Below are 113,309 nucleotides of genomic sequence, written 5' to 3' on the forward strand. Positions count from 1 at the left end.
CTGCCGCCTTCGCCTTACCTCTCAAGGCACGCTCGCTAAGTCCCCTATCTCTTCTTTTACGTCCCCTGTCTCACCGCTTTTACCTCCATTGCGCTCCTGAACACCAATAGCGGATCAACTTCAGCCACGGCTTGCTCATGCCCAGGCCGGCAAACTCACCCCAATTCATTTGCAAAAGCGCCAATCGCCAATACTCTTCCGGTTTCAGGCGCAATTCGCGAGTGCCAATAGCCTCGCGCGACCTCAGTAACTCCTAACTTCCGCGATCGAACAGGAAAATCCGCCTCTCGCAGTCAAGATTCGAATCAGCTACATCAGCATCTCCCGGCAACAAACGAGGCAATTATCGGCAGCTCCCTCAGACATTCCGTGATCTGACCCACACTTCGTGCGTCAAGCGTAATCTCCACATCAAGTCTTCCCAAACAACCGATGACACCAATACTACGGGCGTAAAAAAACCGGCCATCGGCCGGTCCTTTTATTCGGGCTGTCAGCATCGACAGCCGTACAAACAATCAGAAGCGGTAAGCAGCTTTGAGAACCGCAAAGTTCACACCGCCGTTCGGCTGCTTGATGCCGCCGTTCGAAAAGTGTTGCAGCTTCAGGCCGACATCCAGACCGTTCGCAAACACATAACCAGTGCCGAGGTGATCGCCGAACTGGAATGCAGTCGACAGCTTCTTGGTGTCGTTGTTGTACAGCGAGGAGAACAGGTGAACGCCGATACCGGCTTCGCCGTAGAAACCCTTCTTGTCATCGCGTTGGAAACGGAACACCGGTGTGAAACCGATGTCGGTGAAGTTCTTGCTGGAGTCGGTATTGTTGTAACGCTTCTGGTGCCATTCAGCGACCGTCAGATCCCAGTAGCCGCCGATGTGGGTGCCATTCGATTGCCACCAGGCTGTGTTCTTCCAATCCCATTGTGCGCCCAGGCGCAGCATCTGAACCTTGGAGCCGGCGCCGGCTTCCACGGAGACGGAATCAACGGCGTAGCTGGAAGTTTGCAGGCCAATCAGGGCGACGGCTGCGACAGTGACTTTGAGGGCAAATTTTTTCATCGACATGGAGTTTTCGCTAGAGTAAATATTGTTGAATATCGAAATGGAATTGGTTGTGCTGAGAGTGAATAGCATCCGCAAACACTTGAAGCTATTTTCTCATAACAACTAGAAAAGAAAGCAAGTCTTGGAACAAGCGTGACCGTGATTGTCGCTGAAATTGAACAGCTTTGCTCGAGCGAGCTCGGAACGCCGTCATTTCATTGGCAAAAAGATAATGCAATTCAGCCGTGACGGCATCGGCGGGAGTCAAACGGCGAAAAGAAAATCGCTACGCGAGAGCAAATTCAGGATGCACGACGCCAGACACGACTCATCTCTGATACGCAAACTCTGGCAAGCCGGCGACATCCACCCGCACCGACAACACGCTGCCGGAATAAGGATACTGCGCCAACTCAGCTTCGCTGCGACCATTTCGACCGGTCGTGATGTAGAGCGTACGCAAATCCTCTCCACCAAAGGCGATCATCGTCGGGCAACGGGCTGGCACGCTGATCTCCTGCAAAATGTCGCCGGACGCAGAAAGCCGCAGTACGCGTCCACCTTCAAACATGGCGCACCAATAGGCGTTCTCGCTGTCGACTGCGGCGCCATCAGGACGGCCGCCGTAGTCCGGCGCTGTCTTGTCCGCATCGAATTGCTTGAACAGCCGCTTGTTGCTGGTCGTACCGCTGGCGAGATCGAAATCATAGGCGTCGATACGATGGGCAGGCGTGTTCGAATGGAACATCGTGCGCTTGTCGGTGCTGAACGCCACGCCGTTGGAGGTGGTCACCGGATGCGCCGCATCACGCAGTTTGCCGTGATCGAAGCAAAACAAGCTGCCGAGCTCCTGATCGCGCGGCTCATAGATCGTTCCGGCCCAGAAGCGTCCCATCGCATCGCAGCGGCCATCGTTGAAACGCAGCTTGCTGACGTCGTAAGGCGCTTCGTGCAATCGCACCAGGTCGCCGCTCTTGGTATCGAGGTGGAACAGACCATCACGCAACGCCACCAGCAAGCCGCCGTTTGAATGGATAGCGATGCATCCGGGTTCTCCCGGCATCGGCCAGCTGCGATGCGCCTTGCTGCTCTCATGCAGACGATGCACCGCCCGGCCGGGAATGTCGATCCAGTACAGCGCACCTTCTCCAGCGTGCCATAAGGGGCATTCGCCAAGTTGCATGGGCTGCTCGAAAGCGATCTGGATTGGATGTGAGGACATAAGAATTGAATTCGCAGTTTCAGATAAACGAGAACTGCATTATGCCCATTCCGGCACGGTGAATAACGCCGCAGATATCGAAAACGAAAATAAAAAATGGCACATCGAAAAGCGCATACCTGCCGCCAAAAACACCGCAGCCCCTGCGATCGAGGATCGGCAGGGGCTGCGAGAGCATCAGCGCGGTGATGTAGCAAACTACATCGCCGCGTCAATTTTTACATCGATCAGTTCGACCAGCCGCCGTCGATCATATGGATCGCGCCGGTAGTGAATGCCGATTCTTCCGAGGCCAGATACAGCGCCAGCGCCGCGACTTCTTCGGCTTTGCCGATGCGGCCCATCGGTTGACGTCCGACGAACGCCTGGCGCACTTCCGCTTCGCTCTTGCCGGTTTCCTTGGCTTGCGTGGTGATGCGCTGGTTCAGCGACGGCGATTCAATGGTGCCCGGGCAGATGGCATTGCAACGCACGCCTTGCGCCACGAAATCGGCGGCAACCGATTTGGTCAGGCCGACCACGGCCGCCTTGCTGGCCCCGTAGGCGAAGCGATTCGCCACGCCCTTGACGCTCGATGCTGCAGACGCGATGTTGACGATCGAGCCCGATTTTTTTGCCAGCATGCCCGGCAACACCGCACGGATGGTATGGAACATCGCCTTGGCGTTCAGGTTGAAAGAGAAATCCCAGGCCTTGTCGTCGCAATCCAGGATGTTGCCGGCGGCAACGTAGCCTGCGCAGTTGAACAGCACGTCGACCGCGCCGACCTTGGCCACCAGCGCCTTGATCGCGGCGTCGTCGGTCACGTCCAGCAGATGCGTTTCCACATTGGCGATGCCCGCCAGTTCATCCAGATGCTGCTTGCTGATGTCGGTCGCGATGACGCGCGCGCCTTCACGTGCAAACAGTTCGACCGAAGCGCGGCCGATGCCTTGCGCGGCGGCGGTGATCAACACGGTTTTGCCGGCCAGGCGTCCAGAGGATTGCGACATGGTATTTCCTTTAAATGAGTTTTCGTTGTGCGAGATTCTTGAGCAGCGCCGTCAGACCAAATGTCCACGGTGCGACCTTGTCGGTAAAGTTGACCTTGTTCACCAGCGCGCCCAGCTTCGGCGTCGCGATCGTGACCACGTCGGCGACCTGGTGGGTGAAACCCTGTCCCGGACCGAAGCGGTCCTGCGTCGGCGCGAACATGGTGCCGAGGAACAGCACCAGGCCGTCCGGATACTGGTGGTTCGGGCCGATGGCGTGTTCCACCAGATTCAGCGGATCGCGGCTGATCATCGACATCGAACTGCTGCCCTTGAGCGTAAAGCCTTCCGTACCGTCTACCCGCATTGTAAGTTCGGCACGGCGCACGTCGTCAATTGAAAAGTTTGCATCGAACAGACGAATGAAAGGCCCGACGGCACACGAAGCGTTGTTGTCCTTGGCTTTGCCCAGCAGCAGGGCGGAGCGGCCTTCGAAGTCGCGCAGGTTGACGTCGTTGCCGAGTGTCGCACCTAGCGTCGCGCCGCGGCTGTTCACCACCAGCACGATTTCCGGTTCGGGATTGTTCCAGACCGATTTAGGATGGATGCCGACTTCGTCGCCTAGGCCGACTGAAGACAGTGGCTGCGCCTTGGTGAAGATCTCGGCGTCGGGACCGATGCCGACTTCCAGGTACTGCGACCAGACGCCTTGCTCCAGCAGCACTTCCTTGAGTTTGGCGGCGCCGTCGGAACCCGGCACCACACTCGACAGGTTGTCGCCGATCACGGCGGTGATCGCCTTGCGCACCGATTCCGCCCTGCCGGCGTCGCCGCGCGCCTGTTCTTCGATCACGCGCTCGAGCATGCTGGCGACGAAAGTCACACCGCTGGCCTTGACCGCCTGCAGGTCGATCGGCGCCAGCAGCCATGGGCGCGACGTATCGCGCGTGGCAACATCGGCGTTGGCCAGCAGATCTTCCAGCGACGCCAGGCGCGGTGCCGTGGCTTGAGCTACTGCCGCGGCGGGATTGTCGAGCTCGAGCAGTTGGCTCGAGGTTGCTGCGACGGCGGTCAGGTCGTACACGCCGTCGGCCTGCACCTTGACCAGCACCGGGCCGACGCCCGGTTGCCAGATGCGGCCGACCAGCGTCGCTTGCTGGTGATCTTCAGGCAGATGCGCCTGCGTCGAGAATGCGTGTGTCATGCGTGCTCCAATTGAATGTCAGGGACGATGCTGAAATGCGAACGAGATGCTGAGAGATGAGAGATGCATCAAGACGCATGGTCGAGATTGCTTGAAGCATGTCGCAGCTCCTCAATGTAAAAACTGCCGCCGGCAAAAAAACGCCGGCGACAGCAAGGAGAAGAAACGATCAGGCGATCAGGTATAAACGCCGATATGCCAAGGCACGAATTCATCCTGGCCGTAGCCATGTAATTCGCTCTTGGTTTTTTTACCCGAAGCGGTGTCGAGGATCATCTGGAAGAATTTGGCGCCGATTTCCTGCGGCGTGGCCAGACCGTCGGCGATCTCGCCGCAGTTGATGTCCATGTCTTCTTCCTGACGTTGCCACAGCGCCGTGTTGGTCGCCAGTTTCAGCGAGGGCGATGGTGCGCAGCCATAGGCCGAACCGCGGCCGGTGGTGAAGCAGATCATGTTGGCGCCGCCGGCGACTTGCCCGGTTGCAGAGATAGGATCGTAGCCGGGCGTGTCCATGAAGACAAAACCCTTGGCCGTCACCGTCTCTGCATACTTGTAGACGTCCATCAGGTTGGAGGTGCCGCCCTTGGCGACGGCGCCCAGGGATTTTTCCAGGATGGTGGTCAGGCCGCCGGCCTTGTTGCCCGCCGATGGATTGTTGTTCATTTCGGCGCCGTTCTTGGCGCAGTATTCTTCCCACCACGCGATGCGCGCCAGCAGCTTTTCGCCGACTTCCGACGACACTGCGCGACGCGTCAGCAAGTGTTCCGCACCGTAGATTTCCGGCGTCTCCGACAGGATCGCCGTGCCGCCGTGCCTGACCAGCAAGTCGACAGCTGCGCCCAGCGCCGGATTGGCGGTAATGCCCGAATAACCATCCGAACCGCCGCATTGCAAGCCCAGCGTCAGGTGGCTGGCCGGAACCGGTTCGCGCTTGATGTCATTGGCCTTGGGCAGCATCTTCTTGATCTTCTCGATGCCGAGTGCGACCGTCTTGGCGGTGCCGCCGGTGCTCTGGATCGTGAAGGTATGGAAGTATTCGTTTTCTTTCAGGTTGTGCGCTTCCAGCAGGCCCGAGATCTGATTGGTTTCACAACCGAGGCCGACGATCAGGACAGCTGCAAAATTCGGATGCTTGGCGTAACCGGCCAGCGTGCGACGCAGCATTGCCAGCGGCTCGCCTTCCGAATCGACCGCGCAGCCGAGACCGTGGGTCAATGCGACGATGCCGTCGACGTTGGGGAAATCAGCCAGCGCTTCCGGATGAATGTCGCGGCGGAAGTAATCCGCAATTGCGCGCGCGGCAGTCGCCGAGCAGTTCACCGAGGTCAGCACGCCGATGTAATTGCGCGTGGCGACGCGGCCGTCGGCTCGCTTGATGCCCATGAAGGTCGCCGGCGTATCGACATAATCGACAGGCTTGAAATCGGCGCCGAAGGAGTGCTCGCGCGAAAACTCCGCCATGGCCAGATTGTGCGTGTGCACGTGCTGACCTGGCTCGATGGCTTGGCTGGCGGTGCCGATGATTTGTCCATAGCGTTTGATCGGCTGGCCGACGGCGATGGCGCGTGTCGCCATCTTGTGCCCGGCAGGGATCAGCGCCGCGACCCGCAGGCCGTTCTCTTCTTCGAGAATGGTGCCGGTGATCAGCTGGCGGCGCGCAATGACAACATCATCGACAGGATTCAATCGGATGACGGGAGAAATAGGTTTCATGATGATCTCGGTAAAAATCGGCAAATATCAGCAGCGTAGAGAATGTCCTGCAGGCTGGCCGGCGTACGTTGCTGCGTGACGCCGGCCGCAGTATGCATGTTGCTGCTCACGTGATGCGTGCTTACTTCGCTGCAAACTGCGCCAGGTCAGGCATCGGTGTGCCGACCCATTGCTGATAGATCTGACCGAGGCGACCGTTCTTGGTGTTGGTGTCGACCCAGGCGTTCAGCCATTTTTGCAGTTCAGGTTCGTTTTGGCGGATGCCGATGGCGTAAGGGATGTCCTTGATCGCGAACTTGGTTTCCAGGCCCTTGGATGGATTCTGGCGAGCGATCGCTGCAGCCAGCGCATTCGGTGTGCACAGACCGTCAACCTGGCCCGATACAACGGCGGCGGTCACGGTCGCATCATCGTCAAAGCGCACGATGGTGGCGCCCTTTGGCGCCAGCGGTGTCAGCAGGGAATCCTGCATGTTGCCGCGCACGACGGCGATACGCTTGCCGTTCAGGTCGGCCAGGCTCTTGATGGCGGTGCCTTTCGGTGCGGCGACGACGAATTGCGAGGCGCCGTACGGATGCGTGAAGGTGATGACCTTGGCGCGCTCAGGGGTGATGCTGAAAGTGGCGATGACCATGTCGGCCTTGCCGGTCATCAGGAAAGGCACGCGATTCGGACCGGTGACTTGCACGATTTCCAGTTCCACACCCAGATCCTTGGCCAGCGCGCGTGCTGTTTCCACGTCCGAACCTTGTGGTTCCAGCTTGGCATTGGTCATGCCGAACGGCGGCGCACCGAGGTCGACGGCGATCAGCACTTTCTTGCGCGCCTTGATGTCGGCCAGCGTGTCGGCGTGGACAACCTGGGCGAAGCAGGCCAGGCCGAGCATGACGGCTGCGGCTTTTTTTGTGAAGCTGGATAAAGTTTTCATGTTGTCTCCTGAGGTATCGATTTTGACTGCAAAGTGGTGAAGAAAATTTTACAAATTACAACTCGCTGCTGACGAACTTCGCCAGTTCAGCGGTCTTGGGATTGGTGAACAGCTCGTCCGGAGGTCCCATTTCCCAGACTTTTCCCTGATGCATGAACACCAGCACGTCAGCCAGTTTGCGCGCGAACGCCATTTCATGCGTGACCAGCACCATGGTCATGCCCTGCTTGGACAAGTCTTCCATGACCTTCAATACTTCGCCGGTCAGTTCCGGATCGAGCGCCGACGTCACTTCGTCGAACAGCATCAGTTCCGGCGCCATCGCCAGCGAACGGGCAATCGCCACGCGCTGCGCCTGGCCGCCGGAGAGTTGCTCCGGATAGGCTTCCTTCTTTGCTTCCAGGCCGACCAGCGTCAGCACATTGTGCGCGATTTTTTTCGCTTCTGCTGTCGCCATCTTTTTGATGGTGGTCAGCGCCAGCGTGATGTTGCGCTCCACGGTCACGTGCGGGAACAGGTTGTAGCTCTGGAACACGATGCCGACCTGCTTGCGCAGCTCGCGCAGGTTGAGCTTGTCCGGATGATGGATGTCATGGCCGCACACGTTGATGTCGCCGGAGTCGATGCGTTCGAGCCCGTTGAGGCAACGCAGCAAGGTGCTCTTGCCCGATCCGCTGCGGCCGATGATCGCAACCATCTGGCCCTTCTGCACATCCAGCGAGACGCCGTTCAACACCTTGTTCGTGCCGAAGCTCTTGTGCAGATTGTTGATGCTAACGATTGCTGACATTCAATTTCCTTTCAAAGTGCTTGCTCAGCGCCGACAGCGGATAGCAGAGACAAAAATAAATCAGGGCCACGCAGCCGAACACGGTGAACGGCTGGAAAGTCGAGTTGTTGATGATCTGGCCGGCGCGCGACAGGTCGACGAAACCGATCACCGATGCCAGCGAGGTGTTCTTGACGATCTGCACCATGAAGCCGACGGTCGGCGGGATGGCAATCTTGAACGCCTGCGGCAGGATCACTTTCTGCAATTGTTCGAAGCGGTTGAAGCCCAGGCATTCGGATGCTTCCCACTGCGTCTTCGGCACCGCCTGGATGCAGCCGCGCCAGATTTCGCCGAGGAAGGCCGCGCAATACACCGCAAACGAAATCCCGGCGGCCACCAGCGGCGACAGCTTGAAGCCGGCAATCGCCAGGCCGAAATAGGCCACGAACAGGATCACCAGCAGCGGGATGCCCTGGACGATCTGGATGTACCAGCTGGCGATGGCGCGCAGCGTCTTGTTGGGCGACACGCGCCACAGCGCGATCACGAAGCCGGCCGCGCCGCCGAAGACGAACGCCACCAGCGACAGGACCACGGTCCAGACCGCCGCCTGCAGCAGGTACTCGACGTGTAAAAAGGTAAATGAGGTCACGTGGTCTCCTTACAGATTGGTGCCGAGTTTGCGCTTGCGCACAAACGCAGTCTTCCCGACCAGCCAGAATGCGGCGCGGAACAGGAAGGACAAGGCCAGGTAGGCAACGGCGATCACCACATACACTTCAAAGCTGCGGAAGGTCTCCGACTGCACCAGGTTGGCGGTGGCGGTCAGTTCTTCGGCAGAGATCTGCGAGGTGATGCTCGATGCCAGCATCAGCAGGATGAACTGGCTGGTCAGCGACGGATAGACGCGTTCCACCGCAGGCAACAACACCACATGCCAGTAGACATGGAACTTGGACATGCCCAGGCATTCGGCCGCTTCGATCTGGCCGGGGTGGATGGAGTTGATGCCGGCGCGCATGATCTCTGCGGTGTAGGCGCCGACGTTGACGGTCAGCGCGATCACGGCGGCGGTTTCCGCAGTCAGGCGCAAGCCGATGCTCGCCAGGCCGAAATAGACCAGGAACACCTGCACCAGCAGCGGCGTATTGCGAATGATCTCGACATAGGTCTTGACCAGCGCTTGCAGCAGCCAGCTCTTGCTCTTGAAGGCGATGGCGCACAGCGTGCCGACCACAAAGCCCAATACGATGGAGAGCGCGGATAACTGTACCGTCAGCCAGGCGCCTTCGAGCAGACGGGGCCAGTTGACGAACACGCTCATGAAATCAAAGGTGTAATGCATGAAGTCTCCAGAAGTCTTCGGGACGGCGGCTGATTCCGGGAAGCCGCAGAGTCCGGTGGCGAATCAGGCAGCGATCCAAGGCATGGATGGAAGGACAGATGGAACAGGGAATGCGGACGTCCTCATGACGCACGTCGGATGGAAGTGTGTTGGCATTGCTGGGTCTCCTTGCTGAGGCCTGGCCGGACCGGGAGGTCCGCTACGCAGGACAATTCATTATTGATGCGCTGCGGATCGGTGTCCGGTCCGGTGAGCGTATCGGCAATCGCCTCTTGATGGGCGCTTTTCTTTCGGTAACGACTACATTCCTGAAACTTGTTAAATAAAAATCAAAGTACTTTGATGCCGTCGATGGCAATGCGCGACTGTTCGCGCACAATGCCGTTGACCAGCGGCTCACCGAAATCCGGCAGGCTGATTTCAAACGTGTCGCCCAGTTGGGTACGTACGCCGTCGGCAAACGACAGCGTCGCGGTGCCGAAGAAGTGGACGTGGATGTCGCCCGGACGCAGGAACTGGTTGTACTTGAAGTGGTGGTACTCCAGGTTCTCGATGGCGTGGCACATATTGTCCTGCCCGGAGAGAAATTCCTTCTCCCAGATCACGCGGCCGTCGCGGCGGATGCGGCTCATGCCGACCAGATTGGCGGGCAGTTCGCCGACCAGCAGCTCGGGGCCGAAGGAGCAATAGCGCAACTTCGAATGCGCCAGGTACAGGTAATTCTTGCGCTCCACCACGTGATCGGAAAATTCGTTGCCGATGGCGAAACCGAGGCGATGCGGCTGGCCGTCTTCACCAATGATGTACAGGCCGGTCAGCTCGGGCTCTTCACCGGCGTCTTCGGCAAACTCAGGCATCGGGAAGGCTGCGCCCGGATTGACCACGATATCGCCGTCGCCCTTGTAGAACCATTCCGGCTGTGCGCCGACCTTGCCGCGACCGGGACGACCGCCGTCCAGGCCCCACTTGAACATGCGCATGGTGTCGGTCATGGCGCTTTCGTCGTCGTCCAGCTTCTGGTGCATCTTGTCGCGCGTGGAGGCGCTGCCCAGATGGGTCAGGCCGGTGCCGGACACCAGGCAATGCGCAGGGTCTGCATGGTCCAGCGGCGCCAGGATACGGTTTTCCTTCAGGATGGCGGCGTAATCTTCTGAGGTATTGCTGTTGAGCAGTTGCGCCTGGCGCTCCAGCGAATTGCCTTCGGCAATCGCCAGCAGGGCCAGCTCATGCATGGTGCTGACTTGGGAAACCACGTTGATGGCTTTGCCGCACACGATGCCGACCTTGCGGTCGCCCTGGCGGTCTTCAAATTGAATCAGTCTCACGTTGTCTCCGATGTTGATGTGGAGACATCCGGCGATGGCGCCGCGCGCATCGGATGCTGTGGCGCAGCATGGGCGCCGGCAGGTCGAATCAACCGCGCGCCGCTGCAATGTGCAGTCGCGCTCAGATTAATTTCGCCAATGTCTCCATGAAATTATTCACATCCGCTCGAGTATGGATGCGTTAGCATTATGTTTTTGCTGGACAAAATATAAGAGGCTTCCACAACGATGTCTAATGACCTTAATTCATCGGGTGATAACCAACTGCAGGCAACCCAGGAAACGCCTGCGGTTTTGCCCTCGGTGAGCGCGATCGTCAGCCGCCTGCGCTTCAAGCAAGTGGCCTTGCTGACGGCGCTCGACGAGCAGGGTTCGCTGCACAAGGCCGCCGAAGTCATGCACATGACGCAACCGGCCGCCACCAAGGCGCTGCATGAAATGGAGTCGGCGCTGGGCGTCACGCTGTTTGACCGTTCGACGCGCGGCATCGAAGCCACCGAGCTGGGCCGCTGCGTGATCCGCTATGCGCGCCTGATCCAGAGCGACATCAGCAATCTGCGCGACGAGTTGCAGGGCATGCTGACCGGGCAGGGCGGCAGATTGTCGATCGGTACCATCATGGGCGCCGCGCCGCTGGTGACGCGCGCCTTGACGCGCTTGCGCGAGGTGCAGCCGGAAGTGTCAATCGAAATCACCGAAGACACCAGCGCCCGTCAGCTGCTGCTGCTGGACCAGGGCCGCATCGACCTGATGGTGGGACGTTCGTCGGTGAGTTCACAGCCGCAGCTGTACAACTATGAAATGCTGCGCGGTGAACCGATGTGCATCGTCACCGGCCTCGACCACCCATTGGCGACCGCGCAAAAGGTGCGCCTGCAGGAATTGTCGACGTCGTCGTGGATCCTGTACTCAAGCAATATGCCGATGCGCATCTGGATCGAGCACGAATTCAAGCTCGAGGGAATGAAGGTGCCGGCCAATGTTATCGAAACGGCATCGCCCTTCGTCACCGTCACCTTGTTGGCGCAATCGAACATGGTCGCGGTGATGCCGCTGGATATCGCCCACTTCTTCGCGGCCAAGCAGATGCTGTGCATCCTGCCCGTGCATCTGAAGACCCGCATCGAGCACTATGGTATCGTGACCCGCAAAAACGCCACCCTGTCGTCGATCGGGAAGATGTTCATCAATATCCTGCGCCAGCAAAACTGAACGGTTGCCCGCACCCATTTGCCATCGTTCTATCTCGTCGAGAATCCATGAAGTCTGTCTTCACATCTTCACTGCCGTCCCCCCTGCGCCTGGCCATGTTGGCCGCCGTGGTCGCTGTCCTCGCCGCTTGCGCCAACACGCAAAAAGTACATGATCCGGTCGCCAAGCAGGTCAAGCTGGATCAGGCGCTCGCGCTGTTCTCGACCAATCCGGCGCAAGGCCTGCCGAAGGAGTGGGACCCGCTGATTTTCATGCGCAAGAAGAAGGCCACTGAATACAGCCTGATCAAGGACGGCGATCGCACCGTGTTGCGCGCCTTCGCCGACAGGGCCTCGTCGGGCCTGCGCCATGAGGTCAATATCGATCCGGTCAAGCAACCGTGGCTGACCTGGAGCTGGAAGACTTCGGCACTGATCAAGACCGCCGACAATCGTTTCCGCGACACCGAAGATTCGCCGGTGCGCATCGTGCTGGCCTTCGACGGCGACAAGAGCAAGCTGTCCTTCATGGACACCATCCTGTTCGACACCGCCAAGCTGGTGTCGGGACATGACTTTCCCTATGCAACGCTGATGTACATCTGGGAAAACAAGGCGCCCAAGGAAACCGTCATCGCCAACACGCGCACCGGCCGCATCCAGATGCTGGTGGCCGAAAGTGGCGCCGCCAATGTCGGGCAGTGGGTCAGCTACCAGCGCAACATCGTTGACGACTACGTGAAGGTGTACGGCGAACAGCCGGGACGGCTGATCGGCGTCGGCGTACTCACCGACACCGACAACACTGAAGAAAAAGTGGAGGCGTGGTACGGCGACATTCGCCTGTTGCGCCAGGCCACGGTGGCCGGACAGACGCCGTCACCGCAACAATGAATTAACGCACCGCCAGCAGCGCGAGCAAGGCCAGCAAGGCCGGCAATCCTTGTACATACAGGATCGAGCGCTTGGCGGTAACGCCGCCGTAGATGCCCGCCACCAGCACGCACGCGACGAAAAACAGCTTGATCGCACCGTCGCCGGAGATCAGTCCCCACGCCAGGCCGGCTGCGAGGAAACCGTTGTAGAGGCCCTGGTTGGCGGCCAGCACCCTGGACGCCTCGGCCGCTTCGCGCGACTGGCGGAAAGTCTTCAGCCCCAGCGGCTTGGTCCACAGGAACATCTCCAACACCAGTATCCAGACGTGCAGCACGGCGATCAGCGCCACCAGAATGTCGGCGAGCAGTTTCATTGTTTCTCCTTGTTATGATTTGTCTCGTGATCATGCCTGAAACAACAGTTCATGAACATAGTGCGTGAATCGCGGTTGCAGGCATCGCGCGAAAGCCGCTACAATGGCGCCGGGCCTGACAGGAGGCCCGGTCTCGCGAAAGCTGACGCACCTGTTCATTGTTACGCGCACCTTCCTTTTCGGATATGCCCTGACGTTGAAACCTTGATATGACCGTAGCGAGAACGGTCGATATGAAAGGAACGTTATGTGGTCTACCTCCCATCCCCTGTTCAAACAACTCCGTAATGTTGCCGGCGAACCCTGCAACAGCGAATTCCTGCGTCGCCATGCGCGCCGGCTGGTGCGCGACGGTCGCGCCGACCAGCCCAGCAAAGCCTTGCCGGTGCTGCGCCGGGTGATCGACGCCGGCCTCATGCCGGAGCTCGCCGTCACCGACTTGTACAACGTGCGCGAAACCCTGCAGCTGAAACACATCCTGCATACGCTGGCGCGCGAACTCGGTTTCGCCAGCTGGGACGTTTGCAAGCAGGACATCGACCGCTGCGACACCACCGCACTGGATCGCTATCGCTTCGAGCAAGGCCAGTTCGGCGACTTCGAGCAGAACTGGTTTCCCGACGAACCAACCGCGCGCGCCTGGCAGCAGGAGAACGGCGGTTACATCGTCAACTATGGCAGACAGGCTGTAGCGATTCTTGCAAAGTAAGCGGGCAAAAAAAAACGGCGGCGCCAAGAAGGCCCGCCGTTTTTTTGCATCAACAAGATTTTATTGCGGCTTCAGGAATGCCTCCGCCAGACGCACCCAATAGGTCGCGCCGAGCGGCAGCAAATCATCGTTGAAGTCGTAGCTAGGATTGTGCAGGTTGCACGGACCGAGGCCGTGGCCGCTGTCGCGGTGGCCGCCTTCGCCGTTGCCGATGAAGACATAGCAACCGGGTTTGTGCTGCAGCATGAAGGCAAAATCTTCCGCCCCCATGGTCGGTTCCACCGTGGCGTTGACATTCTCGGCGCCGACGATGCCTTGCAGGACATCCACTGCGAATGCGGTTTCCTTGGCGTGATTGATCAGCGGCGGATAGTTGCGCTGGAAGTTGAAATCAACTTCGGCATCGAAGGCTGCCGCCGTATGTTCGGCGATCTCCTGCATGCGGCGCTCGATCAGGTCCAGCACCGGCGTGCTGAAGGTGCGCACGGTGCCGATCAGGCTGGCGTTGTCGGGGATGACATTAGTGGCGCTGCCGGCATGGATCTGGGTGATCGACAAGACGGCCGGATCGTTGGGATTGGCATTGCGCGAGACGATGGTCTGCCAGCTCTGCGCAATCTGCACCGCCGTCATGACCGGGTCGATGGACTTGTGCGGCTGCGCCGCGTGAGAACCCTTGCCCTTGACAATCACTTCGAACTCATTGCTCGACGCCATCATCGGTCCCGGCGTGACGCCGAAGGTGCCGACCTTCATGCCCGGCCAGTTGTGCATGCCGAACACCGCATCCATCGGATATTTTTCAAACAGGCCGTCCTGAATCATGCGCTCGGCGCCGCGGCCGCCTTCTTCGGCCGGCTGGAAAATCACATACACGGTGCCAACGAAATCACGGTGTTGCGACAAGTGATGCGCCGCGCCCAGCAGCATGGCGGTGTGGCCGTCGTGACCACAGGCGTGCATCTTGCCGGCATTTTTGGACGCATGCGGGAAGGTGTTCAGCTCCGGCATCGGCAATGCATCCATGTCAGCGCGCAAGCCGATCGCACGCGGACCGTCGCCGCCCTTGATGATGCCGACCACGCCGGTGACGCCCATGCCACGTACCACCGGGATGCCCCATTCGGTCAGCTTTTGCGCGACGACGTCGGAGGTACGTACTTCTTCATAACTCAGTTCGGGGTGAGCGTGGATGTCGCGCCGGATTTTTTGCAATTCGGCGTGGAATTTGGTGATGGGATCGATGAGTTTCATAGTGCTTACCTTGCTGCTGTGTTGTCATTTCGACACTGATGTTAATGATTGCGACGGCAAGTCTTTTGTCGCGGTCTCGTCTATATTACTCCCAGGCTTGAGCGGCTTCCATAAATGTAGTTGCTTCTCTTGCATGTTTTCTGCACCATTCGCTTTTCGCAGTTTGTTCATTCACCAGCCAACCGCCAATGCTTGTTTTCATAATCCGCCGCTGCGTCCAGAGCCTTGCCGTGTTATTGCTGATGTCGCTGCTGGTGTTCGTCAGCGTCTACGCCATCGGCAACCCCATCGATATCCTCATCAGCGCCGACGCCGACCAGATCGAGCGCGCGCGCGTGATCGCCGCCTTCGGACTGGACCAGCCGTTGTGGGTGCAATATTTTTATTTCATCAAGAATGCCCTGGCCGGCGACATGGGACGTTCCTTCGTCTACGCCACGCCGGCACTGGGCCTGATCCTGGAGCGCCTGCCGGCGACGTTGGAACTGGCAGTGTCCGCCATCCTGATTGCCATTGTGATCGGACTGCCGCTGGGATTATGGGCGGGTTTGCGGCCGAAGAGTGTTGCCGGCAAGACCATCATGACGGTGTCGATCTTCGGTTTTTCACTGCCGACCTTCTGGGTCGGGCTGATGCTGATCATGGTGTTCGCGGTCGAGCTGGGCTGGCTGCCGACCGGCGGACGCGGTCAGACGGCGCTGCTGTTCGGCGTCCCGCTCGGCTTCCTGACCTGGGACGGGCTTAAGCATTTGCTGATGCCGGCGCTCAACCTGTCGCTGTTCAACATCGCGCTGATCATCCGCCTCACGCGCGCCGGCACCCAAGAAGCGCTGCTGCAGGATTACATCAAGTTCGCCCGCGCCAAGGGACTGCGCAACAGTCGCATCATCGGCGTGCACGTGCTCAAGAACATCCTGATTCCGATCGTCACCGTGGTGGCGCTGCAGTTCGGCTCCATCATTGCGTTCTCGATCGTGACCGAATCCATCTTCGCCTGGCCCGGCGTCGGCAAGCTGCTGATCGATTCCATCCGCGTGCTCGACCGGCCCGTGATCGTCGCCTTCCTGTCGCTGATCGTGGTCATCTTCATCCTCATTAATCTGTGTGTCGACCTGCTGTATTCGCTGCTCGATCCGCGTGTACGCCTGTCGGAAGCGAAGGGCTGACATGGTTTCGAAATTAATCCGGAAAATCACCCAGGCCGACACGCCCTTCACGCGTTTCCTGCAAGGCTATTTCGCCAGCCGCATCGCTACCTTCGGCTTTGCATTGCTGCTGCTGATCTTGCTGGCGGCTTTGTTCGCGCCGCTGGTCGCGCCGCAGAATCCTTACGACCTCGAACATCTCGACGTCATGGACTCGCGCCTGGAACCAGGCAAGACCGCCATGGAAGGTAATCTCACCTATCTGCTCGGCACTGACGACCAAGGCCGCGACATGCTGTCGGCGATCCTCTACGGCTTGCGCATTTCCGTCATGGTCGGCGTCACCAGCACCGTGATTGCGCTGGCCATCGGCCTGTCGCTCGGTTTGCTGGCCGGCTATGCGGGAGGCCGCATCGAGGCGCTGATCATGCGCGTGGCCGACATCCAGCTGGCGTTCCCACCGATCCTGGTGGCGCTGATCCTGCTGGCGCTGACCGGACGCGGCGTCGACAAGATCATCATTGCGCTGGTCACCGTGCAGTGGGCGTATTACGCGCGCACCACGCGCAGCACGGCGCTGGTGGAGCGCAAGAAGGAATACATCGAAGCCGCGCGCCTGCTCGGCCTGTCGCCGTTGCGCATCATGTTCCGCCATCTGCTGCCGAACTGCCTGCCGCCGCTGATCGTGATCGCGGCGCTGCAGGTGGCGTCGGCGATTTCGCTGGAGGCGACGCTGTCCTTCCTGGGGCTCGGCCTGCCGGTGACGGAGCCGTCGCTGGGGCTGCTGATCTCCAACGGTTTTCAATACCTGATGTCGGGAAAATACTGGATCAGCTTCTTCCCCGGCGTAGCGCTGCTGGCGACGGTAGTGGCGATCAACCTGGTCGCCGACCAGTTGCGCGACGTGCTCAATCCACGCCTGCAAGGGCAGTAGAAAGACAATGCGATGACCGCCACCTTGCAAGTAGAAAACCTGCAGACGCATTTCCTCTCGCGCGGCGGTATCGCGCGCGCGGTGGATGATGTTTCCTTCACTGTCGGGCCGGGGCAGGTCATGGGACTCGTCGGCGAATCCGGTTCCGGCAAATCGATGACCGGTTATTCCATCATGGGCCTGATCGACGAGCCGGGCAAAGTGGCCGGCGGTCGCATCCTGCTCAACGGCCGCGACCTGCGCAGCCTGCCCGCCGAAGAAATGCGCCGCATCCGCGGCAACCGCATCGCGATGATTTTCCAGGATCCGATGATGACGCTCAATCCGGTGCTGCGCATCGACACGCAGATGGTCGAAGCCGTGCGCGCGCATCAGGACATCAACAAGGAGGCCGCGCTGGCAATGGCGCGCGACGCGCTGGTGCGGGTTGGTATCGCCGCGCCGGACGAACGCCTGAACGCCTATCCGCATCAGTTCTCGGGCGGCATGCGCCAGCGCGTCGCCATCGCGATTGCGCTGCTCAACAAGCCCGACCTGATCATTTGCGACGAGCCGACCACGGCGCTCGACGTCACCATCCAGGGCCAGATCCTGTTCGAGATGCAGAAGCTGTGCCGCGAATCCGGTACGGCGCTGATCTGGATCACCCATGATCTTTCCGTGGTCGCCGGATTGGCCGACACCGTCAGCGTGATGTACGCCGGTCGCATCGTTGAAAGCGGCGACGTCGCCCGGGTGCTGACCCATCCACGCCATCCTTACACCCATGGCCTGATCGCCTCGGCGCCGTCGCGCAATCCGCGCGGCCAGGCCTTGAGCCAGATTCCCGGCAGCACGCCGTCGCTTCTGAAATTGCCCGCCGGCTGCGCCTTCCGCGACCGCTGCGCGCACGCCACCAGCGAATGTACGCAGACGCCGGAGACGCGCATCGTCGACGGCCGCGCCTTGCGCTGCTTCCATCCGATGGCCGATGCGCCCGCAGGGAGCATCGCATGAACCAGGAACACGACAACATGCCGCCATTGCTGGAACTGCGCCACGTTTTCAAACGTTTCGTCAAACCGCTCGACAGCGCGGCGAAGACCTCCAACCTGATTACACGGCCGTTCGGTAAAGTCCTCCACGAAGAAGTCGTGCACGCAGTCGATGACGTCAGCCTGCACATCCACGCCGGCGAAGTGGTCGGCCTGGTCGGTGAGTCGGGATGCGGAAAATCGACGCTGGGCCGCATGGCGGTAGGCCTGCATGGCCTGACCGAAGGGCAGAGCCTGTGGCAAGGGGAAGATATCGACGCGCTGCCGCCGCAGCAACGGCGCGCGCGCCAGCTGGCAATCCAGATGATTTTCCAGGATCCCTACGCCTCGCTCAATCCGCGCCTGCGCGTGGTCGACATCGTCGGCGAAGCGCCGGTCGTGCACGGCATCACCGGCAAGCGCGAGCAGCAGGATTACGTCGCCGACCTCTTGCAGCGCGTGGGCCTGAGCGGCGACATGCTGCGCCGCTTCCCGCATCAGTTTTCCGGCGGCCAGCGCGCCCGTGTCGGCATCGCACGGGCGCTCGCAGTCAAACCGAAATTCCTGGTCTGCGACGAAGCGGTGGCAGCGCTCGACGTGTCGATCCAGGCGCAGGTGCTCAACCTGTTCATCAAGCTGCGCGACGAGCTCGACCTGACCTATCTGTTCATCAGCCACGACCTCGGCGTGGTGCGGCATATCTCCGACCGCGTGCTGATCATGTATCTCGGCCGCATCGTCGAATCGGCGCCGACCGACGCCGTTTTCGCACACGCCAATCATCCCTACACGCAAGCGTTGCTGGCCTCGGCGCCAAAACTCGAAGTCGGCAAGGCGACCTACTTCGCCGTCAAGGGCGAAATCCCGTCGCCGCTGAATCCACCTTCGGGATGCCACTTCCATCCGCGCTGCCCGCACGCGATGCCGCGCTGCTCGGTGGAAAAGCCGCTGCTGCGGGAAATCGCGCCGGGACACATGTCGGCTTGCCATCTGAACGACGCACAATAAAAAACGCCGGCGATCATGCCGGCGTTTTTTTCAAGCGTCAGCGCATCACGACGCCAGTTTTTTCACCAGCTTCAAAATGAATTCGCGGCTATCGTACAGACGCGGAATCTCCACACGCTCATCCAGTCCGTGTGTGCGCAGGTCGGCCGGGTCGAAGAACAAGCCGGACACGCCGTACATCGGAATCCCCGCATTGCGTGCGAAGCGGCTGTCGGTCGCGCCTGTGCTCATGAACGGAATCACCGGCACGCCCGGCCACATCTCGCCGGTCAATGCTTCGATGGTCGAGAACATCTCGCCCTGCAGCGGCGACACCGGGCTGCGCGTCGGCTTGGCGAACTGGCGCATGGTGATCTTGTCGTTGGCGCCGTTGTTGGTGATCACTTGCTTCAGCTGTGCCTCGACCTTGTCCGGATCGTCGAACGGCAGCATGCGGCAATTGACCACCGCCTTGGCTGACTGCGGCAGGGCGTTTTCGGCGTGGCCGGCGTTGACCATGGTGGCGGTGCAGGTGGTGCGCAGTTGCGCGTTGTACAGCGGCGTCTTCGACAGGCGTTCGATGACGGCGGCATCGGTGCTGCCGTTGCCGACCGCGCGCATGTCGTCAGCAAGTTGGCCCGACATCAGCGGCGCGGTGCGGCTGAAGTAAGTCTTGGTGACGTCGGCCAGCATCACCGGGAAGCGATAGGCGCCGAGGCGCGCGAGTGCTTCCGACATGGCGTAGATCGGATTGGTGGTGGTCGGCAGCGAGCTGTGGCCGCCGACGTCGCGCAGTTCGAATTCATAGGTGGTGTACAGCTTTTCCGCGATCTGCACGCGGTGCAGGTTGGGCTTGCCGTTGCGCAGTTCGCCGCCGCCGCCTTCGTTGATGCCGAATTCGGCTTTCAGCAATTCGGGTTTGTTCTTGAGCAGCCACATGGCGCCGTTGCTTTCGACGTCGCCGCGCTCTTCATCGGCGGTCAGCGCCATGATGATGTCGCGCTGCGGCTTGAAGCCTTCCTGCTTCAGCTGGCTCAGCACAGAGACGAAGGAGGACGCCATCGCCTTGTCGTCGATGGAGCCGCGGGCGGTGAAGTAACCGCCGGTTTCCTGCAGCTTGAAGGGATCGGTTTTCCAGTCTTCGCGCTTGGCTTCGACCACGTCGATGTGCGCCATCAGCAGCATCGGTTTCTTAGTACCCGTGCCTTTCCAGCGCAGCACCAGATTGCCCTTGCGCGGGAAGGGTTCGATGATCTGCATTTCATCCTTGCTGAAGCCGGCCTTGAGCAGGACGTCCTGCATCGCCTGCGCCGCCTGCGTGGTGCTGCCGACGGAATGGGTGGTGTTGATCTCCACCAGTTCCTTGTAAATCGCGTGGAAGCTTTGTTGTTGCGGCGTCAAGGGTTGGGTGGTCTGGGCGAAGACGCTGGAGCAGGCGAGAGCGGCTGCAGCACAGGCAATGCTGCGCAGAGCGGGAAAGCGGAAGTGCATGGCAAGTCTCCTGAGGGAAATTGAATTATTTCTTGTGGGAAAGCGATCCTAACGCAAGCTGCCTTGGTCTGCAATTTTGTTCAATACGGCCGGCACCGCGCCGCCTAGTATCGGGGCCTCATCTTCGAGGGAGCGATGCACTATGGTCATGCAGGAATTCGTCATGCTGGCGGCGGCGCACTGGCTGGCGCTGGTCAGTCCGGGGCCGGATTTTCTTTTGCTGTTGCGGAGTGCTTTGCGCCACGGTCGCCGCAACGGCATCGGCGCCAGCCTCGGGATCGCGTGCGCCAACGGCGTCTACATCGTGCTGGCGCTGGCCGGTTTCAGCCTGTTGCAGCGTAGTCCGGGCGCGCTGATGGTGATGAAGTTGCTGGCGGCGGCCTATCTTGCGTACATCGGCTGGGCCTTCATGCAGGCCAGTCGTTCGGCGCCATCGTTGAAGAACGAAGAAGCGGGCGGGATCAGTCGCGACGGCTTTCTGCGCGGTTTCGTCGCCGGTTTTTTGTCGGGCGGCCTGAATCCGAAGAACGGCTTGTTCTATCTCGGCCTGTTCACGCTGATGGTCGGCGCCGGTACCGGCATGCACATCAAGTTGCTGTACGGCTTGTGGATGTTTGCAGCGGTGTTCGTCTGGGATGCCGGGCTGGTGCTGGCGGTGTCGGACGCGCGCGTGGCGCAGTGGATTGCCCGTTATTTCGCGCGCGCCGAGTGGCTGGCCGGCGTCATCCTGCTGCTGGGTGGAATCGCCTTGGCGATTGCGGCGATGGTCGCAGTTGTCTAGGCGATCAACTGATACTGCGCCGGCGTCGCCGCCACCCGTGATTTGAAGATGCGATGAAAATGGCTTTGGTCGGCGAAGCCGGTGCGATAGGCGACGTCGGCCAGTGACGCGCCGCGCCGGAGGAAGTCGCGCGCCAGGTTGATGCGCATGTCGAGTTGCAGCGCGTGCGGCGTCATGCCGAACTGCGCGCGGAACTGGCGGATCAGCTGATAGCGCCCGACCCCGGCCAGTTGCGCCAGCGTCTCCAGCGCGATCTTGTCGCAGCAATGCGCTTGCAGATAATCGCGCACGCTTTGCAGGTCGGCACAGCGCGCCTGATGCATTTCGAGGTCGGCTTCCCGGCATATCCCGAACAGTTCGCACAGCGCGGCGATCAGTACGGTTTCCTTTTGCAATGCTTCGTCCTTGCCGCCCATGGCCGCGGTGATGTCATCCATTAATTCGCATGCGCGCGGAGAATGCAGCACCTGGGACGCAGGCAGGGCGTCGAGATCGTTTTCCTGGAGCAATTGCAGCAGCCATTGCCGGTCGAGGTGGAACATGCGGTAGCCCCAGCTTTCACGGTCGGCCGGATTGCATGAATGCACCTCGTCGGCGTTGATCAGCACGACATCGCCGGGACCGATCTGTGTTTGCTGGTGCGGCAGCGAAAACGTGCTGGCACCGGCGTCGACCACGCCGATCGAGAAGGTCGGGTGCGTATGCGGCGCGTAGCAACTGACGCTGCCGACCGCGCGCCGGCCTTCGCAGAACGGCAAGTCAGCGTCGCGCCAGAATTCGACGACAGGTGCAGAAGCGGAGGGAAAGGAAGGTTGTCTGGATGACATCGCGAAGGCTTCATAAGGGATGCAGCATTTTAAGATAAAGTAGCAGCTTGCCGCGCCATTCCGTCGCGTGCGTTCCGTTTAGTTGATTGCCATGAATTCCGTTTCCGAACCCATCATCGTCCGTGCCGCCTGCCCGCACGATTGCCCCGACACGTGCGCCTTGCTGGTGACCGTCAAGGACGGCGTCGCCACCGAAGTCAAGGGCGACCCCGATCATCCGACCACCGCCGGCGTGCTGTGCACCAAGGTCTCGCGCTATACCGACCGCACTTATCACAAGGACCGCTTGCTGTATCCGATGAAGCGCGTCGGCAAAAAGGGCGAAGGAAAATTCGAGCGCATCAGCTGGGACGAAGCGCTCGACACCATCTCTGCGCGGCTGAAGGAAGTCGCCGCGCGCGATCCGCAAGCCATCCTGCCGTACAGCTACGCCGGCACCATGGGCCTGGTGCAGGGTGAGTCGATGGCGATGCGCTTCTTCAACCGCATCGGCGCCTCGCAACTGGACCGCACCATCTGCGCTTCGGCCGGTGCCGCCGGTTACAAGTACACACTGGGCACGCGTCTGGGCGCCGACACGGAACACGTGCAGGACGCCAAACTGATCATCATCTGGGGCGGCAACCCGATCGCCTCCAACCTGCATTTCTGGATGCGCGTGCAGGAAGCCAAGCGACGCGGCGCCAAGCTGATCGCCATTGATCCCTACCGGTCGCTGAGCGCTGACAAATGCCATCAACACATCGCCCTGTTGCCGGGCACCGATGCGGCGCTGGCGCTGGGCATGATGCACGTGCTGATTAACGAGAACCTGCTCGACGCCGATTACATCGCGCAGCACACGCTGGGCTTCGATCAATTGAAGCAGCGCGTGCAGGAGTGGCCGCCGCAGCATACCGCCGAAGTGTGCGGCATCAGCGCCGACGAAGTCGTGCAGCTGGCGCGTGAATACGGCGCCGCGGCGCGACGCGGCGAGATCACGCTGATCCGCGCCAACTACGGTTTGCAGCGCGTGCGCGGCGGCGGCATGGCGGTGCGCAATATCGCCTGCCTGCCGGCGCTGGTCGGCGCCTGGCGTCACGCCGGCGGCGGCTTGCAGTTATCGACTTCCGATTCATTTCCCAAGAACGGCGCGTTCCTGCAACGGCCGGACCTGCTGCTGCAACATAACAACGGCGTGCCGACGCGCATCATCAACATGAGCACCATCGGCGACGATCTGCTGCGCGAGGCGTCTGTCGACTTCGGCCCGCGCGTGGAGGCGATGATCGTCTACAACTCCAACCCGGTGGCGGTCGCGCCGGAGTCCGGCAAGGTGATGCAGGGCTTCGCGCGCGAAGATCTGTTCACGGTGGTGCTGGAACATTTCCAGACCGACACCGCCGACTATGCCGACATCCTGTTGCCGGCCACCACGCAGCTTGAGCATATCGATGTGCACGCGACCTATGGCCACGTCTACATGATGGCCAACAACGCCGCCATCGCGCCGTTGGGTGAGGCCAAAGCCAACTCGGAAATCTTCCGCCTGCTGGCCGCGCGCATGGGCTTCACCGAAGACTGCTTCAGCGACAGCGACGACGCCATCGCCGCGCAGGCCTTTGATCGCCGCAATCCGCGCGCGGCCGACTACGACTGGGAGCGTCTCAAGGAAAAAGGCTGGCAGCGTCTCAACATGCCGGCAGCGCCGTTTGCCGAGGGCGGCTTCGGCACGCCGTCGGGCAAGTGCGAGTTCTATTCCGCGCGCATGCTGGCCGACGGCCTCGATCCGTTACCCACCTATATCGCACCGTATGAATCGGTGGCCAGCAATGCAGCGCTGGCGCAGAAATATCCGCTGGCGATGATTTCGCCGCCGGCGCGCAACTTCCTCAATTCTTCCTTCGTCAACGTGCAGAGCCTGCGCGACACCGAGGGCGAGCCGCATCTCGACATTCATCCCGACGACGCCGCTGCGCGCGGCATCGTCAGCGGCGCCGAGGTCAGAATTTTCAACGACCGCGGCAGCATGCTGGCCAAGGCGCGCGTGACGCCGAAAGCGCGCATCGGGCTGGTGGTGGGTTTGTCGATCTGGTGGAAAAAATTTTCCGGCGACGGCAAGAACGCCAATGAAGTTACCAGCCAGCGCCTCACCGACATGGGCAATGCGCCGACGTTCTATGACGTGCTGGTGCAGGTCGAGGCATGTCCATCCGGCGTCTGAGCAGGCTCTCCAGAATCGGCCTGGCCGGGAGCCTGGGTGCGGCCTTGCTGTTGGCATCCGGTTGCAGTTCGCTCGGTTATTACGCGCAGGCGGCGCACGGCCAGTTTTCGCTGCTGGCGCAAGCGCGGCCGATCGACGACTGGCTGGGTGATCCGCACACCTCCGGGCGTCTGCGCGACAAGTTGCAGACGGTGCGCGAGATCCGGCGCTTCGCGGTGGCGGAACTGGCGCTGCCCGATAACGGCAGCTACAAGAGCTACGCGCAGCTGGAGCGACCCTTCGTGGTGTGGAACGTGGTGGCGGCGCCGGCCTTGTCGCTGAAGGCACGGCAATGGTGCTTTCCGGTCGCCGGCTGCGTCGACTATCGCGGCTACTACAGCCAGCAGGACGCGCAGCAATATGCCGACGGCCTGGTCAAGGAGGGCGACGACGTCCAGGTTCTTGGCGTACCGGCCTACTCGACGCTGGGCTGGTTCAACGATCCGGTGATGTCGACCTTCATCAATTATCCCGACGCCGAACTGGCGCGCCTGATCTTCCACGAACTGGCGCATCAGGTGGCGTACGCCAAGGGCGATTCACAGTTCAATGAGTCGTATGCCACCACGGTCGAAGAGATCGGCCTGGAGCAATGGTTGCAGGCGCATCACGACGACAGACTGCGCGAGGCGTACAGGGTGTTCGCCGGACGCAAGCAGGACTTTCTTGAACTCTTGCTGAAATACCGGTCTCAGCTGGAGGCCAACTACGAAGGCGACGGCAGCGACGCCGACAAGCTGCGCCGCAAGGCCGAGATTTTCGATGCCTTGCGCGCCGAGTATCAGCAGCTGAAGGTGCGCTGGGGCGGTTTCGCGGGTTACGACCGCTGGTTCGCCATGCCGCTGTCGAACGCCCATCTGGCGCTGGTCGGCACCTATCACGACCGGGTGCCGGCATTTCGCGAACTGTTCCGGCGCAGCAGCGGCTTCGCCGATTTTTTCGAGCGTGTGAAAGCGCTGGCGAAGCTCGACAAGACGGCGCGCAATGAACAACTGGATCGTCTGCAGGGCAATGTTCAAGCGCTGCATTCGGCGGCGAAATGAATATCCGGGTGTAAAAGTTGCCAATTTGGAAAAGATGGGGCAAGGTAGGGCTTTGCCATGCAGTTGCTGCAAAAGGCAGATGAAAACGCGAATGCGGGAAGAAACAAGAAAATTTTCTTAAATTTCCTCAAAATACTTGCCCTTAACGAGATTGGCCGATAGCATCTGCATTAAATAAAAACACAACCGTGCTTTTTTTTGCAGTGCGCGCCCAAGCCGCGGGAAACAACCGGCAGCCGCCCTGAACCGGAGACAAAAGGAACAATATGGACAAATTCTGGCTTGCATCTTATCCCGCAGGCGTCCCAGCCGACATCGACCCGAACCGCTACCAGTCGCTGGTCCAACTGATCGACGAAGCTTTCGCCAAATACGCCGACCGCAACGCCTATGTCTGCATGGGCAAGCACATGACCTACGGCGAGCTGGACCAGCTGTCGACGGCGCTGGCCGTCTGGCTGCAAAGCACCGGCCTGAAAAAGGGCGCACGCGTGGCGATCATGATGCCCAACGTGCTGCAATATCCGGTCGCCATCGCCGCCATCCTGCGCGCCGGCTACACCGCAGTGAACGTCAATCCGCTGTACACGCCGCGCGAACTCGAACACCAGTTGAAGGACTCCGGCGCCGAAGCCATCTTCGTGCTCGAGAACTTCGCCTGTACGCTCGCCAAGGTCATCGCCAACACCAGCGTCAGGCACGTCGTGGTGGCGAGCATGGGCGAGATGCTGGGCGGCCTCAAGGGCGCCATCGTCAACCTGGTGGTGCGTCACGTCAAGAAGCTGGTGCCGGCGTTCTCGCTGCCGCAATCGATCACCTTCAAGCAGGCGCTGTCGCACGGCCATGGCAAGACGCCGGCGCCGGTCGAAGTTGGCCACGACGACATCGCCTTCCTGCAATATACCGGCGGCACCACCGGTGTCGCCAAGGGTGCGGTGCTGACGCATCGCAATCTGGTCGCCAACGTGCTGCAGGCAGAAGAATGGCTGATGCCGGCGCTCAAGCAGGGCGCCAAGCTTGATCAGCTGGTCTTCATCTGCGCGCTGCCGCTGTATCACATCTTTGCGCTGACGGTCTGCAACATGCTGGGCACGCGCGAGGGCGCGCTCAACGTGCTGATCCCGAATCCGCGCGACATCCCGGGCTTCATCAAGGAACTCGGCAAGTACAAGGTCAATACCTTCCCGGCGGTCAACACGCTGTACAACGCGCTGCTGAACCATCCTGATTTCGCCAAGCTGGATTTCTCCGGCTATCGCTGCTGCGTCGGCGGTGGCATGGCGGTGCAAAAGTCGGTGGCGGACAAATGGAAGAAGGTCACCGGTTGTCCGATCATCGAAGGTTACGGCTTGTCCGAAACCTCGCCGATCGCCAGCGCCAATCCCTGCACGATTACCGATTACACCGGCACCATCGGCTTGCCGCTGCCATCGACCGAGTTCCTGATCCTGGACGACGACGGCAAACCGGTGCCGCTCGGCCAGCCCGGCGAAATCGCGATCCGCGGTCCGCAAGTCATGGCCGGTTACTGGAACCGCCCTGACGAAACCGAGAAGGTCATGACGCCGGACGGCTTCTTCAAGTCGGGCGACATCGGCATCATGGACGAGCGCGGCTACACCCGCATCGTCGACCGCAAGAAGGACATGATTCTGGTGTCCGGCTTCAACGTCTATCCGAACGAAATCGAGGGAGTCGTCGCGGCCCATCCTGGCGTGCTGGAATGCGCCTGCGTCGGCGTACCCGACGAGCACACCGGCGAGGCGGTCAAGCTGTTCGTGGTGCGCAAGGACAAGTCGCTGACGGCCGAGCAGTTGATGGCGTATTGCAAGGAGCAGTTCACCGGCTACAAGAAGCCGAAATACATCGAGTTCCGCGATGAACTGCCCAAGACCAATGTCGGCAAGATCCTGCGCCGCGAGTTGCGCGACGAGAGGAAGACCGAGAAGAAAGCGGCATGACGCATTTGAGCTGATTTCCTGCAGTGGAATTTTCCTGCAGAAAAAATAAAAAACGCGACCTCCAAGGTCGCGTTTTTCATGGCTGCAATATGGGGATCAGGCCTGCTTCCAGGCACTGACGAACGCATCGGCGTTCTTCCTGACTTGCTCCGCCGTCATGCCGGGTTTGTACAGCGCCGAGCCGAGACCGAAAGCCGAAGCGCCGGCGGCGGTGAATTCCTTCAGGCTGGCCGGCGTGATGCCGCCCACCGGCACCAGCATGACGCTGGCTGGAATCACCGCGCGCCAGGCTTTAACCACCACCGGCCCGAGCTGCTCGGCCGGGAACATCTTGAGGATATCCGCACCCGCTGCAAGCGCTGCGAAGGCTTCGGTCACTGTGGCCACGCCGGGCGCGCTGGCCAGGCCGGCGGCGGTGGCGGCACGGATGACTTCCGGATCGCTGTGCGGCATGACGATCAGCTGGCCCTCGGCGTCCTTGACCTGCAGCACCTGCGCAGGCGACAGCACCGTGCCGGCGCCGACCATGCAATTGGCAGGCAGCACGTTGCGCAATACGCGGATGCTCTCGAACGGCTCGGGTGAATTCAACGGGACTTCAATGATGCGGAAGCCGGCATCGTACAAGGCCAGTCCGACCGCTTCGACTTCATCGGGACGGATGCCGCGCAGGATCGCGATCAGTCCGCATTGCTTGAGTGCTTCTTTCAACATGGTGTTTCTCCAGTGAGCCGGACGGCTCAGTTCAGCAGTCCGGCTTGTCGCGCGATCTTCCACAGGCCGCGTTCGGTGGCTTGCGCCGCGATATCGATGCGGGTCAGTCCGTACAGGTTCAATGCAGTGCGGTAGCGCGTACACAATTTGTCGTCGCCGATGAGGATGATGTGCGGCTCGGCGCTGCAATCGGCAGCTGTGCGAGTCGCTTTGAGCGCCGCGATTTCATGGCCGATCAGCAGGCCGGACAGATAGTCCGGCTGACCGGTTGCACTGAGCTGGCCGACCAACCCCAGCGTGCGGCTGCTGAAGATGTTCGACAGCACGCCGGCGCGGCCGTCTTCCGAAGACGCCACGCGCAGGCCGCGTTCGAAGGCAGCCGGATCGCTTTGTTCGCGGTGTTCCATGGTACGGCCGAGGATGGTGTGCTGGGTCAGCGCCGCATAGACTTCGCCGGTCATGAAGGTATCGAAATGGGTGATGATCCTGTTTTGAACGCGTACCCATTTCGAGTGCGTGCCGGGCAAGCCGATCAGCACGTCGTCACCGCCATGCCAGGTGTCGAGCGCGCCGACCACCTGCGTCTCTTCGCCACGGATCACGTTCGGCAACGCTGCGCGCTGCAGCAGGCCGGGCACGATGTGCAGCGTGCGGCCGGCGCCGAGGTCGACGTGGGTCAGCTGCTTGCCCACGTCGGCTACGGCGAGCGGAATCTCGACGTAGCTCGCTTCGCGCCAACCCTGCGCGCTGCCGACCATGCCGGCGGCGATCAATGGTGTCGCAGGATTGCTTTGCAGCCAGTCGCCGCAGGCTTCATCGAAGGCCTTGGCGAAACCGGCCGCGCGGCTGAAGTCGCCCTCGACCACCGGCAGATTCATGATGCCCCACGGCAGGCCGCGCTTGTCCAGCACGGCGCCATCCTCACCGAGACGATAGGCGCGCAGCGACGTGGTGCCCCAGTCGAGCGCGATGAGGCGGGTTGCAGTGGCGCTCATGACGTTCCCGATTTAACGCGGCACCGGCGTCAGCAACGGCTTGCCGCTGAAATGCGCCTGCAGATTGTCGAACGCCAGGTCGGCCATGGCGGTGCGGGTGATGACGGTGCCGCTGGCCATGTGCGGCGTCAGCGTGAGGTTCGGCAGCTTGGCCAGCGCTTCCGGCACGTTGGGTTCGTTCTCGAACACGTCGAGGCCGGCGCCGGCGATCTTGCCTTCCTGCAGCGCCTTGATCAGGGCCGCCTCATCGACCACCGAACCGCGCGCGACGTTGATCAGGAAGCCCTTGGGGCCGAGCGCGTCGAGCACGTCGGCATTGATCAGCGCACGCGTGCCGGCGCCGCCCGGCATCGACAGCACCAGAAAGTCGACTTCGGCAGCCATCGTCTTGAGGTCGGCCACGTAGCGGTAGGGCACGTCGCTTTGCGGCGAACGGTTGTGATACGAGATGTCCATGTCGAAAGCGGCGGCACGCTTGGCGATGGCCTTGCCGATGCGGCCCAGCCCGACGATGCCCAAGCGCGAGCCGGTGACCTTGGTGGTCAGCGCGAACGGGCCTTTCTTCCATTCGCCACTGCGGGCGAAACGGTCGGCGTCCACCACGCGGCGCGCAGTCGACAGCAGCAAGGTCATGGCGAAGTCGGCGACGTCGTCGGTCAGCACGTCGGGCGTATTGGTCACTTCGATGCCGCGCTCGCGTGCGGCGACGGCGTCGACGCCGTCATAGCCGACGCCGAAGACGGAGATGATTTCCAGCGCCGGGAAGCGGGCGATGTAGTCGCGCGAGACCTTGGTTTCGCCCTTGGAGGCAATGCCGCGGATGGACGGTGCGACGGCGGCCAGCGCCGCTTCGCTCAGCGCGTTGGCGTCATGGCAGGTGAAATGGTCTTGCAGGCGTTGCATCAGGTGTGGCGGCAGTGCGGCCGCGATGAGGATGTCGGGACGTGCAGAAGTGGAAGTCATGGGGATGGTCTTGATCGGTGGGTGAAAGACGGTTGGTAGGCCGGCGCGCCAGGGAAGGCTGCGCGCCGGTCCGGGAATGCTTCAGATCAGGCGGCGCACCAGCCGCCGCCGAGGTCTTGCAGGCCGCTGGTGATCGGCACGCTGTCGCCCGGGGCCAACGCAGGCAGCTCGCGCGGCTTGCGGTGTTCATCGGTGGCGACGTAGGTCAGGGTCGCTTCGGTGACCTTCACGACTTCGGCCTGCAGGCGGTTGCGTTCGGCATAGACTTCGACGTTGACGGTGATCGAGGTTTTGCCGACTTTGACGATATCGGCGTAAAACGACAGCAGATCGCCGACGAAGACGGGGTGTTTGAATAGGAATGAGTTGACCGCAATGGTGGCGACGCGGCCGTTGGCGCGCTTGGTGGCGGGCAGCGAACCGGCGATATCGACCTGCGCCATGATCCAGCCGCCGAAGACGTCGCCGTAGACATTGGCATCGGATGGCATGGGCATCACGCGCAGATGCGGCATTTTGCCGACGGGAAGCGAAGTATGGTGCTGACTGGTCATTACGTTTCCTTTTGAAAGCGTGAAGTCCTGCGGACTCTTATAATGCGGAAGATCAGGGATAACCTCCTAGTTTATAGGAGTCGCAGCGTCTGCGTCGGCTCCTCCGCAAAACAAAAGCACAAATTTTTCCGGGCAATTCTTTCATGCGTCGATATCCGCCGTCCACCGCGCCGCAAGCTGCGCGCACACCTTCCGTTCCCGCTCACAGCGACTGGCAAACGCTGGGCACCTTGCTGCCCTACCTGTGGACCTACAAATGGCGGGTGCTGCTGGCGCTGGCTTTCCTGGTAGGCGCCAAGCTGACCAACATCGGCGTACCCTTGTTGCTTAAGCAACTGGTCGATCGCATGACCATCGGTCCGAACAATCCGCAAGCGCTGCTGGTGCTGCCGTTGTCGCTGCTCATCGCGTATGGCGCGTTGCGGCTGGCGACCACGGTGTTCACCGAACTGCGCGAATTCATTTTCGCCAAGGTGACGCAGCGCGCGGTGCGCACCATTGCGCTGAAGGTGTTCCGCCACCTGCACGCCTTGTCGCTGCGCTTCCACCTGAACCGGCAGACCGGCGGCATGACGCGCGACATCGAGCGCGGCACGCGCGGCGTGTCATCGCTGGTGTCATATGCGTTGTTCAGCATCCTGCCGACGCTGATCGAAATCGCCCTGGTGCTGGTCTACCTGGTGCTGCATTACGAGATCTGGTTCACCGTGATCACGGCCGGCGCGCTGGCGCTGTACATCGTGTTCACGATCACCGTCACCGAATGGCGCACGCACTTCCGCCGCACCATGAACGACCTCGATTCGCGCGCCAATTCCAAGGCTATCGATTCGCTGCTCAACTATGAAACCGTGAAGTATTTCAGCAATGAAGACTTCGAAGCGCGCCGCTACGACGAAGGCTTGCAGCGCTACGAAGCGGCAGCGGTCAAGTCGCAGTCTTCGCTGTCGCTGCTCAATTCGGGACAGTCGGCCATCATCGCCATCGCGGTGACGCTGATCCTGTGGCGCGCCACGCAAGGCGTGATCAGCGGCAAGATGAGTCTGGGCGACCTGGTGCTGGTGAATGCGTTCATGATCCAGCTGTACATCCCGCTCAATTTCCTCGGTGTGATCTATCGCGAAATCAAGCAGAGCCTGGCCGACATGGAGCGCCTGTTTTCGCTGCTGGAACAGAACAAGGAAATCGCCGATGCGCCGGATGCGAAACCGCTGGCGACGAACGGTGCGGCGCTGCGTTTTTCGCATATCGATTTCAGCTACGAGAGCAAGCGCCAGATTCTGTTCGACGTCGATTTTGAAGTAGCCGCCGGCACCACCACCGCGGTGGTCGGTCATAGCGGCTCGGGCAAGTCGACGCTGTCGCGCTTGCTGTATCGCTTCTACGATATCGACGCCGGCGCCATCACCATCGACGGCCAGGACCTGCGCAATGTCACCCAGGCCTCGCTGCGCAAGGCGATCGGCATTGTGCCGCAGGATACCGTGCTCTTCAACGACACCATCGGCTACAACATCGGCTATGGCAAGCCCGGCAGCAGCAAGGAAGAAATCGTCGCCGCCGCCAAGGCCGCCTATGTACATGACTTCATCGAGTCGCTGCCGGACGGTTACGAAACCACCGTCGGCGAGCGCGGCCTGAAGCTGTCGGGCGGCGAAAAGCAGCGCGTGGCGATCGCCCGCACGTTGCTGAAGAATCCGGCCGTGCTGATCTTCGACGAAGCGACATCGGCGCTCGATTCCAAGGCCGAGCAGGCGATCCAGGAGCAATTGAGCGAGATCGCCGAGAGCCGCACCACGCTGATCATCGCGCATCGCCTGTCGACCATCGTCGATGCGCATCAGATTCTGGTGCTGGAGCATGGGCGTATCATCGAGCGCGGCACACATACGCAATTGCTCGCAGCCGACGGCGCCTACGCCCAGATGTGGGCGCGGCAACAGGCGCGCGAGGATGGTGACGAGGACGGCGAGGGTGCTGAACCGTTGTCGCCATCGATGCAACTGGCGTAAGCGGAGCACCACAATAACGACAACGCGAGCGGCTCCATCGTCGAGCCCTCCGGAGGGATGGAAAGCATGGAAACCAAGTGGCTGGAAGATTTCATTTCCCTGGCTGAAACGCGCAGTTTCAGCCGCTCCGCCGAATTGCGCCACGTGACGCAACCGGCGTTTTCGCGGCGCATCCAGTCGCTCGAAGCCTGGCTCGGCTCCGACCTGATCGACCGCACGTCCTATCCGACGCGGCTGACGGCGGCAGGGGAAGTGTTCTACGAGCAGGCCGTGGAGATGCTCGGCCAGATCAACAACACGCGTGCGCTGTTGCGCGGCAAGCGCCCGGCGGCGCAGACCACCGTCGATTTCGCGGTACCGCATACCTTGTCGCTGACCTATTTTCCGAAATGGCTCAGCTCGCTGGAATCCGGCTTCGGCGCGCTCAACACGCGCCTGATTGCGCTCAACGTGCATGACGCCGTGATGACCATCGTCGAAGGCGGCTGCGACCTGCTGCTGTGCTACCACCATCCGCGCCAGCCGGTGCAGCTCGATTCGAGCCGCTATGACATGCTCAGCATGGGCAAGGAAAGCGTGCGTCCGTATTCCCGCTGCGACCGTACCGGCAAGCCCGATTACGTGTTCCCCGGCAGCTCCAAGGCGCCGTTGCCCTTCCTGTCCTACACGCCCAACGCTTACCTCGGCCGCATGGTGGAGCTGATCATGACCGACGCCAAGAAGCCGCTGCATCTTGAAAAGCACTACGAAACCGACATGTCCGAAAGCCTCAAGATGATGGCGCTGGAAGGGCATGGCGTGGCCTTCCTGCCGGAATCCTCGGTCACGCGCGAGGTGCGCAACAAGCAACTCGCACGCGCCGATGGCGCCCAGGGCGAGTGGGAAGTCGAGATGGAAATCCGTTTGTACCGTGAACGTCCGACCCCGCAACGCGGCGGCAAGGTGGTGGTGGCGCGCTTGTGGGATTACCTCCTGGAGCTTGAAGAAGGCCGCAATGCCTCTGTTGCGCGGACAAAAAAGGCTTCGAAAGCCGCATAGCAGCGGGCTCAAACCGTAACTATGCATGGAACGCATAGTTGCATGCGCACAAAGCATTAGCTTTGCTGCATCGCATTGACCTACGATGGCGTCGCTGTCGATGGCGTGTCTGGATGTCAAGTTTGCGCGATGGTTTTGTGCAGGCGCATCCGCACTCCCGGCCGGGTTTTTCACCCGGCGGCGGCTGAAAAATTAAGCAATATGGCGCGACAATCCGGACGCTACCGGAGTAGGATGACGTTAGCTTGAATTCCGCTGAATTCCGCTGAATTCCATTGACTTCCACCGAGTTCCGCGAGTTTGATTAATTTTGCAGCAGCCTCGGCCAGCATGGCTTAAGCGTGGCAACATCAAGGAGCGATTGCATCATGTCGAACGAACCACTCAAGCAGCACGAAGTCCCCTCATACGTAACCCCGCATGGCATCGGCCCATGGGGCGTCTACCTCGAACAAATCGACCGCGTTACCCCTCACCTCGGCTCGCTGGCGCGCTGGGTGGAAACCCTGAAGCGTCCCAAGCGCATCCTGATCGTCGACGTGCCCATCGAGCGCGACGACGGCACCATCGCCCACTTCGAAGGCTACCGCGTGCAGCACAATACCTCGCGCGGTCCGGGCAAGGGTGGCGTGCGTTTCCACCAGGACGTCACACTGTCGGAAGTCATGGCGCTGTCGGCCTGGATGACCGTCAAGAATGCCGCAGTCAACGTGCCGTACGGCGGCGCCAAGGGCGGCATCCGGGTTGATCCCAAGACATTGTCGCGCGGCGAACTGCAGCGCATGACGCGTCGCTACACCAGCGAAATCGGCATCATCATCGGACCGAACAAAGACATTCCCGCACCCGACGTCAATACCGATTCGCAAATCATGGCATGGATGATGGATACCTATTCCATGAACCAGGGCAGTACTGCATCGGGCGTCGTCACCGGCAAGCCGATTTCGCTCGGCGGCAGCCTGGGGCGCCATGAAGCGACCGGCCGTGGTGTGTTCGTGGTCGGCTGCGAAGCCGCTGCAAAACGCGGTCTCGATATCAAGGATGCACGCGTTGCGGTGCAGGGTTTCGGCAACGTCGGCGGCATCGCCGCACGTCTGTTTGCGGAAGCCGGCGCCAAGGTGGTGGCGGTGCAGGATCACATCACGACGGTCGTGCGCGACAGCGGTCTGGATGTGCCGGCATTGCAGGCGTACGTGGCCGAGCACGGCAGCGTCCAGGGTTTTCCGGGCGCCGACGAAGTGAAGGATCGCGCCCTGTTTTGGGCGACCGATTGCGACATTCTGGTGCCTGCCGCCCTCGAGCAGCAAATCACCGAAGCCAATGCGTCGGTGATCCGCGCCAAGATCATTCTCGAAGGTGCGAACGGTCCGACCACACCGGCGGCCGATGACATCTTGCACGACAAAGGTGTGCTGATCGTGCCTGACGTGATCGCCAACGCCGGCGGCGTGACGGTGAGTTATTTTGAATGGGTGCAGGATTTCTCGAGCTTTTTCTGGACCGAGGACGAGATCAACCTGCGCCTGACCCGCATCATGCGCGAAGCATTCGCGGCGGTGTGGCAGCTGGCGGACGAAAAGAAAATCTCGTTGCGTACGGCCGCCTTCATCGTTGCGTGTACCCGCGTGCTGCAGGCGCGTGAGATGCGCGGCCTGTACCCTTGATGGATGCATGACAGCGCATCAATGCAATAACGCAGTAAAGCAATGACGCGACAGCACGGCAAACGGAAGAACTACAAGACCAATATCTCCGTTTGCCGTGTGCAGTAAAAAAGATAAATCGGCGGCACGTTTTTGCAGTCGGGAATGGCGAGAAACGCAGCTGCGTTTGATCGCATTTTTTCCGTGGCTGCAAGCAAGCGATGCCGCGCGCGAAGGAGGAGACGTCCACGCCAAATACAAGCCGTCCACGCCGACATGCGTCATGCCGTTGATGCGCACCTTTCGTGCGCATTCTCGTGCACGGCTGCTTGCGCAGCGCGATTCGCAGACAAGCTGTTTATCCTTGTTGATGATTTTGCTGCATGCGCCTGGGGGCGCGGCTTTCACCTGCACGACGCAGGTGCCGCCAGGCGGGCAAATGACGCAATAAGGGCTTGAATTGCCGTGCTGATCTCGCGATTGGAGACTTGATTTTCTGGCATGATACTTGCTCATTCTAAATCTCCGGCGGAATACGTCGGCAAGAGGGCGCGCGATGATGACTCGATATGCCAGCCAGGCGGCGATGCAGTGGATCATCAACACGCTGGTTCTGGGTTTATGCATCAGTTTGCCGATGCAGGTGCGGGCGGAGGGAACGCTGGAAAAAATCCGACGCACCAATGCAGTGGTCATCGCTTACCTCAACGGCACGACGCCGTTTGCGTTTGTCGGTGACGACAAGCAGGTGACCGGTTATACGATCGAGCTGTGCAGGAACATCGCGGAAGGCCTGCGCAAGGAGTTGAAGTTGCCGCTCATGCAGGTGCAGTTCATGGAAGTCGACACGGTGACGCGTTTCATCGCGCTGGATCAGGGCAAGGCCGATCTGGAGTGCAGCACTTCCACGAACAACGCCGAGCGGCGCAAGATTGCAGCATTCACCGTGCCGCATTTTTATGCTTCGGTGCGCATGCTGGTAAAAAAGGATTCCGGCATTCAGAACTGGGAAGACTTGCGCGGAAAAACGGTCGTTGTGCCGCGCAACACGCCAATGGTGAAGTTGTTGGAGCAGCGCAGCAAGATACGCTCGCTGAATGTCAGGATCGTGGAAGTCGCGTATAACGAAGACGCTTTCGAAAGTGTCGAGAGAGGCCGGGCGGATGCCTTCGTGATGGAAGACGTGCTGTTGCGGCGCTACCTGTTGTCGGCGCGGCAGCCAAAGAATTACCAGGTCGTGGGCGAGGCGCTATCGCTGGAGCCTTACGGCATCATGATGCGCAAGGGCGATCCGGAGTTCAAGAAATTCGTCGATCTGCAGATGGTGCGGATTGTGCGGTCAGGTGAGATTTTCAGGATTTACGATCGCTGGTTCGTGCAGCCGATCAGCGCAAAAGTGCCGTCAATGGAAATGCCCATGGGATTCATTTTGCGCGATACTTTGCGGTATCCCACGGACAAGGTCGGCGACGACTGAACACTGCGCCGTTTTTGCTGCGATCGCGCATTTTGGGCGGCGAGCGGCGCGCGGGGCGGTTTTTGCAAGCTACGCTGAATTGAGAGCAAAATAGCCTCTTTTCAAGAATGAAGACTATTTTTGAAGAATGGCTTTTGGTACACTACGTAAAAATTTTTCCAGGAGGTCACATGAAGTTATTAAAGTTCGCAGGGGTGTTGGTTGGGGCAAGTGTTTTGATGGGCTCGGTCCACGCTGAAGAGTTCACCGGTCGTCTGAAAAAAATCAAGGAAACCGGCACGCTGACGCTGGGTGTTCGTGATGCATCGATTCCTTTCTCCTACCTGGACGACAAGCAATCGTATCAAGGCTACTCGATCGATCTGTGCCTGAAAGCGGCAACTGCGATCCAGAAGAAGCTGGGCCTGACTTCGCTGAACGTGAAGATGGTTCCTGTGACTTCGGCAACCCGTATTCCGCTGATCGCCAACGGCACTACCGATATCTCGTGCGATTCCGCGACCAACAACATGGAACGTCAGAAGCAAGTTGCTTTCGCCGTCACCGAGTTCGTTACCGCGAACCGTTTCCTGACCAAGAAGGCCGCCAACCTGAAGACGCTGGATGACCTGAAGGGCAAGACCGTCGTGTCGACTTCCGGCACATCGAACCTGAAGCAGATCACCACGCTGAATACCGAACGCAATCTGGGCATGAACATCCTGGCTGCCAAGGATCACGCCGAAGCGTTCCTGATGGTTGAAACCGGCCGTGCAGTGGCGTTCGTCATGGACGACATCCTGCTGTCCTCGCTGGCTGCCAACTCCAAGGCGCCTGGCGACTACGTTGTTTCCAGCGAAGCGCTGTCGGTTGAGCCGTACGGCCTGATCCTGCCGCTGGGCGATACCGCCTTCAAGAAGGTCGTGGATGACGCGATGATCAACGTCTACAAGGGCGACGACATCAAGAAGATCTACGCCAAGTGGTTCCAATCGCCGATCCCACCAAAGGGTGTCAACCTGAACGTGCCGATGAGCCCGCAACTGCAAGCCGTCTTCGCCAAGCCTACCGATTCTGGCGAACCGTCTGCTTACGCAGCCGTGCCTGAAGCGCAAAAGCAATCTTCGAAGAAGAAGTAATTCGGAGAGACGCTTGAAAGCGCGGCATTTGATTGCCGCGCAGCATGAAAAACGAAACGGGGGAGTTGTCCCCCGTTTTGTTTAAGTTGGCGAAGAAAAGCAAGACCTGCTCAGAAGTCGTCTTTCACCTCAAAGGAAAGCCGGCGCAGGCAGCCGAAGAGCGCCATGCAAATGGAGTTCTTGATCGCAAACGAGTCGAGACGAGAAGACGAGGGCATTTATGCATTACAACTGGAACTGGGGCATATTCTGGGAGCAATCTCCCGACGGCATCCCCTACATCGATACATTACTGATCGGCCTGAAATGGACCATCGCCACGGCCGTACTGGCTTGGATCATGGCGCTCATTCTCGGCACGGTCATCGGCACCATTCGCACGACCCAGAAGCCATGGGCCGTCAAGATCGCCAACGGCTACGTTGAACTGTTCCGTAATATTCCATTGCTGGTCCAGATGTTCCTCTGGTACTTCGTGATGCCGGAACTGGTTCCTGCTGCGCTGGGCGACTGGCTCAAGAGCCTGCCGCAGGCATCGTTCGTCACTGCCTTCCTGGCGCTCGGTTTCTTCACGTCCTCGCGCGTCGCCGTGCAGGTCAGCACCGGCATCAACGCCTTGCCGCGCGGTCAACGCATGGCCGGCGCCGCCCTTGGTCTGACACCCGTGCAGACATATCGCTACGTGCTGTTGCCGATGGCGTTCCGCATCATCATCCCGGCGCTGACCAACGAATTTGCAGCGATCATCAAGAACAGCTCGGTGGCGCTGACCATCGGTCTGGTGGAACTGACTGCTGCGACTTACTCGATGCGCGAATTCACGTTCCAGACCTTCGAATCGCTTACCGGCGCCACGATCATCTACATCATCATTTCCGTCATCGCACTGTTGCTGGCACGCTTCCTCGAGCGCGTCACGGCCGTACCCGGTTACATTACGACCGGCAGCTCCAGCACGGGAGGACACTAAACCATGTTTTCCAATTTCGACTTCGATATTATTCAGCGTTCGTGGTTCTACCTGATCACGACCGGCCTCAAGTTCACCCTGGTGCTGACGATTTCGGCCATGGTGGGCGGCGTCATCCTCGGCACCCTGCTGGCGATGATGCGCCTGTCCAGCAACAAGCCGTTGTCGTTCGTCGCCACCACCTACGTCAACCTGATTCGCTCCGTGCCGCTGGTGCTGGTGATTTTCTGGTTCTACTTCCTGGTGCCGTTCATCGGGGCGTGGATCATCGGCGCCAGCGAACCGATCCAGGTCGGCGCGTTCCAGTCGGCGCTGATCACCTTCATCCTGTTTGAAGCTGCGTATTACTGCGAAATCATGCGCTCAGGCATTCAGTCGATTCCGCGCGGCCAGGTGTTTGCCGGCTATGCGATCGGCATGAACTACTGGCAGATGATGGGCAATGTGGTGCTGCCGCAGGCGTTCCGCAACGTCACGCCAATCCTGCTGACCCAGACCATTGTGCTGTTCCAGGACGTGTCGCTGGTCTACGTGCTGGGCTCGGTGCCGGACTTCGTCACCAGCGCTTCCAAGATCGCTCAACGTGACGGCCGCCTGGTGGAAATGTACCTGTTTGTCGCCGTGGTCTACTTTGTGCTCAGCTTCGTGCTGTCGCAAACCGTCAAGCGCTTCCAGCACAAGATCGCCATCATTCGCTAACCAATGCTAACGACTCTCGCCGGCGCAGCATGCGCCTGACGCCGGCGGACATACCGTATTCAGGAATTAGGAGAAATAAATGATTGAACTCAATAACGTCAGCAAGTGGTACGGCAGCTTCCAGGTTCTGACCGATTGCACCACCAGCGTGGCCAAGGGCGACGTGGTCGTGGTCTGCGGTCCGTCGGGCTCGGGCAAGTCGACGCTGATCAAGACCGTCAACGGCCTGGAGCCGTTCCAGAAGGGCAATATTACCGTTGACGGCGTGTCCGTTGGCGATCCGAAGACCAACCTGTCGAAACTGCGCGCGCGCATCGGCATGGTGTTCCAGAACTTCGAATTGTTCCCGCATCTGTCGATCCGTGAAAACCTCACCATCGGCCAGGTCAAGGTGTTGGGTCGCAGCGTCACCGAAGCCACCGAAAAGGGTCTGAAGTACCTCGATCGCGTCGGCCTGATCGCACAAAAGGATAAATTCCCGGGCCAACTGTCCGGCGGCCAGCAGCAGCGTGTGGCGATTGCCCGCGCGCTGTCGATGGACCCGATCGCGATGCTGTTCGATGAACCGACGTCGGCGCTCGATCCGGAAATGATCAATGAAGTGTTGGACGTGATGGTCGGCCTGGCGCAAGAAGGCATGACCATGATGGTCGTGACCCACGAAATGGGTTTCGCACGCAAGGTCGCCAACCGCGTGATCTTCATGGACAAGGGTTTGATCGTGGAAGACTGCAAGAAGGAAGACTTCTTCGGTTCGCCGCGCTCGGACCGCGCCCGCGACTTCCTGGCCAAGATCATTACGCACTGATCGCCCTGATCGGTGACCGTGTTTTGCGGATGCTCCGGCATCTGTCGACACCAGGATCAGCAAAACCGCTCCGGCTCCGGCCGCAGCGGTTTTTTGCTTTTTGGGCAGCGCGCTGCTTGATGTGACGCAAGCGGCGCGCATCACCCCTTGCGGTAAAATAGCAGGATTTCGTGCTCCGGCAGACAAGTCTGTCGACGATCCGGCACGGCGGTTAAACCATCAACAGAACGATCAGGGAAGAGAAGAGCGATGAGCGACGTAGTGACCATTACCCGTCCGGATGACTGGCATTTGCATTTGCGCGACGGCGCGACCATGGCAAGCGTGTTGCCGCACACCGTTCATCAGTTCGCGCGCGCGATCGTCATGCCCAACCTGAAGCCGCCGGTCACCACCGTGGCGCTGGCATCGGCTTATCGCGACCGCATCCTGGCGGCGCTGCCGGCCGGTTCGGACTTCGAGCCGCTGATGGTGCTGTACCTGACCGACAATACGCCGCCGGAAGAAATCCGCAAGGCCAAGGACAGCGGCTTCGTGCACGCGGTCAAGCTGTATCCGGCCGGCGCGACCACCAATTCCGACGCCGGCGTGACCGACCTGCGCAACTGCTACAAGACGCTGGAAGTGCTGCAGGAAACCGGCATGCCTTTCCTGGTCCACGGAGAAGTGACCGATCCGGCCATCGATATTTTCGACCGTGAAGCGGTCTTCATCGATCGCGTGATGACGCCGCTGCGCCGCGACATGCCTGAACTCAAGGTGGTGTTCGAACACATCACCACCAAGGACGCCGCTGACTACGTGATGTCGTCCGAGGGCCCGACCGCCGCGACCATCACCGCGCATCACCTGCTGTACAACCGCAACGAAATCTTCAAGGGCGGCATCCGCCCGCATTACTATTGCCTGCCGGTGCTCAAGCGCGAAACCCATCGCCAGGCGCTGGTTGCAGCGGCGATTTCCGGCAGCGACAAGTTTTTCCTCGGCACCGATTCGGCGCCGCACGCCAAGGGTCTGAAAGAGCATGCCTGCGGTTGCGCCGGCTGCTACACCGCGCTGCACGCGCTGGAACTGTATGCCCAGGCATTCGATCAAGCCGGCGCGCTGGACAAGCTGGAGGCATTCGCCAGCTTCAACGGCCCGGACTTCTACAACCTGCCGCGCAATCAGGGCAGCGTCACGCTGCGTCGTGAAAACTGGACCATCCCGGCCGAACTGCCGATGGGCGACACCAGTGTGGTGCCGCTCAACGGCGGTGAAACCATCGCCTGGAAGATGGCGTGAGGCACCATTGAGCATCGTTGAAACCGATTATTCCTGAGTGAGACTGCCCCTATGTTATTCGCCGACAAACTGATTCATGACCTGGACAAGGCCTTGCGCGTGGTCAGCGGCGTGGTGGCGTCATCGCGTCCGAATCCGGCTGCGCAGATCGGCGACGCCGCCATGAGTGACGCCGAGAAGCGGCATAGTGCCGGACTGATGCGCGTCAACCATGTCGGTGAAGTGTGCGCGCAGGCGCTGTACGATGCGCAGGGACGGTTTTCCCGGACGCAGGCACTCAAGCAGCAATTTGCGCATGCGGGAATAGAGGAAGAAGATCACCTGGCGTGGACCGCCGAGCGCTTGCGCGAACTTGGTTCGCACACCAGCCTGCTCAATCCCCTGTGGTACGCCGGTTCTTACGTGCTGGGTTCGATCGCGGCGCGTTTGGGCGATGCGCGCAATCTCGGTTTCGTTGCTGAAACCGAGCGCCAGGTCGAATTGCACCTGATCAGCCATCTGGAAAAATTGCCGGTGCAGGACGCCAAGTCGCGCGCCATCGTCGACCAGATGCGCAAGGATGAAGTCGAGCACGGGGAGGCAGCCAAGGCCCTGGGCGCGGCCGAGATGCCGGCGACCATCCGCAGCGCAATGAAGATGATGTCGAAGGTCATGACCACGGTGGCTTACCGCGTCTGAACGCAAGGTTCAGGGGCCCGGCCGTCGCGGCGGGGCGTGCGCGGTCAAGCGGCCCGTAGTTATTGCTGCTGCAGTTGCTGCGGCGGATCGGTGAGGTCGTCGATGATCTCGAACGAATGCGTTATTTCCGCCGTCTTTTCCAGCATGATCGAGGCTGAGCAATACTTGTCGTGCGACAGCTTGATCGCGCGCTCCACCACGTTCGGCTTGAGGTTGCGGCCGCGTACGGTGAAATGGAAATGGATCTTGGTAAACACTTTCGGATCCTGTTCGGCGCGTTCCGACTTGAGCGTCACTTCGCAGCCGCGGATGTCCTGGCCGCTCTTGCGCAAAATCACCACCACATCGTAGGCCGTGCAACCGCCCGTGCCCAGCAGCACCACTTCCATCGGGCGTGGCGCCAGGTTGCGGCCGCCGCCATCGGGTGCGCCGTCCATGGCGACCACGTGGCCGGAGCCGGTTTCAGCGAGGAAGGTCATGCCCGAGGAGAGGCCGGTCCAGCGTACTGTGCATTCCATATGCGTTCTCATTCGATAAATAAGGGGAGGCGGCTATTGTAGCTTTTCCCGCAAACCGGGGCCGTCCGTGATTTCGCCAAGGCGGGCAGAATAGGCAAAAAAATGCATATTGCAAAGCAGCAAAAACTATTGTTTTTCCTCTATTTTAAAATGCGCCACATAGTACAAATTAAATCTTGCAGTGCACAATTTCGTTTGCTATATTGAATTCACTGATTGACGTTTTCGACGCAATCAACCCTGTCTCCTCCACCCTCCTCCTTTGGTGTGGATTTAAACCCGGAACCCTCGTTTCGGGTTTTTTTTGTCCTTGCCTCCCGGCGTGGCTTCATAGACAACTGTGCCGAAAAGGCCACTGCGCGCGGCCCTGGGAATAAAGGGTTTGACGCTAAGTCCTTGAAAAGGCTATAATTCTCGGCTTTCCGTTCGCTCTGGGAAAGATAACAAGGAAGAGTCTGCGTTTGGTAGCACGAGGCAGTATTTGCAGCACGCCGCTTCGATAGTCGCAGAACCGCCAAATTGAGCGTTTATTTTTAATATTAGGAAGTCATCATGAAAACCTTTTCCGCTAAAGCCCATGAGGTAAAGCGCGAGTGGTTGGTGATTGACGCGACGGACAAAGTCCTCGGACGTGTTGCCAGCGAAGTGGCACTCCGACTGCGCGGCAAACACAAGCCAGAATTTACTCCGCACGTCGACACCGGCGATTTCATCGTCGTGATCAACGCAGGCAAACTGCGCGTCACTGGCACCAAAGCAACTGAAAAGACGTACTACCGTCACAGCGGCTACCCAGGCGGCATCTACGAAACCAATTTCCTGAAAATGCAACAGCGTTTTCCAGGTCGCGCGCTGGAAAAAGCGGTCAAGGGCATGCTGCCTAAGGGCCCGCTCGGCTACGCGATGATCAAGAAGCTGAAGGTTTATGCAGATGGCAATCATCCGCACGCTGCTCAGCAACCTAAAGCACTCGAACTCTAAGGAATAGACATGATCGGTAACTACAATTACGGAACCGGCCGTCGCAAGAGTGCAGTGGCGCGTGTTTTCATCAAGTCCGGCTCGGGCAAGATCGTCGTCAACGGCAAGCCAGCGAATGAATATTTTTCGCGCGAAACCGGTCTGATGGTGATTCGTCAACCTCTGGAGCTGACCAGCAATGTCGAGCGTTTCGACATCATGGTCAACGTCCACGGCGGCGGTGAATCCGGCCAGGCTGGTGCTGTTCGTCACGGCATCACCCGCGCTCTGATCGACTACGATGCAACACTGAAGCCAGAACTGTCCAAGGCAGGCTTCGTTACACGTGATGCACGTGAAGTCGAACGTAAGAAGGTTGGTCTGCGCAAAGCTCGTCGCGCAAAGCAATTCTCGAAGCGTTAATATCGACGCGTGCTTTTCAGCACAACGAAAAGCCGCCGGCGCAAGCCTGGCGGCTTTTTGCATTCTGGGGCGGATTTTTCGCCCTTATTTGCGCTTTGAATCGGCTGGCCTTAGGGTAATGTGACAGAAATATTCTCCTGTTAAAATCAAAGGCTCCCGGGAAAGCCCGTTCAGCAAGGAAAAAACATGATCAAGGTTGGTATCGTCGGCGGCACAGGTTACACGGGCGTGGAGTTGCTGCGCCTGTTCGCCGCGCATCCGGAAGTGCAGTTGCAGGCAGTGACATCGCGCAAGGAAGATGGCATGCCGGTGGCGGAAATGTATCCGTCGCTGCGCGGCCGCGTGGATATCGCCTTCTCCTCGCCCGACAAAGCCAAGCTGACCGACTGCGACGTTGTCTTCTTCGCCACGCCGCATGGCGTCGCCATGGCCCAGGCGCCTGAATTGCTGGCCGCCGGCGTCAAGGTGATCGATCTGGCGGCGGATTTTCGCCTGCAGGATATCGCCGCGTTCGAGAAGTGGTACAAGATGCCGCACAGCTGCCCTGAGCTGCTCAAGGAAGCCGCCTACGGTCTGGTCGAGCTGAACCGCGACGCCATCCGCAAGGCGCGCCTGGTCGGCAATCCGGGCTGCTATCCGACCACCATGCAGCTGGGCTTTGCACCGCTGCTCAAGGCCGGCGTGATCGATGCATCGCACCTGATCGCCGACTGCAAGTCGGGCGTCTCCGGTGCCGGTCGCAAGGCCGAGATCGCCACGCTGTTTTCGGAAGCCTCCGACAATTTCAAGGCCTACGGCGTGTCCGGTCACCGCCACTCGCCGGAAACCGTCGAGCGCCTCAGCACATTGACCGGCGACAAGGTCGGCCTGCTGTTCACGCCGCATCTGGTGCCGATGATCCGCGGCATGCATTCGACGCTGTACGCGCGCCTGACCAAGGACATCGACAACGCCGCGTTGCAGGCGTTGTTTGAAGGCGCCTACAAGGACGAACCGTTCATTGATGTGATGCCGTTCGGCGCACATCCGGAAACGCGCACCACGCGCGCGTCCAACATGCTGCGCATTGCGTTGCATCGCCCGGACAACGGCGACACCGTGGTCGTGCTGGTGGTGCAGGACAATCTGGTCAAAGGCGCGTCCGGCCAAGCCGTGCAATGTATGAACCTGATGTTCGGCCTGGAGGAAACCACCGGCCTGCTGCACGTGCCGGTTCTGCCGTGAAATACAAGCTATGGGTCCGGCGCATGTCGATTTCAGCGCCGAAGATGACCATCAAGCGCCACATGCCCTGGCCACTGCGTGCAGTGTTCCTGGCGGTGGTGGTCGGTCTCGGCGGTGCGTTGGCGATGCTGGCGTACGACCTCGGGCGCAACAACTTTGCCGGCCTGAATCCGGACGGCATGCGCGACCAGGTGGTCGAACTGAAAGAGCAGGTCAAGAAGCTCAGCGCCGAGCGCGAGCGATTGTCGACCAGCGCCAATGCAGCCGAAAGTCAGCTCAACATCGAGCGCTCGGCGCAGGCGCAACTGGCCGGGCAACTGAAGACGCTGGTGACGGAAAACAACAAGCTCAAGGAAGATCTGTCGTTTTTTGAAAGCTTGCTGCCGACCAACGTCGGTGTCGACGGCATCACCATCCAGCGCCTGAAGGCCGAAGTGGTCGTGCCGAATCAAGTTCGTTATCAATTGCTCGCAATTCAGGGCGAAAAAGGGCGTCAGTTTGTAGGCAACCTGCAACTTGCAGTGACAGTGTTGCAGGGAGGCAAAAGTGTTATTATCAACTTCCCCGAACAAAACGCGACAGATCCGGCGCGCTACAAGCTCGCATTCAAGTACTATCAGCGGGTGGAAGGCGTATTGACCCTGCCCGAGGGTGCAACCATCAAGGCGATTCAGGCTCGCGTACTCGAAAGAGGTCAGATGCGCGCCCAGCAATCCGTGAATTTGTGAGGTGAATCATGTTGGGACGTAAATCCAAAAGCACGATCGACAGTTTGATCGGCATTTCCACAAGTATCCAGGGCGATGTCCATTTCAAGGGCGGTTTGCGCATTGACGGCCACATCAAGGGCAATATCAATGCCGAGGCCGGCCAGCCGAGCGTGCTGGTGATCTCCGAGCACGCCAAGATCGTCGGCGAAATCCGCGCGGTGCACCTGATCGTCAACGGTGAAATCATCGGCGACGTTCATTCGGTCGAGCTACTTGAATTACAGCCGAAAGCCCGCATAACTGGAGATGTGTATTACAAAGCTCTGGAAATGCACGGCGGCGCGCTGGTATCCGGCAAGCTCAGCCATGGCCAGACCGAAGAGGCGCCGGTGCTCAAGCTGGCGGCTTCGGCCGGTGGCGATGCATGATTTTTCCAGACGACTTATAATGTCTTCATTGTCCGCAGACGCAGGAGCCTGATATGAATGCCGTAGCCGAAATCCCCGAAACATCGATGCCAGCCCCGATGGTCTTTTCCGACAGCGCCGCCGCCAAGGTTGCACAACTGATCGAAGAAGAAGGCAACCCAGACCTGAAGTTGCGCGTGTTCGTGCAGGGTGGCGGTTGTTCCGGCTTCCAGTACGGTTTCACGTTCGATGAAATCGTCAACGAAGACGACACCACCATGACCAAGAACGGCGTCCAGCTGTTGATCGACTCAATGAGCTACCAGTACCTGGTCGGCGCAGAGATCGACTACAAGGATGACCTGGAAGGCGCGCAGTTCGTGATCAAGAATCCGAACGCCACCACCACGTGCGGTTGCGGTTCGTCGTTCTCGGCGTAAGCAGCCGGACCAACCGCAGGATCAGTCTTCCCAGACGTAAAAAAGGACGCGCAAGCGTCCTTTTTTGTTTTCCGCCGCTGCATGCGTGGCGTGTGTGATTCAGCTGGCGATCTCGGCAAAAGCCGTACGCGCCGCGACCACGGTCTGGGCAATCACGGCATCGTCATGCTGCGCCGACACGAAGCCCGCTTCAAACGCCGATGGCGCCAGGTACACGCCCTGGTCGAGCATGGCGTGGAAGAACACATTGAAGCGTTCCTTGTTGCCTTGAATGACTTCGGCATAGCTGGTCGGCACGGCGGCCGAGAAGTACAGGCCGAACATGCCGCCCAGCGTGTCCGCCGAGAACGTCACGCCGGCGTCGCGGGCAGCATCGCTGAGGCCATCGGCCAGCTTGCGCGTTTGTGCCGACAGCTGTTCGTAGAAACCCGGTTCCTGGATGATCTTCAGCGTGGTCATGCCGGCCGCAACGGCCACCGGGTTGCCCGACAGCGTGCCGGCCTGATAGACGCCGCCCAGCGGCGCCAGGTGCTTCATGATGTCGGCGCGGCCGCCGAATGCCGCGACCGGCAAGCCGCCGCCGATGACCTTGCCCAAGGCGGTGAGGTCGGGCGTGATGCCGTACAGCGATTGCGCACCGCCCAATGCCACGCGGAAACCCGACATCACTTCATCGAAAATCAGGATGGCGCCGTATTCGGTGCACAGGCGGCGCATGGTTTGCAGGAATTCGGCGGTTGCCGGCACCAGATTCATGTTGCCCGCGACCGGCTCGACGATCACGCAGGCGATCTCGTTGCCGGCAGCCTTGAACGCTTCTTCCAGCTGTTGGGTGTTGTTGTAGTCGAGCACCAGCGTGTGCTTGACGAAATCTTCCGGCACGCCCGACGAGGTCGGGTTGCCGAACGTCAGCAAGCCGCTGCCGGCCTTGACCAGCAAGGAGTCAGCGTGACCGTGATAGCAGCCTTCGAATTTGACGATCTTGTCGCGCTTGGTGGCGCCGCGCGCCAGGCGCAGGGCGCTCATGGTCGCTTCGGTGCCGCTTGAGACCAGGCGCACCTGCTCGATGGACGGCACCAGTTTGCAGATTTCTTCTGCCATGTCGATCTCGCCTTCGGTCGGCGCACCGAAGCTCAGGCCGCGCGCGGCCGCTTCCTGTACTGCCTGCACCACTTTCGGGTGGGCGTGGCCGACGATGGCCGGGCCCCAGGAGCCGATGTAGTCAATGTAGCGGCGGTCTTCGGCGTCCCAGAAATACGGACCTTGCGCCTTGGTGATGAAGCGCGGCGTACCGCCGACCGAGCGGAAGGCGCGCACCGGCGAGTTGACGCCGCCGGGCGTGGTCTTTTGGGCGCGGGCGAACAGGGATTCGTTGGTATTGCGTGGGCTATGTGCGTTCATGCGAAATGGAAAAATGATTAATTGGGTGCGTCGTTTTCACGCGCCCAGAAATAACGATCGGGGATCAGCTTGCCCATGCCCAGGCGTTGGGCGTGGGCCAGGGCGGCGAGAGTGAATTCCTGCGCTTCGGAGACGGCTTCCGGAATTTCCAGTCCGTTGGCCAGCATGGCGCAGATGGCCGCCGACAAGGTCGAGCCGGCTCCTGTAAACGAGCCCGGCAGGCGCTGCCAGCTGTCGCGACGGATCATGCCGGATTCATCGAACAGCGCATTGGCGACTTCATGCGAATCACCGCCCGGCATGCCGGTGACGAACAGGTATTCGCAACCCATCTCGACGATGCGCATGGCGTCGAGCTGCAGCGCGTCGCTGGGTACCGGCTCGCGCCAGGTTTCGGCAAGGCGGTTCAGCTCCACTGCGGAAGCCAGCATCAGCGTGGTCTGCGGGATCAGCAATTCGCGGATCGCGATCAGGTTGTCATCGTCGTCGCCTTCCTGGCTGGGCATGGCGGTGATGAAGGGATCGAGGATCAGCGGGATGTCCGGATAGTCGGAAACAATTTCGGCGATCGCCGAAATATTCTCAATGCTGCCCACCGCACCGACCTTGAAAGCCGCCACCGGCATGTCTTCCAGGATCACACGAGCCTGGTCGGCCATCCAATCGACGTCAATGACCTGGATGTCCTCGATACGCGCGGTGTCGCCCACCAGGATGGAAGTGATGATGGACAAGCCATGGCAGCCCATGGCGGCAAAGGTGGCCAGATCGGCCTGGATGCCGGTCGCGCCGACGGGGTCGGCTGCGCCAAAGGTTAATATCAGCGGAGATGTTTGGTTTTGCACGACGAGTAGATTAAGATATCTGGTTTACCATTTTACTTTAGATTGAATTGAGGGAAGTCAGCCGTGAGCGATAGCAAAACAGAATACAAGACCTGGATGTGCCTGATCTGTGGTTGGGTCTACGACGAAGAAGCGGGTCTGCCGGACGAAGACATTGCTCCCGGCACACGCTGGGAAGACGTTCCCATCAACTGGACCTGCCCGGAATGCGGCGCCCGCAAGGAAGATTTCGAGATGGTCGCGCTCTAATCCGACAGCCCGGCAGGGAGCGTCGCGCCCGCGAAGTTTCCGTCAGGAACTGCCCGCAAGCCTGCCTTGCTCCCAAATGAGGGGGCAAAGCGGGCTTGTTCCATTTATGCACCGGCAGCCGCTTTGCTATAGTCGCCTAAAGCAGGCTCACGGCAGCAGTAGCCGCAGCCTCCCACCGCCTGCCGCAACGATTTCCAGGAGTTCTGATGACTGATGCGCAAGCCTGCCGCAGCTTCACGATCCTCGTTGTTGACGACAGCGCCACCATCCGGCGCTCCGCCTCGCTGTTCCTCGGGCAGGCCGGACATCGGGTGATGCTGGCCGAAGACGGCTTCGATGCGCTGGCCCAGCTTGCGACTTACACTCCCGATCTGATTTTTTGCGATGTCCTGATGCCCAGGCTCGACGGTTACCAGACTTGTGCATTAGTTAAAAAAAATGCAAGATTCCATGCAACTCCAGTGGTCATGCTGTCGTCCAAGGACGGGTTGTTCGACCGGGCGCGCGGCGCCATCGTCGGTGCCGCGGCGTTCATGACCAAGCCATTCACGGAAGACGGCATGTTGCAGGCCGTCGGGACATACGCCGGGGGCCGGCGATAGCGGCGTATTTTTAGCAAAAAGCACTTCTCAGGTACGGAGCAACAGTGCAATGGGAATCAAGAAAATTCTCGTCGTCGATGATTCGCCGACTGACCGCTATCTCCTGACCGAGATTCTGAGCAAGAACGGGTTTGAAGTCGATACCGCCGACGACGGTGAGGAAGCGCTGGGGAAGATCCGGTGCAATCGGCCTGAACTGGTATTGATGGACGTCGTCATGCCCGGCAAGAATGGTTTCCAGATCACGCGCCAAATGACGCGCGATCCCAGCCTGAGGGACATTCCGATCATGATGTGCAGCATCAAGGACCAGGAAACCGATCGCATCTGGGCGTTGAGCCAGGGGGCGTGCGACTATGTCGTCAAACCGGTGGATGCGCAGGAATTATTGGCAAAAATTGCCGCGATCGGCTGAGCGCGCGCCGGTCCCAGTCCGGCACGCATTCAGTCCAGACAGAAGAGGCGAGGGTGGACTCAGTTCCTGACCAATGGCGATACGGCCGGCTGCATGAATTCCAGGCGCGTCTGCTCGAACGCATGGAGGCCGCGCGTGACGGCTCCGGCATGCGCGACAGCCGCCTTGGCGTCATGATCGGCGACAGGCGCTGCCTGCTCGATCTGCGCGAAGCAGGCGAAATCGTCAATCTGATCGCCGTCACCAAAGTGCCGTTGGCGCGGGACTGGTACCTTGGACTATCCAACGTGCGCGGCAACCTGATCGGCGTGGTCGATCTCGATCGCTTTCTGGGCGGACCGTCGCAGACGATCAGCAAGGAAAGCCGCGTGCTGGTGGTTTCCAGCGCTTTGTCGGGCAATACCGGTTTCCTGCTGTCGCGCGTTCTGGGGTTGCGGCACATCCAGGAAATGACCGAGCAGCAGAGCGGTGACTGCGGACGCAGACGTTATCTCGATGGCGACCTGAACGAATGGGTGGAAATCAGCCTCGCCGAGATTGTGGAAGATCCACGTTTCTTGCAAGTCGGACTATAAAAGCTGTCGCACTGAGTGCCGCGGTTGAAAGCAAATTTCACCGCAACCGCGCAACGACCTCGTAACAAGGAGCCTTAGCCATGGCATTCAAGCTGCCGCATCTCTCGAAGAATAAAACAGCCGGGCCAGCGGGAACTCAGGCGAGCCAGCCATCCGTCATCAGCGCCAAAGCAGACAAGTACATGCAGCGCTACCAGCACACCCGCCTGCCGTTCATCGGCCGCCATTCGCTGCGCGCACAGACGCGGATTCTGCTGATGCTGCTGATCATGGCGCTGTTGTCGATGTTCTTCTTCCTGTGGCTGGGATCCAAGCACTACATCCATGTCAGCCTGCAGGCGCATATCACCAGCGATCTGGTCATGCACTCGCAGCGTATCGGTAAGGCCGTGCCCAACGCCATCCAGGGCAATCGCGAGGCCTTCAGCCAGCTCACCGAAAGCCGCAAGGAATTCAATCAGGGGCTCAATGTCCTCATGCTCGGCGGCGAGTATCAGGGTTATGCCATCCGCAAGCCGGAGCCGGAAATGCGCACTGTACTGACCGACGTCCAAAAGATCTGGGATCACACCGACAAAGCCGCCTCCACCATCCTCAAGCTGCAGCCGGAACTGACCGGCTTCGGCGTTACCCTGGCGCGGCTGCGGCTGCTCTCGCCGAATCTGCTGGACCTGAGCGAGCAGATCTCGATGCTGCAATCGCAGGGCGGCAACTCGCCGCGCGAAGTCGCCGCCGCAGCGCAACTGGTGCTGCTGACCTTGCGCCTGGGGCGCAGCGCCAATGAATTCCTTACTTCCGAAGGCGTCAATCCGGAAACTGCCTTCCTGCTCGGCAAGGACGTCAATACCTTCCGCGACATCATCGACGGCTTCCTCAACGGCAGCGAAATCCTCGGCATCAACGCGGTGCGGGACAAGGACGTGCGCGACAAGCTCAACGAGCTGGAAAAAGTCTTCGGCGAGTACCAGCCGCTGGTCGCCAACATCCTCGGCAACCTGCAAAACTTCATCGCCGCCAAGCAATCCGAGCAATTGGTATTCCTCGAAAATGAAACCCTCAAGCAGCATCTGACCGTGCTGCAAAACGACTACCGGCAAGCGCAGGAAACCCGCTCGTGGACGTTCTGGATCATGCTGCTGTCGATGGCGGTGGCGCTGGTGTGCGGCGTCGGCATCTCCTGGGTGCAGCTGCAAAGCAGTCGCCGCAACGCCGAAGAAGCCGAGTTGCGCCGCCAGGAAGCCGAGGCGCAACGGCTGCACGCGCAACAGCAGGAAGAGCGCGCGATGCGCACCAACGCCATCAATCAGGCGGCGATCCTGCGACTGATGAATGAACTGCAGAAAGTTGCGGATGGCGACCTCACGGTGCACACCACGGTCTCCGAAGACATCACCGGCGCCATCGCCGACTCGGTCAATTACACGGTCGAGGCATTGCGCGGATTGGTCGGCCAGGTCACGCACACCGCCTCGCAGGTGGCGGCCGCCTCCAACCAGGTGCGCGACAATGCGCAGGAGCTGACCAGCGCCGGCCAGATCCAGGCGCGCCGCATCCATGACACCGGGCAATCGATGCTCGAGATGTCGATACAGATTACCGACGTGTCGATCTCCGCCAACAAATCGGCCGACGTCGCGCGCCATTCGGTGGTGGTGGCCGAGCGCGGCGCCAAGGCGGTGGAAGACGCCGTCAAGGGCATGAACGAGATTCGCGAGCAGATCCAGGAAACCTCCAAACGCATCAAGCGCCTGGGCGAGTCGTCGCAGGAGATCGGCGAGATCACCGAGCTGATTTCCGACATCACCGAACAGACCAACGTGCTGGCGCTCAACGCCGCCATCCAGGCCGCTTCCGCCGGTGAGGCCGGCCGCGGCTTCTCGGTCGTGGCCGAAGAAGTGCAGCGACTGGCAGAACGCTCCAGCGCGGCGACTCGGCAGATCGGTGCACTGGTGCGCATGATTCAGGCCGACACGCATGACGCCGTGGCGGCGATGGAAAAATCAACCGCCGGCGTGGTTGACGGCGCTAAGCTGTCCGACGCCGCCGGCGCCTCGCTGTCGGACATACGCCGCGTGTCGAACCAGCTGGCCGAACTGATTCAGGACATTTCCTCTTCTACCGGACATCAGGCCACTTCCGCCAACAGCGTGGCGCACGACATCCAGAACATCCTCAGCGAGAACGAGATCATCGAGCAGCGTCGCGAACAGGTGTTGTCGCTGTTCAACGAGCTGCATGATCTGGCCGAGTTGCTGAAGAACTCGGTATCGCGCTTCCGCGTCACGATTTCGTGATGCGGAAGCGTCCGTCCAACTTGCAGATCGCGCATGGCTTCCGATTCCACGCCTGATTTTCCGCCGGATTCGTCTTCGGATTCGTCCAGCCTGGCATCGCTGGCGTCGGGATTGCTCTCGACCGTCGATCAGGCGATGCAGCTGCTGGGCGACGACAATCCGCAAGCAGAGCGGCAGGCACATGCCTTGCTGCGCCAAGGGGCCGACGCGCTGGCGTTCATTGGCGATACGCCGTTGAATATCAGGGTCGCCGAACTGCTCGGGTTGCTCGCATCGGCCGAACTGGAGCAAAGCGCTGCCGGCGATGCGGATCAATCCGTGCAGCGAGCCTGTACAGATTTACGTGCCTGTCTTGTCGACATCGAGGCCGGGATAGCGCCACGGCAGGGCATTGCGCCGGATGAGGATGAGGTCACGCAACGGCGTCCCGCCCTGAAAGTCGCCATCGCGCAATTGACGACCGATCTTGCTCGTCTGGAGAATTTTCTGGACCGTTTTTTGCAGGGCGGCGACGCACCCGACGCATTGCGTGAGGCCGGGTTGCTGGCGCCGCAACTCGCAACGGTGGCGCAGGCACTGGAATTGACTGCTGCCTGCGAAGTGCTGCGATTGTGCGCCGCGGACATCGATCGCCTGCCACGTACCGGCGTGGCCAACGCCAACGCTGCAGAGGCTGCGGTTCTGGCGCGCCTGACATACAACATGGCGGCATTGAGCCTGTCCATGCCGCTGATGCATAACGCGCCGCAATCGATGGAGTATCCGGGCAAGGCCGCCGAAGAGGATGCCGCCGCTTCTGGGATTACAGCGACGGGTACACCGGATAGAGCACTAAAAATCGCGACCGTTGCTGCGCAGCCGCTGCAACAGAAACAGCAAGAGCAAGAGCCGGAAGAAATCGACCTTGAACTGCGCGAGGTTTTCCTGCTGGAAGCCGGCGAGGTGCTGGGCAGCATACGCAGCGCGCTGGCGGCATCACGCGCGACGCCGCAAGACATGGCGCAGGTGGTCGTCATGCGGCGAGGCTTCCATACGCTCAAAGGCAGTGGCAGGATGGTCGGGCTTAACGCCCTGGCCCGCAGTGCGATGGCGCTCGAAGAGTTCGCCACCGCCTGGTCCGCCGCCGGCCGGACGGGCGCGGCCGGCGACTATGCCTTGCTGGATTACGCCGTTGTGGAGCTGAACGCCTGGATCGACGAGATCCGCGTCAACGGAAAATCGCTGCGCAGCCCCGATGGTTTGTTGGCGGCAGTTGCCGCTCATGCCCGAGGTGAATCTCCGCCGGCGCAAACAAAAATTGCTGAACATGCCGAGACTTGCCGGGTCGGCGATCTCGTCTTGCCCGTCAGGCTGCATCAGATTTACAGCGAAGAATCGGCGAATCTGCTCAACATCCTCGCGACGCAAATCGCGCAATGGCAGAACGCGACACCCGAGGTGATCGCGGCGGAAGCGTTGCGGGCGACCCACTCGCTCAAGAGCAGCGCGGCGTCGGTCAAGTTTGCGCCATTGCTGGCGCTGGCGCAGCCGCTCGATGAGCTCATGCAGTTCCTGGAAAATTATCCGGGTTTGATGGATGCCGCCATATGCGCCGAACTGATGCAGGTGGTGCATGACCTCCAGGCGATGCAGCAACAATTCGCTGCGTGCATCATGCCCTCGCCGCGCCCCGCCGTATCACAGCAGCTGCGCACCTTGCTGACGACGCTGGAAGCACGTCGACGTCAGAGCCATGACGGCGCCAGGAGCATCCCGGCTGAAAACATACAGGCGGCAGGCGTCAAGCCGCCGGAGCCGGGCGGCGACGTCATTGATCCGGATTTGCTGGATATTTTCCTGGAAGAGGGGCGCGATTTGCTGCCGCAGGTCGGCGAGAGCCTGTACAAGCTGCAGAAGACGCCGGGCGATACGGCGCTGATCCAGTATCTTCTGCGACCGCTGCACACCATCAAGGGCAGCGCACGGATGGCCGGGGCCATGCGACTCGGCCAGCACATCCATGATCTGGAAAGCAGTATTGGGGAAATGATGCGCGACGGCGAGCCGTCGGCGGCGCTGATCGACGATTTGCTGGCGCGCTACGACCAGGGGCTGCAGTTGTTCGATGCCTTGCAATCGCCGCTCGCAGCGGCGTCCATACCCACATCCGCGCCTGCCGTTGCCGCCGCCGCGCCGACTGCAGCAGTCCAGGCCGAGATCGCCAAGGTCGTGGCCGAACCGGCGGCAATATCGGCAGCAACAACGGCCGCCGCACCGCTGGTGCGCATCCGCGCCGGCATCCTCGACAGCGTCCTCAACCAGGCCGGCGAAATCTCGATCTCGCGCTCCGGCCTGGAATCCGAAGTCAACATCCTGCGCCAGCATCTGACCGATCTCGGCGGCAACGTGGCGCGGCTGAGCACCCAGCTGCGCGAGGTGGAGATCCAGGCCGAAATCCAGATCGCCGCATCAAACCAGAAGCAGCCGCAGAACCAGCATTTCGATCCGCTCGAATTCGATCGCTTCACACATCTGCAAGAACTGACACGGATGCTGGCGGAAAGCGTCAACGACGTTGCGTCGCTGCAAAAGAATCTGCTCGACACGGTGGACCGCACGCAAAACGGCCTGGTGCATCAGGCCCGGTTGACGCGCGACATGCAGCGCGAACTGATGCATGCGCGCATGGTGCAGTTCAAGGGCATCGAAGAGCGCCTGCAACGGCTGGTCCGGCAAATGGCAAAGGAAACCGGCAAGGAGCTTGCCCTCGACATCATCGGCGGCGCCGTCGAACTTGATCGCAGTATCCTGGAAAAGATGGTCGGCCCCTTCGAACATCTGCTGCGCAACGCCGCCGCCCACGGCATCGAGAGCGCCGGGCAGCGGCTGGCCGCCGGCAAGGACGCGGTGGGCCGGCTGCAGCTCGAGGTCCGGCAGGAGGGCAATGAAGCCATGATCCGGCTCGCCGACGACGGCCAGGGGCTGAACCTCGCGCGCATTCATGAGAAAGCGCTGCATCTGGGATTGATTGATCCGGACCAGCGTTTGTCGGATGTCGAACTGACCAGCATCATTTTTCATCCGGGATTTTCGACCAGCAGCAATGTCACGGCCATTGCCGGACGCGGCGTCGGCATGGACGTGGTCCGTTCGGAAGTCGCTTCGCTCGGTGGACGCATCAGCATCGCCACGGTCGCCGGCAAAGGCGCGCAATTCATCATCCACCTGCCGCTGTCATTGGCGGTGGCGCAAGTGGTGCTGCTGGAGCTGGACCGGCAAAGCTACGCCATACCCTCCCTGCTGGTCGAGCAAGTGCTGCAACTCAAGCGCGTCGACCAGGAACGGGTGTTTCGTGACGGTTTGCTGGAATGGCAGGGGCGCAGCTTGCCGCTGCATTACCTGTCGGCGCTGCTGGGCGAAGACCGTATCATCCCCTTGCAGCAGGCGCTGCCGGTGCTGGTGATCAAGAGCGGCCACGACTTCCTCGCGATTCTGGTGGATCGCGTCGTCGGCAATCGCGAGGTCGTCACCAAGAGCATCGGTCCGCAGCTGGCCGGCATGACCGGCGTGGTCGGCGCCACGGTGCTGGGCAGCGGCAGCATCGTGTTGATCCTCAATCCCATCCAGCTGGCGCAGCGCCAGGGTTACCAGCGCATCTTGCGGCGTGAGCAGCCGCACGGCGCCGATGGCGGCGCCAGCCGCAAGATCGTGCTGGTGGTCGACGATTCGTTGACGGTACGACGCGTCATGCATCGCCTGCTGACGCGTGAGGGATACCAGGTAGTGCTGGCCACCGACGGCGTCGACGCCTTGCATCAAATGCAGGCCGTGCGACCCGACATCGTTCTCTTGGACATCGAAATGCCGCGCATGGACGGCTTTGACCTGACGCGCAACATCCGCGACATGGCCGCTACCGCGACCCTGCCGATCATCATGATCACCTCGCGCACCGCCGCCAAGCATCGCGAGCGCGCCATGGAACTGGGCGTCAACGCCTACCTCGGCAAGCCGTATCAGGACGACGTGCTGCTCAACCTGGTGCACGGCCTGATCGCAAAAGACGGCGTCCGCCCCGAATTCCGTGTCGACGAAGTGCTGTTCCGGCATGATCCGGAGGACACGGAAGGGGATGACGGCGGCCTGGAAGATCAGTCGCCGCCCGTCAATTAGGCAGAGCGCATTTGCCGAAAAAAACCAGCTATGGTCTAATCTGCCACTTCCTGAGGCTGTTCCTGACGATTGGGGCTTGAAATTAATTCCACTCTGCTTTCCATCCTGCTGGCCACGACGATCGCCGGCGTGTTCAGCATCACCGCGGCCGCGATTTTCTCGTTCGCGCTGTTGTCGAAGATGGTCGAGCGCCTGGTCAGCCTGTCGGTCGGCATCATGCTGTCGACCTCGCTGCTGCACGCCTTGCCGGAAGCCTTCGAATCCTCGGCCGAGCCGCACAAGCTGTTTGCGGTATTGCTGGGCGGCCTGCTGGCGTTTTTCCTGCTGGAAAAGCTGTCCATCCTGCGCCACTCCCATCATCACGAAGACGACGGCCACGGCCATCACCACGGCCACGACAAGCATGAGGCGGGCAAGGCCGGCTGGATGATCCTGGTCGGCGACGGCATGCACAATTTCACCGACGGCATCCTGATCGCGGCCGCTTTCCTGGCCGACCCGCACCTCGGGCTGGTGACCGGCCTGGCCATCATCGCGCACGAAATCCCGCAGGAGATCGGCGACTTCATCATCCTGCTCAACGCCGGCTTTTCGCGCACCCGCGCCTACGTCTACAACCTGATCTGCAGCCTGATGGCGGTGCTGGGCGGCGTGCTCGGCTACTTCATGCTGGAGCGCGGCATGGAGTGGATTCCCTACGTGCTGGTGTTTGCCTCGTCAGGCTTCATCTACATCGCCGTCAGCGACCTGATGCCGCAAATGCAACGCCGCGCCACGCTGCGCGAGACGATTCCGCAAGTGATCCTGATCGGCCTGGGCGTGGTCATCGTGCTGGTGCTGACCAGCCACGCGCACGCGCATTGAGATTCAGCGCCCGCCACGCCGGGTGGATTTTGTCGGCAGGCACATCAGCTTGATGACGACGCTGAGCAGCAATCCGGCAAAGCCGAGCAGGACAAGGAATGTTTCCGACACGATAAGCCCCTTCGCATTGCCGATGATGCATGGACTGTAGCGCCATAACCGGTGCGGCCGCCAATATCAAATGCGCCGTCCGAGTATCGCAAAACGGCATGGCGGCGGCAGCGCGATGGCGGCACAATACAGCGACACAATAGGCGCTCATGATTTCCATCAAACAGCTCAAGTACTTTGTCGAGATCGTCGCCGCCGGCAGCTACACGCGCGCGTCCGAGCGCCTGTACATTGCCCAGTCGGCGCTGAGCCGCCAGATCAAGGAGCTGGAAAACGACATTGATGTCGTTTTGCTAAGGCGCGACGCCAAGCAGGTCGAACTGACGCTGGCGGGCAAGGACTTCTACGACCGCGCGCGCAAGATCCTCGACGACATGGACCAGGCCATCGTGCAGGCGCGCCACATCGACAAGGGCGAACGCGGCGCCATCCGCCTGCTGCATTCAAGTTCTGTGCCGTTGTCGCCGCCGCTGGGGCCTTGCCTGAATGCGGTGCTGCAGGCTTTCCCCGGCGTCACGCTGGAAATTTCCCAGGCCTCCTCCGAACACCAGGCGCTCGACGTCGAAGAAGGGCGCGCCGACCTCGGCCTGGCGCGCACGCCAATCCTGCGCAAGCATCCCCATCTGGAAACCATCACGCTATATCAGGAGAAGCTGGTGGTCGCGGTATCGCTGCAGCATCCGCTGGCGCAGCGCGAGGTGGTCGACATCGCCGAGCTGCGCGACGAGCTGTTCGTCTCCATGCCGCACCGCGAGCGCGGCGGCCTCAGTTACCTGGTGGCCGAGCGTTGCATCGCTCACGGCTTCTTTCCCAAGCCGGCGCGCGCGACCTCGCGCAAGGCGTCGCTGCTGAGCCTGGTCAACGCCAATTTCGGCATCGCCATCGTGCCAGACAGCATGCGTGCAATCGCCGTTGCGGGCGTGCATTTCATCGATATACGGGAATCCGACTTCCAGTCGGCGGTGGTGCTGATGATGCGGCGCGATGCGCCGGTGATGGTGGGGCAGTTCGTACAAGCTTTCATGCAAGCCTTGCAGATGCCGGCGGCCTGAGCGCCGCCGGACTTGTTTTCTGCTTACGGCTGTGGGCCGGTCGCCACCGGACGCGACGAATCCGAACTCCATTCGCTCCACGACCCGGGATACAGGCGTGCGCCCGGCAAGCCGGCCACTTCCAGCGCGAGCAGGTTGTGGCAAGCGGTCACGCCCGAGCCGCACTGCATGACGGCCGCCTGCGGGCTGTCGATCAGCGCGTTCCACTCGGCGCGCAAGGCATCGGCCGATTTGAAGCGGCCGTCGGCGCCCAGGTTATCCTTGAAGAAACGATTCTTCGCGCCCGGAATGTGGCCGCCGACGGCGTCCATTGTTTCGTTCTCGCCGCGATAGCGATCTGCCGCGCGCGCGTCGACGACGGTCAGCGACTTGCTGTCGAGATTGGCGACGACATCGCCGACATCGACGGTGGTCACCAGCGGCGCCTGCTCCTGCAAGTCGCCGCGCACCGGCGCCGGTGTTTCAGTCGACAACGGGCCGCCCTGCGCCTGCCATGCCGGCAAGCCGCCGTCGAGCACCGCCACCTGCACATGGCCGACCCAGCGCAGCAGCCACCACAGGCGCGCGGCGAACATGCCGCCGTGGGCGTCGTAGGCGATGACTTGGGTGCCCTTGCCGACGCCCAGTTCCTGCATGGCGTCGATGAAGGCCTGACGCGCCGGCAGCGGATGGCGGCCCTTGAACTTGCCGTCGGCGCCGTTCTTGGGGCCGGACAGGATTTGGTCGAGATGGGCGAAGCGGGCCTGCGGAATATGGCCGGCGGCGTAAGCCTGTGCACCGGCATCGGGATTGGCGAGGTCGTGACGGCAATCGATCACAAGCCAGTTGGCGTCGTCGAGATGGGCGGCCAGCTCGGCTGCGGAAATCAGGGTGGCGTAGGTCATGGTTATTCCTCTTCCTAAACTTCGGTGGCGATCGGATCGCTCGCCGGCAGATTGCTCGATTGTCGGGATTGTTGCTGGGAACGCTGATTGTAAAACGTCGAGACTACACCGCTCATCAGAATGATGCCGATGCCGGCCCAGCCCATCCAGCCCGGTGCGTCGTTCCAGATGAACAGGCCCCACAGGCTGGCAAACACGATGCCGGTGTATTGCAGGTTGGCCGTGACCAGCGTATTGCCGAGCCGGTAGGCGCGCGTCATGGCGATCTGCGCCAGTGTCGCGGTGAGACCGATGGTGACGAGCAGCGCCAGGCCCTTGGCCGAATGCGCATGCCAGAACGGGATGCGTCCGATCACCACACTGCCGGCCAGGCCTGCCAGCAAGCCGGTGAAGGAGAAGTAAAACACCACACGGTATTCCGGCTCACCGAGCAGGCCGAGCTTGCGCACCTGCAGGTAGACCAGCGCCGACAACACGCCGGAAAACAGCGCGATCAGCCCGCCCACCAACTGGTCGGAGTCGATCGACGGCCGCAGCAGCATCGCCACGCCGACGAAGCTCAGCAGCACCGTGCCCGCCAGGCCCCACTCAAAACGCTTCTTGCCCTGCCACCAGGCGACGCCGAACAGCATCGCGGCGATCCAGATCGACGACATGTAGTTGAGCGTGGTGGCGGTCGCCACCGGCAGCAGACCGAATGAATAGAACCACAGCCACAGCGAAATCACGCCGACGCCGCCGCGGATGATATGGTCGCGTGGGTAGGGCGTCCTGAGCGTGCCGCCGCGGATCTTGATCAGGCCGTAGATGAAGATGACGCCGACTATCCCGCGGCACAGCACCACTTCAGCGGTGGAATAGTAGTCGGACGACAGCTTGACGCACACGCCCATGATGGAAAACAGGAAGGAGGCAACAAGCATCCAGAGGGATTGCATGGCGATACTCTATTCGAAAGCGAGGGCAAAAAAACAGGCAGCGCGAGCTGGAGCCGGCGCTGCCTTCGGATCGTACGTTAATCGGAGGTGCTGCAGAATTGGTCTGTCGTTGCAGATGCTGTCGGACTACATCGGGGACATCGCATCATCGGCGCTTTCTGCATGCTTTCCTCACAAAGAATCAGAGTGAAATTCAGTTTTCCTGCACCGCAATCTGCGACCGGTACCATTCATGGAAGTGCTGCATGCCGTCTTCCATCGGCGACTGGTACGGACCGACTTCACTGGTGCCGCGATCCATGAGTATACGCCGCCCGGCATCCATGCGCAGAGCGATCTCGTCATCCTCGACGCAGGTCTCCATGTACGCGGCGCGTTCGGCCTCGACCATCTCGCGTTCGAACAGGGCGATTTCTTCAGGATAGTAGAACTCGACCACGTTGGTGGTTTTTTGCGGACCATTGGGCCACAGCGTCGACACCACCAGCACGTGCGGATACCACTCGACCATGATGTTGGGGTACAGCGTCAGCCAGATCGCGCCGTATTTCGGCGGCTGGCCGTTGCCGAAGCGCAGCACCTGCTCCTGCCACTTCTTGTAAGTCGGCGAACCGGACTTGGCCAGGCCGTGATTGACGCCCACGGTCTGCACGCTGTAGTTCTTTCCGAATTCCCATTTCAGGTCGTCGCAGCTGACGAAACTGCCCAGGCCTGGATGGAAAGGCTCGACATGGTAGTCCTCCAGATAGACTTCGATGAAAGTCTTCCAGTTGTAGTCGCACTCGTGCACTTCGACGTGATCGAACAGGTAGCCGGAAAAATCCAGGTCGCGCGTCACGCCCAGCTGCTTCAATTGCGCGGCGACGTCGTTGCCGTCCTTGCCGTTGTTTTCGAACAGCAGGCCGTTCCAGTTCTGCAAAGGCGTCTTGGACAGGTTCAGGCACGGCGTCTCGCCGAAATGCGGCGCGCCGATCAGGTCACCCTTGAGGTCGTAGGTCCAGCGATGCAGCGGGCAGACGATGTTGCGCGCGTGGCCGCGGCCGTCGAGCATCTTGGCCTGGCGATGACGACAGACGTTGGACATCAGTTCGATGCCGTGCGCGTTGCGCACCAGCATGCGACCTTCGTTTTCCCATGGCAGCGTCGCGTAGTCGCCGACATTGGGCACCATCAATTCATGGCCGGCGTAACGAGGCCCCTGTTGAAATAACTGGTGAATTTCGCGCTTGAAAAGCGCATCGTCAAAATAGACGTCAACTGGTAGTTGCGCGTTTGAGCGCGCCAGTTTGGCAAAAGTAGCAAGATCGGACATCTCCGCCCCCAAATTAATTTGCACCAACCTAAGAGAGAAAGAATCCGCAAAAACCTGGGTTCAAATAATATGAAGAGGAAATTTTGGACAGAACTGCGGATTATGCCATAAATCCCGTTATTCAGGGCGGATTGCGCGGTTGAATCGCCTGAAAATACGCCCTCGGCCGCCTATCTGTGGCGGATTGCACTAAAATGACGGGCTATATCTGAAATCAGCCACTATGCCAAAGAATCCCGTCAAAGCCAGCCAGCCCGCCTCTTTCGAAGAGGCCATGGAAGAGCTCGAACAACTGGTCATCCAGATGGAAGCCGGAGAGCTGCCGCTGGAAGCCTCCGTCGCCGCCTACAAGCGCGGCGCCGAACTGGTCAAGTTCTGCTCGGTGCAACTCGACAAAGTCGACAGCCAGGTCAAGGTGCTCGAAGGCGACATGCTCAAGCCATTGGCCGGCACCGGCGCCGGTGAGTTTGCAGAGGACGAGGAATGAACGCGCGGATCGACACCAGCGCCGGCGCCTCGTTTACCGACTGGATGCAGCGTATCCAGGCCGGCATGGAAGGCACGCTCGACGCATACCTGCCGGCGGTCACCGAAATCCCTGCGCGCCTGCACCAGGCCATGCGCTACACCGCGCTGGACGGCGGCAAGCGTGTGCGTCCCTTGCTGGTGTACGCTGCCGGCGAGCTGTTCGATGCGCCGGCGCAATTGCTGGGCCGCGCCGCCGCTGCCGTGGAAATGATCCACGTCTATTCGCTGGTGCACGACGACATGCCGTGCATGGACGATGATGCCTTGCGCCGCGGCAAGCCGACCGTGCACGTCAAATACGACGAGCCGACCGCCTTGCTGGTGGGCGACGCGCTGCAGGCGCAGGCGTTTTCAGTGCTGTCCGACAACGTCGAAGAGCTGTACGCCGCGCGCCAGTTGAAGATGCTGAACCTGCTGGCGCAGGCGGCCGGTTCGACCGGCATGTGCGGCGGTCAGGCCATCGATCTGGCCAGCGTCGGCATGACTTTGTCGCTGGCGGAACTGGAACAGATGCACAGGCTCAAAACAGGAGCGCTGTTGCGTGCCGCCATTTTGCTTGGCGCCTGCAGCGGCAAGAACCTGACGGTGGCTGAACAGGCTGCGCTGGAAGCGTATTCGTGCCCGATCAGCCTGGCGTTCCAGGTGGTCGACGACATTCTTGATGCGACGGCGGATTCCGCCACGCTCGGCAAGACCGCCGGCAAGGACGCCGCCGACAACAAACCGACTTACGTTTCCATCCTCGGCCTGAGCGAATCGCAGGCGCTGGCCGAAAAGCTGCGCAACGACGCCCACAAGGCGCTGGAACAGTTTGGCAACAAGGCCCGGCGCCTGCATGAACTGGCCGACCTGATCGTGCAACGCAAGGCATAAGCACGCAGCGGTATTTTCCGCGCGCGCAAGCAACCAATTAACGGTGACAAGACCCAGCATGCTCAATACGATAAACAGCCCCGCCGATTTGCGGCAACTCCCGCGCACTCAGTTGAAGCCACTGGCTGACGAGTTGCGCGCCTTCATCCTCGATTCGGTATCGAAGACCGGCGGGCATCTCTCGTCCAATCTCGGCACGGTCGAACTGACCATCGCGCTGCATTACGTCTTCAACACGCCGGAAGACCGCATCGTCTGGGATGTCGGTCACCAGACTTATCCGCACAAGATCCTCACCGGCCGGCGCGACCAGATGTCGACGTTGCGCCAGCTCGACGGCATTTCCGGTTTCCCGCGTCGCGCCGAAAGCGAACACGACACCTTCGGCACCGCGCATTCGTCGACCTCGATTTCCGCTGCGCTCGGCATGGCGCTGGCGGCCAAGACCAAGGGCGAAGATCGTCATGCCATCGCCGTCATCGGCGACGGTGCAATGACCGCCGGCATGGCATTTGAAGCAATGAACAACGCCGGCATCAGTGAAGACGTCAATCTGCTGGTGATCCTCAACGACAACGACATGTCGATTTCGCCGCCGGTCGGCGCGCTCAACCGTTACCTGGCGCGCCTGATGTCCGGGCAGTTCTACGCCAAGGCCAAGAACGTCGGCAAGTCGATGCTGCCGGGACCAATGCTGGAACTGGCCAAGCGCTTTGAAGAACATGCCAAGGGCATGATCGTGCCGGCCACCATGTTCGAAGAATTTGGCTTCAACTACATCGGTCCGATCGACGGTCACGATCTCGACTCGCTGATCCCGACACTGCAAAACCTGAAGAACCTCAAGGGCCCGCAATTCCTGCATGTGGTCACCAAGAAGGGCCAGGGCTACAAACTGGCCGAAGCCGATCCGGTGCTGTATCACGGGCCTGGCAAATTCAATCCGGCCGAAGGCATCAAGCCGGCCGCCGCCAGCAAGCAGACGTACACGCAAGTTTTCGGCGAATGGCTGTGCGACATGGCCACGCAGGACAACACCCTGGTCGGCATCACACCCGCCATGCGCGAAGGCTCGGGCATGGTCAAGTTCGAACAGAAATTCCCCGATCGTTACTACGATGTCGGCATCGCCGAGCAGCACGCCGTCACCTTCGCCGCCGGCATGGCCTGCGAAGGACTGAAGCCGGTCGTGGCGATTTACTCGACCTTCCTGCAACGCGCCTACGATCAACTGATCCACGACGTCGCCTTGCAAAACCTCGACGTCACGTTCGCGCTCGATCGCGCCGGACTGGTTGGCGCCGACGGCGCCACGCATGCGGGCAATTACGATCTGGCCTTCCTGCGCTGCATTCCGAACATGGTCGTCATGGCCGCCTCGGATGAAAACGAATGCCGCCAGATGCTGACGACTGCTTTCCAATACAAAGGCCCGGCCTCGGTACGTTATCCGCGCGGTTCCGGCAGCGGCGTGGCGGTGGAAAAGACCTTGACCACGATCCCGCTGGGCAAGGGCGAAGTGCGCCGCGAAGGCAAGGGCATCGCCATCCTGGCGTTCGGCACCATGGTGGCGCCGGCGCTGGCGGCGGGCGACAAGCTCAACGCCACGGTCGCCAACATGCGTTTCATCAAGCCGCTCGACATTGAACTGGTGAAGCAACTGGCGGCCAGCCATGACGCGCTGGTGACCGTCGAAGAAGGCTGCATCATGGGTGGCGCCGGCGCTGCGGTGTCCGAAGCGCTGGCTGAAGCGGGCATCGTCAAGCCTATCCTGCACCTGGGTTTGCCGGACCGTTTCATTGACCACGGCGACGCCGGCCAATTGCTGGCCAAATGCGGTCTCGACAGCGACGGCATTGCCGCCTCCATCGTGCAACGCTTCGGCAAGGACCAGCCGCGCCTGGTGGTCAACAACGGCTGAACGTGATGTAATGACGGCGACAATAAAAAAGCGGCTCAGGCCGCTTTTTTTACGTCTTCAGGTTTCCTTGTTCTAATTTTTATTCCTGTCCTTGTGCCACAGTACATCGCCGCCGCCGGCATGGCGATTGAGCACGCGCGCCAGCACGAAGCACAGGTCCGACAGCCGGTTCAGGTATTGGCGCGGCTGCGGATTGACCGCGGCGCCTTCCGATTGCGCCAGCGTCACCACGGCGCGTTCGGCGCGGCGGCAGACGGTGCGGCAGACATGCATCTGCGCCGCCGCGCGCGAGCCGCCGGGCAGGATGAATTCCTTGAGCGGAGGCAAATCGGCGTTGTGCTTTTCCAGCAGCGCGTCGAGCTGCGCCACCTGGGCGTCGGCGATCACACTGTAACCGGGAATGCACAGCTCGCCGCCAAGGTCGAACAGGTCGTGCTGGATCGCCAGCAATTCCGCGCGTACACCGGCCGGCAGGTCTTCGCACAGCAGCAGGCCGAGCTGGGAATTGAGTTCGTCCACCTCGCCCAGCGCATGGATGCGCGGCGCGTCCTTGGCGATGCGGCTGCCGTCGCCGAGTCCGGTGCTGCCGTCGTCGCCGGTGCGCGTTGCGATTTTGGAAAGTCGATTGCCCATGTTGTTCCCTGTTCTCTATTCTCTGTGCACTGCAAATCAAAAGCCAAGCATAGCTAAAAAATGAGCGTTCAGAGCTCAAGTTGTCAGACAAATATAAAATATGTCTGCGGCAAGAGAGTAAAATCCCACAGAGGTTTTGACGACAGGGCAGGCCGCTGCATGGCAGTTTCAGTGCTTTTCCGGCATGCAGGAATATTCCCTGGCGTCACTATTCCAACAGACAGAGAGACAGACAATGAACCATATCGTTGATGCGCAGAAACTGCGCAAGCCCGTTCCCGAAGCGTTGCTCACAAGCTTGCAGACACTCCTTGGCAATCGCTTTTCGACCACGCAGGCGATGCGCGAGCATCACGGCCGCGATGAGTCGTCCTACGATCCGATGCTGCCCGATGCCGTGGCGTTCGCCCACACCACGGAAGAAGTCGCCGCCATCATCAAGGCCTGCAGCGAACATCGTATTCCCGTCATTCCCTACGGCACCGGCACTTCCCTCGAAGGCCACGTGCTGGCGCTGCAAGGCGGCATCACGATCGATTTGTCGCAGATGAGCCAGGTGCTGGCGGTCAACGGCGAAGACCTGACCGCCACCGTGCAGGCCGGCGTCACGCGCAAGCAGCTCAATCTGGAAATCAAGGACAGCGGCCTGTTCTTCCCGATTGATCCGGGCGCCGACGCCTCCATCGGCGGCATGGCCTCGACTCGCGCTTCCGGCACCAACGCCGTGCGTTACGGCACCATGCGCGAAAACACCCTGGCGCTGACCGTGGTCACCGCCGACGGCAACATCATCAAGACCGGCACGCGCGCCAAGAAATCTTCCGCCGGCTACGACCTGACCCGCGTCTACGTCGGCAGTGAAGGCACGCTGGGCATCATCACCGAGGTCACCGTGCGCCTGTATCCTCAGCCTGAGGCAGTATCGGCGGCGATCTGTTCGTTCCCGAGCGTGGCCGATGCGGTCAACACCGTGATCCAGGCGATCCAGGTCGGCGTGCCGCTGGCGCGCGTCGAGCTGCTCGATGAAAACGGCGTCAAGGCCATCAACGCCCATGACAAGATGACCTTGCCCGAAAATCCCCTGCTGCTGTTTGAATTCCACGGCAGCGAAAACGGCGTCAAGGAACAGGCAGAAGTCGTGCAGGAACTGGCCAACGACAACAACGCGCTGGGCTTCGAATGGGCCACGCGTCCGGAAGACCGCACGCGGTTGTGGACCGCACGTCACAACGCCTATTTTGCACTGCTGCAGATGCGCCCTGGCGGACGCGCGATTTCCACCGACTGCTGCGTGCCGATTTCGCGCCTGGCCGAATGCGTGCTGGAAACCAAGGCCGACTGCGAAGCCAACGGCCTGATCCACGCCATCATCGGCCACGTCGGCGACGGCAATTTCCACGTGCAGATGATGGTCGATCCCAATGATCCGGCCGACATCGCCCGTGCCGAAGGTGTCAACGAACGCATGGTCGCGCGCGCCATCGAGATGGACGGCACCTGCACCGGCGAGCACGGTGTCGGCTTGCACAAGATGGATTTTCTGGTGCAGGAACACGGCGCCGGCGCCATCGACGTGATGCGCGCGATCAAGCATGCGCTCGATCCGAAGAACATCATGAATCCGGGCAAGATCGTACGCTGGTAGTCATTTGACAGTCATTCGGTTGCATTACCTCCAATAGCAGGCAGCACCCCGGGACGCGCCGCATGGCGGCCGTCCCGCAACAACAGCAGGTAGAACAAGACATGGCAACACGCCTTCCTCCCGTCCATGCCCTGTCCGCGTTTGAAGCGGCGGCGCGTCACAATTCATTCGCCGTGGCGGCGGAAGAACTCTGCATCACGCCGTCGGCGCTGTCGCACCGTATTCGTTTGCTGGAAGAGTTTGTCGGCGAGCGCCTGTTCTTTCGCGATGGTCGCTCGATCGGCCTGTCCGAATTTGGTCGCCGCTATCTCGATGTGGTGCGCTCGGCGCTGCGCACGCTGACCGATTTTCCGATGCCGCATCGCAACGCCACGGTGCAGCCCAAGGTCAAGATCATGCTGCCGCCGACCTTCGCGCGTCATTTGCTGGTGCCGCGCATCGCCGAGTTCACGCAGCGTTATCCCGACATCACCGTCGAGATGTACCTGTCGGTGCCGCTGTACGACCTGAGCCTGTCGGAGAGCGATGTCGAAATCCGTTTCGGCGCCGGCAACTATCCCAACTTCGTCACTGAAAAATTGTTCGAAGAGCCGGCCTTTGCCGTCGCCAGCCCGGCTTACCTGAAAACCATTCCGCCGCTGAAGGGACCGCAGGATCTGCAGCACGCGATCCTGCTGCGCTCGGCGCTGGAACCCTGGCAACCGTGGTTCGAAGCCGCCGGCCTCAAGGACTGGCCGGAGCCGTCGACCGGCCTGCGCGTCGATGACCTCGGCCTGCTGCTGGAGTCGGTACGCCACGGCTACGGCGTCGGCCTCACGCGCCAGCATTTCGCCGAAGAACTGCTGGCACGCGGCGAAATCGTCGAACTCTTCGACGTGCGCCTGCGCACGCCGCCGCACGCCTATTACGTGGTCTACGAAAAGCAGATCCGCGACCGGCCGGAGGTCGATGCCTTCATCGACTGGCTGCAGAACGCTTTCAAAAACATCTGAGGCGCCTGCTTCGCGCCTCAACAGGTTCGAGTCCCTGAAAGTTATTCACAGCGCGACGTGAATTCTTTTCAGTGCGCCCTGACCACGCTTTTCGCTTTCCCAGGCTGAAATTCGCTACACTTCAGGCATTGCGAAGACAATAGCGAGACAGGTACTTCAAAACCGGCACCATAAGCCGGAAAACAATTCAATCGTCATCGCCGCGTCCCAGCCCAAAGCCAAACGAGGTCACGCATGAACGCCCCAGTCGCCCCCTTATTTTCTCCCACCCGCCAGCGCGAGGTGGTTGCCGCATTGAAAGCGGTGGTGCCGCCCCATTGCGTGCTGTTCGACGAGGAAGACACCCGCCCGTACGAGTGCGACGGCCTGGCCGCTTACCGCCAGTTGCCGATGGTCGTGGTTTTGCCCGAAAACGAAGCGCAGGTCGTCGCCATCCTCAAGACCTGCAACGAGCTGAAAGTGCAGATCGTCCCGCGCGGCGCCGGCACTGGTTTGTCCGGTGGCGCGATGCCGATCGCCGACGGCGTGGTGGTGTCGACCGCCAAGTTCAACAAGATCGTCAGCATGGACAAGTACTCGCGAACCGCCGTGGTCCAGCCCGGCGTGCGCAACCTGGCGATCTCGGAAGCGGCCGCGCCTTACGGTCTCTACTACGCGCCCGATCCGTCGTCGCAGATTGCCTGCACCATCGGTGGCAACGTCGCCGAAAACTCCGGCGGCGTGCATTGCCTCAAATACGGCCTGACCGTGCACAACGTGTTGCGCGTGCGCGTGGTCACCATCGAAGGCGACGTCGTCGAGCTCGGCAATGCCGGCCTCGATGCGCCCGGCCTCGACTTGCTGGCGGTGTTCATCGGCTCCGAAGGCATGCTCGGCATCGTCACCGAAGTCACCGTCAAGCTGGTGCCCAAGCCGCAGCAGGCGCGCGTGATCATGGCTTCGTTCGACGACGTGGTGAAGGGCGGCAACGCCGTCGCCAACGTCATCGCCGCCGGCATCATCCCGGCCGGGCTGGAGATGATGGACAAGACCAGTTCGCGCATGGTCGAGCCGTTCGTCAAGGCCGGCTACGACGTCGACGCCGAAGCGATCCTGCTGTGCGAATCCGACGGCACCAGCGAAGAAGTGGAAGAAGAGATCGGCCGCATGAGCGAAGTGCTCAACGCCAGCGGCGCCACCGCGATTGCCGTATCGCAGTCCGAAGCCGAACGCCTGCGCTTCTGGTCGGGCCGCAAGAACGCTTTCCCGGCGGCCGGGCGCATCTCGCCCGATTATTACTGCATGGACGGCACCATCCCGCGCAAACGGCTGGCCGAAGTCCTGCTCGGCATCGCCAAAATGGAAGGCAAGTACGGCCTGCGCTGCGCCAACGTGTTCCATGCCGGCGACGGCAATTTGCATCCGCTGATCCTGTTCGACGCCAACCTGGCGGACGAATTCCACCGTGCCGAATTGTTCGGCGCCGAGATCCTCGAGTTGTGCGTCGAAGTCGGCGGCACCATCACCGGCGAGCACGGCGTCGGCATCGAGAAGATCAACTCCATGTGCGTGCAGTATTCGCCGGAAGAGCGCGAAGCCTTCTTCAAGGTCAAGCGCGCCTTCGACACGGCCTTCCTGCTCAACCCTGACAAGGCCATTCCGTCGCTGCATCGCTGCGCCGAGTACGGCAAGATGCACGTGCAGCGCGGCGCCATCAAATTTCCCGATTTGCCAAGGTTTTAACGCATGGAACAGACACTGCAAGCATTCAAGGAGCACATCGTCGCGGCTACGTCCGGCGGCGCGCCGCTGCAAATCCGCGGCGGCGGCACCAAGGACTGGTACGGCCAGGAACCGCGCGGCGAGGTGCTCGACACGCGTCCTTACAGCGGCATCATCGACTACGAGCCGACCGAGCTGGTGATCACCGCCCGTTGCGGCACGCCGCTGTCGGAGATCGATGCCGCATTGGCGGCCAACAATCAGGTGCTGGCTTTCGAGCCGCCGCGCTTCGGCGGCGTCTCCACCGTCGGCGGCATGGTCGCTGCGGGTTTGTCCGGACCGGGCCGGCAATGGAGCGGATCGGTGCGCGACTTCATCCTCGGCGCCGATCTGATGGATGCGCAAGGGCAGGTCCTGCATTTCGGCGGACAGGTCATGAAGAATGTCGCCGGCTATGACGTCTCTCGCCTGCTGACCGGTTCGCTCGGTACGCTCGGGTTGATCCTGCAGGCGTCGATCAAGGTATTGCCGCAGGCCTTCGCCACCAGCACGCGCGTGTTTGAAGTCGACCAGGCCAATGCCATCCGCCTGCTCAACGAATGGGGCGGCCAGCCCCTGCCGCTGTCGGCCAGCGCCTGGGTCAACGGCGTGCTGACGATTCGTTTGTCGGGCGCACAAGCCGCTGTCTCTGCTGCAGAGACGAAGCTCGGCGGGTCTGAGTTGACCAACGGCGAGGATTTCTGGCGTGACCTGCGCGAGCAGAACCATGTGTTCTTCGCTGACGTGGATGCGCCGTTGTGGCGGATTTCCCTGCCGTCGGTGACGCAGCCGCTGGCGCTCAATGGCGCGCAGCTGATCGAATGGGGTGGCGCCCAGCGCTGGTATCGCGGCGATGACGGTGTCGCCGCCATCCGTGCCGCCGCAACCGCAGCCGGCGGCCACGCCAGCCTGTATCGCGGCGGCGACAAGAGCGTCGGCGTGTTCCAGCCGCTCGCGCCTGCGGTCGCCAAGATCCATCGCAACCTGAAAGCCTCCTTCGACCCATCCGGCATCTTCAATCCCGGTCGCATGTACAGCGAGTTTTAAACTATGCAAACCAACCTGGCCGATTTCATCCGCGACACTCCCGAAGGCAAGGAAGCCGACGCCATCCTGCGCTCCTGCGTGCATTGCGGATTCTGCACGGCGACCTGCCCCACCTATCAATTGCTGGGCGACGAGCTCGACGGTCCGCGCGGCCGCATCTACCTGATCAAGCAGGTGCTCGAAGGCAAGCAGGCCACCGCTGCCACGCAATCGCATCTGGATCGTTGCCTGACCTGCCGCAACTGCGAATCGACTTGCCCATCCGGCGTGCAATACGGCCGTCTGGTCGATATCGGCCGCAAGGTGGTCGAGGACCAGGTGCCGCGCCCGCTCGGTCAGCGCATCGTGCGCACCACGCTCAAGACGCTGCTGCCGAACAAGTGGCTGTTCAATCCGGCGATGAAGGCCGGCCAACTGGTCCGTCCGCTGTTGCCGCAAAAATTGCAGAACAAGGTGCCGGTCAAACAAGACGCGGGCCAGTGGCCGACGCGCACGCATGCGCGCAAGATGTTGATGCTCGACGGTTGCGTACAGCCGGCCATGTCGCCCAACATCAACAGTTCGACTGCACGCGTGCTGGATGCGCTGGGCGTCGAGCTGATCGTGCCGCCCAAGGCTGGTTGCTGTGGCGCGATTCGTTATCACCTGAACGATCAGGATGGCGGGCTCAATGATATGCGTCGCAACATCGATGCGTGGTGGCCGTATGTGGACGGCTCAGCCGGCTTCACGGTCGAGGCGATCGTGATGAATGCTTCCGGCTGCGGTGCCACCGTCAAGGAATATGGCCATCTGCTGCAGCACGACGCTGCCTATGCCGCCAAGGCGCATCGGATTGCGCAACTCACACGTGATATCAGCGAGATTCTGCCGGACTTCGAAGCCGAACTAGCGGGCAAGCTCAAGGGAAAAATCAAGGATAAGCTCAATGCGCGCGTTGCCTATCATCCGCCGTGCACTTTGCAGCACGGGCAGAAGATTCGCGGCAAGGTGGAGCAGATTCTTGGCAGTGCCGGTGTTGACGTCAAGCTGTGTGCGGACAGTCATCTTTGCTGCGGGTCGGCGGGGACGTATTCGGTGTTGCAGCCGGAGCTGTCTTATCGTTTGCGGGACAACAAGCTGAATAATTTGCAGGCGACTCAGCCGGACATGATTGTTTCCGGGAATATCGGGTGTCTGACGCATTTGCAGTCGGGGACTGATACGCCGGTGAAGCATTGGATTGAGTTGTTGGATGCGGCTTTGGTGGGTTCGTAAGCTGTTCCGACTTTCCGTTTGTTTGTAGCTTCATTGTTCTTTCTTCGATCAACCCTCGCCGGGGGCGGCCCGGCAGCCGCTTACTTTCTTTGCTTCGCCAAAGAAAGTAAGCAAAGAAAGGCGACCGCGATTCGCCGCCCCTTCGGGGTACCCGTTGGCGCCGCACTCAAATCGGGAAGGGAAACAAACTCGCTGCGCTCAGACAAGTTTCCCTTCTCTATCCGATTTGAGCACGTCACCAACGGCGACTCATAAGCGGAATTCTTTTTCCGGCTCGCTTCGCATTGCCTTGGGGGGGGGGGGCTCGCCTTCGGCATCGTGATTTTCACCTTTAGTCGTGGTCAACTACATCTTCCTTCCGACGGTAGCGAAGAACGACGACTCCCCACTCCACCTCAGTCCCCTGGCGATGCGCAGCGAGCCAGTCTCGAATTCCCGCTTGCGAGCAGCCGGTGGCGGCAGGTGCAAATCGGATAAAGAGGGGAAACTTGTCTGAGCGCAGCGAGTTTGTTTCCCCTCCCGATTTGTGCCTGACGACGCCGGGAACCCCCGAAGGGGGCTACGAACTTGCGGTCGCCTTTCTTTGCTTACTTTCTTTGGCGAAGCAAAGAAAGTGAGTAGCTGCCGGGCTACCCCCGGCTTGGTTGTCCGGAGAAAGAAAAATCCAACTTACCTAAGCAGGAAGCAGGCAAACAAAAAAGCGGCCCCAAAAGAGAGCCGCCTTCATCAACCAAGCAACCAAAAATCAAGCGTGCAAAACCTGCTGCGCCTGCTTGGGAATCCACTCCTGCAAGGTAATCTCAATCGTGATGAACGACAGATTCGCCCCCCGCACAAAGCGCCCCGCAAAAATCTTCCCATCCACATCCGCCACCACCCCCTGCAAAGGATGGACATGCGGCTTGCCGCCGTTGAAGCCGATCTCGCCAAAGACGTTGAGAATCTCAACCCCAGGTCCATTGATCTCCATTTCGCGCGACCCCGTAGGCGTCGCGTACTCCAGGTGCGCATCGATCAGGCTGCCGATCGCGCCGCGCACGATGGCGGTCTGCATGCCGTATTGGCGGCACAGCGCTTCCACGCTTTCAGTGAGGTCCTGGTTCGGTTTGAGGCGCGCCATCACCAGTTTTCCCAGTGTGCCTTCCTCTACCTGAATGTCGTTGTCGTTGGTGTGTGTCTCTGTGTTTCTTATAAGTGTTGATGTCGTCATCATGATTCCATGGGTGTCGGATGCAATAGACTGAATAGCGTCTCTTCATCGCTGTTGACGACGAAAGCGCCCTGGGAAAACAAGCACAGGCGGATGATGAGCGGATCGTCGCCCACTTCCACCGTGTCGAGCAATAAATGCCCGCCGTGTATCGAACCATCGCCGTCAAGGAAACCGGCGTGGCAATGCAATAATACTTTTCCTTCCTGGTTCTGGCCAACCGTGATTGCGCCGGTGACGAAGGTGATCACGCCTTCCAGCACATGCGGCGGGCCGTAGTCATATGGACGGTTGGCGTCGCGCGTGTTTTCGATGCGGTGATAGTGCAGCTTGCGCGCGGTGCCGCCGCACATGCGGCCGACGCCTCCGCGCTGGCCGTAGCGTTGCAGCACCTCACGCAAGGCGGCGCCGACTTTGGTGCCGGGCTGCAGCGTGATGCGCAGTTCTTCCGCCGGATTGGCTTCCAGGTCCAGCGTGCGCGGGTAGCTCTGCTGGCCGGCGTGAAGAAACTTGCGTACCTCGACAAATCCCGGATGGCCTTCGGCGGACTTGTTGGAAATTTTCATAAGCGATAGTCACCTTTCTCCTCGAGCAGACTTTTGATCTGCTTCTTGACGATCTTTCCATAACCGGATTTCGGCATGGTCTCCCAGAACACGAAGCGGCGCGGCCATTTGTATTTGGCGATGCGACTCTCCAGATGCGACAACAGCGCGTCGCCGTCGGCCTGCTGGCCGGACTTGGCGACGATGACGGCGATGCCGCTTTCGCCCCATTTCGGATCCGGCACGCCGAGCACGGCGACTTCGGACACCGAGGGATGCGTCAGCAGCGCTTCTTCGATCTCGCGCGGATAGACGTTGGAGCCGCCCGAGATGTACATGTCGGACGAGCGGCCGGTGATGTAGAGGAAACCGTCTTCGTCCACGTGGCCGAGGTCGCCGGTGTGGAACCAGTCGCCCTTGAAGGCCTTGGCGTTGGCGTCCGGATTGTTGTGATAGCCCATGAACACGGCCGGGCCGCGCACGCAGATCTCACCGGTTTCAAACGACTTCAGTTTCTTGCAGCTGTCGTCGAGGATGGCGATTTCCATGCCGGTGCGCGGCATGCCGCAGGAGCCGACGCGCGCTTTCGGATGGGCGTCGTCCGCTTCGTGCATGTACTGCGGCAGGAAGGTGATGTTGCCGGTCACTTCGCCGAGGCCGTAGTACTGCACCAGCACCTTGCCGAGCTTCTTCAATGCGTACACTTGGTCGGCGCGGTACATCGGTGCGCCGGCGTAGATGACGTGCTTGAGCGAGCTATGGTCGTAGCGATCGACCGATTCGTCTTCGGTCAGGATCTTGACGATGGTCGGCACGGTGAACATGTTGTCGACGCGGTGGCGCTGCACCAGTTGCCAGGCTTCTTCCGGCACCAGGCGCTCGGTTGACAGCAGGATGCTGGCGGCGCCGCGCGCCGTGTTGACGACTGCGTGGATGCCGGCACCGTGCGACAGCGGCGCCACCACCAGCGAGCGCGACTGATGGGTCAGGCCCGGCAGCAAGTCGGCCAGGTGGTTGGTCACGACGAAAGCCATCTGGCCGTGCGACAACATGCCGGCTTTCGGGTGGCCGGTGGTGCCGGAGGTGTAGAAGAACCACAGCGGATCTTCGTAATCGACTTCCACTTCATCGAAAGGCTGATGCGCACCGGCCGCAGTGGCGAGTGTTTCGAAATCAAGTTCGCCGGCGCGCGGGTCTTGCAGCGCGATGACGTGTTTCAGCGCGGGGGAGATTTCCTTGACGGCGTCGACATAGTTGGCGAAGCCGCGGTCGTACAGCATGACGCTGGCGCCGCTGGACTGGCCGAGATAGGCAGCTTCCGGCGGCGTGATGCGCACGTTGGTCGGGACCCAGACCATGCCCAGCTTGAATGCCGCCCAGGCGCTTTCAAAAATCTGCAGGTTGTTGCGGGAGTGGACCAGCATTTTGTCGCCCTTGCTCACGCCCAGCTTTTGCAGCGCATGGGCGAGGGTGTCGACGCGGTCGTTGATCTGTTTCCAGGTGGCGATCTTGTCGCCTTTGCCGTCCGCGGTGCCGTCGCCGAAGATCAGGCCGGGCTCGTCGGGGAAGCGGCGGGCGACGTCGGATAGCAGGCGCCCCAGGTTCATTACTTTGGTTAACATCGTCTCGCTCGTGTGTATTTTTTATGTGGGTCTTTACTTCAGTTGCTGCTGCCGCGGTCCCGGGCAATGCCGGGACCACGGAAAAACTATCAATGCACGCGTTCCAGAATGCTCACGTAATTCGCCACTGCAGCACCGCCCATGTTGAACACGCCGGCATAGCGCGCGTTCGGGATCTGCATGTCGCCGGCGTCATGGCTGGCCTGCATCGCCGCCATCACGTGCATCGACACGCCGGTGGCGCCGACCGGATGGCCCTTGGACTTCAGGCCGCCGGAAGGATTGATCGGCAGGCGGCCGTTCTTGGCGGTGACGCCGTCGAGGATGGCGCGTGCGCCCTGGCCCGGCTCGGCCAGGCCCATGGCTTCATACTCAAGCAACTCGGCGATGGTGAAGCAGTCGTGGGTTTCCACCAACGACAGGTCGAGCAATTTGAGGTCGGCTTGTTTCAATGCCTGCTGCCATGCCAGCGTGCCGGCTTCGAAACGGGTCGGGTCGCGGCGCGACAGCGGCAGGAAATCATTGACGTGCACGGCGGCGCGGAAGGTCACGGCGCGCTGCATGGTCTTGGCCACGTCGGCGGCGCTCAGCACCAGCGCGGCGGCGCCGTCGGAGATCAGCGAGCAATCTGTGCGCTTCAACGGGCCGGCGACGAAGGGATTCTTTTCCGAGACGTTGCGGCAGAAGTCGAAGCCGAAATCCTTGCGCATGTGGGCGTAGGGATTGCTCATGCCGTTCTTGTGATTCTTGGCGGCAATGGCGGCCAGCGCATCCGACTGATCGCCGTAGCGATCAAAGTAGGCTTGCGCGATCTTGCCGAACACGCCGGCGAAGCCGCCCGGGATGCCGGCTTCTTCCTTGGCGTAGCAGCACTTGAGCAGCACTTCGCCGACTTGCGGCGTGGCCAGTTCGGTCATTTTTTCAAAGCCGATCACCAGCGCGTGCTTGGCCTGGCCGGACAGGATCGATTGCATGCCCGAGTGGATCGCCGCCGAACCGGTGGCGCAGGCGTTCTCAACGCGCACGGCAGGCTTGAAGCGCAGCGCGGGCAAGGTATTGAACACCAGCGAGGACGGGAAGTCCTGATACAGGAAGCCGCCGTTGAAGGTGCCGATGTGGATCGAGCCGATGTCTTCCGGCGTCAGGCCGGCGTGTTCGATGGCCGCCTTGGCGACCTGGCCGATCAGCGCTTCCGGATCGATGCCGTCGAGCTTGCCGAATTGGGAGTGATTCCAGCCGGTGATGCAAGGGGAAGGTGCAGTCATGTGGATTCCTGAAAAGAGTGTGTTGGAACAGCAATATGCAAAAACGATGCCACGAATTTTCCAGGCCGGTGCAGCATTGCCGCGTTGCTTGTTGTTATGGCGGCAGCGCCCGTACGGGCGGCGTCGGCAGGCCGTGATGGCGGTAAACATAGCACGTTGCGCGCAGTGATGAATTTGCTGCACTGCAGGATGAAACCGGGATGGGAACCGCATACAGGTGTCAATCAAGTGTTCAGGCAATGCGACAGGTGTCGCATCAAAATAAACACCTGATTGGCCCTCACATCCCTTGTCGAATCAGGCGTTTATCGAAGAGAATGTGCTTGCAATGCCGACTTCAGGGAGGGAAGCCCAGGTCCGTGGAAACACTTTCGCGACTTGGCATCCAAATTGCTCTAGAACGCATAAGCAGTGCTGAATTAGTCGTTACTAGTATCGGCAACATAAATTAACCAAAACTAAAATCAGGAGACAAACAGATGGGTAACCCAACTGCCAGCATCACTCGCCGTCGTTTTTTGAAGACTGTTTCCGTCGCTTCGGCCGCTGCCGCCACCGGCATGATGTCGACCCAGGCATTTGCCGCCGCTGAATTCACGCTGAAGTACGCCAACAACCTGCCGGCCACGCATCCGATGAATCTGCGCGCCAAGGAAATGGCCGCCAAGATCGCGACCGAGTCCAAGGGCCGCATCGACTTCCAGGTCTATCCGAACAACCAGCTCGGCAATGACACCGACACGCTGGGCCAGGTACGCTCGGGCGCGGTCGACTTCTTTACACTGTCCCCGCTGATTCTCGGCACGCTGGTGCCGGCTGCACAGATCAGCGGCGTCGGCTTTGCCTTCAAGGATTACAACCAGGTGTGGGCCGCACTCGACGGCGAGTTGGGCGCGCACGTGCGCAAGCAGATCGAGGCCAAGTCCACCGTCTTTGCATTTGAAAAGATCTGGGACAACGGCTACCGCCAGATCACCAACAGCACTCGCGCGATCAACAAGCCGGAAGACCTCAAGGGCATGAAGCTGCGCGTGCCGCCGAGCCCGCTGTGGACATCGATGTTCCGCGCCTTCGATGCGGCGCCGGCCAGCATCAACTTCGCCGAAGTGTATTCCGCGCTGCAGACCAAGATCGTCGAAGGCCAGGAAAACCCGATGGCGATCATCTCGACCGCCAAGCTGTACGAAGTGCAGAAGTACTGCTCCATGACCAACCACATGTGGGATGGTTTCTGGTTCCTGGCCAACAAGAAATCGTTCGAGCGTCTGCCGAAGGACCTGCAGGAAATCGTCACACGCAACGTCAATGAAGCCGGCATCAAGCAACGCGCCGACGTCAAGGCGCTGAACGATTCCCTGGCGACCGAAATGAAGGGCAAGGGTCTGGCCTTCAACGACACCGACAACGAAGCCTTCCGCGCCAAGCTGCGCAGTGCAGGTTTTTATGCCGAGTGGCACAAGAAGTTCGGTGACGAACCTTGGGCGCTGTTGGAGAAATACACCGGGAAGTTGGCGTAAATGGAAGCGGCGATGACCGAAGTGAGAATGCCTTCTGCACCGCTGCCGACCAACCCGCTGGCGCGTCTGCTGGCGGGCGTCAATCGCGGCGTCATGCACGTTGTCGCCGCGGTTGCTGCGGCGCTGGTGGTGGTGGAAACCGGCGTGCTGCTGGCCGGCGTGATCTACCGCTATGCGCTGCACGACCCGCTGATCTGGTCCGATGAACTGGCCTCGACGCTGTTCATCTGGCTGTCGATGCTGGGCGCAGTGCTGGCGCTGGACCGGGGCGAGCACATGCGCCTGACGGCCATCGTCAACAAGCTCTCCGACAAATGGCGCGTCTGGCTGGAAACGGTCGCTGCATTGATCGTCTGCATTTTTGTATTGATGATCATCCATCCTGCGGTCGACCACGCGTCGGAGCAGATGGCGATCACCACGCCGGCCTTGGAGATCCCCGACGGCCTGCGTGCAGCAGCGCTGCCGGTCGGCGCGATCCTGATGTTCCTGGCGGCGATTGCCCGCATGGCGAGCCGCTCCAGCATCAGGCAGGTGTTGTCTGCCGTGGCCGTTGTCGCCGTGATCGGCGCGGTGCTGTGGATCAGCAAGCCGGCCCTGCTGGCCATGGGCAACTACAACCTGATCGTGTTCTTCGTGGTGCTGATCGGCGCGTGTGTCGCAGGCGGTATTCCGATTGCGTTCGCCTTCGGTACGGCGACGATGGCCTATCTGACCATTGCTACAGGCGCACCGATGATGATCGTGGTCAGCCGTATGGACGAGGGCATGTCCAGCCTGATCCTGTTGTCGGTGCCGCTGTTCGTCTTGCTCGGTTCGCTGCTGGAAATCAGCGGACTGGCGCGTACCCTGATCGACTTCATGGCGGCCTTGCTGGGCCACGTGCGGGGAGGATTGCAATACGTGCTGCTGGGCGCGATGTTCCTGGTCTCCGGCATCTCCGGCTCCAAGGCGGCCGACATGGCCGCGATTGCCCCGGCGCTGTTCCCTGAAATGAAGAAGCGCGGTTCCAAGCCGGAAGAACTGGTGGCCTTGCTGTCGTCCTCCGGCGCCATGACCGAAACGATTCCGCCGAGCCTGGTGCTGATCACCATCGGCGCCGTGTGCAGCGTGTCGATTACGGCCCTGTTCATCGGCGGCCTGATGCCGGCGGTGATCGCCACGATTGCGATCGGCATTGTCTGCTGGTTCCGCGCCCGTCGTGAACCGATGCCGGATGTGAAGCGCGCCACCATCGGCGTGATCGGCAAGACCCTGATCGCTGCGATCCCCGCACTGGCCTTGCCGATGCTGATTCGCGTGGCGGTGATTGAAGGCGTCGCCACCGCAACGGAAGTGGCCACCATCGGTGTCGCCTACACCATCGTGGTCGGTCTGGTCATGCATGCCTTCATGAAGCATCTCGATTTCAAGCGCATCTATCCGATGCTGGTGGAAGCGGCGACGCTGTCGGGCGCGATCCTCTTGATCATCGGCATGGCCACCTCGATGGCCTGGGCGCTGACGCAGTCGGGCTTCTCGGCCAAGCTGGTGTCGCTGATGCAGGGCGTGCCGGGCGGTGGCTTCGGCTTCCTGCTGATCACGATCGTGATCTTCATCGTGCTGGGCAGCATCCTGGAAGGCATCCCGGCGATCGTGCTGTTCGGACCGCTGCTGTTCCCGGTGGCGCGCTCACTGGGCATCCATGACGTGCACTACGCCATGGTGGTGATCCTGGCGATGGGTATCGGCTTGTTCGCACCACCGTTCGGCGTCGGCTTCTATGCCGCCTGCGCGATCGGCAAGGTGTCGCCGGACAAGGTCTTCAACCGCGTGTGGGGCTATCTGGCCGCACTGGTGGTGGCACTTCTGGTGGTGGCTGCGGTGCCGTGGATTTCGATCGGCTTTCTTGAACACTAATAACATCTAAAAACGGCGGCTTGCACTTCTCCCTTCGCAAGCCGCCATCCTCACGGAGACAACATGAACCAAAATGACAGCGGCGCCCGCGTGGCGCTCGTGACGGGCGGAGCCATGGGTATCGGCGCCGCAATTTCCCAGCGTCTGGCGCGCGACGGTTATACCGTACTGGTCTCGGACATCAACCTGGAAGCAGCCAGGGCGACCGCCGACAAGATCAACGCCGATGGCGGCACGGGGTGGGGTAGAGCCGCGCCGCTGGCGATGGATGTCAGCAAGCCCGAGTCCATCGAAAAAGCTTTTGCCGAGGTCGAAAAAGACTACGGCCGCTGCGACGTGCTGGTCAACAATGCCGGCGTCGCCAAGACCTTCCCCTTCCTCGATTACCCGCTCGACAACTGGCTGCTGACGATGAACATCAACGTCACCGGCGTGATGCTGTGCGGCCAGCATGCCGCGCGCATGATGGTGCGTCGCAAGTGGGGCCGCATCGTCAATATTTCTTCCATCTCGGGCATCCGCGCCGGTTCCGGCCGCACCGCCTACGGCACGTCCAAGGCGGCGGTGATCGGCCTGACGCGTCAGATGGCGATCGAGCTGGCCGAGCACGGCGTCACCGTCAACAGCGTCGCGCCCGGTCCGGTCGATACGCCGCTGACGCAGGCCGTGCATTCGCCGGAAACCCGCAAGAGCTTCACCGCCGGCGTGCCGATGCACCGCTACGGCAGCACCGACGAGATCGCTGCGGCAGTATCTTTCCTCGCGGCTGACGATTCGTCCTACATTACCGGCCACGTGGTGCCGGTGGATGGCGGCTTCGTGGCCGCCGGCATTCTCGACATCTGATCGGAGCATAAGCATGGCACGCGCAATGGAAGACAAGGTCGTCATCGTCAGCGGCGCAGGTTCGGTCGGCGAGGGCTGGGGCAACGGCAAGGCGGCGGCGGTGCTGTATGCGCGCGAAGGTGCGCGGGTGCTGGCGGTCGACCGCAACCTGCAGGCCGCACAAGAGACCTGCGACCTGATCCGCAGCGAAGGCGGCACGTGTGAGGTGGTCGCCGCGGACGTGTCGAAGACGCCGGACATCGAAGCCATGGTGCAGGCCGCGCTCGATCATTTCGGCCGCATCGACGTCCTGCACAACAACGTCGGCATCGCCGAAACCGGCGGCCCGGTCGAAGCCAGCGAAGAGAGCTGGAACCGCGTCATCGCGATCAACCAGACCAGCGTCTTCATGACCTGCAAGCATGTCCTGCCGGTGATGGAAAAACAGAAGAAGGGCGCCATCGTCAACATCTCGTCGCTGGCGGCGATCCGCTGGGTGGGCTTTCCGTATGTCGCCTATTCGGCGTCCAAGGCGGCGATGCTGGCGCTGACCAAGAACATCGCGATGCAATACGCGCCGCTGGGCATCCGCGCCAACTGCGTGTTGCCGGGGTTGATGGACACGCCGATGATCCGCGAACCGCTCAAGGCCTCCTATGGCGGCGACATCGAAGAGATGCGCCGCAAACGTCACGAACAATGTCCGATGGGCCATATGGGCGACGCCTGGGATGTGGCGCATGCGGCCTTGTTCCTGGCGTCGGATGCCGCGCGTTACGTGACGGGCGTCGACCTGATCGTGGACGGCGGCCTCAGTCTCAAGTGTGTGTAGCAAACTCGTTACGTCGGCGTCATCTGCATAGGTGTGACGAAAGGTAAATTGCAGGGCATCGGTTGGAGGAATGGGGTGTAATGTTTTTCATCCCTTTTCCTTCCCGGTGACTGCATGCCAGATCAGCACGTTTTTCGTCGTCCTTTTGTCCATCTTCTCGCGCTGCTGTGCCTGCTCATTGCAGCGCCGTTCGCCTCCTCGCAATCCCTGTGGCCGTCGTCGCAGCAGTGGGAGCAGTTGCGTCGCGATCCGACGTTCAAACAGGCAATGACGGCCCAGCGCCGCATCGCCGACGAAGCACTCGCCGCCGCGCCGCAACCGATTGCCACACTGTCCAGCGGCGGTCGCCTGCAGGGCGACGCGATCAAGGGAAAGACCGCCGCCAGCATCAAGGACATGGACAAGATCCAGGCGCTCGCCGTGACCTACAAAGTGACGGGCGACGCGCGCTACGCGGCGCGTGCGGGTGAATTCCTCGATGCCTGGGCCGCACGCAACCAGCCCACCGGCCAGCCCATCGACGAAACCGGTCTGGAGCCGGGCATCTTCGGTTACCGTATTGTGCGCGCCGATCTGCCGGTCGCTGCGCGCGACCGGATCGATACGTGGATGCGCAATATCGCACAGGCCGAGATCGATTCGCGTGTGCTGAAGCGACCGACCGCCACCAACAACTGGCACAGCCATCGCCTGAAGATCGTCGGCCTGATCGGTTACGCGATTGGCGACGCCAAGTTGCTCATCTATGCGAAGAATGGCTTCCGCACCCAGATCAACGACAACCTGCGTCCTGATGGCGAGAGCATCGATTTCATCGAGCGCGATGCCTTGTCGTATCACGTCTACGATTTGCGGCCGCTGGTCACGCTGGCGCTGGCGTTTGCCGAAGACGGCGAGGACTTGTACCACTGGCAGGCGCCGAATGGCGCGTCGGTGGCGCGCAGCGTGACATGGTTGTTGCCGTATGTGCGTGGGGAGAAGAGCCACGCCGAGTTCGCCGGCAGCCGGGTGCCGTTCGACAAGGCGCGTTCGGACAATCATGAGAAGGGCCATGAAATCGGCACGCCCTACGATCCCAAAAACGCCCAGCCGCTCATGGACCTCGCGGCGGCTTACGATCCGGCCTGCGCGGAGTTGGCGCGCAGTCTCGGCGGCGGCAGCATGCGTCTGCGGCTGGCGCTCAGTTCTTTGAAAAACGGCTGAGGGCAGGTCGTCGCGTCCGGCCTGATGGCGGCGAAGGCGGCGGCGCAGGTTGGGTATTCTTGAGCCCGCTCCAGACTTCTTCCGCCGTTTGCACAAAGGTCTGGATGCAGGGATTGCGGTTGTCCTTGTTCCAGATCACCGCGACGTCCACCACCGGCGCATCAACCAGCGGCTTGAAAACCGTGGTTTCCAGATGCATGGCCTGCATTGAGTTCGGCACCATCGCCACGCCCAAGCCTTCGCCGACCAGGTTGACGATGGTCTGCTGCAGGTTGGCTTCGAGCTTGATGCGCGGGCGAAAGCCCGCCGCCACACAGCAATTGACGATCAGGTCGTAGACCACCGGCGCAATCGCGCGCGGGATGCTGACGAAGGGATCGTCGGCCAGATCCCTGGCTGAAATTTTTTCACGTGTCGCCAGGCGGTGGTTTTTCGGCAGCACCGCCACCAGCGGTTCGGAAAAGATCGTGCGACTGTCCAGCCCGCTGCAATCCTCGGGCCGGTACATGATGCCGACGTCGCGTTTGCCTTCCCTGATGTCGACCGCCAGCAGATTGGGCACGTGCTCGGTCAGGCGCATGTCGACCTCGGGATAGGCTGCCGAATAGTGGCGCGTCACCGACGGCAGGATGTTATAGGCGGTCGACATCATGAACCCCACCAGCAGCGCGCCGCTGTTGCCGGCCCCGGTGCTGACGGCATTGCGGCGGGCGCGCTCCAGTGCATGAAAAATTTCAGCAGTGTCCCGGTAGAAATGTTTGCCCGCTTCGGTCAGCTGCACGCTGCGTTTGCTGCGGTCGAACAACTGCACGCCGAGTTCCTTCTCCAGCGCCGCAATCTGGCGCGTGAGCGGGGGTTGCGAGATATGCAACAGCTCGGCGGCGCGGCCGAAATGCAGGGTTTCTGCTACGGTGCGGAAATAAGTCAGGTGGCGCAGTTCGATCATTTGATACCTTTAAGGTATTAATTGTGTGCCTATATTGTATTGGAAGTTATTAAACAAGCTGGCTATTCTTTGCCGCAGAGTCAGCTTACTTGCGACTGACTCCCAGGTGATCCGGCCACGAGCCGGTCTCGCCGCCACATAAGAAAAAGCAGTTCATAGACAGGAGACAAATCATGCCGACATCCACGGTAGACCTCGCTACGGCGCGCAGATATGTCAGCAGCGCACGCTATCGCTCACTCGATGAACTCTGTGGCGGCGATCCGCAGATGCAAGACCTGATCGCGCGCGGCAAGCGCCTGATCGACCGCAACATCCCGATTCTGATTCTCGGCGAAACCGGCACCGGCAAGGAATACCTGTCGCGCGCGCTGCACGCCTACAGCGAACGACGCGCCGCCAACTGGGTGGCGGTCAACTGTGCTTCGATTCCCGAGAGCCTGGCCGAGAGCGAACTGTTCGGCTATTGCAAGGGCGCGTTTTCCGGCGCGCTGCCGGGCGGCATGAAGGGTAAGGTGCAGCAGGCCGACGGCGGCACGCTGTTCCTCGACGAAATCGGCGACATGCCGTTCGCCTTGCAGACGCGCCTGTTGCGCGTGCTGTCCGAACGCGAAGTGATTCCGCTGGGCGCGGCGCATCCGGTGCCGGTCGACGTGCACCTGATCTGCGCCACGCACCAGGATCTGAAAAAGCTGGTGGCGCAAGGGCGCTTCCGCGAAGATTTGTATTACCGCATTGCGGGCGGCGTGCTGCGTTTGCCGTCGCTGCGCAGCCGCACCGACCGCCGCGCTTTGATCATGCAAATGATCGCCGACGAAATGCCGGGGCAAGATGGCAGCAACTGCGTCGACGACGGCATCATTGCGCCGACCGCCTTGCAGCAGATGCTGGCCTATGCCTGGCCCGGTAACCTGCGCCAGATGCACGCCGTGATCCGCTACTGCTGCGCCGTCATGAACGGCGACCGCATCGAGGTCGGCGATCTGCCGGAAGAGCTGATGGAGACGTTCGCGCCATCCGCTTCGCTATCCTTTCACTACGAGGGGCCGGCTATTTCTCCGGCCTCCAACGTCCGCAGCATCGTGCCACAAGCCGGTGCTGCCGATATCCTCCCGCGCCCATCAGGCGGCCCGCTCGGGGACGAGCGCACGCGCGTTATCGATGCGCTGGTCGGCAGTCGCTGGAACATCTCCGCCGCTTCGCGGCAACTGGGAATGTGCCGCGCCTCGCTGTATCGCAAATTGCGCCAGCTGGATATTCCGCACGTGCGCGACCAGGCCATGCCGACGCAGTTCGCGTCGTACGCGGCCTGATCGAAACCTATCGATCGAAACTTATTGCGCCGCTTCCGGGCGGCGCCCACACGACAAAACAAAAGAGCTCCGCTCACCTTGAGGAAGTTAGGAAGACCATGAAAGTTTTTTACGACAAAGACGCAGACCTGTCCCTGATCAAGAACAAGAACGTGACCATCATCGGTTACGGTTCGCAAGGCCACGCGCACGCGCAAAACCTGAATGACTCCGGCTGCAAAGTCACCGTTGCGCTGCGCAAGGATGGCGCATCGTGGAACAAGGCCAAGAACGCCGGCCTGAACGTTGCCGAAGTCAACGAAGCGGTCAAGGGCGCCGACTTCATCATGATCCTGCTGCCGGATGAAAACATCGGCCAGGTCTATGCAGAAAACGTTGCTCCGCACGCCAAGCAAGGCGCGACAGTCGCCTTCGCCCACGGCTTCAACATCCATTACGGTCAAGTCGTGCCGCGCGCTGATCTGGACATCATCATGATCGCGCCAAAGGCCCCGGGCCACACCGTGCGTTCGACCTACACCCAAGGCGGCGGCGTGCCGCATCTGATCGCTGTCTATCAAGACAAGTCCGGCACTGCCCGTGACGTCGCTCTGTCGTACGCCACCGCCAACGGCGGCGGCCGTGCCGGCATCATCGAAACCAACTTCCGCGAAGAAACCGAAACCGACCTGTTCGGCGAACAAGCGGTTCTGTGCGGTGGCGCTGTTGAACTGATCAAGGCCGGTTTCGAAACGCTGGTGGAAGCCGGCTACGCGCCTGAAATGGCGTACTTCGAATGCCTGCACGAACTGAAGCTGATCGTCGACCTGATCTACGAAGGCGGCATCGCCAACATGAACTACTCGATCTCGAACAATGCGGAATACGGCGAATACGTCACCGGCCCGCGCATCATCAACGAAGAGAGCAAGAAGGTCATGAAGCAAGTGCTGACCGACATCCAGACCGGCGAATACGCCAAGAGCTTCATCCTGGAAAACAAGGCCGGCGCACCGACCTTGCTGTCGCGTCGTCGTATCAATGCTGAACATCAGATCGAAATCGTCGGCGAGAAGCTGCGCGCGATGATGCCTTGGATCAAGGCCAACAAACTGGTGGACCAGTCGAAGAACTAACACGACCACGGACCGCGATCGTGGGCATCATCTCAGGACACGCAAGCATGCGTGCCCTGGGCAGGACGGCGCAAAGCATTGCTTTGCGAAACCCCGTCCAGCCTGCCTTGGATCAAGGCCAACAAATTGATGGATCAGTCGAAGAACTAATCGATTTTTTCTCGATGAAAAAAGGACGCCAAGGCGTCCTTTTTTATTTCGCGGTATGTTTACGCCCCGAGACTTCTCACCAGCCACTTCGCCCCTCAAGGAGAACCAAGTGCAACTCATCGGCATGCTCGATTCACCCTACGTCCGCCGCGCCGCCATTTCCCTGCAATTGCTCGGCCTGCCGTTTGAACATCAATCGATCTCGGTGTTCAGCACCTTTGACCGTTTTCGCGAAATCAATCCGTTGGTCAAGGCGCCGTCGTTGATCTGCGATGACGGCATGGTGCTGATGGATTCGATCCTGATCACGCAATACGCCGAGGCGTTCCCGCAGAAGAAGCGCAGCCTGTTGCCGTCCGACCTGGGCGAGTTGCAGCGTGCGCTGCGTATCATCGGTCTGGCGATGACGGCCTGTGAGAAGAGCGTGCAGATCGTCTACGAGCACAAGCTGCGTCCTGCCGAGAAGTTGCATGAACCTTGGCTGGAGCGTGTATCAGGACAATTGTTGGAGGCCTACAAGGCGCTGGAAGAGGAATTCACCAAGCGGCCGCGCGCAGTGACCAGCGCCACCATCGATCAGGCCACGCTGACTACGGCCGTGGCCTGGTACTTCAGCCGCCAACTGGTGGCCGATGTGGTGCCGGCGGAGCACTATCCCGCGTTGGCGGCCTTGTCGGCAGCGGCCGAGAAGTTGCCGGAGTTTGCCGCCGCACCGTATGGCGACGGCATTTGCCAAGCGCACTAAACCAGCTTACTCCGCCAGCAATTTTTCGATATCGGCCACCATGTCTTCCGGCTTGGTGGCCGGCGCGTAACGCTTGAACACGCTGCCGTTCTTGCGCACCAGGAATTTGGTGAAATTCCATTTGATCGCCTTGCTGCCGAGCAGGCCGGGGGCTTCCGCCTTGATGTAGGTAAACAGTGGATCGGCCTGGTCGCCGTTGACGTCGATCTTGGCGAACAGCGGGAAGCTGACGCCGTAATTCTTTTCGCAGAAGGCGCCGATTTCTTCCGCCGTGCCGGGCTCCTGGCCGCCGAACTGGTTGCACGGGAAGCCGAGCACTTCCACACCCTTGTCCTTGAACTCGCGATAAATCTTCTCCAGGCCCTGGTACTGCGGCGTGAAGCCGCATTTACTGGCGGTGTTGACGATCAGGACGACCTTGCCGCGATATTGGTCCAACGCCGCCGGCGTGCGGTCGGGCAGGGCGGGATGGAAGTCGTAGATGCTGGGCATGGGGGCCTCGTCGAAGTGAATGGGAATGCTGTCCATGATAGCCCATGGCCCGTGCACCGGCTTCAGGCGAACTGACCGGGCGTCCGGGAGGCCGCACGTGCAGTCTCCGGCGTGATCAGGTCCCTGCGCAGCAAGTCGCCCAGGCAATGGTCCAGTGTCTGCATGCCGGCGCCGGCCGAGGTCTGCATGATCGAAGCCATCTGCGCCACTTTTCCTTCACGGATCAGGTTCCGGATGGCGGGCGTGCCGAGCATGATTTCGTGGGCGGCGATGCGGCCGTCGCCGGCTTTGGTCTTCAGCAGGAGTTGCGAAACCACCGCGCTGAGCGACTCCGACAGCATGCTGCGCACCATGTCCTTCTCGTCGCCGGGGAACACGTCGACAATGCGGTCTACGCTTTTTGCAGCCGACGAGGTGTGCAGCGTGGCCAGCACCAGATGGCCGGTTTCCGCCGCCGTCAGCGCCAGGCGGATGGTGTCGAGGTCGCGCAGTTCGCCGATCAGGATCACGTCCGGATCTTCGCGCAGCGCCGAGCGCAATGCATTGGCAAAGGAGTGCGTATGGGCGCCGACGGCGCGCTGGCTGACCAGGCTCTTGTCCGGCGTGTGGATGAATTCAATCGGGTCTTCGATGGTCAGGATGTGTGCCGGGCGCTGTTCGTTGATGTGCCGGATCATGGCGGCCAGCGTGGTCGACTTGCCCGAGCCGGTGGGGCCGGTGACCAGGATCAGGCCTTGGCGGCGCAGCGCCAGTTCGGCCAGCACCGGCGGTGTATCAAGTTCAGCCAGACTGCGGACCGTGTGCGGAATCGTGCGGATGACCGCCGCCGGACCGCGCGCCTGATGGAAGGCGTTGACGCGAAAGCGCGCCAGGCCGGCGATGTCGACCGCGAAGTCGCACTCCAGGTCGCGCCGATAGCTCTCGGCCTGGGCCGGATCCATGATTGCGTCGAGCATGTCGTCGACGTCTTGCGCCAGCAATACCGGCAAATTGACGCGCCGCATATCGCCGCGCAGGCGCAGCATGGGCGGCAAACCGGTGGAAAGATGCAGGTCGGAAGCCTGATTCTTGACCGAAAAGGCGAGCAGGTCGGGAATGTCCATTTATAATCTCTGACTGAAAAAACAGCGTTGTCCCTCCCCGAACCGAAGAATTATGTCGTCAATCGCAAAACAGTTGCAAGTTGTTAACGCTCGCATTGCCGCCGCTGCGCAAGCCGTCGGCCGCAATCCGCAAGACATCCTGTTGCTGGCGGTGTCGAAGTTCTTTGATGCCGAGTCCGTACTGGAAGCCGTGCGCGCAGGGCAGGCCGCCTTCGGCGAAAACTATGTCCAGGAAGCGCTCGACAAGATCGCCGCGCTCAAGCTGGCGGCGCCCGAAGCGCAGGTCTCCTGGCATTTCATCGGACCCATACAGAGCAACAAGACGCGCCAGATTGCGGAAAACTTCGACTGGGTGCATTCGGTCGATCGCGAAAAGATCGCTCGCCGCCTGGCAGAACAACGCCCGCCCGGGCTGCCGCCGCTGAACATTTGCCTGCAAGTCAACATCAGCGCCGAAGAAAGCAAGAGCGGTTTGTCCCCCGACGAATTGCTGCCGGTGGCGCGCGCGGTGGCCGCCATGCCCGGCCTGCGCCTGCGCGGACTGATGGCGATTCCGGCGCCGACCGAGGTCGAGGCAGAACAGCGCGCCGCGTTCCGGCGCTTGCGTGAATTGGCGGCGTTGCTGACCGACAGCGGCATCGCTTGCGACACCTTGTCGATGGGCATGTCGGCCGACATGGACGCCGCCATCGCCGAAGGCGCCACGATCGTGCGCGTCGGCACGGCCATTTTCGGGCAACGCCAGACGCACTAGAATTATTCGCAGCTATCCGTAGTCATCCACAGGAAGAAAACATATGTTGAAGATAGGTTTCATCGGCGGCGGCAACATGGCTGCGGCACTGATCGGCGGTCTGGCAGGCAAGCTCACCGACGGCAAGAACATCCACGTGGTTGACCTCAACCCCGAGTCGCTGGAAAAGCTGAACCAGCGTTTCGGCGTCACCACCGCGCTGCAAGTCGACGTCATGCTCGCCAAGGTCGACGTCATCGTGCTGGCGGTCAAGCCGCAGCAGATGCGCCAGGTGGCCGACAGCCTCAAGCCGTTCATCGGCACGCAACTGGTGTTGTCGATCGCCGCCGGCATCCGCAGCGCCGACCTGTCGCGCTGGCTCGGCAACCATCCGGCCATCGTACGCTCGATGCCGAACACGCCGGCGCTGATCGGCAAGGGTATCTCCGGCATGGTGGCGTTGGACGGTGTGAGCGCCGAGCAGCGCGCCGCCGCCGATGCCATCCTGCGCGCCGTCGGCACGACGGTGTGGCTGGACAGCGAAGACCTGATCGATCCGGTGACAGCGGTGTCGGGCAGCGGCCCGGCCTACGTGTTCTATTTCATGGAAGCCATGCAGAAGGCCGCCGTCGAGCTGGGGCTGAGCCCCGAACAAGGCGTCGAGCTGGCCAAGGCAACCTTCGCGGGCGCAGTCGAATTGGCGATCCGTTCGCCGGAACCGCTGCCGCTGTTGCGTGAACGCGTGACATCGAAGGGCGGAACCACTTATGCCGCATTGACGTCAATGCAAGGTGCCGGCGTGGCGGAACATATCGTGACGGCGGTCAAGGCCGCCGCCGCAAGAGGGAAAGAATTGGGGGAGGAGTTTGGGAAGGATTAGTTTGAACGTGCTTCGTTATATTTCGGTTGTTGCTGGTGTCGTGATTGTCGCTGCGCTCACTGCGTGCGCCAGCGCGCCGTATCAGGGTGATTCGTATACGGTGAAACGGGGCGACACGCTGATGAGCATTTCTCGCACCGTCGGGAAGGATCATCACGACATCGCTGCGTGGAACAAGATTTCCGATGCGAACGAAATCTATCCGGGAGACGTGCTGCGGTTGAAGCCACCGGCGACCGCGGCGGCTGCGCCTGTCTCGCGCGCAAAGCCGGCTGCAGCTACAACTGCGGCGCATGAACGCAAAGCGGAACCGAAGAAGGAAGCCGAATCCGCAGCGCCGGCGGCGCCGTCTGCTGCCGAAGCCGAACGTCTGGACTGGATGTGGCCGGCGCAGGGCAAGCTTACCGCCACCACCGACCGCAACCTGAAGGGCATCGACATCACCGGCACCCCGGGCCAGCCGGTGTGGGCGGCCGAAGCCGGCAAGGTGACGTACGCCGGGCGCGGCATCCGCGGCTACGGCAACATGATCATCGTCAAGCACAGCCGCACGCTGCTGTCGGTCTATGCGCACAACAAGTCGATCATGGTCAAGGAAGGGCAGACCGTGAATCGCGGCCAGCAGATCGCCGAGATGGGCGACACCGACAGTCGTACGGTCAAGCTGTATTTTGAAATCCGCAGCAACGGCAAGGCGCTCAACCCGGTGCCGCTGCTGCCTAAGCCGCGCAGCTAAAAGTCTAGCGCAGCGCGTAATCCGCTGCGACGCCTGCGAACATCAGCGCGCCCAGCCAGTTGTTGTGCACGAACGCCTTGAAGCACCCGGCACGGTCGCGGGTGCGGATCAGGGTGTAGTGATATACCGCGCACCCGGCCGCGGCCAGCATGCCCAGCGAGAACCAGGTGCGCAGGCCGAAGTGCCAGCCCACCGCCCAGAAAATCCCCAGCGCCGCGACGTAGCACAGCATGATCGCGAGCACGTCGAAGCGGCCGAAGGTGATTGCCGAGGTCTTCATGCCGAGCTTGAGGTCATCGTCGCGATCGACCATCGCGTAAGCGGTGTCGTAGGCCACCGACCAGAACACATTCCCCAGCAGCATCAGCCACGCCACCATCGGTACCTGGCCTTGCACCGCCGCGAAACCCATGGGGATGCCGAAGCCGAAGGCGATGCCCAGATAGGCCTGCGGAATCGCGAAGAAGCGCTTGAAGTACGGATAGCTGGCCGCCACGATCAGCGCCGGCACCGACATCTGCTTGGTCAGCGTATTGAGTGGCAGGATCAGCAGGAATGACGCCAGCGCCAGCACTCCCGCCACCATCAGCGCTTCCCAGCCCTGGATCTTGCCGGCCGTGAGCGGACGGTCGACGGTGCGTTTGACGTGCTTGTCGAAATCGCGGTCGGCGTAATCGTTGATCGCGCAACCTGCCGAGCGCATCAGCACCGTACCCAGCGTGAAGATCGCCACCATATGCCAACCCGGCCGGCCGTCGGCGGCAAACCACAGCGCCATCAGCGTCGGCCACAGCAACAGCTGGATGCCGATCGGTTTGTGCAGGCGCACAAGACGGAAATAGAGGTTCAGGCGATTCATGTCAGGTGGACAAAAAAGGAAAGCGCCATTATAAAGGCGCGCTCAAAAAAGTCGGCGAGGGGTAAAAAACGGGAGATTTTTGACGAAATTCGGAGGCTTTTTCGTGGAAATTTTTTTCACGTAATTGGGGTCTCCGTGAACAGATGTAACATGGCTCGTGAATTTTTGCTCAAAAAGGCGAAATTATTTGCCGTGGCGGGCATTAGACGCTAATGTACGACCGGTGTAACGAGACAGTCACAATGACTTGATAACATCGGTCACCTTTTTGGGAGGATTTGCCTAATGAAATACCCTGTGAAAACCTTTGCCGCTGCGGCTTTGCTGGCGACAATGACAACTTCCGCCTTCGCGGTTACCGACATCGCCTGGTGGCATTCCATGACCGGCGCCCTGGGCGAACGCGTCAACACCATGGCTGACGAATTCAACAAGAGCCAGTCCGATTACAAAGTGACGCCGGTCTACAAGGGCACTTACGACGAATCGATGGCCGCTGCGATTGCCGCCTATCGCGCAGGCAACGCACCCAACATTTTGCAGATTTTTGAAGTCGGCACAGCGACCATGGTTTACTCCAAGGGCGCCATCAAGCCGGTCTACGAAGTGATGCAGCAAGCCGGCGAGAAGTTCGACCAGAACGCGTATGTGCCGGCAGTCTCCGGTTACTACTCGACTGCGAAGGGCATGATGTCCTTCCCGTTCAACAGCTCGACCACGATCATGTTCTATAACAAGGACCTGTTCGCCAAGGCCGGCCTGGATCCGAACAAGCCGCCGGCAACCTGGCAGGACTTCGTCGGCATGGCCGCCAAGATGAAGGCCAGCGGCATCACCTGTCCTTACACCACCACCTGGCAATCATGGGTGCACCTGGAGTCGTTCTCGGCCTGGCACAACACCGAGACTGCATCCAAGAGCAACGGCTTCGGCGGTCTCGACGCGCGCCTGAAGATCAATGGCCCGCTGCAAGTGCGCCATATCGAAAACATGTCCAACTGGGCCAAGCAAGGCTATTTCATCTACGCCGGCCGCAAGGATGAAGCCAACGCCAAGTTCAATGCAGGCGAGTGCGCCATCATCACCGGTTCCTCGTCCGCCTATGCCGATATCCGCAAGAACGCCAAGTTCAAGTTCGGCGTAGCACCGTTGCCTTACTACAGCGACGTGCAGGGTGCACCGCAAAACACCGTGATCGGCGGCGCTTCGCTGTGGGTCATGGGCGGCAAGAAGGCTGACGAATACAAGGGCGTGGCGAAGTTCTTCACTTATCTGTCGAAGCCTGAAGTGCAAGCCAAGTGGCACCAGGAAACCGGCTATCTTCCGGTGACCAAGGCTGCGTATGAAATCACCCAGAAGTCCGGTTTCTATGAGCGCAATCCAGGCACCGACGTCGCGGTCAAACAGATGATCGTCAAGACCACTGACAAGTCGCGCGGCATCCGTCTGGGCAACTATGCACAGATTCGCACTGTGATCGACGAAGAACTGGAAAACGTCTGGACCGGCAAGAAGGCGCCGAAAGAAGCGCTCGACAGCGCCGTGAAACGTGGCGACGAACTGTTGGCCCGTTTCGAAAAAGCAAACAAGTAAACAGTCTGCTGAGCGCAGCGCGGCAAGGTTGATTCGCCGCGCTGCCGCTTCAGGAAAGACCTGTGCAAGACACTTAGCCCCGGTTCGCCGGGGCGATGTATTTTTCAGCTGCTCGGAAAACTTACCGGTGCGGGATGTAATCGTTATCACACATCCTCTTCAATCACCGCTTTTAGGGACATAAGCTATCGTGGAAAAACGCGCTCGCTTCACTTCATCATGGCTGCCGTATGCGCTGGTCGCGCCGCAGATCCTGATCACGATATTGTTTTTCTTCTGGCCTGCCGTGCAGGCCCTGTACCAATCGGTGCTGCTGCAGGACGCCTTCGGCGGCTATTCGGAATTCGTCTGGTTCGACAACTTCGCGGCCTTGTTCGGCGACCCGAGTTATCTCGCGGCGTTCGGCACCACGGCCATCTTCTCGGTGCTGGTCGCGGTCGGCGGGATGGTGCTGTCGCTGATCCTGGCGGTGTTTGCCGATCGCGTCGTCAAGGGCGCGGCGATCTACAAGACCTTCCTGATCTGGCCGTACGCGGTGTCGCCGGTGGTGGTCGGCGTGCTGTGGATGTTCCTGCTGAGTCCTTCGCTGGGCCTGCTCTCGCACGTGCTGGCCTGGCTCGGCATCAACTGGAACTACATGGTCAACGGCAACCAGGCCATGACCCTGATCGTCATTGCGGCGATCTGGAAACAGATCAGCTACAACTTCCTGTTCTTCCTGGCCGGCCTGCAGTCGATCCCGAAATCGCTGATCGAAGCCGCCGCCATCGACGGCGCCGGTCCGGTCAAGCGCTTCTTCACGATCATCTTCCCGATGATCTCGCCGACGACGTTCTTCCTGATGGTGGTCAACATCGTGTACGCGTTCTTCGATACGTTTGCGATCGTGGAAGCGACCACCCACGGCGGTCCCGGCAAGGACACCGAGATCCTGGTCTACAAGGTCTTCAGCGACGGCTTCAAGGGCGGCGATCTCGGCAGCGCCGCGGCGCAGTCGGTGGTGCTGATGGTGATCGTGATCCTGCTGACCGTCATCCAGTTCAAGTATGTGGAAAAGAAGGTGCAATATGCTTAATCAACCCGCATTGATGTTGAAGGGAGCGCCGGCATGATTGAACGACGCCCCATTCTCGACGCCGTCAGCCATCTGGTGCTGATTATCGGCGCGCTCATCGTGATCTTTCCGTTGTACGTCGCCTTCATCGCCAGCACCCAGACCGCCGAGCAATCGGCCATGTCGCCGCTGTCGCTGCTGCCCGGCACGGAGCTGGTCACCAACTACAAGACCGTCCTGACCCAGGGCGCTTCCGGCAATGTCTCATCGCCGCCGGTGTCGCGCATGCTGTGGATCAGCCTGGTGACGGCGCTGGTGATCGCGATCGGCAAGATCTCGATCTCCATGCTGTCGGCCTTCGCGATGGTGTACTTCCGGTTCCGCGGACGCAACCTGTTCTTCTGGATGATCTTCGTCACGCTGATGCTGCCGGTGGAGGTGCGCATCACGCCGACCTATCAGGTGGTGTCCGACTTCGGCATGCTCAACACCTATGCCGGCCTGACGGTGCCGCTGATTGCGTCGGCCACGGCCACGTTCCTGTTCCGGCAATTCTTCCTGACGGTGCCCGACGAGCTCGCTGAAGCGGCGCGCATCGACGGCGCCGGGCCGCTGCGCTTCCTCAAGGACGTGCTGTGGCCGCTGTCGCGCACCAACGTGATTGCGCTGTTCGTGATCATGTTCATCTACGGTTGGAATCAGTACCTGTGGCCGCTGATGATCGCCACCGAGCAAACCATGTACCCGATCGGCATCGGCATCAAGACGCTGATTTCGGGCGGTGACTCGGCGGTGGAATGGAATATGGTGATGGCAACGATGATCCTGGCGATGTTGCCGCCGGGGCTGGTCGTCGTGGTCATGCAAAAATGGTTTGTTAAAGGTCTGGTCGATTCCGAGAAATAACATGGCAAAAATTCATCTCAAGCAAGTCAAGAAGACCTACGGCAAAGCGCCGAAAGCAGTCGACGTCATCCACGGCATCGACATCGACATCGCCGACGGCGAGTTCATCGTCATGGTCGGTCCGTCCGGCTGCGGCAAGTCGACATTGCTGCGCATGGTGGCGGGGCTGGAAGAAATCAGTTCCGGTGACATCATGATCGGTGACCGCGTGGTCAACAACCTGGAGCCGAAAGAGCGTGACATCGCGATGGTGTTCCAGAACTACGCGCTGTATCCGCACATGAGCGTGTACGAAAACATGGCCTACGGCCTCAAGATCCAGGGGTTGCCGAAAGCCGAGATCGACACCCGCGTGCAGCGCGCGGCCGAGATCCTGGAACTGGGCGCGTTGCTGGACCGTACCCCGCGTCAATTGTCCGGCGGCCAGCGCCAGCGTGTGGCGATGGGCCGCGCGATCGTGCGCAAGCCGGCGGTATTCCTGTTCGATGAACCGCTGTCGAACCTCGACGCCAAGCTGCGCGTGCAGATGCGTTTGGAAATCCAGAAGCTGCACGCCTCGCTGCGCACCACCAGCCTGTACGTGACGCACGATCAGGTCGAAGCGATGACGCTGGGCCAGCGCATGATCGTGATGAACAAAGGCCGCGCCGAACAGATCGGTACACCCGCGGAAGTCTACGGCAAGCCGGCCACCACCTTCGTCGCCAGCTTCATCGGCTCGCCGCCGATGAACCTGCTCAACGGCAAGCTCAGCGACGACGGCGCACGTTTCACTTTTGACGACGGTTCAGTGTTCGATCTGTCGACGCCGGCGAAAATCGGCGGCGGCGCGCGCATCCTCGGCATCCGTCCGGAACATCTGCACCTGGGACGTCCCGGCCTGAACATGGAAGTCGAACTGGTGGAAGCGCTGGGCGCCGAACTGCTGGTGCATACGCGTTGCGGCGGCCAGTCCATGGTGATCCGCTGCGCCGCCGGCACTGAAGTGGCGATGGGCCAACAGGTCACGGCCGGTGTCGATGCGAACCTGCTGCACTGGTTCGATCCGCAGACGACACACCGCATCGACTGATCTCGATTGATATCGGTCGCTACGTCGCAAACAAAAACAGCCGGCACTCATTTGCCGGCTGTTTTTTTGTCCAGCGAATGTCAGCTTTCCAGCGCGACCACGATATCCAGTTCGACCGCCGCATTGCGCGGCAATTGCGCGACGCCGACGCTGGTGCGCGCGTGGCGGCCAAGTTCAGGGCCGAACAACTCATAGATCAGGGACGATGCGCCGTCGGCCACCGCGCTCTGCTGGCTGAAGTCTTCGGTGCTGTTGACGTAGACATTCAGGCGCAGGATCTTGTCGATGCGCTGCAGGTCGCCCACGGTGTCACGCAGCGCCGCCAGCGCGCGAATCAGGGCCGCACGCGCCCCCATTTTGGCGTCGTCGATCGAGACTTCGCGGCCCAGCTTGCCGGACACCAGAACGCGGTCGCCGTCGCGCGGCAACTGGCCGGCGATCCAGGCCAAGCCCTGATGCACGACGCCGGTTGCGTATTGCGCGCCGGGTGCGGCCGAGGCGGGCAGGACGATGGACAATTCGGTCAAGCGTTGTTCGAGATTCATGAAGCTTCCTTGTCGTAGTTGGGCGAAGTTGCCGGGGATGGGGTCTATAATAAATTCCCGTCCGCCTGTGCGGCAAAGCATCTTTTCTCAGGGCAGCCCGAGTATTTCTCACCCCGTTTTTCAACTCGTTTCTAAACCCGCCATGACCGCTCGCATACTCCCGTCGCTCAACGCCCTGCGCGCCTTCGAGGCGGCCGCGCGGCACCAGAGTTTTACTCTGGCCGCGCAGGAATTGCACGTCACCCAAGGCGCCGTCAGCCATCAGGTCAAGGCGTTGGAGGAAGAACTTGGCGCTGCGCTGTTCGAAAGACAGTCCAATCAGCTGCGGCTGACGGCGGCGGGACAGCGCTACCTGGTCGTCGTCGGCGATGCTTTTGACCGCATCGAAAACGGCACCCGTCAATTGCTGGAGCGGCCGCAGCGCGCACGGCTGACGATTTCCACCTCGCCCAACTTCAACGCCAAATGGCTGGCGCCGCGCCTGGGCGGATTCTCCGCGCGCCATGCGGACCTCGATCTGCACGTCGAACAAAACGAGCGCCAGGTCAATTTCCTGCGCGAGAACATCGACCTGGCGATCCGCTACGGCGACGGTCCCTGGCCGGGTTTGTCCTGCACGCGGCTGGGCGACGAGTTCCTGTTGCCGGTTTGCGCGCCGGCGCTGGATGTGGACAGCATCGTGGCGCTGAGCACCGCGCCGCTGCTGCATAGTCATGACCGGCAATCCTGGCGCGACTGGTTTGGCGCGCACGGACTGTCGCCGGACGACCGTCCCGGCATCGTCTTCAATCAGGAAAGCGCGGCCGTCGATGCCGCGCTGGCCGGACAAGGCGTGGCGCTGGCGCGTTCGTCGCTGGTGGTGCGCGAGTTGCAGCAGGGGCGCCTGGTGGCGCCCGTGACGCTGGGTCTGCCGCTCACGCAGGCCTACTGGCTGGTGTATCCGCAGGAGGGAGAAAACGACGGCAAGATCGCCGCCTTCTCCAACTGGCTGTTGCAGGAAAGCGAAGCGGACCGGCAGTTCTGGAGCGGCATGATCGGCTGAGCCGGCGACGGCGTCCGGCGTCGCCCGATCGGAGTCAGAGCGAGCGCGCCAACGCTTCCAGCTGCGTCGTGCACAGGCCCCAGCCTTCGTGGAATCCCATCTTTTCGTGCGCCTCGCGGTCGGCGCTGGACCAGTGACGCACCTGTGCGGTGTAGCGCGTTTTCCCGGCTTCGTCGGCAAAGCTCAGGATCACCGTAATGAACGGTTTTTCGGACGGCTCCCAGGCGCTGGTGTAGGCGTCGGTAAATACCAGTCGTTCGTTCTCTACTACCTCAAGGTAGACGCCACGATTCGGAAACTCATTGCCATCGGGACCGCGCATCACGATCAGTGTGGCTCCACCGGGGCGCACATCGGTTTCCACGGTTGGCGTGGTCCAGGGCGCCGGCGTAAACCATCGCTTGAGCAGGTCGGGCTCGGTCCACGCACGATAGACGTTGGCGCGCGGGGCGTCGATCAGGCGCGTCAAGATCAATTCGCGGTCGGCGGGAAAGTTGTCGTCAGTCATCGTCATGTCTGTCTCCTGAAAGGAATCGGCGGGACTTGCGCGCTGATTTGTTGTTTCATCAACACAGCATATTTTCACCATCGTCTTGCACACCGGCAATCCTTGTTTTGGCGCCCGTCGCAAAGCCTTGCGGGGCATGGTGCAGCGCCACAGCGAGACGCATCGTTTCTGCGTGCCCGTAGGGGATTCCCTTATATCGCGGACTGTCCGGCTTCTCTAAAATCGTTTCAACATACCCGAGAAGATGTGATCATGAGATCGCGGTCGGCAAGACGGCCCCCACGCCAGAAACGGAAAAAAAAGATGAGCCAGAATATCGAACAGTTTGCATCCCACGTGTATCACGACCGCAACTTCAATTGTGATACAGCAAAAATTCTTCCCGGCGAGTATTACCACACGCATCACGACATGATGATCGTCACGGTACTGGGATCGTGTGTATCCGCCTGCATCCGCGACCGTGTCAGCGGCATCGGCGGGATGAACCATTTCATGCTGCCCGATGGCGGCGGCGACGACAGCCCTGTTTCTTCGTCGGCGCGCTACGGCACCTACGCCATGGAAATCCTGATCAATGAGATTTTGAAGTCCGGCGCCAAGCGCGAGAATCTGGAGTCGAAAGTGTTCGGCGGCGGCGCCGTGCTGCGCGGTTTCAACGCCATCAACGTGGGTGAGCGCAACGCAGCCTTCGTCCGCACTTACCTGCGCACCGAAGGCATCCGCGTGGTGGCCGAAGACCTCAACGACATCTGGCCGCGCAAGGTGCATTACTTCCCGCGCTCCGGCAAGGTGCTGGTCAAGAAGCTGAAGTCGACTGACGCGGCGACGGAAATGAAGGAACGCGATTACGCCGGCAAGCTGGCTAAAAAGCCAGTCGGCGGCGAAATCGACTTATTTTGATTTGATTGAATCTCAATATTTTTCTTCTACGCGCGGCAAGCGTTGCGCCGGGTCGTAGAAGAAAGTCTCTTCGGCGATGCGTTCGCCTTCCCAGCGCTGGTAGGCCAGTTCTTCCATGTTCGTGACGGTGCCGTCCAGCCATTCGAAGCGGAAAATCCAGCGCACCACCACCTTGTCGCCCTCGACGAATACCGGGCGCACGCATTTCGATTTCAGCGACTTCACGCGCGCCATGACCTTGCGTTCGTTGGCGACATGGGCGTCACGTCCGAAGCGCGGCGGCTCGGTGTTTTCCTGCATGGTCGAATCTTCGGTATAAAACTCTTCCACGGCCTCGATGTGCGCGTTGGCTTCGACGCGGGCGATGAATTTTTCCAGGGTTTCCTTGGTGGGCATGGATGTCTCCTCAATGTATTCGGTGTTTAAGAGCTGATTTGCCTGACGCCTATTTTGCCTGCACTGGCGGCACGCAGCGCGCGCGGATCTCGTTATTTTTATCTTGTTGCCACCAACTGTCGGCTTGTTCCTGGCCGGCCTGGCGCAGCGCCACGCGGATCGGTGCAGCCGGTTGCAGGTTCAGGCGCATGCTGTGCTCGCTCATGCGGGTGTAGTTGTCCTGAATGCGACTCTTGACCGTGGCCCAGCTGGCGTCGTTGGTCTGCTTTGCGGCTTGCGTCAGCGTGCTTTGCTGCGCCGGCGTCAGCTTGTTCCAGGCGTCGTTGTTGATGACCGTGTAGCTCAGCGGAATGGCGTAGCTGATTGCGGTGAAATTGGGTAGGTAATCCCACAGGCGGTTGCCCGCGCCGCCATCACCCGACGACAGCACGGCGTTGAGGTCGCCGGAAGTCAGCTTGGCGCCGACTGCCGAGAACGGCAGGTTGACGCTCTGCGCGCCGACGCGCTGGAAGACGCCGCGGCTGTTGTCGTCATAGGTGCGAATGCTGAGCGCCTTGACGTCGGCGACCTCGGCTACCGGCTTGGCCGACCAGATGCCGGACGGCGGCCAGGGCGTGGCGTACAGCAGGCGCATGTTGAGCGCCGCCAGGTGGCGTTCCAGCTCTGGACGGGTACAGGTGAACAGGTTTTGTGCCTGGTCGAAATCATCGACCACGAACGGCAGCGACGATAGCAGGAAGAATGAATCGGCGCCGCCCAGGATGCCGGCGAACAGCGTGCCGATCTCGGCTTTGCCGTCGCGTACGGCGCTGACCTGGTCCTTGCCCTTGTAGGGATTGGCGGCTTCCTGGAGGGTTGCCACGGCGACGACGCCACCCGACAGCTTATTTACGGCGGTGGCGAATTGCAGGTCGGCGCTGGCGGTGATCGAGGTCGCCGGGTATTCATTGATCAGACGCAACGAGGCGGTTTGCGCGAAGGCCGGTGCAGCGACCAGCAGCGTCGCTGCGATGGCGGTGACTACGGCACGGCGGCGGGTGAAAAATCCTGCGATGGTCATGGGGTTCCCTATGATGTTGTTATGTTGTTGACGCAAGTCGATGCCGGCTCAGCCTGTGGCCGCTTGCTGCAAGGCCAGCCATTGCTGTGTCGACGGCCGTTGCCATTGACGCGCGGCGTAGTCCGACAGTTTGGACGGCAAGGCGTCGCCATGCAGCGCGAGGCGGTTGAGCATGACGGCAAGGTCGAGGTCGGCGATGCTCCAGGTGCCGAACAGGTATTCCGCGCCTTCACTGAGCCAGATGTCGGCGGCGGCGATCAGCTTGTTGGCGGCGAACTGGCCGGCCGATGACAGCGGTGCGCGCTTTTCACCGAAAAATACGACTTCGGTCGGGCGCTCTTGGCGAATTGGCATCAGGTCGCTGCGCAGCCACGCCTGAATTTCACGCGCCTTGGCCTTGTGTTGCAGCACGGCTGGATACAGCGCGGTGTAGCCGGGAGCGGGGAAGCGTTCTTCCAGATACTCGGCAATCGCCGACGACTCCGACAAATGGAAATCGCCGTCACCCAGTGTCGGTACGCGGCGCGTCTGCGAACACTGCGCATATTGCGGCAGATGATTGTGCTGCAGGGTCAGGTCGACGGTGTGCAGCGTGAAGGGAAGTTGCTTCTCGGTCAGCGCAACGAACGCTGACATGGCGTAGGGACTGATGAATTGCGCGTCAACGTACAGCGCGAAGGGCGACTGACTCAAATGGATTCTCCTGCGATGATTTACTACGTATGCATGTGCTGGCCAAAGCGCAGCCGTTGCTGAACCGGTCGACGCCCGGATGGGCGCCGGGGTAATTCCTGTCGATCAGTCTTGCCTGCATTCGCGGACTTTGACGACGACGTACACGTCAGCCTTCGGTCAATTCGGCCTCATGCAGCATGTCGACGCCCGGCAGGTCGCACGACATCACTGCCTTGCGCACGGCATCGATGGCGGTGTGGCGTGTGAAGCTCTTGCGCCAGGCGATCACCACGCGGCGCGATGGCGCCGGCTTCGTGAACGGCACATAGCGCACCGTGCCGTCCTTGGTATGCATGTCGGTCACCGAGGCGCGCGGCAGCACGGTAATGCCGATGCCGGAGGCGACCATGTGGCGGATGGTTTCCAGCGAGGAGCCTTCGAAGGTGCGCGCGATGCCGTCGCCGGCGGTCGAGAAGCGCGACATTTCGGGACAGACTTCCAACACCTGGTCGCGGAAGCAATGGCCGTTGCCGAGCAGCAGCATGGTTTCAGTCTTGAGATCCTGGGCGGTGATTTCCTTGCGTTCGGCCCATTTGTGGTTCCTGGGCAGCGCGATGACGAATTCTTCGTCGTACAGCGGCTGCACGATCAGGCCGTGCTCGGGGAAGGGCAGCGCCATGATGGCGGCGTCCAGTTCGCCCTGGCGCAGCAGCTCGATCAGGCGCGTGGTGAAATTCTCTTGCAGGATCAGCGGCATCTGCGGCACGGTCTCGATCATGGTCTTGACCAGCGACGGCAGCAGATAGGGGCCGATGGTGTAAATGATGCCCAGGCGCAGCGGGCCGGACAGCGGGTCCTTGTTCTGGCTGGCGATTTCCTTGATGGCGGCGGTCTGTTCCAGCACGCGTTCGGCCTGGGCGACGATCTGCGCGCCCAGCGGCGTGACGGAAACCTCGGTGCCGCCGCGTTCGAAGATGACCACGCCGAGCTCATCTTCCAGTTTCTTGATGGCGACCGACAAGGTCGGCTGCGCCACGAAACAGGCTTCGGCGGCATGGCCAAAATGCTTTTGCCGGGCGACGGCGACGATGTATTTGAGTTCGGTGAGTGTCATACGATTTCTGCGAGCTGGTATCCGCAGACTATAGCTCATTTGCGGGCCGCATGCAGGGCCGACGCCGCGTGCTAAAGTTGCCGCCAATGACAGGGCAATCACGGGATTTGCAGCGATGAAATCGGGTAATCAAACAGGAAAAGCAGCCCTGCTGGCGCTGCTGGCGACAGGTGTCTGGATGGACATGTCAGGAGCGGCTCATGCCGCCGGCGATGTCGCCGCCGGCAAGGCGGCCTTCGCCAAATGCGCCAGCTGCCATCAGATCGGACCGGCGGCGCGCGCCGGCTTCGGACCGCAACTCAACGGCATCGTCGGCCGCCCGGCAGCGGCGACCAAGGACTATCGCTACTCGGCGGCGATGCAGAATTCGCGCATCGTCTGGACTGAAGACAAACTGCGCGCCTTCATGAAGTCGCCCGGGGACGTCGTTCCGGGCACCAAAATGCGTTTCTGGGGCATCAGCAACGCGCAGGACCTGGACAACCTGCTGGCGTACATGAAGACCTTCCCCTGACGCCTATTTCTTGAGTTCGTCAGGCGCACATTTCGTCACCGTCTGCTCGACCTGCATGCGCAGGTGCACGCCGTTGATGTCGATGTCGCGCTGCAGCGGCAGCTGCCAGTTCAATGCACCGCGCTCTGCTGTTTTCTTCAGTTCCTCCATGCAGGAAGGCGTCACCATCAGTTTGCCTGCCAGTTGCCAAGGGGTGCCGCCGGCATCGGACGAGGCGAACAGGGCCGGCATGCTGTTGCCGTCGAACACCAGCACCTGTTCCGCGCCGGCCGGATCCGGCTTGACGAGGTAAGCGTCGCACTGGCGGTCGCCGCGCGTCATGCAGGACGGCAGGCTCCATCGTTGCTTGTCGTTGCGCCAGTCCTGTGCGACGAATTCCTTCGGCAATTGCCTGCCCGCAGGGTGCACGCGAATGTTCGTCGCCGCGTCGGGCGCGATCTCGTCGAGTTCCTCCCTGTTCCAGCGGTTGTTGCTGGCCAGCGCCTGGCGGGCCTTCTGCTCCACCGCGGCGGGATAGGGACCGTTCTTCTGTTCGCTCAGGCGCTTCAGTTCTTGCACGCCGAAACGGGCGCCATCGAAACGCAGAAAGTGGAAATCGAAACGCTCCGGCACAGTTTTACCAGCGGCCAAGCGATGCAGCTGGTCGGCCACGGCGATGCGCGCCGGATCGGCCAGCGGCGACAGCAGGGCCAGAAACACAATCAGGATGGCGAAACTCACCAGGACATTGGTCGACGCGATGCGCTGCAGCTTGTCGCGCCTGCTCAGGGCCGCAAGTGCATAGCCGGCCGCGTACATGGCGGCCACCAGCGCGCACGTTGCCGCCGCCACGCGGCTGACGGTCCAGCCGTATTCGGCCACGCGCAGTCCCAGCGAATACACCGCCAGCAAGACCAGCGGCGCCGGTAGCAGGCAGGCGACGCGCAAACATGCCGTGAAGAAGCGATGCGAGCCCGAGGTCAGGTGGTTCCCGTTCTGGTAGACCGTATTGATCAGCACCACCAGCAGCGCGGTGGCGCCCAGCAGCACGTGCGTGGCGCGCCGCGTCTGCCACAACGGCTCCAGGCCGGTGGCAAGAATGCTCAGCAGGAAGGCGCCGATCACGATGGTTGCCATCGGCAGCAGCCAGGACAGCAAGGTCAGCAGCAGTTTGCGGATGCCGGCGACGATTTGCGGCCGCACGTCGCTCAGGTGCAGCGCCGACGAGAACGCCAATGTGGTGACGGGAATGTGGAACCAGCTCTTCTCCAGCAGCTTGCCGAGGAAGTCGAGCTTGATCAGCGAAAACAGCGCATTGCCGGTTTCCAGCACCAGCCAGAACAGGCCGGTGAACAGCGTCGCGAACAGCAGCTGCACCAGCAGCTTCCACGCCATTTCAAAATAGCTGCGATAGCTCGCGATGCGCCTGCCGTCGGCGTCGCCGGCCAGCATCATGGCTTGCGCGATGAACAGTCCGGCCACGGCGAGCAGGAACAGCGTGGCCGAAGGCAGCACCGACGGTTGTCCGTTCATGTCGGCATCGCAACAGGCCTTGCCGGCGGCTGATGGCAGCAGCGACGACAGGTCAGCGCGCCAGGCGTCGTAGACGCCCAGTCCGCACAGGATGACGGCAAGCGCGGCCAGCCAGATCAGCAGATTGCGGCGCGACAGATGACCGATCGCAGACACCGCCACGATCGGCAGGAACGCCGCCAGCATCAGCGCCGGAACGAACAGCAGCGGCTGCATCGCTAGGCCGCTCTTGGCGTTCCAGCTTGCATAAAGTGCATACAGCAGCACGCCTTGCAGCACGCCCAGCGCAATGCGCAGGCGGCCGGACAGGATGCTGACCGGCGAATGCAGGGCGTCGTTGTCATCCTGTGATGCATTGTCGGGCAGGGCAGTGGACATGAAGTCTCCGTTTGAAAACGTTAATGTCGTTGAAGTCAGCCGGGTTGTAAATGCGTCGGCGGCATACGCGATGGAAACACGGCGGAGATCGTCAGACTTTGAGAAAATCTTCCTTGCCGCCCAGCCAGCGTTGCAAATGCGCATCGACGATGGCGTCGTCATTGTGCAGGAGTGTCTGCGCCAGGTTGCGCGCCTTTTCTACCAGCCATTGATCGGTCGCAAGATCGGCGAAACGCAGCAAGGCTTCGCCCGACTGGCGTGCGCCGAGGAATTCGCCGGGACCGCGGATTTCGAGGTCGCGGCGGGCGATTTCAAAACCGTCGGTGGTTTCGCGCATGGTCATCAGGCGCTGCTTGGCGGTGCCGCCGAGCGGGCTCTGGTAGAGCAGGATACAGGCGCTGGCGGCGGCGCCGCGACCGACGCGGCCGCGCAATTGGTGCAGCTGCGACAGGCCGAAGCGTTCGGCGTGTTCGATCACCATCAGCGAGGCGTTGGGCACGTCGACGCCGACCTCGATGACGGTGGTGGCGACCAGCACGTGGATTTCGCCGCGGCTGAAGGCGTCCATCACTTCCTGCTTTTCGGCTTGCTTGAGGCGGCCGTGGACCAGGCCGATGCGCAGGTCGGGCAAGGCCTCGGCCAGCATGGAATAGGTGTCGGTCGCGGTCTGCAGTTGCAGCGCTTCGGACTCTTCGATCAGCGGACAGACCCAGTACACTTGGCGGCCTTCCAGGGCGTTGGCGTGCACGCGCGCGATCACTTCTTCGCGGCGGTTCTGGTCGATGGTGCGCGTGACGATCGGCGTGCGGCCGGGCGGCAGCTCATCAATCACCGAGACTTCCAGATCGGCGTAGTAGGTCATGGCCAGCGTGCGCGGGATCGGCGTGGCCGACATCATCAGCTGATGCGGCACGGTTTGCAGCGGGGCAGTGATGTCAGCATCGCCGTCGCGCGCCTTGTTGCGCAGCGCCAGCCGCTGGCCGACGCCGAAGCGATGCTGTTCGTCGACGATTACCAGGCCGAGTTTCTGGAACTGCACGTTGTCCTGAATCAGCGCGTGGGTGCCGATGACCAGGCGCGCTTCACCGGATTCGATGAGGGCGTTGGCGGCGGCTTTCTCTTTCTTCTTGAGGCTGCCGGTGAGCCAGGCCACCTTGACGCCGAGCGGCTCCATCCAGGCTGCAATCTTGCGGAAGTGCTGGTCGGCCAGGATTTCGGTCGGCGCCATCAGCACCGCCTGGAAGCCGCTGTCGATGGCCTGCGCTGCCGCAACGGCGGCGACCACGGTCTTGCCGCTGCCGACGTCGCCTTGCAGCAGCCGCTGCATCGGGAATGATTCCTGCAGGTCGTGGCGGATTTCTTCCAATACGCGCTGCTGGGCGCCGGTCAGCTTGAACGGCAGTTGCTTGATGAAGGCCTTGGAAATCTTGCCGATGGTCGGCAGCGCGCAGGCGTTGCGCGCCCGGCGTGCAGCCTGGGCGCGCTTGAGCGACAACTGCTGCGCCAGCAGTTCGTCGAACTTCATGCGAATCCAGGCCGGATGCGAGCGTTCTTCCAGCGCATATTCGTCGACGTCGGTGGGCGGATTGTGCAACTGGCGCACCGACGCTTCGAAACCGTCCAGCTTGAGTTCGGCCAGCAGCGCCGGCGGCAGCGTGTCGCGCCAGTCGAGGCGCGACAGCGCGCCGGCGATGGCCTTGCGCAGGTAGGCTTGCGACAGGCCTTCGCCGGCCGGATAGACAGGGGTCAGCGCAGTCGGCAGCGGCGCGCCTTCCAGCACGACTTTATAGGTGGGATGGACCATCTCGGCGCCGAAGAAACCGTGCCGCAATTCGCCGCGCACGCGTACCCGCACGCCCTCGGCCAGTTGCGTGGCCTGGCTGCCATAGAAGTTGAGGAAGCGCATCACCAGCGGGCCGCTGTCGTCGGCGATCGTCACGACCAGCTGGCGGCGCGGACGGAACTGGACGTCGCTCTTGCTGACCACGCCTTCGACCTGCACCACTTGCGTGCCGCGCAGGCTGGCTTCGTGGATGCTCATGACCTGGGTTTCATCCTCGTAGCGCAGCGGCAGATGCAGCGCCAAGTCCATGTCCGAACGCAGGCCCAGTTTGGCCAGCTTGTTCAGGGCTTTCTGGGCGTTGCTCAACGGCGCGGCGCTCTTGGCGGCCTTATCCTTTTTGGCGCTGTCGGCAGAAGCTTTCTTCTTCGGTGCTGGCATGCAGAGGGGTTTCTATGTCGAGAAAGCGTAAAATAGAGGGTTCGGCGCTATTTTACTGCGCTTTTACTGTGATTATTTACAGTATTTACTGCAGTATTCGATGCGTTGCCGCTTTCATTGTCTATTTTCATGTATTCACTTTCCGATTTCGATTTCGACTTGCCACCCGGGTTGATCGCGCAGCTGCCGCTGGCTGAGCGCAGTGCTTCACGCCTGCTGCAGGTTGACGGCGCTACCTTGACCGACCGCCGCTTCGCCGATGTGGTCGACTTGCTGTCGCCGGGCGATTTGCTCGTATTCAACAATACCCGCGTACTCAAGGCGCGCTTCTTCGGCGTCAAGGAAACCGGCGGCAAGGTCGAGGTGCTGGTCGAGCGCGTGCTCGACAACCGCAGCGTGCATGCGCAGGTGCGCGCCTCCAAGTCGCCGCCGCCGGGCACCAGCATCCGCCTGGCCGATGCCTTCGACGTGATCGTCGGCGAGCGTTACGGCGAGTTCTATACGCTGCAATTTCCGTCCGATGTGTTCGAGCTGCTGGAGCAGTACGGCAGCCTGCCGTTGCCGCCTTACATCGAGCATGCCGCCGACGAGTTCGACGAGACGCGTTACCAGACCGTGTACGCGAAAGAACCGGGTGCGGTCGCCGCGCCGACCGCGGGTCTGCATTTCGATGAAGCCTTGCTGGCGCAGTTGAAGGCGAAAGGCGTCGACGCCGCCTTCGTCACGCTGCACGTCGGCGCCGGCACCTTCCAGCCGGTGCGCGTGGAAGATCTGTCCGAACACAAGATGCACAGCGAGTGGTACACCATCGCGCAAGAGACGGTGGACAAGGTGCGCGCGGTGAAGGCGGCGGGCGGCAAGATCGTTGCCGTCGGCACCACCAGCATGCGCGCGCTGGAGTCGGCTTCGCAGTCGGGCGCGCTGGAAGCCGGCAGCGCAGATACGAAGTTGTTCATCACGCCGGGCTATACCTTCAAAACGGTGGATCGCCTGATCACCAATTTCCACCTGCCCAAGTCGACGCTGTTGATGCTGGTCTCGGCCTTCGCCGGCTACGACAATATCCGTGCGGCGTACGCGCACGCCATCGCGCAGCAATATCGTTTCTTCAGCTATGGCGACGCCATGCTTTTAACTTGTGACGTTTTTAACGCCTAACTATGCTTGAATTTACCCTGCTCAAAACCGACGGCAACGCCCGTCGCGGCCGCGTCAAACTGAACCACGGCGTGGTCGAGACGCCGATCTTCATGCCGGTCGGCACCTACGGTTCCGTCAAGGCGATGTCGCCGCTGGAGCTGAAAGAGATCGACGCCCACATCATCCTCGGCAATACCTTCCACCTGTGGCTGCGCCCGGGGCTGGAGGTGATGGCCAAGTTCGGCGGCCTACACGGTTTCATGGGCTGGGACAAGCCGATCCTGACCGACTCCGGCGGCTTCCAGGTGTTCTCGCTGGGCGACATGCGCAAGATCACGGAAGAAGGCGTGCACTTCGCCTCGCCGATCAACGGCGACAAGCTGTTCCTGTCGCCGGAAGTGTCGATGCAGATCCAGCGCGTGCTGAACTCCGACATCGTCATGCAGTTCGACGAATGCACGCCGTATGAAATCGACGGTCGTCCCGCCACGCAAGTGGAAGCGGCGCAATCGATGCGCATGTCGCTGCGCTGGGCCAAGCGCTCGCGCGATGAATTCCAGAAGGGCGAGAATCCCAACGCACTGTTCGGCATCGTCCAGGGCGGCATGTTCGAAACCCTGCGCGACGAATCATTGGCCGGACTCAATGAGCTCAATTTCGACGGCATCGCCATCGGTGGCCTCTCGGTCGGCGAGCCGAAGGAAGACATGATGCGCGTGCTGGAACACATCGGCCCGCGCCTGCCGGCCGACAAGCCGCATTACCTGATGGGCGTCGGTACGCCGGAAGATCTGGTCGCCGGTGTGGCCAGCGGCGTCGACATGTTCGACTGCGTGATGCCGACGCGCAATGCGCGCAACGGCTGGCTGTTCACGCGTTTCGGCGACATCAAGATCAAGAATGCGCGCTACAAGGAAGACACCAAGCCGCTCGATGAAACCTGCGATTGCTATGCCTGCAAGAACTTCTCGCGGGCCTACCTGCATCACCTGCACCGCACCGGCGAAATCCTCGGCGCACGCCTGAACACGATTCACAACCTGCATTACTACCTGCAGATCATGAAGGAAATCCGTGCCGCCATCGACGACGGGCAGTTCCAGCAGTTCGTCGCCAAGTTCAAGGAAGACCGCGCGCGCGGCGCCTGATCAGACCGGCGGCATTGCTTCCGGCGACATGATCGCGCCGGGATGCATCACCACGCTGGCCGCCAGCGCGCAGCCGGCTTCGGCTGCTGCGATGGCGGAAGCGCCTTGCCGGCGTGCCGCCAGATAAGCGGCGTTGAAGGAATCCCCGGCAGCGGTCGTATCGATCGCCGCCACTTTTTGCGTGGCCACCGCTTGCGCCGCATCCATGCCCGCGGCCTGCACCAGGCAACCTTGTTCCCCCAGTTTCACCACCACTTCACCGACGCCCGCGGCGCGCGTACGCTGCAGGCAGGCTTGCGCGTCGACGTCGCCATGCAGGGCGCTTTCGTCGTCGAGCGTGACCAGCGCATGGCTGGCCTGCGCCAGCGCCAGCCGCGTCCAGCGCAACGCCTCGTCGCGGGACTCCCACAGGCGTGGACGGTAATTGCTGTCGAAGGCCACCCAGCCGCCGTGGGCGCGCACCGCTTGCGCCAGATCGAGCAGGCGACGACGGCGCGCATGATCGAGGATGGCCAGCGTGATGCCGGAGAAGTACAGCAAGCTGCATTGTGCGGACTGCTGCATCAGCACTTCGGCGTGCGCGTCGTCGAGCATGTGGCGCGCCGCCGATTGCTGGCGCCAATACAGGAAGGAGCGTTCTCCCGCGGCGTTGGTTTCGATCCAGTACAGGCCGGGCAGGGCGTCGGGATGGACGGCCATCAGACCGGTGCCGATGCCTTGCCGGACAACCTCGTCGCGCAGCGATGCGCTGATGCTGTCGTTGCCCGTTGCTGAAATGAATTGACTCTCGACTTGCGTGCTGCGACGGCGAAAGTACACGGCGGTGTTGTAGACGTCGCCGGAAAATGACTGCGCCATGGCGCGCGGCATGTGTTGGGCGTCATGCAACGGCTGCGTAGGGCGCAGTTCGATCATGCATTCGCCGATGAACCAGGCTTGCGGTGTTGTCATGTTTATCCTGTGTATTTATCGGGGCAATAAAAATGCCGCACGATGTGCGGCATTGCAGGGAGCGAACTGTGCCTACCAGTTCCAGACGGTGCCGTCGCGCAGGCGGCAGGTCGGCAGATAGGCGCGCTCATACGGGAATTTGAGCGCAGCCGATTCGTCGATGTCCACGCCCAGTCCCGGCGCATCCGGCAGCACCAGGTAACCCTTGTCGAAGTAGTAGCCGTGCGGGAAGACCGCGTCGGTTTCCGGCGTGTGGCGCATGTACTCCTGAATGCCGAAATTCGGCACCCACATATTGAAGTTGAGCGCTGCCGCCATGCTCACCGGCGACAGGTCGGTGGCGCCGTGGCAGCCGGTATGCACCTGGTACAGCGAGGCGAGATCGGCGATGCGGCGCAGGTGCGTAATGCCGCCGGCGTGGACCACGGTGGTGCGGATGTAGTCGATCAACTGGTTCTGGATCAGGTCCTTGCAGTCCCAGATCGAGCTCATGATCTCGCCCACGGCCAGCGGTGTGGTGGTGTGCTGGCGAATCAGCTTGAAGGCTTCCTGGTTCTCTGCCGGAGTGGCGTCTTCCATCCAGAACAGCTTGAACTGCTCCAGCGATTTGCCCAACTGCGCCGCTTCAATCGGTTTCAGGCGGTGATGGCAATCGTGCAGCAGATGATGATCGCTGCCGTATTTGACGCGCACCTTTTCAAACAGGTCGGGTGTGTGGCGCAGGTACAGCGGCGTGTCCCAGATTTCTTCGTCGGGCAGGCCCTTGTCGGCCGGTTCGTAGTACATGTTGCCCTTGCCGACGCCGTAGGCCTTGTCCAGCCCAGGTACGCCCGATTGCACGCGGATTGCCTTGTAACCCATGTCGATGTAGTGGCCGACGGCGTCCAGCGCCTCGGCGTGGTCGCGGCCGTTGGCGTGGCCGTAGACCATCACGGCGTCGCGGCTCTTGCCGCCCAGCAGTTGATAGACCGGCAGGTTGGCGGCCTTGCCCTTGATGTCCCACAGCGCCATGTCGACGGCGGCGATGGCGGTCATGGTGACCGGGCCGCGGCGCCAGTAGCCGCCGCGATACAGGTATTGCCAGGTGTCTTCGATGCGCGAGGCGTCGCGGCCGATCAGGCAGGGAATGATGTGGTCTTCAAGATAGGATTTGACCGCGAGTTCGCGTCCATTGAGGGTGGCGTCGCCAATACCGTAAATGCCCTGGTCGGTTTCTATCTTGAGTGTGACGAAGTTGCGGCCCGGGCAGGTCACGATGACCTTGGCG

At 61.1% G+C, this 113,309-nt stretch carries 107 protein-coding genes (1 of these 107 running past the window's edge); 63 read left to right on the forward strand and 44 right to left on the reverse strand.

Going from position 1 to position 113,309, the window contains the following annotated elements:
• Positions 1-518: 518 nt before the first annotated feature.
• The 10 genes from ACIROY_RS13845 to araD1 all read right to left on the reverse strand — a co-directional run bounded on the left by ACIROY_RS13845 (position 519) and on the right by araD1 (position 10,526).
• Positions 519-1,067 (reverse strand): acyloxyacyl hydrolase, encoded by a 549-nt coding sequence (locus tag ACIROY_RS13845; RefSeq protein ID WP_402278332.1) that lies wholly within the window; start codon positions 1,065-1,067, stop codon positions 519-521.
• A 307-nt stretch (positions 1,068-1,374) separates the two neighbouring features.
• Positions 1,375-2,268 carry an SMP-30/gluconolactonase/LRE family protein gene (locus ACIROY_RS13850; RefSeq protein WP_402342036.1) on the reverse strand — a complete coding sequence of 298 codons (894 nt, stop codon included), beginning with the start codon at positions 2,266-2,268 and terminating at the stop codon, positions 1,375-1,377.
• Between the two features lie 227 nt (positions 2,269-2,495).
• Positions 2,496-3,260: an SDR family oxidoreductase gene (locus ACIROY_RS13855; protein ID WP_016832898.1), complete on the reverse strand. Its 765-nt coding sequence runs from the start codon at positions 3,258-3,260 to the stop codon at positions 2,496-2,498.
• Positions 3,261-3,270: 10 nt separating this feature from the next.
• Entirely contained in the window at positions 3,271-4,443 is a 1,173-nt protein-coding gene (locus ACIROY_RS13860; protein ID WP_402278328.1) for a fumarylacetoacetate hydrolase family protein, read from the reverse strand.
• A gap of 177 nt (positions 4,444-4,620) precedes the next feature.
• Positions 4,621-6,156, reverse strand: a complete 1,536-nt coding sequence (locus tag ACIROY_RS13865) for a UxaA family hydrolase (RefSeq protein WP_402278326.1) — start codon at positions 6,154-6,156, stop codon at positions 4,621-4,623.
• Positions 6,157-6,277: 121 nt separating this feature from the next.
• Positions 6,278-7,084 carry a transporter substrate-binding domain-containing protein gene (locus tag ACIROY_RS13870; protein WP_402278324.1) on the reverse strand — a complete coding sequence of 269 codons (807 nt, stop codon included), beginning with the start codon at positions 7,082-7,084 and terminating at the stop codon, positions 6,278-6,280.
• A gap of 55 nt (positions 7,085-7,139) precedes the next feature.
• Positions 7,140-7,874 (reverse strand): amino acid ABC transporter ATP-binding protein, encoded by a 735-nt coding sequence (locus ACIROY_RS13875; protein ID WP_016832902.1) that lies wholly within the window; start codon positions 7,872-7,874, stop codon positions 7,140-7,142.
• Complete coding sequence (locus tag ACIROY_RS13880) at positions 7,858-8,508, reverse strand: amino acid ABC transporter permease (RefSeq protein ID WP_402278322.1); 651 nt, start codon at positions 8,506-8,508, stop codon at positions 7,858-7,860. The genes ACIROY_RS13875 and ACIROY_RS13880 overlap by 17 nt, the downstream gene beginning before the upstream one ends.
• A gap of 9 nt (positions 8,509-8,517) precedes the next feature.
• Entirely contained in the window at positions 8,518-9,201 is a 684-nt protein-coding gene (locus tag ACIROY_RS13885) for an amino acid ABC transporter permease (RefSeq protein ID WP_053195114.1), read from the reverse strand.
• Between the two features lie 329 nt (positions 9,202-9,530).
• Positions 9,531-10,526, reverse strand: coding sequence for an AraD1 family protein (araD1, locus tag ACIROY_RS13890; protein WP_402278320.1), 996 nt, complete (start codon positions 10,524-10,526; stop codon positions 9,531-9,533).
• A 228-nt stretch (positions 10,527-10,754) separates the two neighbouring features.
• Here araD1 and ACIROY_RS13895 point away from each other — a divergent pair, with 228 nt between their 5' ends.
• Complete coding sequence (locus ACIROY_RS13895; protein WP_402278318.1) at positions 10,755-11,738, forward strand: LysR family transcriptional regulator; 984 nt, start codon at positions 10,755-10,757, stop codon at positions 11,736-11,738.
• A 47-nt stretch (positions 11,739-11,785) separates the two neighbouring features.
• Positions 11,786-12,610 carry a DUF3047 domain-containing protein gene (locus tag ACIROY_RS13900; protein WP_402278316.1) on the forward strand — a complete coding sequence of 275 codons (825 nt, stop codon included), beginning with the start codon at positions 11,786-11,788 and terminating at the stop codon, positions 12,608-12,610.
• Between the two features lies 1 nt (position 12,611).
• Here the strand turns inward: ACIROY_RS13900 and ACIROY_RS13905 are convergent, their stop codons facing one another.
• The gene (locus tag ACIROY_RS13905; RefSeq protein WP_402278314.1) at positions 12,612-12,965 is read right to left on the reverse strand and encodes a DUF1304 domain-containing protein; all 354 of its coding nucleotides are present in this window, start codon (positions 12,963-12,965) and stop codon (positions 12,612-12,614) included.
• A 247-nt stretch (positions 12,966-13,212) separates the two neighbouring features.
• Here ACIROY_RS13905 and ACIROY_RS13910 point away from each other — a divergent pair, with 247 nt between their 5' ends.
• Complete coding sequence (locus tag ACIROY_RS13910; RefSeq protein ID WP_402278312.1) at positions 13,213-13,674, forward strand: hypothetical protein; 462 nt, start codon at positions 13,213-13,215, stop codon at positions 13,672-13,674.
• A gap of 60 nt (positions 13,675-13,734) precedes the next feature.
• On the opposite strand, the gene ACIROY_RS13915 is transcribed toward ACIROY_RS13910, so the two are convergent.
• Positions 13,735-14,928: a M20 aminoacylase family protein gene (locus ACIROY_RS13915; protein WP_402342038.1), complete on the reverse strand. Its 1,194-nt coding sequence runs from the start codon at positions 14,926-14,928 to the stop codon at positions 13,735-13,737.
• Between the two features lie 188 nt (positions 14,929-15,116).
• On the opposite strand from ACIROY_RS13915, the gene ACIROY_RS13920 reads away from it, so the two are divergent.
• The 4 genes from ACIROY_RS13920 to ACIROY_RS13935 are packed head-to-tail and all read left to right on the forward strand — an operon-like array spanning position 15,117 to position 19,028.
• Positions 15,117-16,094, forward strand: coding sequence for an ABC transporter permease (locus tag ACIROY_RS13920; RefSeq protein ID WP_402342040.1), 978 nt, complete (start codon positions 15,117-15,119; stop codon positions 16,092-16,094).
• A 1-nt stretch (position 16,095) separates the two neighbouring features.
• A complete protein-coding gene (locus ACIROY_RS13925; protein WP_116434689.1) occupies positions 16,096-17,007 on the forward strand; it encodes an ABC transporter permease in 912 nt (303 codons plus the stop codon).
• A gap of 12 nt (positions 17,008-17,019) precedes the next feature.
• Complete coding sequence (locus ACIROY_RS13930) at positions 17,020-18,003, forward strand: ABC transporter ATP-binding protein (RefSeq protein ID WP_402342042.1); 984 nt, start codon at positions 17,020-17,022, stop codon at positions 18,001-18,003.
• Positions 18,000-19,028: an ABC transporter ATP-binding protein gene (locus ACIROY_RS13935; protein WP_402342044.1), complete on the forward strand. Its 1,029-nt coding sequence runs from the start codon at positions 18,000-18,002 to the stop codon at positions 19,026-19,028. Before ACIROY_RS13930 ends, ACIROY_RS13935 begins: the two co-directional genes overlap by 4 nt.
• Before the next feature lie 45 nt (positions 19,029-19,073).
• Here ACIROY_RS13935 and ACIROY_RS13940 read toward each other — a convergent pair whose 3' ends face one another.
• Positions 19,074-20,498, reverse strand: a complete 1,425-nt coding sequence (locus tag ACIROY_RS13940; protein ID WP_402342046.1) for a M20/M25/M40 family metallo-hydrolase — start codon at positions 20,496-20,498, stop codon at positions 19,074-19,076.
• Between the two features lie 142 nt (positions 20,499-20,640).
• Between ACIROY_RS13940 and ACIROY_RS13945 the strand changes: the two genes are divergently transcribed.
• Positions 20,641-21,279, forward strand: a complete 639-nt coding sequence (locus ACIROY_RS13945; RefSeq protein WP_402342048.1) for a LysE family translocator — start codon at positions 20,641-20,643, stop codon at positions 21,277-21,279.
• Here ACIROY_RS13945 and ACIROY_RS13950 read toward each other — a convergent pair.
• Positions 21,276-22,106: an AraC family transcriptional regulator gene (locus ACIROY_RS13950; RefSeq protein WP_402342050.1), complete on the reverse strand. Its 831-nt coding sequence runs from the start codon at positions 22,104-22,106 to the stop codon at positions 21,276-21,278. The two genes, ACIROY_RS13945 and ACIROY_RS13950, sit on opposite strands and share 4 nt — an antisense overlap.
• 91 nt (positions 22,107-22,197) lie before the next feature.
• Here ACIROY_RS13950 and ACIROY_RS13955 point away from each other — a divergent pair, with 91 nt between their 5' ends.
• The 3 genes from ACIROY_RS13955 to ACIROY_RS13965 all read left to right on the forward strand — a co-directional run bounded on the left by ACIROY_RS13955 (position 22,198) and on the right by ACIROY_RS13965 (position 27,352).
• Positions 22,198-24,309, forward strand: coding sequence for a molybdopterin-dependent oxidoreductase (locus ACIROY_RS13955; RefSeq protein WP_402342052.1), 2,112 nt, complete (start codon positions 22,198-22,200; stop codon positions 24,307-24,309).
• Entirely contained in the window at positions 24,291-25,391 is a 1,101-nt protein-coding gene (locus tag ACIROY_RS13960; RefSeq protein WP_402278282.1) for an aminopeptidase, read from the forward strand. Before ACIROY_RS13955 ends, ACIROY_RS13960 begins: the two co-directional genes overlap by 19 nt.
• A gap of 266 nt (positions 25,392-25,657) precedes the next feature.
• Positions 25,658-27,352 carry a long-chain fatty acid--CoA ligase gene (locus tag ACIROY_RS13965; protein WP_402342054.1) on the forward strand — a complete coding sequence of 565 codons (1,695 nt, stop codon included), beginning with the start codon at positions 25,658-25,660 and terminating at the stop codon, positions 27,350-27,352.
• A 96-nt stretch (positions 27,353-27,448) separates the two neighbouring features.
• Here the strand turns inward: ACIROY_RS13965 and ACIROY_RS13970 are convergent, their stop codons facing one another.
• The 4 genes from ACIROY_RS13970 to ACIROY_RS13985 form a co-directional block, all read right to left on the reverse strand.
• Positions 27,449-28,066, reverse strand: a complete 618-nt coding sequence (locus tag ACIROY_RS13970) for a 2-dehydro-3-deoxy-6-phosphogalactonate aldolase (RefSeq protein ID WP_402278279.1) — start codon at positions 28,064-28,066, stop codon at positions 27,449-27,451.
• Positions 28,067-28,092: 26 nt separating this feature from the next.
• A complete protein-coding gene (locus tag ACIROY_RS13975) occupies positions 28,093-29,061 on the reverse strand; it encodes a 2-dehydro-3-deoxygalactonokinase (RefSeq protein WP_402342055.1) in 969 nt (322 codons plus the stop codon).
• A 12-nt stretch (positions 29,062-29,073) separates the two neighbouring features.
• The gene (locus ACIROY_RS13980) at positions 29,074-30,024 is read right to left on the reverse strand and encodes a 2-hydroxyacid dehydrogenase (RefSeq protein WP_402342057.1); all 951 of its coding nucleotides are present in this window, start codon (positions 30,022-30,024) and stop codon (positions 29,074-29,076) included.
• Between the two features lie 86 nt (positions 30,025-30,110).
• Positions 30,111-30,578 carry an acyl-CoA thioesterase gene (locus tag ACIROY_RS13985; protein WP_402278273.1) on the reverse strand — a complete coding sequence of 156 codons (468 nt, stop codon included), beginning with the start codon at positions 30,576-30,578 and terminating at the stop codon, positions 30,111-30,113.
• A gap of 143 nt (positions 30,579-30,721) precedes the next feature.
• Between ACIROY_RS13985 and ACIROY_RS13990 the strand changes: the two genes are divergently transcribed.
• From ACIROY_RS13990 to ACIROY_RS14000, 3 genes are all read left to right on the forward strand, one after another.
• Positions 30,722-32,590 (forward strand): ABCB family ABC transporter ATP-binding protein/permease, encoded by a 1,869-nt coding sequence (locus ACIROY_RS13990; protein ID WP_402342059.1) that lies wholly within the window; start codon positions 30,722-30,724, stop codon positions 32,588-32,590.
• Between the two features lie 66 nt (positions 32,591-32,656).
• Complete coding sequence (locus ACIROY_RS13995) at positions 32,657-33,628, forward strand: LysR family transcriptional regulator (protein WP_402278269.1); 972 nt, start codon at positions 32,657-32,659, stop codon at positions 33,626-33,628.
• 368 nt (positions 33,629-33,996) lie between these two features.
• Positions 33,997-35,295, forward strand: coding sequence for a Glu/Leu/Phe/Val dehydrogenase (locus ACIROY_RS14000; protein WP_402342060.1), 1,299 nt, complete (start codon positions 33,997-33,999; stop codon positions 35,293-35,295).
• Between the two features lie 18 nt (positions 35,296-35,313).
• Here ACIROY_RS14000 and ACIROY_RS14005 read toward each other — a convergent pair whose 3' ends face one another.
• Entirely contained in the window at positions 35,314-35,790 is a 477-nt protein-coding gene (locus ACIROY_RS14005; protein ID WP_402342062.1) for a hypothetical protein, read from the reverse strand.
• 40 nt (positions 35,791-35,830) lie between these two features.
• Here ACIROY_RS14005 and ACIROY_RS14010 point away from each other — a divergent pair, with 40 nt between their 5' ends.
• The 7 genes from ACIROY_RS14010 to coq7 all read left to right on the forward strand — a co-directional run bounded on the left by ACIROY_RS14010 (position 35,831) and on the right by coq7 (position 42,308).
• On the forward strand, positions 35,831-36,751 hold the full coding sequence (locus tag ACIROY_RS14010) for an amino acid ABC transporter substrate-binding protein (protein WP_402342063.1): 921 nt from the start codon (positions 35,831-35,833) through the stop codon (positions 36,749-36,751).
• Positions 36,752-36,921: 170 nt separating this feature from the next.
• On the forward strand, positions 36,922-37,869 hold the full coding sequence (locus tag ACIROY_RS14015; RefSeq protein WP_116434704.1) for an amino acid ABC transporter substrate-binding protein: 948 nt from the start codon (positions 36,922-36,924) through the stop codon (positions 37,867-37,869).
• A 220-nt stretch (positions 37,870-38,089) separates the two neighbouring features.
• The gene (locus ACIROY_RS14020; protein ID WP_402278261.1) at positions 38,090-38,839 is read left to right on the forward strand and encodes an amino acid ABC transporter permease; all 750 of its coding nucleotides are present in this window, start codon (positions 38,090-38,092) and stop codon (positions 38,837-38,839) included.
• 3 nt (positions 38,840-38,842) lie between these two features.
• Positions 38,843-39,538 (forward strand): amino acid ABC transporter permease, encoded by a 696-nt coding sequence (locus ACIROY_RS14025; protein ID WP_402278259.1) that lies wholly within the window; start codon positions 38,843-38,845, stop codon positions 39,536-39,538.
• A 79-nt stretch (positions 39,539-39,617) separates the two neighbouring features.
• Positions 39,618-40,346: an amino acid ABC transporter ATP-binding protein gene (locus ACIROY_RS14030; RefSeq protein ID WP_402278257.1), complete on the forward strand. Its 729-nt coding sequence runs from the start codon at positions 39,618-39,620 to the stop codon at positions 40,344-40,346.
• Positions 40,347-40,595: 249 nt separating this feature from the next.
• On the forward strand, positions 40,596-41,630 hold the full coding sequence (gene pyrC / locus ACIROY_RS14035) for a dihydroorotase (RefSeq protein WP_402342065.1): 1,035 nt from the start codon (positions 40,596-40,598) through the stop codon (positions 41,628-41,630).
• A 51-nt stretch (positions 41,631-41,681) separates the two neighbouring features.
• Positions 41,682-42,308 (forward strand): 2-polyprenyl-3-methyl-6-methoxy-1,4-benzoquinone monooxygenase, encoded by a 627-nt coding sequence (gene coq7, locus ACIROY_RS14040; RefSeq protein ID WP_402278253.1) that lies wholly within the window; start codon positions 41,682-41,684, stop codon positions 42,306-42,308.
• A 59-nt stretch (positions 42,309-42,367) separates the two neighbouring features.
• Here coq7 and ACIROY_RS14045 read toward each other — a convergent pair whose 3' ends face one another.
• Positions 42,368-42,826: an OsmC family protein gene (locus tag ACIROY_RS14045; protein WP_116434713.1), complete on the reverse strand. Its 459-nt coding sequence runs from the start codon at positions 42,824-42,826 to the stop codon at positions 42,368-42,370.
• A 552-nt stretch (positions 42,827-43,378) separates the two neighbouring features.
• Between ACIROY_RS14045 and rplM the strand changes: the two genes are divergently transcribed.
• The 6 genes from rplM (at position 43,379) to erpA (ending at position 46,990) form a co-directional block, all read left to right on the forward strand.
• A complete protein-coding gene (gene rplM / locus ACIROY_RS14050) occupies positions 43,379-43,807 on the forward strand; it encodes a 50S ribosomal protein L13 (RefSeq protein WP_016832801.1) in 429 nt (142 codons plus the stop codon).
• 9 nt (positions 43,808-43,816) lie between these two features.
• Positions 43,817-44,209: a 30S ribosomal protein S9 gene (gene rpsI / locus ACIROY_RS14055; RefSeq protein ID WP_016832800.1), complete on the forward strand. Its 393-nt coding sequence runs from the start codon at positions 43,817-43,819 to the stop codon at positions 44,207-44,209.
• 186 nt (positions 44,210-44,395) lie between these two features.
• On the forward strand, positions 44,396-45,433 hold the full coding sequence (gene argC / locus ACIROY_RS14060; protein ID WP_402278250.1) for an N-acetyl-gamma-glutamyl-phosphate reductase: 1,038 nt from the start codon (positions 44,396-44,398) through the stop codon (positions 45,431-45,433).
• Positions 45,434-45,456: 23 nt separating this feature from the next.
• A complete protein-coding gene (locus ACIROY_RS14065; protein WP_402278248.1) occupies positions 45,457-46,161 on the forward strand; it encodes a DUF6776 family protein in 705 nt (234 codons plus the stop codon).
• Positions 46,162-46,169: 8 nt separating this feature from the next.
• The gene (locus ACIROY_RS14070) at positions 46,170-46,571 is read left to right on the forward strand and encodes a polymer-forming cytoskeletal protein (protein ID WP_007877923.1); all 402 of its coding nucleotides are present in this window, start codon (positions 46,170-46,172) and stop codon (positions 46,569-46,571) included.
• Between the two features lie 53 nt (positions 46,572-46,624).
• Positions 46,625-46,990: an iron-sulfur cluster insertion protein ErpA gene (gene erpA / locus ACIROY_RS14075; protein ID WP_016832796.1), complete on the forward strand. Its 366-nt coding sequence runs from the start codon at positions 46,625-46,627 to the stop codon at positions 46,988-46,990.
• Positions 46,991-47,089: 99 nt separating this feature from the next.
• Here erpA and hemL read toward each other — a convergent pair whose 3' ends face one another.
• Entirely contained in the window at positions 47,090-48,391 is a 1,302-nt protein-coding gene (gene hemL / locus ACIROY_RS14080; protein WP_402342067.1) for a glutamate-1-semialdehyde 2,1-aminomutase, read from the reverse strand.
• A gap of 17 nt (positions 48,392-48,408) precedes the next feature.
• Positions 48,409-49,236, reverse strand: a complete 828-nt coding sequence (locus tag ACIROY_RS14085) for a hydroxymethylpyrimidine/phosphomethylpyrimidine kinase (RefSeq protein WP_402278245.1) — start codon at positions 49,234-49,236, stop codon at positions 48,409-48,411.
• Between the two features lie 96 nt (positions 49,237-49,332).
• Between ACIROY_RS14085 and ACIROY_RS14090 the strand changes: the two genes are divergently transcribed.
• From ACIROY_RS14090 to ACIROY_RS14125, 8 genes are all read left to right on the forward strand, one after another.
• On the forward strand, positions 49,333-49,485 hold the full coding sequence (locus tag ACIROY_RS14090; protein ID WP_040503154.1) for a rubredoxin: 153 nt from the start codon (positions 49,333-49,335) through the stop codon (positions 49,483-49,485).
• 206 nt (positions 49,486-49,691) lie between these two features.
• Positions 49,692-50,087: a PleD family two-component system response regulator gene (locus ACIROY_RS14095; protein ID WP_402278243.1), complete on the forward strand. Its 396-nt coding sequence runs from the start codon at positions 49,692-49,694 to the stop codon at positions 50,085-50,087.
• Between the two features lie 49 nt (positions 50,088-50,136).
• Positions 50,137-50,502, forward strand: a complete 366-nt coding sequence (locus ACIROY_RS14100; RefSeq protein WP_402278241.1) for a PleD family two-component system response regulator — start codon at positions 50,137-50,139, stop codon at positions 50,500-50,502.
• A 53-nt stretch (positions 50,503-50,555) separates the two neighbouring features.
• On the forward strand, positions 50,556-51,077 hold the full coding sequence (locus ACIROY_RS14105) for a chemotaxis protein CheW (protein WP_402278239.1): 522 nt from the start codon (positions 50,556-50,558) through the stop codon (positions 51,075-51,077).
• A gap of 80 nt (positions 51,078-51,157) precedes the next feature.
• On the forward strand, positions 51,158-53,371 hold the full coding sequence (locus ACIROY_RS14110) for a methyl-accepting chemotaxis protein (protein ID WP_402278237.1): 2,214 nt from the start codon (positions 51,158-51,160) through the stop codon (positions 53,369-53,371).
• A gap of 33 nt (positions 53,372-53,404) precedes the next feature.
• Positions 53,405-57,523: a response regulator gene (locus ACIROY_RS14115; protein ID WP_402342069.1), complete on the forward strand. Its 4,119-nt coding sequence runs from the start codon at positions 53,405-53,407 to the stop codon at positions 57,521-57,523.
• 69 nt (positions 57,524-57,592) lie between these two features.
• Positions 57,593-58,387, forward strand: coding sequence for a ZIP family metal transporter (locus ACIROY_RS14120; RefSeq protein ID WP_402278233.1), 795 nt, complete (start codon positions 57,593-57,595; stop codon positions 58,385-58,387).
• 260 nt (positions 58,388-58,647) lie between these two features.
• Positions 58,648-59,550: a LysR family transcriptional regulator gene (locus tag ACIROY_RS14125; protein ID WP_402278231.1), complete on the forward strand. Its 903-nt coding sequence runs from the start codon at positions 58,648-58,650 to the stop codon at positions 59,548-59,550.
• A 23-nt stretch (positions 59,551-59,573) separates the two neighbouring features.
• Here ACIROY_RS14125 and ACIROY_RS14130 read toward each other — a convergent pair whose 3' ends face one another.
• From ACIROY_RS14130 to ACIROY_RS14140, 3 genes are all read right to left on the reverse strand, one after another.
• Positions 59,574-60,434 (reverse strand): sulfurtransferase, encoded by an 861-nt coding sequence (locus tag ACIROY_RS14130; RefSeq protein ID WP_402342071.1) that lies wholly within the window; start codon positions 60,432-60,434, stop codon positions 59,574-59,576.
• A gap of 14 nt (positions 60,435-60,448) precedes the next feature.
• Positions 60,449-61,372, reverse strand: a complete 924-nt coding sequence (locus ACIROY_RS14135; protein WP_402278227.1) for a DMT family transporter — start codon at positions 61,370-61,372, stop codon at positions 60,449-60,451.
• Positions 61,373-61,565: 193 nt separating this feature from the next.
• A complete protein-coding gene (locus ACIROY_RS14140; protein WP_402278225.1) occupies positions 61,566-62,684 on the reverse strand; it encodes an aromatic ring-hydroxylating dioxygenase subunit alpha in 1,119 nt (372 codons plus the stop codon).
• Between the two features lie 223 nt (positions 62,685-62,907).
• Here ACIROY_RS14140 and ACIROY_RS14145 point away from each other — a divergent pair, with 223 nt between their 5' ends.
• From ACIROY_RS14145 to dxs, 3 genes are read left to right on the forward strand one after another with little or no spacing between them, the layout of a single operon-like run.
• On the forward strand, positions 62,908-63,171 hold the full coding sequence (locus ACIROY_RS14145; RefSeq protein ID WP_402278223.1) for an exodeoxyribonuclease VII small subunit: 264 nt from the start codon (positions 62,908-62,910) through the stop codon (positions 63,169-63,171).
• A complete protein-coding gene (locus ACIROY_RS14150; RefSeq protein ID WP_402278221.1) occupies positions 63,168-64,085 on the forward strand; it encodes a polyprenyl synthetase family protein in 918 nt (305 codons plus the stop codon). The genes ACIROY_RS14145 and ACIROY_RS14150 overlap by 4 nt, the downstream gene beginning before the upstream one ends.
• A gap of 58 nt (positions 64,086-64,143) precedes the next feature.
• Positions 64,144-66,006, forward strand: coding sequence for a 1-deoxy-D-xylulose-5-phosphate synthase (gene dxs / locus ACIROY_RS14155; RefSeq protein ID WP_402278219.1), 1,863 nt, complete (start codon positions 64,144-64,146; stop codon positions 66,004-66,006).
• 72 nt (positions 66,007-66,078) lie between these two features.
• On the opposite strand, the gene ACIROY_RS14160 is transcribed toward dxs, so the two are convergent.
• Positions 66,079-66,639, reverse strand: coding sequence for a cob(I)yrinic acid a,c-diamide adenosyltransferase (locus tag ACIROY_RS14160; RefSeq protein ID WP_402342073.1), 561 nt, complete (start codon positions 66,637-66,639; stop codon positions 66,079-66,081).
• Between the two features lie 235 nt (positions 66,640-66,874).
• Between ACIROY_RS14160 and ACIROY_RS14165 the strand changes: the two genes are divergently transcribed.
• From ACIROY_RS14165 to glcF, 5 genes are all read left to right on the forward strand, one after another.
• Positions 66,875-68,284 carry an FAD-binding oxidoreductase gene (locus tag ACIROY_RS14165; RefSeq protein WP_402342074.1) on the forward strand — a complete coding sequence of 470 codons (1,410 nt, stop codon included), beginning with the start codon at positions 66,875-66,877 and terminating at the stop codon, positions 68,282-68,284.
• 101 nt (positions 68,285-68,385) lie between these two features.
• Positions 68,386-69,276: a LysR substrate-binding domain-containing protein gene (locus ACIROY_RS14170; RefSeq protein WP_116434745.1), complete on the forward strand. Its 891-nt coding sequence runs from the start codon at positions 68,386-68,388 to the stop codon at positions 69,274-69,276.
• A 234-nt stretch (positions 69,277-69,510) separates the two neighbouring features.
• Positions 69,511-70,998: an FAD-linked oxidase C-terminal domain-containing protein gene (locus ACIROY_RS14175; protein WP_402342076.1), complete on the forward strand. Its 1,488-nt coding sequence runs from the start codon at positions 69,511-69,513 to the stop codon at positions 70,996-70,998.
• A 3-nt stretch (positions 70,999-71,001) separates the two neighbouring features.
• Positions 71,002-72,063 carry a glycolate oxidase subunit GlcE gene (gene glcE, locus ACIROY_RS14180; RefSeq protein WP_402342078.1) on the forward strand — a complete coding sequence of 354 codons (1,062 nt, stop codon included), beginning with the start codon at positions 71,002-71,004 and terminating at the stop codon, positions 72,061-72,063.
• Positions 72,064-72,066: 3 nt separating this feature from the next.
• On the forward strand, positions 72,067-73,320 hold the full coding sequence (glcF, locus tag ACIROY_RS14185; protein WP_402342080.1) for a glycolate oxidase subunit GlcF: 1,254 nt from the start codon (positions 72,067-72,069) through the stop codon (positions 73,318-73,320).
• Between the two features lie 745 nt (positions 73,321-74,065).
• On the opposite strand, the gene ACIROY_RS14190 is transcribed toward glcF, so the two are convergent.
• The 4 genes from ACIROY_RS14190 to ACIROY_RS14205 all read right to left on the reverse strand — a co-directional run bounded on the left by ACIROY_RS14190 (position 74,066) and on the right by ACIROY_RS14205 (position 77,962).
• Positions 74,066-74,530, reverse strand: a complete 465-nt coding sequence (locus ACIROY_RS14190) for a PPC domain-containing DNA-binding protein (RefSeq protein WP_402342082.1) — start codon at positions 74,528-74,530, stop codon at positions 74,066-74,068.
• A complete protein-coding gene (locus tag ACIROY_RS14195; protein ID WP_402278205.1) occupies positions 74,530-75,096 on the reverse strand; it encodes a PCC domain-containing protein in 567 nt (188 codons plus the stop codon). The genes ACIROY_RS14190 and ACIROY_RS14195 overlap by 1 nt, the downstream gene beginning before the upstream one ends.
• On the reverse strand, positions 75,093-76,697 hold the full coding sequence (locus ACIROY_RS14200) for an acyl-CoA synthetase (protein WP_402342084.1): 1,605 nt from the start codon (positions 76,695-76,697) through the stop codon (positions 75,093-75,095). The genes ACIROY_RS14195 and ACIROY_RS14200 overlap by 4 nt, the downstream gene beginning before the upstream one ends.
• A gap of 89 nt (positions 76,698-76,786) precedes the next feature.
• Positions 76,787-77,962, reverse strand: a complete 1,176-nt coding sequence (locus ACIROY_RS14205) for an acetyl-CoA acetyltransferase (RefSeq protein WP_402278201.1) — start codon at positions 77,960-77,962, stop codon at positions 76,787-76,789.
• A 479-nt stretch (positions 77,963-78,441) separates the two neighbouring features.
• On the opposite strand from ACIROY_RS14205, the gene ACIROY_RS14210 reads away from it, so the two are divergent.
• The 5 genes from ACIROY_RS14210 (at position 78,442) to ACIROY_RS14230 (ending at position 84,238) form a co-directional block, all read left to right on the forward strand.
• Positions 78,442-79,479, forward strand: coding sequence for a TRAP transporter substrate-binding protein (locus tag ACIROY_RS14210; RefSeq protein WP_402278199.1), 1,038 nt, complete (start codon positions 78,442-78,444; stop codon positions 79,477-79,479).
• A 12-nt stretch (positions 79,480-79,491) separates the two neighbouring features.
• Positions 79,492-81,378 (forward strand): TRAP transporter large permease subunit, encoded by a 1,887-nt coding sequence (locus ACIROY_RS14215; RefSeq protein ID WP_402278197.1) that lies wholly within the window; start codon positions 79,492-79,494, stop codon positions 81,376-81,378.
• Between the two features lie 63 nt (positions 81,379-81,441).
• Complete coding sequence (locus ACIROY_RS14220; RefSeq protein WP_402342086.1) at positions 81,442-82,224, forward strand: SDR family NAD(P)-dependent oxidoreductase; 783 nt, start codon at positions 81,442-81,444, stop codon at positions 82,222-82,224.
• Positions 82,225-82,237: 13 nt separating this feature from the next.
• A complete protein-coding gene (locus tag ACIROY_RS14225; RefSeq protein ID WP_402278193.1) occupies positions 82,238-83,035 on the forward strand; it encodes an SDR family NAD(P)-dependent oxidoreductase in 798 nt (265 codons plus the stop codon).
• A gap of 114 nt (positions 83,036-83,149) precedes the next feature.
• Positions 83,150-84,238, forward strand: a complete 1,089-nt coding sequence (locus ACIROY_RS14230; protein WP_402278192.1) for an alginate lyase family protein — start codon at positions 83,150-83,152, stop codon at positions 84,236-84,238.
• Here the strand turns inward: ACIROY_RS14230 and ACIROY_RS14235 are convergent.
• Positions 84,216-85,184 (reverse strand): LysR family transcriptional regulator, encoded by a 969-nt coding sequence (locus ACIROY_RS14235; protein ID WP_402342088.1) that lies wholly within the window; start codon positions 85,182-85,184, stop codon positions 84,216-84,218. The genes ACIROY_RS14230 and ACIROY_RS14235 overlap by 23 nt on opposite strands.
• A gap of 173 nt (positions 85,185-85,357) precedes the next feature.
• Here ACIROY_RS14235 and ACIROY_RS14240 point away from each other — a divergent pair, with 173 nt between their 5' ends.
• The 3 genes from ACIROY_RS14240 to ACIROY_RS14250 all read left to right on the forward strand — a co-directional run bounded on the left by ACIROY_RS14240 (position 85,358) and on the right by ACIROY_RS14250 (position 88,507).
• The gene (locus ACIROY_RS14240) at positions 85,358-86,497 is read left to right on the forward strand and encodes a sigma-54-dependent Fis family transcriptional regulator (RefSeq protein WP_402342089.1); all 1,140 of its coding nucleotides are present in this window, start codon (positions 85,358-85,360) and stop codon (positions 86,495-86,497) included.
• Positions 86,498-86,595: 98 nt separating this feature from the next.
• On the forward strand, positions 86,596-87,612 hold the full coding sequence (gene ilvC, locus ACIROY_RS14245; RefSeq protein WP_402342091.1) for a ketol-acid reductoisomerase: 1,017 nt from the start codon (positions 86,596-86,598) through the stop codon (positions 87,610-87,612).
• A gap of 259 nt (positions 87,613-87,871) precedes the next feature.
• Positions 87,872-88,507, forward strand: coding sequence for a glutathione S-transferase family protein (locus ACIROY_RS14250; RefSeq protein WP_402342093.1), 636 nt, complete (start codon positions 87,872-87,874; stop codon positions 88,505-88,507).
• 6 nt (positions 88,508-88,513) lie between these two features.
• Here ACIROY_RS14250 and ACIROY_RS14255 read toward each other — a convergent pair whose 3' ends face one another.
• Together ACIROY_RS14255 and ACIROY_RS14260 are read right to left on the reverse strand one after the other, a co-directional pair.
• The gene (locus tag ACIROY_RS14255; protein ID WP_402342710.1) at positions 88,514-88,999 is read right to left on the reverse strand and encodes a glutathione peroxidase; all 486 of its coding nucleotides are present in this window, start codon (positions 88,997-88,999) and stop codon (positions 88,514-88,516) included.
• A gap of 62 nt (positions 89,000-89,061) precedes the next feature.
• A complete protein-coding gene (locus ACIROY_RS14260; RefSeq protein WP_402278187.1) occupies positions 89,062-90,102 on the reverse strand; it encodes a type IV pilus twitching motility protein PilT in 1,041 nt (346 codons plus the stop codon).
• Between the two features lie 52 nt (positions 90,103-90,154).
• On the opposite strand from ACIROY_RS14260, the gene ACIROY_RS14265 reads away from it, so the two are divergent.
• The 3 genes from ACIROY_RS14265 to ACIROY_RS14275 are packed head-to-tail and all read left to right on the forward strand — an operon-like array spanning position 90,155 to position 92,451.
• Positions 90,155-90,856: a YggS family pyridoxal phosphate-dependent enzyme gene (locus ACIROY_RS14265; protein ID WP_402342095.1), complete on the forward strand. Its 702-nt coding sequence runs from the start codon at positions 90,155-90,157 to the stop codon at positions 90,854-90,856.
• Between the two features lie 43 nt (positions 90,857-90,899).
• Complete coding sequence (gene proC, locus ACIROY_RS14270) at positions 90,900-91,715, forward strand: pyrroline-5-carboxylate reductase (protein ID WP_402278185.1); 816 nt, start codon at positions 90,900-90,902, stop codon at positions 91,713-91,715.
• A 40-nt stretch (positions 91,716-91,755) separates the two neighbouring features.
• On the forward strand, positions 91,756-92,451 hold the full coding sequence (locus tag ACIROY_RS14275; protein WP_402342713.1) for a peptidoglycan DD-metalloendopeptidase family protein: 696 nt from the start codon (positions 91,756-91,758) through the stop codon (positions 92,449-92,451).
• Between the two features lie 4 nt (positions 92,452-92,455).
• Here ACIROY_RS14275 and ubiA read toward each other — a convergent pair whose 3' ends face one another.
• The gene (gene ubiA / locus ACIROY_RS14280; RefSeq protein ID WP_402278183.1) at positions 92,456-93,310 is read right to left on the reverse strand and encodes a 4-hydroxybenzoate octaprenyltransferase; all 855 of its coding nucleotides are present in this window, start codon (positions 93,308-93,310) and stop codon (positions 92,456-92,458) included.
• Positions 93,311-93,595: 285 nt separating this feature from the next.
• Between ubiA and ugpB the strand changes: the two genes are divergently transcribed.
• The 4 genes from ugpB (at position 93,596) to ACIROY_RS14300 (ending at position 97,935) form a co-directional block, all read left to right on the forward strand.
• A complete protein-coding gene (gene ugpB / locus ACIROY_RS14285) occupies positions 93,596-94,903 on the forward strand; it encodes a sn-glycerol-3-phosphate ABC transporter substrate-binding protein UgpB (RefSeq protein ID WP_116434771.1) in 1,308 nt (435 codons plus the stop codon).
• Between the two features lie 190 nt (positions 94,904-95,093).
• On the forward strand, positions 95,094-95,978 hold the full coding sequence (ugpA, locus tag ACIROY_RS14290; protein WP_402278182.1) for a sn-glycerol-3-phosphate ABC transporter permease UgpA: 885 nt from the start codon (positions 95,094-95,096) through the stop codon (positions 95,976-95,978).
• A 33-nt stretch (positions 95,979-96,011) separates the two neighbouring features.
• The gene (gene ugpE, locus ACIROY_RS14295) at positions 96,012-96,863 is read left to right on the forward strand and encodes a sn-glycerol-3-phosphate ABC transporter permease UgpE (RefSeq protein ID WP_402278181.1); all 852 of its coding nucleotides are present in this window, start codon (positions 96,012-96,014) and stop codon (positions 96,861-96,863) included.
• A gap of 1 nt (position 96,864) precedes the next feature.
• Positions 96,865-97,935, forward strand: a complete 1,071-nt coding sequence (locus ACIROY_RS14300; RefSeq protein ID WP_402278180.1) for a sn-glycerol-3-phosphate import ATP-binding protein UgpC — start codon at positions 96,865-96,867, stop codon at positions 97,933-97,935.
• 80 nt (positions 97,936-98,015) lie between these two features.
• Here the strand turns inward: ACIROY_RS14300 and ACIROY_RS14305 are convergent, their stop codons facing one another.
• Positions 98,016-98,480 carry a RidA family protein gene (locus tag ACIROY_RS14305; protein ID WP_402278179.1) on the reverse strand — a complete coding sequence of 155 codons (465 nt, stop codon included), beginning with the start codon at positions 98,478-98,480 and terminating at the stop codon, positions 98,016-98,018.
• Between the two features lie 142 nt (positions 98,481-98,622).
• On the opposite strand from ACIROY_RS14305, the gene gcvA reads away from it, so the two are divergent.
• Positions 98,623-99,522: a transcriptional regulator GcvA gene (gcvA, locus tag ACIROY_RS14310; RefSeq protein ID WP_402278178.1), complete on the forward strand. Its 900-nt coding sequence runs from the start codon at positions 98,623-98,625 to the stop codon at positions 99,520-99,522.
• 34 nt (positions 99,523-99,556) lie between these two features.
• Here the strand turns inward: gcvA and ACIROY_RS14315 are convergent, their stop codons facing one another.
• Positions 99,557-100,036, reverse strand: a complete 480-nt coding sequence (locus ACIROY_RS14315) for an SRPBCC family protein (RefSeq protein ID WP_402342097.1) — start codon at positions 100,034-100,036, stop codon at positions 99,557-99,559.
• A gap of 297 nt (positions 100,037-100,333) precedes the next feature.
• Between ACIROY_RS14315 and cheD the strand changes: the two genes are divergently transcribed.
• The gene (gene cheD / locus ACIROY_RS14320; RefSeq protein ID WP_402278176.1) at positions 100,334-100,933 is read left to right on the forward strand and encodes a chemoreceptor glutamine deamidase CheD; all 600 of its coding nucleotides are present in this window, start codon (positions 100,334-100,336) and stop codon (positions 100,931-100,933) included.
• Between the two features lie 12 nt (positions 100,934-100,945).
• On the opposite strand, the gene ACIROY_RS14325 is transcribed toward cheD, so the two are convergent.
• The 4 genes from ACIROY_RS14325 to ACIROY_RS14340 all read right to left on the reverse strand — a co-directional run bounded on the left by ACIROY_RS14325 (position 100,946) and on the right by ACIROY_RS14340 (position 104,178).
• Positions 100,946-101,329: a nuclear transport factor 2 family protein gene (locus tag ACIROY_RS14325; RefSeq protein ID WP_016836663.1), complete on the reverse strand. Its 384-nt coding sequence runs from the start codon at positions 101,327-101,329 to the stop codon at positions 100,946-100,948.
• 49 nt (positions 101,330-101,378) lie between these two features.
• Entirely contained in the window at positions 101,379-102,389 is a 1,011-nt protein-coding gene (locus ACIROY_RS14330; protein WP_402342098.1) for a TRAP transporter substrate-binding protein, read from the reverse strand.
• Positions 102,390-102,437: 48 nt separating this feature from the next.
• Entirely contained in the window at positions 102,438-103,082 is a 645-nt protein-coding gene (gene yfcF / locus ACIROY_RS14335) for a glutathione transferase (RefSeq protein WP_402342099.1), read from the reverse strand.
• Positions 103,083-103,230: 148 nt separating this feature from the next.
• Positions 103,231-104,178 carry a LysR substrate-binding domain-containing protein gene (locus ACIROY_RS14340; protein ID WP_402278173.1) on the reverse strand — a complete coding sequence of 316 codons (948 nt, stop codon included), beginning with the start codon at positions 104,176-104,178 and terminating at the stop codon, positions 103,231-103,233.
• 178 nt (positions 104,179-104,356) lie between these two features.
• On the opposite strand from ACIROY_RS14340, the gene ACIROY_RS14345 reads away from it, so the two are divergent.
• Positions 104,357-104,692 (forward strand): c-type cytochrome, encoded by a 336-nt coding sequence (locus ACIROY_RS14345; RefSeq protein WP_402278337.1) that lies wholly within the window; start codon positions 104,357-104,359, stop codon positions 104,690-104,692.
• Between the two features lie 3 nt (positions 104,693-104,695).
• Here ACIROY_RS14345 and ACIROY_RS14350 read toward each other — a convergent pair whose 3' ends face one another.
• Together ACIROY_RS14350 and recG are read right to left on the reverse strand one after the other, a co-directional pair.
• The gene (locus tag ACIROY_RS14350; RefSeq protein ID WP_402342101.1) at positions 104,696-106,582 is read right to left on the reverse strand and encodes a DUF4153 domain-containing protein; all 1,887 of its coding nucleotides are present in this window, start codon (positions 106,580-106,582) and stop codon (positions 104,696-104,698) included.
• A 91-nt stretch (positions 106,583-106,673) separates the two neighbouring features.
• Positions 106,674-108,803 carry an ATP-dependent DNA helicase RecG gene (gene recG, locus ACIROY_RS14355; protein ID WP_402342103.1) on the reverse strand — a complete coding sequence of 710 codons (2,130 nt, stop codon included), beginning with the start codon at positions 108,801-108,803 and terminating at the stop codon, positions 106,674-106,676.
• A 129-nt stretch (positions 108,804-108,932) separates the two neighbouring features.
• Here recG and queA point away from each other — a divergent pair, with 129 nt between their 5' ends.
• Together queA and tgt are read left to right on the forward strand one after the other, a co-directional pair.
• Positions 108,933-109,961, forward strand: a complete 1,029-nt coding sequence (gene queA, locus ACIROY_RS14360; protein ID WP_402342104.1) for a tRNA preQ1(34) S-adenosylmethionine ribosyltransferase-isomerase QueA — start codon at positions 108,933-108,935, stop codon at positions 109,959-109,961.
• Between the two features lie 2 nt (positions 109,962-109,963).
• On the forward strand, positions 109,964-111,091 hold the full coding sequence (gene tgt, locus ACIROY_RS14365) for a tRNA guanosine(34) transglycosylase Tgt (RefSeq protein ID WP_402278169.1): 1,128 nt from the start codon (positions 109,964-109,966) through the stop codon (positions 111,089-111,091).
• Here the strand turns inward: tgt and ACIROY_RS14370 are convergent, their stop codons facing one another.
• A complete protein-coding gene (locus ACIROY_RS14370; RefSeq protein WP_402342106.1) occupies positions 111,092-112,042 on the reverse strand; it encodes a sugar kinase in 951 nt (316 codons plus the stop codon). It abuts the gene before it with no gap.
• Positions 112,043-112,114: 72 nt separating this feature from the next.
• Positions 112,115-113,309 carry the 3' portion of a D-mannonate dehydratase ManD gene (gene manD, locus ACIROY_RS14375; protein ID WP_116434788.1) on the reverse strand. The gene runs 14 nt beyond the window's last position, so only the last 1,195 of its 1,209 coding nucleotides appear in the window; its start codon lies off the right edge, out of view; it ends in the stop codon at positions 112,115-112,117.

It is taken from the genome of Herbaspirillum sp. NPDC101396 (assembly GCF_044767365.1).
In the GTDB taxonomy this organism is placed as follows: Bacteria; Pseudomonadota; Gammaproteobacteria; order Burkholderiales; family Burkholderiaceae_D; genus Herbaspirillum.

Coding starts and splice junctions, on each gene's coding strand:
- ACIROY_RS13845 (WP_402278332.1), bottom strand. CDS start 1,067: ATGTCGATGAAAAAATTTGCCCTCAAAGTCACTGTCGCAGCCGTCGCC.
- ACIROY_RS13850 (WP_402342036.1), bottom strand. CDS start 2,268: ATGTCCTCACATCCAATCCAGATCGCTTTCGAGCAGCCCATGCAACTT.
- ACIROY_RS13855 (WP_016832898.1), bottom strand. CDS start 3,260: ATGTCGCAATCCTCTGGACGCCTGGCCGGCAAAACCGTGTTGATCACC.
- ACIROY_RS13860 (WP_402278328.1), bottom strand. CDS start 4,443: ATGACACACGCATTCTCGACGCAGGCGCATCTGCCTGAAGATCACCAG.
- ACIROY_RS13865 (WP_402278326.1), bottom strand. CDS start 6,156: ATGAAACCTATTTCTCCCGTCATCCGATTGAATCCTGTCGATGATGTT.
- ACIROY_RS13870 (WP_402278324.1), bottom strand. CDS start 7,084: ATGAAAACTTTATCCAGCTTCACAAAAAAAGCCGCAGCCGTCATGCTC.
- ACIROY_RS13875 (WP_016832902.1), bottom strand. CDS start 7,874: ATGTCAGCAATCGTTAGCATCAACAATCTGCACAAGAGCTTCGGCACG.
- ACIROY_RS13885 (WP_053195114.1), bottom strand. CDS start 9,201: ATGCATTACACCTTTGATTTCATGAGCGTGTTCGTCAACTGGCCCCGT.
- ACIROY_RS13895 (WP_402278318.1), top strand. CDS start 10,755: ATGTCTAATGACCTTAATTCATCGGGTGATAACCAACTGCAGGCAACC.
- ACIROY_RS13900 (WP_402278316.1), top strand. CDS start 11,786: ATGAAGTCTGTCTTCACATCTTCACTGCCGTCCCCCCTGCGCCTGGCC.
- ACIROY_RS13905 (WP_402278314.1), bottom strand. CDS start 12,965: ATGAAACTGCTCGCCGACATTCTGGTGGCGCTGATCGCCGTGCTGCAC.
- ACIROY_RS13910 (WP_402278312.1), top strand. CDS start 13,213: ATGTGGTCTACCTCCCATCCCCTGTTCAAACAACTCCGTAATGTTGCC.
- ACIROY_RS13915 (WP_402342038.1), bottom strand. CDS start 14,928: ATGAAACTCATCGATCCCATCACCAAATTCCACGCCGAATTGCAAAAA.
- ACIROY_RS13920 (WP_402342040.1), top strand. CDS start 15,117: ATGCTTGTTTTCATAATCCGCCGCTGCGTCCAGAGCCTTGCCGTGTTA.
- ACIROY_RS13925 (WP_116434689.1), top strand. CDS start 16,096: ATGGTTTCGAAATTAATCCGGAAAATCACCCAGGCCGACACGCCCTTC.
- ACIROY_RS13930 (WP_402342042.1), top strand. CDS start 17,020: ATGACCGCCACCTTGCAAGTAGAAAACCTGCAGACGCATTTCCTCTCG.
- ACIROY_RS13935 (WP_402342044.1), top strand. CDS start 18,000: ATGAACCAGGAACACGACAACATGCCGCCATTGCTGGAACTGCGCCAC.
- ACIROY_RS13940 (WP_402342046.1), bottom strand. CDS start 20,498: ATGCACTTCCGCTTTCCCGCTCTGCGCAGCATTGCCTGTGCTGCAGCC.
- ACIROY_RS13945 (WP_402342048.1), top strand. CDS start 20,641: ATGGTCATGCAGGAATTCGTCATGCTGGCGGCGGCGCACTGGCTGGCG.
- ACIROY_RS13950 (WP_402342050.1), bottom strand. CDS start 22,106: ATGTCATCCAGACAACCTTCCTTTCCCTCCGCTTCTGCACCTGTCGTC.
- ACIROY_RS13955 (WP_402342052.1), top strand. CDS start 22,198: ATGAATTCCGTTTCCGAACCCATCATCGTCCGTGCCGCCTGCCCGCAC.
- ACIROY_RS13960 (WP_402278282.1), top strand. CDS start 24,291: ATGTCCATCCGGCGTCTGAGCAGGCTCTCCAGAATCGGCCTGGCCGGG.
- ACIROY_RS13965 (WP_402342054.1), top strand. CDS start 25,658: ATGGACAAATTCTGGCTTGCATCTTATCCCGCAGGCGTCCCAGCCGAC.
- ACIROY_RS13970 (WP_402278279.1), bottom strand. CDS start 28,066: ATGTTGAAAGAAGCACTCAAGCAATGCGGACTGATCGCGATCCTGCGC.
- ACIROY_RS13975 (WP_402342055.1), bottom strand. CDS start 29,061: ATGAGCGCCACTGCAACCCGCCTCATCGCGCTCGACTGGGGCACCACG.
- ACIROY_RS13980 (WP_402342057.1), bottom strand. CDS start 30,024: ATGACTTCCACTTCTGCACGTCCCGACATCCTCATCGCGGCCGCACTG.
- ACIROY_RS13985 (WP_402278273.1), bottom strand. CDS start 30,578: ATGACCAGTCAGCACCATACTTCGCTTCCCGTCGGCAAAATGCCGCAT.
- ACIROY_RS13990 (WP_402342059.1), top strand. CDS start 30,722: ATGCGTCGATATCCGCCGTCCACCGCGCCGCAAGCTGCGCGCACACCT.
- ACIROY_RS13995 (WP_402278269.1), top strand. CDS start 32,657: ATGGAAACCAAGTGGCTGGAAGATTTCATTTCCCTGGCTGAAACGCGC.
- ACIROY_RS14000 (WP_402342060.1), top strand. CDS start 33,997: ATGTCGAACGAACCACTCAAGCAGCACGAAGTCCCCTCATACGTAACC.
- ACIROY_RS14005 (WP_402342062.1), bottom strand. CDS start 35,790: ATGAGCAAGTATCATGCCAGAAAATCAAGTCTCCAATCGCGAGATCAG.
- ACIROY_RS14010 (WP_402342063.1), top strand. CDS start 35,831: ATGATGACTCGATATGCCAGCCAGGCGGCGATGCAGTGGATCATCAAC.
- ACIROY_RS14015 (WP_116434704.1), top strand. CDS start 36,922: ATGAAGTTATTAAAGTTCGCAGGGGTGTTGGTTGGGGCAAGTGTTTTG.
- ACIROY_RS14020 (WP_402278261.1), top strand. CDS start 38,090: ATGCATTACAACTGGAACTGGGGCATATTCTGGGAGCAATCTCCCGAC.
- ACIROY_RS14025 (WP_402278259.1), top strand. CDS start 38,843: ATGTTTTCCAATTTCGACTTCGATATTATTCAGCGTTCGTGGTTCTAC.
- ACIROY_RS14030 (WP_402278257.1), top strand. CDS start 39,618: ATGATTGAACTCAATAACGTCAGCAAGTGGTACGGCAGCTTCCAGGTT.
- pyrC (WP_402342065.1), top strand. CDS start 40,596: ATGAGCGACGTAGTGACCATTACCCGTCCGGATGACTGGCATTTGCAT.
- coq7 (WP_402278253.1), top strand. CDS start 41,682: ATGTTATTCGCCGACAAACTGATTCATGACCTGGACAAGGCCTTGCGC.
- ACIROY_RS14045 (WP_116434713.1), bottom strand. CDS start 42,826: ATGGAATGCACAGTACGCTGGACCGGCCTCTCCTCGGGCATGACCTTC.
- rplM (WP_016832801.1), top strand. CDS start 43,379: ATGAAAACCTTTTCCGCTAAAGCCCATGAGGTAAAGCGCGAGTGGTTG.
- rpsI (WP_016832800.1), top strand. CDS start 43,817: ATGATCGGTAACTACAATTACGGAACCGGCCGTCGCAAGAGTGCAGTG.
- argC (WP_402278250.1), top strand. CDS start 44,396: ATGATCAAGGTTGGTATCGTCGGCGGCACAGGTTACACGGGCGTGGAG.
- ACIROY_RS14065 (WP_402278248.1), top strand. CDS start 45,457: ATGTCGATTTCAGCGCCGAAGATGACCATCAAGCGCCACATGCCCTGG.
- ACIROY_RS14070 (WP_007877923.1), top strand. CDS start 46,170: ATGTTGGGACGTAAATCCAAAAGCACGATCGACAGTTTGATCGGCATT.
- erpA (WP_016832796.1), top strand. CDS start 46,625: ATGAATGCCGTAGCCGAAATCCCCGAAACATCGATGCCAGCCCCGATG.
- hemL (WP_402342067.1), bottom strand. CDS start 48,391: ATGAACGCACATAGCCCACGCAATACCAACGAATCCCTGTTCGCCCGC.
- ACIROY_RS14090 (WP_040503154.1), top strand. CDS start 49,333: ATGTGCCTGATCTGTGGTTGGGTCTACGACGAAGAAGCGGGTCTGCCG.
- ACIROY_RS14095 (WP_402278243.1), top strand. CDS start 49,692: ATGACTGATGCGCAAGCCTGCCGCAGCTTCACGATCCTCGTTGTTGAC.
- ACIROY_RS14100 (WP_402278241.1), top strand. CDS start 50,137: ATGGGAATCAAGAAAATTCTCGTCGTCGATGATTCGCCGACTGACCGC.
- ACIROY_RS14110 (WP_402278237.1), top strand. CDS start 51,158: ATGGCATTCAAGCTGCCGCATCTCTCGAAGAATAAAACAGCCGGGCCA.
- ACIROY_RS14115 (WP_402342069.1), top strand. CDS start 53,405: ATGGCTTCCGATTCCACGCCTGATTTTCCGCCGGATTCGTCTTCGGAT.
- ACIROY_RS14125 (WP_402278231.1), top strand. CDS start 58,648: ATGATTTCCATCAAACAGCTCAAGTACTTTGTCGAGATCGTCGCCGCC.
- ACIROY_RS14130 (WP_402342071.1), bottom strand. CDS start 60,434: ATGACCTACGCCACCCTGATTTCCGCAGCCGAGCTGGCCGCCCATCTC.
- ACIROY_RS14135 (WP_402278227.1), bottom strand. CDS start 61,372: ATGCAATCCCTCTGGATGCTTGTTGCCTCCTTCCTGTTTTCCATCATG.
- ACIROY_RS14140 (WP_402278225.1), bottom strand. CDS start 62,684: ATGTCCGATCTTGCTACTTTTGCCAAACTGGCGCGCTCAAACGCGCAA.
- ACIROY_RS14145 (WP_402278223.1), top strand. CDS start 62,908: ATGCCAAAGAATCCCGTCAAAGCCAGCCAGCCCGCCTCTTTCGAAGAG.
- ACIROY_RS14150 (WP_402278221.1), top strand. CDS start 63,168: ATGAACGCGCGGATCGACACCAGCGCCGGCGCCTCGTTTACCGACTGG.
- dxs (WP_402278219.1), top strand. CDS start 64,144: ATGCTCAATACGATAAACAGCCCCGCCGATTTGCGGCAACTCCCGCGC.
- ACIROY_RS14160 (WP_402342073.1), bottom strand. CDS start 66,639: ATGGGCAATCGACTTTCCAAAATCGCAACGCGCACCGGCGACGACGGC.
- ACIROY_RS14165 (WP_402342074.1), top strand. CDS start 66,875: ATGAACCATATCGTTGATGCGCAGAAACTGCGCAAGCCCGTTCCCGAA.
- ACIROY_RS14170 (WP_116434745.1), top strand. CDS start 68,386: ATGGCAACACGCCTTCCTCCCGTCCATGCCCTGTCCGCGTTTGAAGCG.
- ACIROY_RS14175 (WP_402342076.1), top strand. CDS start 69,511: ATGAACGCCCCAGTCGCCCCCTTATTTTCTCCCACCCGCCAGCGCGAG.
- glcE (WP_402342078.1), top strand. CDS start 71,002: ATGGAACAGACACTGCAAGCATTCAAGGAGCACATCGTCGCGGCTACG.
- glcF (WP_402342080.1), top strand. CDS start 72,067: ATGCAAACCAACCTGGCCGATTTCATCCGCGACACTCCCGAAGGCAAG.
- ACIROY_RS14190 (WP_402342082.1), bottom strand. CDS start 74,530: ATGACGACATCAACACTTATAAGAAACACAGAGACACACACCAACGAC.
- ACIROY_RS14195 (WP_402278205.1), bottom strand. CDS start 75,096: ATGAAAATTTCCAACAAGTCCGCCGAAGGCCATCCGGGATTTGTCGAG.
- ACIROY_RS14200 (WP_402342084.1), bottom strand. CDS start 76,697: ATGTTAACCAAAGTAATGAACCTGGGGCGCCTGCTATCCGACGTCGCC.
- ACIROY_RS14205 (WP_402278201.1), bottom strand. CDS start 77,962: ATGACTGCACCTTCCCCTTGCATCACCGGCTGGAATCACTCCCAATTC.
- ACIROY_RS14210 (WP_402278199.1), top strand. CDS start 78,442: ATGGGTAACCCAACTGCCAGCATCACTCGCCGTCGTTTTTTGAAGACT.
- ACIROY_RS14215 (WP_402278197.1), top strand. CDS start 79,492: ATGACCGAAGTGAGAATGCCTTCTGCACCGCTGCCGACCAACCCGCTG.
- ACIROY_RS14220 (WP_402342086.1), top strand. CDS start 81,442: ATGAACCAAAATGACAGCGGCGCCCGCGTGGCGCTCGTGACGGGCGGA.
- ACIROY_RS14225 (WP_402278193.1), top strand. CDS start 82,238: ATGGCACGCGCAATGGAAGACAAGGTCGTCATCGTCAGCGGCGCAGGT.
- ACIROY_RS14230 (WP_402278192.1), top strand. CDS start 83,150: ATGCCAGATCAGCACGTTTTTCGTCGTCCTTTTGTCCATCTTCTCGCG.
- ACIROY_RS14235 (WP_402342088.1), bottom strand. CDS start 85,184: ATGATCGAACTGCGCCACCTGACTTATTTCCGCACCGTAGCAGAAACC.
- ACIROY_RS14240 (WP_402342089.1), top strand. CDS start 85,358: ATGCCGACATCCACGGTAGACCTCGCTACGGCGCGCAGATATGTCAGC.
- ilvC (WP_402342091.1), top strand. CDS start 86,596: ATGAAAGTTTTTTACGACAAAGACGCAGACCTGTCCCTGATCAAGAAC.
- ACIROY_RS14255 (WP_402342710.1), bottom strand. CDS start 88,999: ATGCCCAGCATCTACGACTTCCATCCCGCCCTGCCCGACCGCACGCCG.
- ACIROY_RS14260 (WP_402278187.1), bottom strand. CDS start 90,102: ATGGACATTCCCGACCTGCTCGCCTTTTCGGTCAAGAATCAGGCTTCC.
- ACIROY_RS14265 (WP_402342095.1), top strand. CDS start 90,155: ATGTCGTCAATCGCAAAACAGTTGCAAGTTGTTAACGCTCGCATTGCC.
- proC (WP_402278185.1), top strand. CDS start 90,900: ATGTTGAAGATAGGTTTCATCGGCGGCGGCAACATGGCTGCGGCACTG.
- ubiA (WP_402278183.1), bottom strand. CDS start 93,310: ATGAATCGCCTGAACCTCTATTTCCGTCTTGTGCGCCTGCACAAACCG.
- ugpB (WP_116434771.1), top strand. CDS start 93,596: ATGAAATACCCTGTGAAAACCTTTGCCGCTGCGGCTTTGCTGGCGACA.
- ugpE (WP_402278181.1), top strand. CDS start 96,012: ATGATTGAACGACGCCCCATTCTCGACGCCGTCAGCCATCTGGTGCTG.
- ACIROY_RS14300 (WP_402278180.1), top strand. CDS start 96,865: ATGGCAAAAATTCATCTCAAGCAAGTCAAGAAGACCTACGGCAAAGCG.
- ACIROY_RS14305 (WP_402278179.1), bottom strand. CDS start 98,480: ATGAATCTCGAACAACGCTTGACCGAATTGTCCATCGTCCTGCCCGCC.
- gcvA (WP_402278178.1), top strand. CDS start 98,623: ATGACCGCTCGCATACTCCCGTCGCTCAACGCCCTGCGCGCCTTCGAG.
- ACIROY_RS14315 (WP_402342097.1), bottom strand. CDS start 100,036: ATGACGATGACTGACGACAACTTTCCCGCCGACCGCGAATTGATCTTG.
- cheD (WP_402278176.1), top strand. CDS start 100,334: ATGAGCCAGAATATCGAACAGTTTGCATCCCACGTGTATCACGACCGC.
- ACIROY_RS14325 (WP_016836663.1), bottom strand. CDS start 101,329: ATGCCCACCAAGGAAACCCTGGAAAAATTCATCGCCCGCGTCGAAGCC.
- ACIROY_RS14330 (WP_402342098.1), bottom strand. CDS start 102,389: ATGACCATCGCAGGATTTTTCACCCGCCGCCGTGCCGTAGTCACCGCC.
- ACIROY_RS14340 (WP_402278173.1), bottom strand. CDS start 104,178: ATGACACTCACCGAACTCAAATACATCGTCGCCGTCGCCCGGCAAAAG.
- ACIROY_RS14345 (WP_402278337.1), top strand. CDS start 104,357: ATGGACATGTCAGGAGCGGCTCATGCCGCCGGCGATGTCGCCGCCGGC.
- ACIROY_RS14350 (WP_402342101.1), bottom strand. CDS start 106,582: ATGTCCACTGCCCTGCCCGACAATGCATCACAGGATGACAACGACGCC.
- recG (WP_402342103.1), bottom strand. CDS start 108,803: ATGCCAGCACCGAAGAAGAAAGCTTCTGCCGACAGCGCCAAAAAGGAT.
- queA (WP_402342104.1), top strand. CDS start 108,933: ATGTATTCACTTTCCGATTTCGATTTCGACTTGCCACCCGGGTTGATC.
- tgt (WP_402278169.1), top strand. CDS start 109,964: ATGCTTGAATTTACCCTGCTCAAAACCGACGGCAACGCCCGTCGCGGC.
- ACIROY_RS14370 (WP_402342106.1), bottom strand. CDS start 112,042: ATGACAACACCGCAAGCCTGGTTCATCGGCGAATGCATGATCGAACTG.